Source organism: Streptomyces sp. NPDC004134 (assembly GCF_042874195.1).
Taxonomy (GTDB): domain Bacteria; phylum Actinomycetota; class Actinomycetes; order Streptomycetales; family Streptomycetaceae; genus Streptomyces.
On sequence record NZ_JBIAMS010000022.1, the window covers coordinates 1 to 115,343 of the forward strand.

General features: G+C 73.8%; 91 protein-coding genes, 2 tRNA genes and 1 pseudogene (1 of these 94 running past the window's edge). 58 read left to right on the plus strand and 36 right to left on the minus strand.

The features are described from left to right. Positions 1–447 precede the first annotated feature (447 nt). From ACFYVJ_RS24980 to ACFYVJ_RS24990, 3 genes are read right to left on the minus strand one after another with little or no spacing between them, the layout of a single operon-like run. Positions 448–897: a hypothetical protein gene (locus ACFYVJ_RS24980; RefSeq protein ID WP_388895454.1), complete on the minus strand. Its 450-nt coding sequence runs from the start codon at positions 895–897 to the stop codon at positions 448–450. Next, on the minus strand, positions 894–1,178 hold the full coding sequence (locus ACFYVJ_RS24985; protein ID WP_388895457.1) for a hypothetical protein: 285 nt from the start codon (positions 1,176–1,178) through the stop codon (positions 894–896). Before ACFYVJ_RS24985 ends, ACFYVJ_RS24980 begins: the two co-directional genes overlap by 4 nt. A gap of 14 nt (positions 1,179–1,192) precedes the next feature. Further along, positions 1,193–1,723 carry an ATP-binding protein gene (locus ACFYVJ_RS24990; protein WP_388895460.1) on the minus strand — a complete coding sequence of 177 codons (531 nt, stop codon included), beginning with the start codon at positions 1,721–1,723 and terminating at the stop codon, positions 1,193–1,195. A gap of 311 nt (positions 1,724–2,034) precedes the next feature. Between ACFYVJ_RS24990 and ACFYVJ_RS24995 the strand changes: the two genes are divergently transcribed. The 4 genes from ACFYVJ_RS24995 to ACFYVJ_RS25010 all read left to right on the plus strand — a co-directional run bounded on the left by ACFYVJ_RS24995 (position 2,035) and on the right by ACFYVJ_RS25010 (position 3,964). Next, positions 2,035–2,889 (plus strand): helix-turn-helix domain-containing protein, encoded by an 855-nt coding sequence (locus tag ACFYVJ_RS24995; RefSeq protein ID WP_388895462.1) that lies wholly within the window; start codon positions 2,035–2,037, stop codon positions 2,887–2,889. Continuing rightward, positions 2,886–3,128, plus strand: coding sequence for a DUF397 domain-containing protein (locus ACFYVJ_RS25000; protein ID WP_388895465.1), 243 nt, complete (start codon positions 2,886–2,888; stop codon positions 3,126–3,128). Before ACFYVJ_RS24995 ends, ACFYVJ_RS25000 begins: the two co-directional genes overlap by 4 nt. Before the next feature lie 30 nt (positions 3,129–3,158). Beyond that, complete coding sequence (locus ACFYVJ_RS25005; RefSeq protein ID WP_388895467.1) at positions 3,159–3,401, plus strand: DUF397 domain-containing protein; 243 nt, start codon at positions 3,159–3,161, stop codon at positions 3,399–3,401. A 101-nt stretch (positions 3,402–3,502) separates the two neighbouring features. Next, positions 3,503–3,964: an NUDIX domain-containing protein gene (locus ACFYVJ_RS25010; protein WP_388895757.1), complete on the plus strand. Its 462-nt coding sequence runs from the start codon at positions 3,503–3,505 to the stop codon at positions 3,962–3,964. A gap of 44 nt (positions 3,965–4,008) precedes the next feature. Here ACFYVJ_RS25010 and ACFYVJ_RS25015 read toward each other — a convergent pair whose 3' ends face one another. The 7 genes from ACFYVJ_RS25015 to ACFYVJ_RS25045 form a co-directional block, all read right to left on the minus strand. Then, the gene (locus tag ACFYVJ_RS25015) at positions 4,009–5,076 is read right to left on the minus strand and encodes an ABC transporter permease (RefSeq protein WP_388895470.1); all 1,068 of its coding nucleotides are present in this window, start codon (positions 5,074–5,076) and stop codon (positions 4,009–4,011) included. Further along, entirely contained in the window at positions 5,073–5,798 is a 726-nt protein-coding gene (locus tag ACFYVJ_RS25020) for an ABC transporter ATP-binding protein (protein WP_388895472.1), read from the minus strand. Before ACFYVJ_RS25020 ends, ACFYVJ_RS25015 begins: the two co-directional genes overlap by 4 nt. An 85-nt stretch (positions 5,799–5,883) precedes the next feature. Beyond that, positions 5,884–7,158: an extracellular solute-binding protein gene (locus ACFYVJ_RS25025; protein ID WP_388895475.1), complete on the minus strand. Its 1,275-nt coding sequence runs from the start codon at positions 7,156–7,158 to the stop codon at positions 5,884–5,886. A gap of 2 nt (positions 7,159–7,160) precedes the next feature. Next, positions 7,161–8,147, minus strand: coding sequence for a hypothetical protein (locus ACFYVJ_RS25030; protein WP_388895478.1), 987 nt, complete (start codon positions 8,145–8,147; stop codon positions 7,161–7,163). Next, complete coding sequence (locus ACFYVJ_RS25035; RefSeq protein ID WP_388895481.1) at positions 8,144–9,622, minus strand: hypothetical protein; 1,479 nt, start codon at positions 9,620–9,622, stop codon at positions 8,144–8,146. The genes ACFYVJ_RS25030 and ACFYVJ_RS25035 overlap by 4 nt, the downstream gene beginning before the upstream one ends. A 24-nt stretch (positions 9,623–9,646) precedes the next feature. Beyond that, positions 9,647–12,109 carry a tetratricopeptide repeat protein gene (locus ACFYVJ_RS25040; protein WP_388895485.1) on the minus strand — a complete coding sequence of 821 codons (2,463 nt, stop codon included), beginning with the start codon at positions 12,107–12,109 and terminating at the stop codon, positions 9,647–9,649. Further along, positions 12,106–13,458, minus strand: coding sequence for a serine protease (locus tag ACFYVJ_RS25045; protein WP_388895488.1), 1,353 nt, complete (start codon positions 13,456–13,458; stop codon positions 12,106–12,108). The genes ACFYVJ_RS25040 and ACFYVJ_RS25045 overlap by 4 nt, the downstream gene beginning before the upstream one ends. 89 nt (positions 13,459–13,547) lie before the next feature. Between ACFYVJ_RS25045 and ACFYVJ_RS25050 the strand changes: the two genes are divergently transcribed. Continuing rightward, positions 13,548–13,847 (plus strand): trypco2 family protein, encoded by a 300-nt coding sequence (locus ACFYVJ_RS25050; protein WP_388895491.1) that lies wholly within the window; start codon positions 13,548–13,550, stop codon positions 13,845–13,847. 158 nt (positions 13,848–14,005) lie between these two features. Here ACFYVJ_RS25050 and ACFYVJ_RS25055 read toward each other — a convergent pair whose 3' ends face one another. The 8 genes from ACFYVJ_RS25055 to ACFYVJ_RS25090 all read right to left on the minus strand — a co-directional run bounded on the left by ACFYVJ_RS25055 (position 14,006) and on the right by ACFYVJ_RS25090 (position 25,327). Further along, positions 14,006–14,995: an FHA domain-containing protein gene (locus ACFYVJ_RS25055; protein WP_388895759.1), complete on the minus strand. Its 990-nt coding sequence runs from the start codon at positions 14,993–14,995 to the stop codon at positions 14,006–14,008. Positions 14,996–15,074: 79 nt separating this feature from the next. Further along, positions 15,075–16,430 (minus strand): VWA domain-containing protein, encoded by a 1,356-nt coding sequence (locus tag ACFYVJ_RS25060; protein WP_101424484.1) that lies wholly within the window; start codon positions 16,428–16,430, stop codon positions 15,075–15,077. A gap of 121 nt (positions 16,431–16,551) precedes the next feature. Further along, the gene (locus ACFYVJ_RS25065; RefSeq protein WP_388895494.1) at positions 16,552–17,910 is read right to left on the minus strand and encodes a PP2C family serine/threonine-protein phosphatase; all 1,359 of its coding nucleotides are present in this window, start codon (positions 17,908–17,910) and stop codon (positions 16,552–16,554) included. 11 nt (positions 17,911–17,921) lie between these two features. Continuing rightward, entirely contained in the window at positions 17,922–20,510 is a 2,589-nt protein-coding gene (locus ACFYVJ_RS25070; protein WP_388895497.1) for a tetratricopeptide repeat protein, read from the minus strand. A gap of 28 nt (positions 20,511–20,538) precedes the next feature. Continuing rightward, entirely contained in the window at positions 20,539–21,876 is a 1,338-nt protein-coding gene (locus ACFYVJ_RS25075) for a hypothetical protein (protein WP_388895762.1), read from the minus strand. Between the two features lie 90 nt (positions 21,877–21,966). Then, entirely contained in the window at positions 21,967–22,992 is a 1,026-nt protein-coding gene (locus ACFYVJ_RS25080) for a glutamate ABC transporter substrate-binding protein (RefSeq protein WP_388895500.1), read from the minus strand. Next, entirely contained in the window at positions 22,989–24,494 is a 1,506-nt protein-coding gene (locus ACFYVJ_RS25085) for a hypothetical protein (protein ID WP_388895503.1), read from the minus strand. Before ACFYVJ_RS25085 ends, ACFYVJ_RS25080 begins: the two co-directional genes overlap by 4 nt. A 296-nt stretch (positions 24,495–24,790) precedes the next feature. After that, positions 24,791–25,327 (minus strand): HNH endonuclease, encoded by a 537-nt coding sequence (locus tag ACFYVJ_RS25090; RefSeq protein ID WP_027770178.1) that lies wholly within the window; start codon positions 25,325–25,327, stop codon positions 24,791–24,793. Between the two features lie 335 nt (positions 25,328–25,662). Here ACFYVJ_RS25090 and ACFYVJ_RS25095 point away from each other — a divergent pair, with 335 nt between their 5' ends. The 7 genes from ACFYVJ_RS25095 (at position 25,663) to ACFYVJ_RS25125 (ending at position 33,718) form a co-directional block, all read left to right on the plus strand. Next, positions 25,663–26,673 (plus strand): mechanosensitive ion channel family protein, encoded by a 1,011-nt coding sequence (locus ACFYVJ_RS25095; RefSeq protein ID WP_388895506.1) that lies wholly within the window; start codon positions 25,663–25,665, stop codon positions 26,671–26,673. 175 nt (positions 26,674–26,848) lie between these two features. Beyond that, positions 26,849–28,054: an ROK family protein gene (locus ACFYVJ_RS25100; protein ID WP_388895508.1), complete on the plus strand. Its 1,206-nt coding sequence runs from the start codon at positions 26,849–26,851 to the stop codon at positions 28,052–28,054. A 193-nt stretch (positions 28,055–28,247) separates the two neighbouring features. After that, positions 28,248–29,594, plus strand: coding sequence for an ABC transporter substrate-binding protein (locus tag ACFYVJ_RS25105; protein WP_388895511.1), 1,347 nt, complete (start codon positions 28,248–28,250; stop codon positions 29,592–29,594). Further along, positions 29,594–30,541, plus strand: a complete 948-nt coding sequence (locus ACFYVJ_RS25110; protein ID WP_388895514.1) for a carbohydrate ABC transporter permease — start codon at positions 29,594–29,596, stop codon at positions 30,539–30,541. Before ACFYVJ_RS25105 ends, ACFYVJ_RS25110 begins: the two co-directional genes overlap by 1 nt. Beyond that, complete coding sequence (locus ACFYVJ_RS25115) at positions 30,541–31,470, plus strand: carbohydrate ABC transporter permease (RefSeq protein ID WP_388895516.1); 930 nt, start codon at positions 30,541–30,543, stop codon at positions 31,468–31,470. Before ACFYVJ_RS25110 ends, ACFYVJ_RS25115 begins: the two co-directional genes overlap by 1 nt. Then, entirely contained in the window at positions 31,467–32,732 is a 1,266-nt protein-coding gene (locus ACFYVJ_RS25120; protein ID WP_388895519.1) for a 6-phospho-beta-glucosidase, read from the plus strand. The genes ACFYVJ_RS25115 and ACFYVJ_RS25120 overlap by 4 nt, the downstream gene beginning before the upstream one ends. Continuing rightward, positions 32,723–33,718: an N-acetylglucosamine kinase gene (locus ACFYVJ_RS25125; protein ID WP_388895522.1), complete on the plus strand. Its 996-nt coding sequence runs from the start codon at positions 32,723–32,725 to the stop codon at positions 33,716–33,718. Before ACFYVJ_RS25120 ends, ACFYVJ_RS25125 begins: the two co-directional genes overlap by 10 nt. Positions 33,719–33,740: 22 nt before the next feature. Here ACFYVJ_RS25125 and ACFYVJ_RS25130 read toward each other — a convergent pair whose 3' ends face one another. Together ACFYVJ_RS25130 and ACFYVJ_RS25135 are read right to left on the minus strand one after the other, a co-directional pair. After that, entirely contained in the window at positions 33,741–36,878 is a 3,138-nt protein-coding gene (locus tag ACFYVJ_RS25130; RefSeq protein ID WP_388895525.1) for a beta-N-acetylglucosaminidase domain-containing protein, read from the minus strand. Positions 36,879–37,161: 283 nt separating this feature from the next. Beyond that, complete coding sequence (locus ACFYVJ_RS25135; protein WP_388895528.1) at positions 37,162–37,887, minus strand: FadR/GntR family transcriptional regulator; 726 nt, start codon at positions 37,885–37,887, stop codon at positions 37,162–37,164. 147 nt (positions 37,888–38,034) lie between these two features. On the opposite strand from ACFYVJ_RS25135, the gene ACFYVJ_RS25140 reads away from it, so the two are divergent. From ACFYVJ_RS25140 to ACFYVJ_RS25190, 11 genes are all read left to right on the plus strand, one after another. Further along, a complete protein-coding gene (locus tag ACFYVJ_RS25140; protein ID WP_388895765.1) occupies positions 38,035–40,221 on the plus strand; it encodes a dipeptide ABC transporter ATP-binding protein in 2,187 nt (728 codons plus the stop codon). Then, positions 40,218–41,120: an ABC transporter permease gene (locus ACFYVJ_RS25145; RefSeq protein ID WP_388895530.1), complete on the plus strand. Its 903-nt coding sequence runs from the start codon at positions 40,218–40,220 to the stop codon at positions 41,118–41,120. The genes ACFYVJ_RS25140 and ACFYVJ_RS25145 overlap by 4 nt, the downstream gene beginning before the upstream one ends. Further along, entirely contained in the window at positions 41,121–42,068 is a 948-nt protein-coding gene (locus ACFYVJ_RS25150; protein ID WP_388895533.1) for an ABC transporter permease, read from the plus strand. A 72-nt stretch (positions 42,069–42,140) separates the two neighbouring features. Then, entirely contained in the window at positions 42,141–43,679 is a 1,539-nt protein-coding gene (locus ACFYVJ_RS25155; RefSeq protein WP_388895536.1) for an ABC transporter substrate-binding protein, read from the plus strand. Between the two features lie 242 nt (positions 43,680–43,921). Continuing rightward, positions 43,922–44,857: a dihydrodipicolinate synthase family protein gene (locus ACFYVJ_RS25160; RefSeq protein ID WP_388895539.1), complete on the plus strand. Its 936-nt coding sequence runs from the start codon at positions 43,922–43,924 to the stop codon at positions 44,855–44,857. Further along, on the plus strand, positions 44,854–46,434 hold the full coding sequence (locus tag ACFYVJ_RS25165) for a sulfatase (protein WP_388895542.1): 1,581 nt from the start codon (positions 44,854–44,856) through the stop codon (positions 46,432–46,434). The genes ACFYVJ_RS25160 and ACFYVJ_RS25165 overlap by 4 nt, the downstream gene beginning before the upstream one ends. Positions 46,435–46,444: 10 nt before the next feature. Continuing rightward, entirely contained in the window at positions 46,445–48,409 is a 1,965-nt protein-coding gene (locus ACFYVJ_RS25170) for an exo-alpha-sialidase (protein ID WP_388895545.1), read from the plus strand. A 215-nt stretch (positions 48,410–48,624) separates the two neighbouring features. Continuing rightward, on the plus strand, positions 48,625–48,846 hold the full coding sequence (locus ACFYVJ_RS25175; protein WP_388895548.1) for a hypothetical protein: 222 nt from the start codon (positions 48,625–48,627) through the stop codon (positions 48,844–48,846). A 135-nt stretch (positions 48,847–48,981) separates the two neighbouring features. Next, positions 48,982–51,165, plus strand: coding sequence for a 4-alpha-glucanotransferase (locus ACFYVJ_RS25180; RefSeq protein ID WP_388895551.1), 2,184 nt, complete (start codon positions 48,982–48,984; stop codon positions 51,163–51,165). Continuing rightward, the gene (locus ACFYVJ_RS25185; protein WP_388895553.1) at positions 51,158–52,813 is read left to right on the plus strand and encodes an alpha-L-fucosidase; all 1,656 of its coding nucleotides are present in this window, start codon (positions 51,158–51,160) and stop codon (positions 52,811–52,813) included. The genes ACFYVJ_RS25180 and ACFYVJ_RS25185 overlap by 8 nt, the downstream gene beginning before the upstream one ends. Before the next feature lie 55 nt (positions 52,814–52,868). After that, entirely contained in the window at positions 52,869–53,093 is a 225-nt protein-coding gene (locus ACFYVJ_RS25190; protein WP_018834246.1) for a hypothetical protein, read from the plus strand. Positions 53,094–53,252: 159 nt separating this feature from the next. Here the strand turns inward: ACFYVJ_RS25190 and ACFYVJ_RS25195 are convergent, their stop codons facing one another. Both ACFYVJ_RS25195 and ACFYVJ_RS25200 read right to left on the minus strand, forming a co-directional pair. Beyond that, the gene (locus tag ACFYVJ_RS25195) at positions 53,253–54,050 is read right to left on the minus strand and encodes a VOC family protein (protein ID WP_388895556.1); all 798 of its coding nucleotides are present in this window, start codon (positions 54,048–54,050) and stop codon (positions 53,253–53,255) included. A 92-nt stretch (positions 54,051–54,142) separates the two neighbouring features. Next, positions 54,143–54,670, minus strand: coding sequence for a DUF1203 domain-containing protein (locus ACFYVJ_RS25200; RefSeq protein WP_388895559.1), 528 nt, complete (start codon positions 54,668–54,670; stop codon positions 54,143–54,145). A gap of 125 nt (positions 54,671–54,795) precedes the next feature. Between ACFYVJ_RS25200 and ACFYVJ_RS25205 the strand changes: the two genes are divergently transcribed. The 4 genes from ACFYVJ_RS25205 (at position 54,796) to ACFYVJ_RS25220 (ending at position 57,913) form a co-directional block, all read left to right on the plus strand. Then, a complete protein-coding gene (locus tag ACFYVJ_RS25205) occupies positions 54,796–56,256 on the plus strand; it encodes an RNA polymerase subunit sigma-70 (protein ID WP_388895562.1) in 1,461 nt (486 codons plus the stop codon). A 241-nt stretch (positions 56,257–56,497) separates the two neighbouring features. Further along, entirely contained in the window at positions 56,498–57,280 is a 783-nt protein-coding gene (locus tag ACFYVJ_RS25210) for an SDR family NAD(P)-dependent oxidoreductase (protein WP_388895565.1), read from the plus strand. A 130-nt stretch (positions 57,281–57,410) separates the two neighbouring features. Continuing rightward, complete coding sequence (locus ACFYVJ_RS25215; RefSeq protein ID WP_388895568.1) at positions 57,411–57,671, plus strand: type II toxin-antitoxin system Phd/YefM family antitoxin; 261 nt, start codon at positions 57,411–57,413, stop codon at positions 57,669–57,671. Then, entirely contained in the window at positions 57,668–57,913 is a 246-nt protein-coding gene (locus ACFYVJ_RS25220; RefSeq protein ID WP_388895571.1) for a type II toxin-antitoxin system RelE/ParE family toxin, read from the plus strand. Before ACFYVJ_RS25215 ends, ACFYVJ_RS25220 begins: the two co-directional genes overlap by 4 nt. Before the next feature lie 156 nt (positions 57,914–58,069). On the opposite strand, the gene pepN (ACFYVJ_RS25225) is transcribed toward ACFYVJ_RS25220, so the two are convergent. The 3 genes from pepN (ACFYVJ_RS25225) to ACFYVJ_RS25235 form a co-directional block, all read right to left on the minus strand. After that, positions 58,070–60,643 (minus strand): aminopeptidase N, encoded by a 2,574-nt coding sequence (gene pepN, locus ACFYVJ_RS25225; RefSeq protein ID WP_388895574.1) that lies wholly within the window; start codon positions 60,641–60,643, stop codon positions 58,070–58,072. A 193-nt stretch (positions 60,644–60,836) separates the two neighbouring features. Further along, complete coding sequence (locus ACFYVJ_RS25230; RefSeq protein ID WP_388895577.1) at positions 60,837–61,874, minus strand: aspartate-semialdehyde dehydrogenase; 1,038 nt, start codon at positions 61,872–61,874, stop codon at positions 60,837–60,839. Positions 61,875–62,102: 228 nt separating this feature from the next. Beyond that, positions 62,103–65,429 (minus strand): S8 family serine peptidase, encoded by a 3,327-nt coding sequence (locus ACFYVJ_RS25235; protein ID WP_388895580.1) that lies wholly within the window; start codon positions 65,427–65,429, stop codon positions 62,103–62,105. A gap of 366 nt (positions 65,430–65,795) precedes the next feature. Between ACFYVJ_RS25235 and ACFYVJ_RS25240 the strand changes: the two genes are divergently transcribed. Next, positions 65,796–67,568 (plus strand): TIGR03767 family metallophosphoesterase, encoded by a 1,773-nt coding sequence (locus ACFYVJ_RS25240; protein WP_388895583.1) that lies wholly within the window; start codon positions 65,796–65,798, stop codon positions 67,566–67,568. Between the two features lie 56 nt (positions 67,569–67,624). Here the strand turns inward: ACFYVJ_RS25240 and ACFYVJ_RS25245 are convergent, their stop codons facing one another. The 4 genes from ACFYVJ_RS25245 to ACFYVJ_RS25260 form a co-directional block, all read right to left on the minus strand. Beyond that, complete coding sequence (locus ACFYVJ_RS25245) at positions 67,625–67,912, minus strand: DUF4287 domain-containing protein (protein ID WP_388895586.1); 288 nt, start codon at positions 67,910–67,912, stop codon at positions 67,625–67,627. Positions 67,913–68,045: 133 nt separating this feature from the next. Next, entirely contained in the window at positions 68,046–69,173 is a 1,128-nt protein-coding gene (locus ACFYVJ_RS25250; RefSeq protein WP_388895589.1) for a hypothetical protein, read from the minus strand. Between the two features lie 143 nt (positions 69,174–69,316). Next, positions 69,317–71,920 carry an aminopeptidase N gene (gene pepN, locus ACFYVJ_RS25255; RefSeq protein WP_388895593.1) on the minus strand — a complete coding sequence of 868 codons (2,604 nt, stop codon included), beginning with the start codon at positions 71,918–71,920 and terminating at the stop codon, positions 69,317–69,319. 37 nt (positions 71,921–71,957) lie between these two features. Next, positions 71,958–73,460 (minus strand): amino acid permease, encoded by a 1,503-nt coding sequence (locus tag ACFYVJ_RS25260; RefSeq protein WP_388895596.1) that lies wholly within the window; start codon positions 73,458–73,460, stop codon positions 71,958–71,960. A gap of 351 nt (positions 73,461–73,811) precedes the next feature. On the opposite strand from ACFYVJ_RS25260, the gene ACFYVJ_RS25265 reads away from it, so the two are divergent. The 4 genes from ACFYVJ_RS25265 (at position 73,812) to ACFYVJ_RS25280 (ending at position 77,099) form a co-directional block, all read left to right on the plus strand. Then, a complete protein-coding gene (locus tag ACFYVJ_RS25265) occupies positions 73,812–74,429 on the plus strand; it encodes a biotin transporter BioY (RefSeq protein WP_388895599.1) in 618 nt (205 codons plus the stop codon). Between the two features lie 25 nt (positions 74,430–74,454). Then, entirely contained in the window at positions 74,455–74,940 is a 486-nt protein-coding gene (locus ACFYVJ_RS25270; protein WP_388895601.1) for a ribose-5-phosphate isomerase, read from the plus strand. 61 nt (positions 74,941–75,001) lie between these two features. Beyond that, a complete protein-coding gene (locus ACFYVJ_RS25275; RefSeq protein ID WP_388895604.1) occupies positions 75,002–75,811 on the plus strand; it encodes an Fpg/Nei family DNA glycosylase in 810 nt (269 codons plus the stop codon). A gap of 145 nt (positions 75,812–75,956) precedes the next feature. Next, on the plus strand, positions 75,957–77,099 hold the full coding sequence (locus tag ACFYVJ_RS25280; protein ID WP_388895607.1) for a PP2C family protein-serine/threonine phosphatase: 1,143 nt from the start codon (positions 75,957–75,959) through the stop codon (positions 77,097–77,099). 159 nt (positions 77,100–77,258) lie between these two features. Here the strand turns inward: ACFYVJ_RS25280 and ACFYVJ_RS25285 are convergent, their stop codons facing one another. After that, a complete protein-coding gene (locus ACFYVJ_RS25285) occupies positions 77,259–78,452 on the minus strand; it encodes a cation:proton antiporter (RefSeq protein WP_388895610.1) in 1,194 nt (397 codons plus the stop codon). A gap of 301 nt (positions 78,453–78,753) precedes the next feature. Here ACFYVJ_RS25285 and ACFYVJ_RS25290 point away from each other — a divergent pair, with 301 nt between their 5' ends. The 3 genes and pseudogenes from ACFYVJ_RS25290 to ACFYVJ_RS25300 all read left to right on the plus strand — a co-directional run bounded on the left by ACFYVJ_RS25290 (position 78,754) and on the right by ACFYVJ_RS25300 (position 82,283). Beyond that, positions 78,754–79,563, plus strand: coding sequence for an ABC transporter ATP-binding protein (locus ACFYVJ_RS25290; RefSeq protein ID WP_388895613.1), 810 nt, complete (start codon positions 78,754–78,756; stop codon positions 79,561–79,563). 421 nt (positions 79,564–79,984) lie between these two features. Next, a pseudogene (locus ACFYVJ_RS25295) lies at positions 79,985–80,305 on the plus strand (hypothetical protein); the annotation flags it as partial. A gap of 199 nt (positions 80,306–80,504) precedes the next feature. Next, entirely contained in the window at positions 80,505–82,283 is a 1,779-nt protein-coding gene (locus ACFYVJ_RS25300; RefSeq protein WP_388895768.1) for an FtsX-like permease family protein, read from the plus strand. Positions 82,284–82,400: 117 nt separating this feature from the next. On the opposite strand, the gene ACFYVJ_RS25305 is transcribed toward ACFYVJ_RS25300, so the two are convergent. Next, a complete protein-coding gene (locus ACFYVJ_RS25305) occupies positions 82,401–83,540 on the minus strand; it encodes an acyltransferase family protein (protein WP_388895616.1) in 1,140 nt (379 codons plus the stop codon). A gap of 621 nt (positions 83,541–84,161) precedes the next feature. Here ACFYVJ_RS25305 and ACFYVJ_RS25310 point away from each other — a divergent pair. After that, entirely contained in the window at positions 84,162–84,356 is a 195-nt protein-coding gene (locus tag ACFYVJ_RS25310; RefSeq protein ID WP_018834270.1) for a hypothetical protein, read from the plus strand. Between the two features lie 108 nt (positions 84,357–84,464). Here ACFYVJ_RS25310 and ACFYVJ_RS25315 read toward each other — a convergent pair. Then, positions 84,465–84,535, minus strand: a tRNA-Gly gene (locus ACFYVJ_RS25315). Between the two features lie 225 nt (positions 84,536–84,760). On the opposite strand from ACFYVJ_RS25315, the gene ACFYVJ_RS25320 reads away from it, so the two are divergent. The 5 genes from ACFYVJ_RS25320 (at position 84,761) to clpX (ending at position 90,054) form a co-directional block, all read left to right on the plus strand. Beyond that, positions 84,761–84,834 (plus strand) — tRNA-Pro (locus ACFYVJ_RS25320). A 185-nt stretch (positions 84,835–85,019) separates the two neighbouring features. Next, positions 85,020–86,441 (plus strand): trigger factor, encoded by a 1,422-nt coding sequence (gene tig, locus ACFYVJ_RS25325; RefSeq protein ID WP_388895619.1) that lies wholly within the window; start codon positions 85,020–85,022, stop codon positions 86,439–86,441. Positions 86,442–87,162: 721 nt separating this feature from the next. Further along, on the plus strand, positions 87,163–87,765 hold the full coding sequence (locus ACFYVJ_RS25330) for an ATP-dependent Clp protease proteolytic subunit (protein ID WP_107086199.1): 603 nt from the start codon (positions 87,163–87,165) through the stop codon (positions 87,763–87,765). Positions 87,766–87,846: 81 nt separating this feature from the next. Further along, entirely contained in the window at positions 87,847–88,545 is a 699-nt protein-coding gene (locus ACFYVJ_RS25335; protein WP_388895622.1) for an ATP-dependent Clp protease proteolytic subunit, read from the plus strand. 216 nt (positions 88,546–88,761) lie between these two features. Next, positions 88,762–90,054, plus strand: a complete 1,293-nt coding sequence (gene clpX / locus ACFYVJ_RS25340; RefSeq protein ID WP_047015791.1) for an ATP-dependent Clp protease ATP-binding subunit ClpX — start codon at positions 88,762–88,764, stop codon at positions 90,052–90,054. A gap of 104 nt (positions 90,055–90,158) precedes the next feature. Here the strand turns inward: clpX and ACFYVJ_RS25345 are convergent, their stop codons facing one another. Continuing rightward, a complete protein-coding gene (locus tag ACFYVJ_RS25345) occupies positions 90,159–91,280 on the minus strand; it encodes a hypothetical protein (protein WP_388895626.1) in 1,122 nt (373 codons plus the stop codon). A 163-nt stretch (positions 91,281–91,443) separates the two neighbouring features. Between ACFYVJ_RS25345 and ACFYVJ_RS25350 the strand changes: the two genes are divergently transcribed. Continuing rightward, entirely contained in the window at positions 91,444–94,062 is a 2,619-nt protein-coding gene (locus ACFYVJ_RS25350) for a valine--tRNA ligase (protein WP_388895629.1), read from the plus strand. A gap of 64 nt (positions 94,063–94,126) precedes the next feature. Here ACFYVJ_RS25350 and ACFYVJ_RS25355 read toward each other — a convergent pair whose 3' ends face one another. Then, the gene (locus ACFYVJ_RS25355) at positions 94,127–95,107 is read right to left on the minus strand and encodes a hydroxyacid dehydrogenase (RefSeq protein ID WP_388895771.1); all 981 of its coding nucleotides are present in this window, start codon (positions 95,105–95,107) and stop codon (positions 94,127–94,129) included. 152 nt (positions 95,108–95,259) lie between these two features. Here ACFYVJ_RS25355 and ACFYVJ_RS25360 point away from each other — a divergent pair, with 152 nt between their 5' ends. From ACFYVJ_RS25360 to rodA, 8 genes are all read left to right on the plus strand, one after another. Beyond that, the gene (locus tag ACFYVJ_RS25360) at positions 95,260–96,843 is read left to right on the plus strand and encodes a bifunctional folylpolyglutamate synthase/dihydrofolate synthase (RefSeq protein WP_388895632.1); all 1,584 of its coding nucleotides are present in this window, start codon (positions 95,260–95,262) and stop codon (positions 96,841–96,843) included. A gap of 95 nt (positions 96,844–96,938) precedes the next feature. Then, positions 96,939–97,316 (plus strand): DUF4233 domain-containing protein, encoded by a 378-nt coding sequence (locus tag ACFYVJ_RS25365; protein ID WP_388895635.1) that lies wholly within the window; start codon positions 96,939–96,941, stop codon positions 97,314–97,316. Between the two features lie 100 nt (positions 97,317–97,416). Further along, the gene (gene ndk / locus ACFYVJ_RS25370; RefSeq protein WP_388895638.1) at positions 97,417–97,830 is read left to right on the plus strand and encodes a nucleoside-diphosphate kinase; all 414 of its coding nucleotides are present in this window, start codon (positions 97,417–97,419) and stop codon (positions 97,828–97,830) included. A gap of 250 nt (positions 97,831–98,080) precedes the next feature. Further along, positions 98,081–99,100, plus strand: coding sequence for a rod shape-determining protein (locus tag ACFYVJ_RS25375; RefSeq protein ID WP_047019910.1), 1,020 nt, complete (start codon positions 98,081–98,083; stop codon positions 99,098–99,100). 57 nt (positions 99,101–99,157) lie between these two features. After that, positions 99,158–100,189 carry a rod shape-determining protein MreC gene (gene mreC / locus ACFYVJ_RS25380; protein ID WP_388895642.1) on the plus strand — a complete coding sequence of 344 codons (1,032 nt, stop codon included), beginning with the start codon at positions 99,158–99,160 and terminating at the stop codon, positions 100,187–100,189. Between the two features lie 4 nt (positions 100,190–100,193). Beyond that, positions 100,194–100,913, plus strand: a complete 720-nt coding sequence (mreD, locus tag ACFYVJ_RS25385; protein WP_388895644.1) for a rod shape-determining protein MreD — start codon at positions 100,194–100,196, stop codon at positions 100,911–100,913. Beyond that, positions 100,910–102,982, plus strand: a complete 2,073-nt coding sequence (gene mrdA / locus ACFYVJ_RS25390) for a penicillin-binding protein 2 (RefSeq protein ID WP_388895647.1) — start codon at positions 100,910–100,912, stop codon at positions 102,980–102,982. The genes mreD and mrdA overlap by 4 nt, the downstream gene beginning before the upstream one ends. Continuing rightward, on the plus strand, positions 102,979–104,178 hold the full coding sequence (gene rodA, locus ACFYVJ_RS25395; RefSeq protein WP_388895650.1) for a rod shape-determining protein RodA: 1,200 nt from the start codon (positions 102,979–102,981) through the stop codon (positions 104,176–104,178). Before mrdA ends, rodA begins: the two co-directional genes overlap by 4 nt. A 58-nt stretch (positions 104,179–104,236) precedes the next feature. Here the strand turns inward: rodA and ACFYVJ_RS25400 are convergent, their stop codons facing one another. Further along, the gene (locus tag ACFYVJ_RS25400; protein WP_388895654.1) at positions 104,237–104,794 is read right to left on the minus strand and encodes a DoxX family protein; all 558 of its coding nucleotides are present in this window, start codon (positions 104,792–104,794) and stop codon (positions 104,237–104,239) included. 127 nt (positions 104,795–104,921) lie between these two features. On the opposite strand from ACFYVJ_RS25400, the gene ACFYVJ_RS25405 reads away from it, so the two are divergent. From ACFYVJ_RS25405 to ACFYVJ_RS25420, 4 genes are all read left to right on the plus strand, one after another. Continuing rightward, on the plus strand, positions 104,922–106,580 hold the full coding sequence (locus ACFYVJ_RS25405) for a CHAD domain-containing protein (RefSeq protein WP_388895658.1): 1,659 nt from the start codon (positions 104,922–104,924) through the stop codon (positions 106,578–106,580). Positions 106,581–106,670: 90 nt separating this feature from the next. Further along, positions 106,671–108,638, plus strand: coding sequence for a TIGR03960 family B12-binding radical SAM protein (locus ACFYVJ_RS25410; protein WP_388895661.1), 1,968 nt, complete (start codon positions 106,671–106,673; stop codon positions 108,636–108,638). 321 nt (positions 108,639–108,959) lie between these two features. Further along, positions 108,960–109,271, plus strand: coding sequence for a hypothetical protein (locus ACFYVJ_RS25415; RefSeq protein ID WP_388895664.1), 312 nt, complete (start codon positions 108,960–108,962; stop codon positions 109,269–109,271). 128 nt (positions 109,272–109,399) lie between these two features. Continuing rightward, positions 109,400–109,819 (plus strand): rodlin, encoded by a 420-nt coding sequence (locus ACFYVJ_RS25420; protein ID WP_388895666.1) that lies wholly within the window; start codon positions 109,400–109,402, stop codon positions 109,817–109,819. Positions 109,820–109,999: 180 nt separating this feature from the next. Here the strand turns inward: ACFYVJ_RS25420 and ACFYVJ_RS25425 are convergent, their stop codons facing one another. Further along, positions 110,000–110,470 carry a hypothetical protein gene (locus tag ACFYVJ_RS25425; RefSeq protein ID WP_388895669.1) on the minus strand — a complete coding sequence of 157 codons (471 nt, stop codon included), beginning with the start codon at positions 110,468–110,470 and terminating at the stop codon, positions 110,000–110,002. A 176-nt stretch (positions 110,471–110,646) separates the two neighbouring features. Here ACFYVJ_RS25425 and ACFYVJ_RS25430 point away from each other — a divergent pair, with 176 nt between their 5' ends. The 4 genes from ACFYVJ_RS25430 to ACFYVJ_RS25445 form a co-directional block, all read left to right on the plus strand. Next, positions 110,647–111,201, plus strand: a complete 555-nt coding sequence (locus tag ACFYVJ_RS25430; protein WP_388895672.1) for a GNAT family N-acetyltransferase — start codon at positions 110,647–110,649, stop codon at positions 111,199–111,201. Positions 111,202–111,239: 38 nt separating this feature from the next. Next, positions 111,240–112,181 carry a hypothetical protein gene (locus ACFYVJ_RS25435; RefSeq protein ID WP_388895675.1) on the plus strand — a complete coding sequence of 314 codons (942 nt, stop codon included), beginning with the start codon at positions 111,240–111,242 and terminating at the stop codon, positions 112,179–112,181. 181 nt (positions 112,182–112,362) lie between these two features. Next, a complete protein-coding gene (locus tag ACFYVJ_RS25440; protein WP_388895678.1) occupies positions 112,363–113,145 on the plus strand; it encodes a TIGR03936 family radical SAM-associated protein in 783 nt (260 codons plus the stop codon). 222 nt (positions 113,146–113,367) lie between these two features. Beyond that, a protein-coding gene (locus tag ACFYVJ_RS25445) for an Rne/Rng family ribonuclease (RefSeq protein WP_388895681.1) crosses the window boundary here: on the plus strand, positions 113,368–115,343 show its 5' portion. The gene runs 2,347 nt beyond the window's last position; the window shows 1,976 of its 4,323 coding nt (coding positions 1–1,976); it begins with the start codon at positions 113,368–113,370; the stop codon falls past the right edge of the window.

Below are 115,343 nucleotides of genomic sequence, written 5' to 3' on the forward strand. Positions count from 1 at the left end.
CCCCGTCCGCGGGGCTCCGCCTCCGTAGTCCCGTTCGAGGGTGCCCGCTCCCTCCGGGCCACCCGTAGCCGCCAAGCCTTTCGGGCCGGAGTCCGGTGTCAAGGGTGGGGCGAAGCCCCATCGCGAAGCGACGCTCCTCGCAGCGAAGCGGAGAGGAGCGCCTTGACACCGGACGCAGGCCCGCACCGTCAAAAGCGGGGTGGCCCGGGGGGAGCCCCAACGTCGCCCCTTTTCCCTTCGCCGCCACCCCCGTCCACCGGCCCACCTACGCACCACCGCCCACCCCGACGCCGCGCCCACGTACACCGGCCCACCTCACGCAGCACCGCAAGCCCGGCGCCGTACCCCCGCACCCGGGCCGCACCCACACCACGTAGCAGCTCAGCACCCCGCTGCACGGGCGACACCCGCAGCGGGCGGCGGGGGGTCGTCGGACCGCCTGCGGCATCAGTCGTGGCCGGCTGCCTCGGGCTTGTGGTGTGCCAGCGTTGCGTGGACGTGGCGGGCCAGGCGCCGTTGCAGCGCGGTGGCGACGGTTGCGGGCAGGTGGCCGTCCGAGCCGCCCACCGCTACGGTGACCGGTCCGTCGCCCGGTCCGGTTCGGTACGCGCTGACCACGGGGACGACCCCCTCGATCAGCTCGGGCAGGCCGTCCGCTTCCGGTGCCAGGGGGGTGCAGGTGTCGCAGCGGGTTCCGTTGGTGAGGTCGTCCGGCTTCAGTTGCGCGGTTTCGCCGAACTGGCGCAGGTCGAGCGTGATGTCCGCGACGGGGATGGGGCCGTGCCTGTAGGTGAAGCTCGTGACGTGGACCGCCGGGGGGCGGTTCGGACGCTCGGGGCGGACTCCTGACGGCACCCGCTGCTGCCCGGCCGTGGCTTCGAACCTGCCGTTGGTCATTCTGTACTCGTCTCGTCGTATGGAGCGGGCGGAACGGGACGCCGGCCCGCGGCCCGGCGCAGGACCCGGTGCAGGGCCTCGCGGAACTCGCGGTCCGCGCGTTCGGGAGGAAAGAGCACGTGGGCCTCCGGCCGGTGAGCGACCTTGTCGGCGATGCGTTCCTCCTCCGCCGGCGTCAGCTCGCGCGGCGGCGGTTGCCAGGCGTGGACCTGCCGGTACAGCGCGGGGCACTCGCGGCAGGCCGGGGTCTCCGCCAGGACCCACCGGACCCTCACGAGCACGTCACGGAAGCGGTTCACCGCCCACCGCCGCGCGTCCCCGTGGTCGCGGGGAGGGCCAGTTGTGCCCATACGCTGGTCCCGGTAAGCCTCCGGACCGCGCCCCACCGATCGGCCAGTTCTCCCACCAGGAACAGCCCGCGCCCGGAGACGGCGAGCGCGTCGCCCCGGGCCGTGGCCCGGGTGCGGTCGGTGTGGCGATCGATCCAGCCCGGCGAGGACGGACCCTGGTCGATCACCCTGACCGTCAGCCGCCGCAGCTCCCGGCCGGTGATCTGGACCGCCACGACGATCTGCGAACTATCCGTGTGCACCGCTGCGTTGGTCGTCAGCTCGCTGGCGATCAACACGGTGTCGTCGGCCGGCTCGGGCGGGACCTGCCAGGCGGCCAGCCACGACCGGACAATGCCCCGCGCACACTCGGGCGTTGTCGCTGAGCCCCCGGGCAATACGGCGGAGGCCCGCCGCCGGTCGCGCCGCACGGCTGCCCGAACCGCGAGGAGGTCGTGGGTGACGGCCGCGGCGCTCGCGGCCCGCTCCCGGATCATGAGCGCATCCACCCTTCGGGGACCGACGCCGGGAGCGGCGCCACGTCATGTCGTAAGTCCCTGGTTCGCGGCGCATCTTGCTCGCCGTGGGGCACCTCGACGGGGTTGAGTGACGTCATCACCACGCTCCTTGCTCTGGGGAGTGCAGGGTGGACTGCCCAACGATCAGGAATCGCCGTGCAGGCGTTTCTCGTTGGGCTCAAAGCATGCGCCTTTTGGCGGTCAGGTTGCAACACGAACAACCGACTCACAAAAGGATCGAGCGTATGTGTCCATAGCGAGTGGAATCGCCGACGTGTCACACTGCTGCCATGGCGCAGAAGAGAGCAACGCCGACCATCAAACGTCGGCGAGTTGGCGGTCAGTTGCGTCGGTGGATGGAGCCGATGAAGTCAGGCGACGCCGCGAGGCTCATGGGGTGGGACACCACGAGGCTGAGCCGCATCCTGCGTGGGACGTACCGGATCTCTGGGGACGATGTCCGGGCGTTCTGCGGCAAGTTGGGGGTGGACGACCCGGCCGGCGTGGACGAGGTCGCGCGGGCCGCCGAAGAACCCGTCGGTGAAGGCTGGTGGGCCGCCTACGCCCGTCGCATCGGCCGGAACTACCTCGACTTCATCGAGTTGGAAGCCGAGGCCCAGACGCTCCAGATCCAACACCCGGTGATCGTGCCCGGGTTGCTCCAGTCCCCGGGGTACATGCGGGAAATGATCACCCGCAGGCCCACGACGGTGTCGCCGGCCCATGCCGAAATGCTGGTGTCGATCCGTCTGGCGCGTCAGGCCGTGCTCAGCAAGGCAACGACGCTGCACGCTCTGGTGCCGGAGTCGGCGCTGCATGCCAAGTTCGAATCAGGGCCGGCAATCATGCGGGACCAGATCCGCAAACTTCTCGACGCTTCGCAGATGACGAACGTCGATCTTCAACTGATTCCGCTCACGGCCCATCCAACGTTCGGATCCTTGGGCGCCATCACCGTCCTGTCCTACCGGCACCCGTGGGTGAAGGTGGCGAGTGTGGACAACTCGCTTGGTGGCAGCCACATCGACGACGTGGAGCAGGTGAGCTTCCTGGGCAAGGAGTTTGCGGCCATCGCCGATATCGCACTCCCCGTAGACAAATCGCGGGAAGTTCTCAGTGACTACCTGGAAGGACTGCGCAAGTGACTACGAAGATCGGGCGTGCCCTCATGGCATCGGAGCTGGAGGACGCTGTCTGGAGGAAGTCCTCACGCAGCGGAGGAAGTGAAAGCCAGTGCGTCGAGTGCGCCGACGTGACCCAGACGCATGGCCGCATAGCGGTTCGCGACTCGAAGGACCCCGAAGGCCCAGCCTTGCTGTTCACTTCCGAGGCGTTCAGCGGTTTCATCGCGGCCGTCAAGAGGGAAGAGCTCGACGTGCTCTAGTCCGTCCCGTTCGCAACTCAAAGGGGAGCCATGATAACCGGCTACACCCGCATTGCTGAGCAGACTGGCCTCGCCTGGAGAAAGTCTTCCTATAGCGGAGACTCCAACGGGCAGTGTGTCGAGGTCGCTGCTCTGACAGCCGTACCATTCGCCGGCATGCGGGCCTTCCGGGACTCGAAGGACCCGGAGGCTCCCGCGCTGATCTTCCCCGAGTCCTCGGTCGCGGGCTTTCTCGCCGACGTTCGAGACGGCAAGTTCGATGTCCGAGAGTGATGGAGATCCCCACGTCTGTGGCCAAGAAGGTGAACGGCGGTCGCACGCCCGGCAACCACACCGACGATCACCCACGCGCTCTCCGGCCCGCCACCGACTCCATGACGCTGCTCGTCGCGGCTGTCATCGTCCATGACAAGGCAACCAACCGGGTCCTCCTTCTACAGCGCGGCCTACATGCCAAGTTCGCCCGCGGGAAGTGGGACCTGCCGGTCGGGAAATCCGAGCCCGGAGAGCCCATCACCGCAACCGCTGTGCGCGAGTTGTACGAGGAGACCGGCGTCACAGTAGACCCTGAGGAACTCCAGGTGGCCCACGTGATCCACGGTGCCTGGGGAGTGGAAGCTCCCAGCGGTTTCCTGACCATCGTCTTCACCGCTGACACATGGACCGGCGTGGCGGAGAACCGTGAGCCCCGCAAACATGCCCAGGTGAGCTGGATCGATATCGATTCCCTCCCGGAAGACTTCGCCGAGACCACCGCCAGCGCGCTGCACCGGTACCTGGAGAACGGCCCACAGGTCTCTCTCCACGGCTGGGCGCAAAAGGCGACGCTTCACTGAGGTTGACCGGAGGCGGCAGTCGGGCTGTGTGCCGGGGCCCGGAGCTACGCCGCGTCCCAGCGGAAGAACCGGTGCGCCAGCGCCGTGAACACCGCCGCCGTCAGCAGCAGCACGCCCATCGTCGGCAGCGCGTCCGACCAGCTCCCGCCGCGCGTCAGCACGTCCTGCATCGCCTGCACCAGGTGCTTCAGCGGCAGCGCCTCGGAGATCGTCCGCACCCACGGCGGCGCCTCGTCGAGCGGGAAGAACGAACCGGACAGGAAGGCCATCGGCAGCACGATGATCTGTGCCAGCCCGTTGGCGGCGTCCTCGGTCTTCGCCCACGCGCCGATCGCGAAGCCGATCGACATGAACGCCACGCTCCCGCAGGCCACCAGCGGGATCACCAGCCACCAGTCGCCGGTCAGCTTCAGCCCGTAGTACGGCACCGTGGCCACCAGCAGGAAGATCGCGGTCTGGCCGAACGCCAGCAGCATGTTCACGCCGAGGCGGGCGGAGATCACCGGGCCGGCGCGCACCGGCGCCAGCCACAGCCGCCGCAGGATGCGCTTCTTGCGCCAGCTCACCAGCCCGAGCGCGGCGCTGAACACCCCGCCCATCGCCACCGCCCAGCCCAGCAGCCCGGGGGTGAAGTACTGGATGGCCTGCAGCGACTCGTCCTCGACCTGCCCGCCGGTCAGCGTGTACGCGGGCGGCTGCCCGGTCGCCGCGATGCTCGCCTGGTCCACGACCGACCTGAGGACCCCGCCGACGCTGCCCGCCTGCACCGGGTCGGCGGCCGAGACCCGCATCTGCACCTTGCCGCCCGGCTCCTCCCACACGGCGGCGTCCGCGTCCCCGTCCCGTACCTTCGCCAGCGCCTCCGCCCGGTCCCCGGACTTCTCGATCTCCAGCACCTCGTCGAGGCCGGCCCGCGCCTTCGCCGGCATCTCGTCGAACACCTCGACCGCCCCGACCTGCACCACCGTGGCGCGGGAGACGCCCGCGTCCTTGAAGAGCACGCCGAAGAGGGCGAGGAACATGAGCGGGAAGACCAGGATGAAGAACACGGAGGCCCGGTCGCGCAGCAGCCCCAGGGCCATGGCCTTCGACAGGCTGACGAACGGCTTCACTCGCGGTACTCCCGCCCGGTCAACTGCAGGAAGACGTCCTCCAGCGAGTCCACTTCCAGCTCCGCGGCCAGCTCGGCGGGCTTCCCGACGCGCAGGATGCGGCCCGCGTCCATCACCGCGACGCGGTCGCAGAGCACCTCGGCCTCGTCCATGTAGTGCGTGGTCAGCACCACGGTGCGGCCCGCGGCGTTGATGCCGCGCAGCAGGTCCCACAGGTTGCGCCGGGCCTGCGGGTCGAGTCCCGTGGTCGGCTCGTCGAGGAAGACCAGCTCGGGGTCGTGCACCAGCGCGCAGGCGATCGACAGCCGCTGCGCCTGGCCGCCGGAGAGCTTGTCCTCGCGGGTGCCGGCCTTCTCGGTGAGGCCGACCTCGGCGAGCATCGCGTCGGCCCGCTCGTCGGGGATGCCGTAGAGGGAGGCGAAGGTGCGTATCTGCTCGCGGGCGGTGAGCTTCTCGAAGAACGCGGACGCCTGGAGCTGGACGCCGATGCGCCGCAGCAGCGCCTGGTTGCGCGGCCAGGACGGCTCGCCGAGCAGCACCGCCCGGCCCTCGTCGGGGCGGCGCAGGCCCTCGACCATCTCCAGGGTGGTGGTCTTGCCGGCGCCGTTCGGCCCCAGCAGCCCGAAGAACTCGCCCTCGCGGACCTCGAAGCTCACCCCGTCGACGGCGCGCACGCCGCCGTAGCGCTTGCGCAGGCCGGTGACGGAGATCGCGGCGGTCATGGAGCCGACCCTAACGGCGGAACGCTTCTTCCGGGAGGGGCGGGGTGCTGCCGTTTTCGCAGTTCGGGGGTGGTACGCGCGCGGGTCAGCCGCAGATGCCCGTCATCCAGGGCCGCCGCTCCTCGAACTCCTGCACCTTCTGGATGTTCCGCAGCCACGGCAGCGGGTCGAGCCCGTCCGCGGCCAGGTACTGCAGCGCCGCGTTCCAGAACGCGTCGCGCACCGCCGGCGGCATCACGTCGGAGGCGTCCAGGCAGCGCGGCAGGGCGGTGTCCTCCAGGTCGCGGACGATCCGCCGCGTCACCGCGTCGGCGGAACGCGGCGTGCCGCGCTCGGAGTTGGCGCTGTACACCGGCGACTCCGAGAAGTCGGCCCAGGCCCGCTGCCCCTTCAGCGAGGCGAGGAACCGGAACACCTCCAGCGCCTTGGCCCGGTCGTCGAAGAGCGCCGCGAAGTCCCCGCTCACCTCCCGCCCGCGCGCCGCCGTCGTGTCCGGCAGGAACGGCGTCGAGGGCAGGTAGTCCGCCCGGCCGGCGGCATCCCCGTACAGGTCGCGGGCGAACGAGCCCTGGTGCTCGGCCACGCACCGCTCGTCGGTCTCCACCCGCCCGCCGAACAGCAGCCCGTCCTTCCCGTCGGCGCCCCGGTAGTCGTTGAGCAGCGCCCAGCGCGCGGGCCCGGTGCCCTCCGACTTCATCAGCGTCCCCCACGCCGTCCAGGCCCGTACGACGGGCTCGGCCGTCCACTCCAGCTCGCCGCGCGCCCAGCGGGCGTACGTCCGCGGCCCGGCGGTCTGGAGCAGCAGGTCCTCGATCCAGTCGCTGCCCGGCCAGCCGGCCGCGCCGTCGTCGCCCATGCCCACGCACCACTCCCGGGCGCCGACGGTCTCCGGCCTGCCGTTGGCCGCCCGGTACCAGACGATGCTCTTCAGCGCCGCGCGCACCGGCACCCAGTACACGCGCTCGCCGGACTTCCCGGTGGCCCGCGGGATCCACGGGGCGTGGTACTGCTCCCGCGGGTACAGCCCCCGCCCGTCGAGCGGTTCGAGCCGGCCCTCGGCCGCGTACTCCGCCAGCTCGCCGGGGCCCGGCATGATCACGATGTCCGGCGGGGTGCCTGCCTGCGCCTGGGAGAGCAGCACCTCGCGCTGCGCGGCGGTGCCCTGGTAGACGTAGTCGAAGCCCTGGCTCCTCAGCAGGTCCTCGAACGTCTTGGCCTGCGTGCCCGTCCACGGCCCGAGCACGGTGACCGGGCGGTCCACCGCCTCGTCGACCGGCGGCTGGCCGCCGACGCAGCCCGCGAGCACGGCCGTCGCGACCCCCGCCACGAGGACCCGGCGCAGCCGGGACGTCCGGAGCACGGCTAGTCCCTCCCGTAGTCGTCGTACAGCCGCCACAGCAGCCCGCCCGCGGCGCACACGACCGCCACCCCGCAGCCCGCCGCCAGCCACGGCAGCGCACGGGTCGCCGCCGACGTGGACGCGATCTTCTCGCGCACGGTCGCGGCCTCGGCGTCGATGCGGTCCTGCGCGTCGGTGCGCTCGACGCGGACCAGCGCGCCGTGGACGGCGTCCAGCTTCTCCTGGGTGCCGTACGTCGCCGCGAGCGGCAGCGCGGCGAGGAGGCCGACGAGCACCAGCGCCACCGCCAGCCAGCCGCTGAACAGCCGTCCGCAGCACCGCCACAGCACCCGCCAGGCCAGCAGCAGCACCAGCGCGAGCAGCAGCAGCGCCGTCACGGCGACCATCCAGCCGGCCTTCTCCGCGGCGGTCACGTCCGTCTCGTCCTCGATGCTCGCGAGCTGAGCGCGCTGGAGCTCCTCCAGCCGCGGCTGGATGCCCGTGAGTTCGCGCCGCAGTACCGTTTCCGCCTCGCGCAGCTTCTGCTCGCGCATCAGCCGGTTCTCCGGGCCGCGGTAGAAGGCGGCCTCGTTGACGGCGTCCTGGTACGCCTTGTGCAGGACGTTCAGCACCTCGACGACCCGGCGGCCGTCGTCGCCCTCGATCTGCCGGTCGGACAGCCGCGACAGCGCCTGCGCGGCGGCGCCGCTCTGCTGCTGGTAGCGCTCGCCCGGCCCCACGGTGTCCATGAGCCCGTCCACGTACGAGCGGTGCACCTGGGTGTCCGCCTCGTCCAGCGCCTTGCGGAACGCCACCGCGTCCTGCACCGCCGGCACCGAGCGCGCCTGCAGCTCCGCCGGCACGCGGTGCACGGTGTCGTACGAGACGAGCAGCGCGGTGCTGCCGACCGCGCCCAGCACCAGTACCGCCGCCAGGTGGCGCAGCAGCCGGAACTTGACGGTCTCCGGGAGCAGCAGCGCGCGCAGCAGCCGCCGCAGCCGCGCCCTCATCCCGGGCTTCCGGCGGCCGCCAGCCGGGCGCCGCAGGCGACGCAGAACGCGGCCGCGGCGGTGGCGAGCCGGCCGCAGCCGGGGGCGGGGCAGGGGATGCCGGCGGGCGCGGGCGGGGCCGTGTCCAGGGGGCGGTCCTGGCCGCGCGACAGCCGGCTGCGCAGCACCGCGGGCCGGTCGACCGCGGCGTCCGCCCGTACCCGTACGACGCCGTTGGCCGCGTCCAGCACCTCGGCGACGCGGTTCAGGTCGTGGTCGAGGAAGTCCCGGTCCCTGAGCGCGTACGCGAGCTTCGCCGCCGCGCCCAGCATCTCCGCCGCCGTGCGCAGATCGCCGCGGGAGATGGCGGTGCAGCCCGCGTTGAACGCCTCGGCCAGGTCGTCGCGCAGCAGGTACGTCGCGCTGGCGCCGCGGGCCCGCACCCGGCCGGGAGCCGCGTCGTACGACCAGCGCACCCGCACCACCGCCGCCGCCCGCCCCGGCAGCGCCGCGACCCCGGGACCAAGCGCGACCTGGGCCAGCAGCAGGTCGGCCTCCAGCATGTCGGCCTCCCGCCCGGCCGCGGGATCGCCGTCCGGGCGGGCCTCGAAGGACAGGATGTAGCGGCGGGTGCCCGCGTCCCACAGCCGGGTGCTGAAGACATGCCGCCACGGGTCCGCGCCCACGGGGTGCGGGTCGGGCCGCAGCTCCCGGCTGACGGGGGCCGCCTCGCGGAAGGACCGCAGCGTCACGCCGGTACGCAGCCGCACCTCGACCGGCACCGCCGGCACCCGCGTCGCGCGCAGCCGCCGGGCGATGTCCGCGAGCCGGGCGGCCAGCGGCTCCGCGCCCTCCGCCAGTTCCGCCCGGCCGTGCAGCCGGGTCGCGATCCGGGCCGGCAGCGCCGGTTCCCAGTCGTCGCCGACGCCGATGACGTCGCACGTCAGGACCTCGGCGCAGGCGTCGATCGCGGCGTCGAGGCGGCCGTCGTCGTGGCCGCGGCCGTCGGTGATCACGAGCAGGTGGGCGATCCGGCGCGGCTGCCTGGCGACGTGCGCGCGGGCGGCGTCGAGCCACGCCGCGTAGCCCCCGGTGCCGCCGCCCGCGGTGGCCGCGCCGCCGGCGGGCAGCAGCCGCTCCGCCTCGAAGCGCGCGGTGTTCCGGCTGATGTCGTCCGCGTACGCCCAGACTTCGCCGGCGTCGTACGGGTAGCAGATCCGCGGCGTGCCGCCGCCGTGCAGCACCGCGAAGGCCACGCCGTCCGGCAGCGCCGTGATCGCCGCGGCCACCGCCCGGCGGGTCTCCGCCAGCCGCTGCGGCGCGAAGTCCAGGGCCACGATGACGCCGGTGTCCGCGGCCGCGGGGAGCGGCCCGCCCGCGGCCTCCGCGGTGATCTCCACGGTGCTGTCGACGGTGTGCGCGGCCGCGTCGGCGCGCAGCCGGTGCTGCGCTTCCGCCGCGTCCGCCAGCGTGACGCCGAACCGCAGCGTGTCCATCGGGATGCGCCTCCAGGTGGCGGGTCAGACGACGGTGGGCGGGCGGACCGCGTTGTGCAGCTCGATGAGCTTCGCGCGGTCGTCGTCCCGGCAGTGCCGGGACAGCTTCCGGTAGCAGGCGGCGAGCAGCAGCCGGATGGTCCGCTCGGGGGTGTCGCGGGCGGCGGCCGGGCGGGACGGCAGCGCGCGGGGCAGGGGGCGTTCGCCGGCGCGCGGCCGGTACGGCTCGCCGAAGAGCCGGCGGTACGGGAAGCCGTCGCCGCCGCCCGCCGCGTCCGGCCCCGTGACCAGGTCCAGCGCCCACTCCAGGAACTCCGCCTCCAGCAGCAGCCCGTGCTCCTGCGCCAGATGGAGCGGCGCCGCGCTGCCGGTGTCCGCGGCGTCGGCGAGCCGCGCGCGGGCCCTGCCGATCTCGGCGAGCGGCGGCAGCGCCGGGCCGCCGGCACCCAGCCGGGCGGCCGAGACCCGCAGGGTCGCGATCCACGCGGCGCCGTGGTCGGGGGAGTCCATCGGCATGTTGTCCAGCACGTCGACCGCCTCCTGCCGGCTGCCGCGGGCGAGCGCGAGCCGGGCCAGGCCGAACGCCCCGTTGCCCTGCATGCGGTTGCGGTACCAGACGGTGCGGTAGTGGTCGGTGGCGATCCGGCGCAGCTCCTCCGGCGTGCGCCCGCCGGCCGTCCCGGCCGGGGCGGCCGCCGCGGCGGCGGCCAGCCGCTCGGCGCAGTAGCCGAGCGCCAGCTTCGGCGCGTACTCGCCGGGCAGCCGCCGGTAGACCGCCTCGTAGTGGCCGAAGGCCCGGTTCAGCGCCGCCACTTCGGGTGACACCGCGTCGCCCGGGCCCTGTTCACCCTCCGGGAGGACCCGGGTCCCGCCGCCGTCCGCGGCGGCCTGCGCCCGTACCAGGTCGAGCAGCCCCTCGTACCAGTCGAGTTGCCAGGTCCGGTGCGGGCTGCCGGCCAGGATCTCGCGCGCCTCGGCCAGCTCCGCCGCCGCCTCCGCGAGCGCGGGCGCCGGCACGGCCTGCAGATGCATCCGTACGTTGTGGAAACAGATCTCGGCGGACGGGTCGTCCGCCGGCTGGTGCAGCTTCCTGCCCGGATGGGTCGACGACAGCCCGAACAGGCCGCGCTGGCCGTCCTCCGCGTGCGGTCTGGGCACGGGCAGCGCCGCCGCCACGTCGCCCGCCGCGGGCGGGCGGGTGTCCAGCGGCTCGGACACCTGCCGCGGGCCCCGCCGCGGCGCCGGCCGCTCCAGCCAGCGGCGCAGCGGCGGCAGTTGGCCGAGGCCGGCGTCGAGCAGCCGCCGCGTCGGTACGAACAGGGCGGACGGCTCCGGCCGGTCGGGCTTGGCGCGCAGTGCCCGGATCTCCCGCAGCACGCCGCGCAGTTGCTCGCTCATCTCGGCGGCGGAGGCGAACCGGTCGCCCGGCTCGGGCGCCGTGGCGCACCGCACGACGTACCGGAACGACGTGATGCCGGTGCCGGGGATGTCGCGGGTGGCGGCGAAGCGGGCCAGCTCCTGGAGCGTACGGCCGACGGTGTGCAGGTCGTGCGCGACGGTCGGCCCGGTGCGGTCGACCTCCGGCGCGGCGTAGCCCGCGGTGCGCACGGGCGCGGTGGCCTCGCTGATGCGGCGGACGCCGCCGAGGTCGATGACCTTGAGCCCGTCGCGGTGGTGGATGACGTTGGACGGCTTCATGTCGCAGTACGCCAGCGGCCCGATGGGGTCCTTGCGCCGGTGCAGGTGGTCGAGCGCGTCGAGGATCCGGCAGCCGTAGGTGATGACCTCCTCTATGTCGAGCCCGCGCCGGCCGCGCCGCACCTCCGTGACGATCTTCTCCAGGGTGTTGCTGCCGACGTACTCCATGACGATGTAGTTCATCGGCTGCTCGGTGCCGCCGCGCTCCTCGCGGAGATAGTCGAGGATCCGCACGATGTCCGGGTGGTCGAGCGCGATGAGGTAGCGGCGTTCGCTCTCCGCCAGCTCGGCCAACTGCTTGTCGTGCCGGTTCAGCAGCTCCTTCACCGCGACCTGGGTGTCTTCGAGGCGGGTGTTCTCGGCGAGGTGGACCCAGCCCTGGCCGCCGTGGGCCAGGCAGCCGAGCACCCGGTACTGGCCGAGCATGTCGCCCTCGCGCAGCCGCGGCACGAACGAGTAGCGGTGCCCGCAGGCCGGGCAGTGGCCCTCGTTGGGCACGGGCGGCTCCACCAGCGGCGGGGCGAGCAGGGCGCCGCACGCCTTGTTGCCGCAGCGCTTGCCGTACGCCAGCGGGGCGTTCTCCGGGATCACCGAGTCGTACGCATCCTCCGCGGGCAGTTCCGGCAGCACCAGCGGCTGCGCCGGGCCGCCGTCGGGCTCCGGCAGCCGCGGCGCGTCGCGGTGCCGGCCGCAGCCCGTGCAGTAGCCGGCGGGCAGCAGCTCGCCGGTGCAGCGGGCGCCGGAGAACAGCCGGTGCGGGCAGCCGGTCCGTACGCCGGGGTCCGTCATCGGGGCCCCTCCAGACGGGCGATGTCCGCGCGCAGCCGCTCGGTCAGCTCGCGGAGCACCGCCACCGGGTCGCGGGCGCAGTCGTGCGCGGTGAGTGCGGCGTTGCGGGCGTTGGCCACCCGCGGTCCCGGCCGACCGCGCTCCAGGGCGATCACCCGGCGGACCAGCCCGCGGGCGTACGCGCGCAGCGCCGGGCACTCCACCCGCCGCTCCGCCTCCTTCAGGAACTCGGTGCCGGGGCGGCGCAGTACCACCAGCAGCCGGACGCCCAGCGCCGCCAACTGCGTCAGCACGCCGAGGGCCGCGACCGGCTCCGCCGCGGTGTCGGCCCCGGCCACGGCGACCCTGACCGGCAGGTCGAGCTGCCGGCCCGAGTCGCGCAGGGCGGGCCGCGGGCCGCCGCCGCGCAGCCAGGCCGTGAAGGCGCTGCCGTACGGCTCCGGCAGCCGCAGCCGCTCGCCCAGCGCGTACGCGAGGTCGTCCGCCCTGCTCCCGGCGGCGTCCAGGGCGATCTCCACCCGGTCGAGACCGGCGGTGAAGGCGAGGTCCCGGGCGGAGCCCTCGGGCGCGGTGGCGATCAGCACCGGCGGCCCGGCGCCCGCGGCCCAGCCGGCCAGCCGCGCGGCCAGCCCGGCGTCCGCGCCGGTGCCGGGGCGGGCCGGTACGACCGCGGAGAGCGCGGGGTCGCGCGGCGCGGGCCCGCCGATGAGCCGGTCCACCTCCGGCAGCAGCTCCGCGATCCGGTCCAGCGGGATCATGTGCCCGTGCCGCTTCTCGAACTGCGGCACCTGCCCGTCGTCGTAGAACCGGCTGACGACCATGCCCAGGACCTCGGGCGGCGGCTCGGGGGAGACCTGGTCCAACTGGGCGTAGGCGACGCCCGCGCCGCTGAAGCCCGCTTCGAGGACCATCACCTGGTTCTCCGGCGTCAGTTGCCACCAGGCGCCGTACGGGCCCTCCACCCGGGCCCGTACCCATAACCCCTCGTCGCCCCTCGCGGGGAAGCCGCCGATGAGCACCTTCGCGCCGGTGTAGCGGGGGATGCGGCGCAGCGGGGCGGGGCGGGCCCCGGCGCGGGGCGGGTCGAGGGACAGCAGCGCGACGTCGCCGTCGGCCGGTTCCGTGCCGCAGGGCCTGACGGAGCCGGGCAGCGGGCGGGCCCGGCTGGGCGCGACGGCGCCGCGGTAGTCGGCGTAGTCGACGGTCAGCTCGCCGTCGGTGCCGTCGAGGGCGTGTGCCGAGGTCAGGGCCCGGTCGGGGGCGATGAGGATGCCCGCGCCCAGCACCCTGCCGCCGGCGCGCAGCCGCAGCCGCCAGCCGTTTCCCTCCGCGGCAGCCCGATCCCCCATGACGGCTGACGATAACGCTCCCGGCGGCTCCCCTCTACACTCTGGCACGGCTCAATGACAGATAGTCATGAGGTGAAGGGGGCTCACTGATGGCGCACGAGGCGCAGGGCGACGAGTTGGTGGGGCTGGCGGACGCGATCGCCGAGGTGCGGCGGGAGTTGGCGAAGGCGGAGCGCGAAGGGGAGCGGAGCGACTGGCGGTTCCGGCTGGACCGGGTGAGCCTGGAGTTCGCGGTGGAGTTGCACCGTACGGGAGAGGGGCGGCTGTCGCTGCGGCTCGGCGTGGTGGAGGCGGGCGCCGGGGGATCCGCGACCCGGGTGGGTACGCACCGGGTGCAACTCGATCTGGTGCCGCACGGCGCGGCCGGGGACCGGCCGATCAGCCGCTGAGGGCGCCTCGCCGTTGAGGCGGCCGTGGTGCGGGGTGGTGCGGTGGTGCGGGTTCCGGCGGTGGCGTACGGGATGGGGTCCGTACGACATCGCCTCTGCCGTCAGGCTCGGAAAGATTCGGCACCGGGCCTTCGGGGGCCTGCGGGAGGAACGGGCGGCTAGCCCCGCTCGATGCGGATCGTCGTCCACGCGCCGACGTGCACCCGGTCGCCCTCTTTGAGCGGTACGGGGACGAAGGGCTGGATCGGGTCGGCCGCGCCGTTGACGGTCGTGCCGTTGGTGCTGTTCTGGTCGACCACCGCCCAGCCGCCCTCCGGCTGCTCCACGAGCATCGCGTGCTTGTGCGAGACGCCGGGGTCCTCGGGCGGTCTGGCGAGGTCGATGTCGGGCACCTCACCCGTCGACTGCCGTTTGCGGCCGATCGCGATCTGCGGCCCGACCAGCGGCACCTTCTGCTCGGGCGAGTACGCCGGCAGGTTCAGCCCGTGCGCCTCGGGACCGCTGCGCGACATCATCGCCGCGAAGTACTCCCGGTCCGGCGCGACGACCGCCACCCAGCCCATGCCGACATGCTGCGGCGGCGGTCCCTGGCCCGGGAACTGCTGGCCGTGCTGCCCGTGCTGCCCGTGCTGGCCGTGCTGGCCGTGCTGCATGTGCTGCGGCGGCGGCTGCGCGGAACTGGGCGGCGTGATCACGAAGTCGCCGCCCATCCGCGGGTCCTGCTGCGGCGGCGCCTGCGGCGGCACGCCGAGCCCGGGGCCGGGCGGCGGTGGCGGGGGCGGCGGAGGCGGCGGCGCCTGCGCCGCGCCGGTGTCCGGGCCCAGCGGCTCGGGCCCGCGGTGGACCTGCGAGGGTCCCGAGGGCTGGTACGTCAGCCCCTGCGGGTGCTGCGGGTGGAAGCCCTGCGAGAAGCCCTGGGCCATCGTCGGCGGCACGTACGGCTGGGCGCTCTGGGTGACGAAGTTGTACCGGCACTCCTCACAGAACTGCGCCTGCCCCTCCCGGGGCGTGCCGCACGACGGGCAGGGCTCCGCGGCCTGGGTGGGCTCACCGGCGGGGGGACCGGGGTAGCCGTAGCCCCCCGGGCCCGGCGGCGGGACCTGGGCGGCCGGTGGCGGGACGGCGCCCGGCATGCGGATACCGCACACCTCGCACCAGTCCTCGGCTCCTGACGGGTGACCGTTCGGGCAGGTCGCCATCTCGGTGGATCCCCCTGTCTCACTCTCGTCACTTCTTGACGCGGACGGTCTTCGTCGACCGTGTCTCCAGTGTCATCTCGTCGGCCTCCGCGACCTTGGCCTTCAGACGCACAGTACCGCTCGCCGCGTCCACCACGTCCACCACCTTCGACAGTAGCTTTGCGGTGTCCGCGTTGCCGGAGGCGCTCGCGAGCTGGACCGCGCGCCCCAGCTTGGCCGTGGCGCCGTCCATGTCGCCGGCCTTGCGGTCCTCGAGTCCCGCCTGGATGACCTGGGCGAGTTCGGCCTGGCCCGTGTAGTGCGCGACCTGCGCGTTGATACGGGTCGAGGCCGCCATGTCGTCCGTCCACACCGCGCGGATCAGCCCCTGGGAGAGGGTCTGCGCGCTGCCGTCGGGGCGCGGCAGGATCAGCGAGACGCGGGCGGCGAGCATCTCTTGGCCCACGGAGGCGGGGGGCACCTCGACGCAGACGTGGTAGTCGCGGGACTCGTCGCCCCACGAGCCCGTGGGGTAGTCGCCGGCGCGCGGGCCGGCCTCCGTACGCCGCTCGGTCAGCTCCTCGACCGTGGGGGCGACCTGCTTGACGAACTTTATGACCGAGCCCTGCGGCGTCCACAGCCGCAGCGCCACGTCCGCGACCTCCTTGCCCATCGCGGTCTCCATCATCTGCGTGAAGTCCGCGGCCAGGCCGGCCGGGTCGGCCACGATGTCGGCGGTGCCGAGCAGCGCGGAGGCGATGCCGGTCACCTCCTTGACCTCCCAGTCCGTGCCGACGCCGCGGGCGTCGCAGGTGAACCGGCCGGCGCAGGCGTCGAGCGCGGCCCGCAGGTCCTCCGGCGACTCGTGCTCGTTGCGGCCGTCGGTGAGCAGGATGCCGTGCCGGATCGCCACCTCGGAGGAGCCCAGCAGCTTGTCCGCGAGCCGCAGCCAGGTGCCGATCGCCGTGCCGCCGCCGGCGCTCAGCTTGCGCAGCGCCTCCTTGGCCTCCGTACGGGTCGCGGCGTCGGCGACCGCGAGCCGGCCGCCGCCGGGGTAGACCTCGCGGGCCACGTGGGTGCCGGCGACGACGGCGAACGCGACGCCGTCGCGTACCGTCTCGATCGCGGCGGCGGTGGCGTCCCTGGCGTTGCGCATCTTGGTGGGGGGATAGTCCATCGAACCCGAGCAGTCGACCATGATCACCACGCCCGCGTCGGGACCCGCCGAACCGAACTGCATCCGCGCCGGATCGGCGGCGGGCAGCGGCATGCCGCCCGTCGTGCCGCCGCCCGTCGAGGCGACGGTGACGATCGCGTTGACCTCGCGGCCGCCCTCGGGCAGGTACTCGTTCTGGTAGACCTCGACCGAGAACTCCGGCGCGTTCGACTTCGAGAAGTTGGCCATCTCGTCCCCTCCCACTGCTGGTATTTAGATCTATGTAGACAATTCACCGGGCAAGAGAGGCTGACTACGTTACGCGCGCCGCCCCCCGTGGCGGATCAAACCCCCTCGCGTCCCCCCTCCATCACGAAGGGCCTGCCCCGCCCGCCGGGCCGGGGAACGGGAGCACCGCCACTGTTACGTTGTCGTGGCCGCCCCCGTCCAGCGCGTGGCCGACGAGCACCTGGGCCGCGTGCAGCGGCCGGGTCGCGGCGTCCGGCGGCACCGCGGCGGCCAGTTCCGCCGCGGCCTCGGCGTAGTTCCACAGTCCGTCGGTGCACACGATCACCACGCCCGGCCCGTCCGGCTTGAACGAGGCCGTGTGCGGGTCGAGTTCGTGCGCGTCCGCGCCCAGCCAGCCGGTGATCGCGTGCGCGCGCTCGTCCGCGTACGCGTCCGCCTCGGACATCAGCCCGGCGGCGACCATCTGGGCGGCCCACGAGTCGTCCTCGGTGAGCCGGGCGGACGGCGCGGCGCGGTCGTCCGGCACCCAGTACGCGCGGGAGTCCCCGACCCAGCCGACGGTCAGGATGCCGCCGGCGATCACCGCGCTGACGATCGTGCAGGCCGGTGCGTTCTGGTGGCTCAGCGGCGAGTGCTGCGCGGCCAGTTCGTTGACCGAGCCCGCGGCGGCCAGCAGCGCCTCGTGCATCGCCTGCTGCGGGTGCAGCCCGCGGCCCAGCGTGGCCCGCAGCGACGCCCCCGCGGCGACGCTGGCGGCGGCGGACGCCTCGTCCGGGCGGCCGGCGGAGGACACGCCGTCGCAGACGACGGCGACCGTCGCGGGCGCGCCGTTGGGCAGGAGGGTCTCCGCGATGGCGAAGAAGTCCTCGTTGCGGTGGTGGCGCAGGCCCCGGTCGCTGACCGCGGCGACGCCCTCCACCTCGTGCTCCATGTGGTCCCGCTCGCGCGGCTGCGCGTGGCCGCAGCGCTCGCAGTAGCCGTCGACGTCGATCGCGCCCGTACGGCACGCGATGCAGCGCCGCCCGGGCGGCACGGGCCCCGCGGCCGGCGCCTCGGCGGCGGCCGGGGCGTCGGGGGCGGCGGTGCCGAGCGCCGCGCGCGGGTCGGCGCCCTGCGGCGCCACCGGCTCGGCGATGCGGTAGTGATCCGGATCCTCCGCGGGCGCGTCGTGCAGGAACTCACCGGAGTCCCCGCCGCCCTGCGGCGCGGCCCCGGGGCCCGCGATGCGGTAACTGCCGGTGCGCTGCGCCTCGGAAGACCGGCTGTCCGGCGCGGCGGCCCGGCCGGCGGGCGGCGCGCCCGCGGCGGGCGCGGCGCCGTTGGGACCCGCCGCGGGTGCCGCGGCCGCCGGCGCGGCCGCCGCGGGCGCGGGCGCGGCGAGATCCGCGCCGCACGCCCCGCAGAACAGGTCACCCTCCTCCAGCGGCTCCTCGCACGAGGGGCACGAGTTCAGTTGGGATACGGGAGGTGTGTTCGCCATGGGCTTTCCTCTCATACCCAGGTCTTCGGCCGGTAGCGGTTGGCCCGTTCGACCATGTCGATCCGCTCATGGCCGTGCTGTGCGAGACGGGCCAGCACCCGGAAGGAGTTTTCCAGACCGGACCGCAGCCCGTCCTCGTCCAGCGTGCACCCCAGCAGCGCCGGCTGCGGCGGACCCGCGGGGGCGGCCGGGACCGCGCCGGTCCCGGTGCGGCCGGTCAGCACCCAGTCCAGCGCGCTGCCCAGCACCTCCGTGGAGAGCCGGGCTCTGCGGCCCGCGTCCAGGCCCACGTCCTGCAGCCGCTCCACCTGCGTACCGGCCGCCTGCAGATCGGTCAGCAGCGGCTCCTGCGGGGCGCGCTGGCGCAGCCGGGCCCTGATCGTCGCGATTCGCGCCGCGGTGTAGTGGATCGACGCCTCCGGTACGGACTCCAGCGCCCGTACCGCACCGGACCTGTCGGCGGCGGCGAGCCGCACCCGGGCGAGCCCGAACGCGGCGCTGACGTAGGCCGGGTCGGTCGTCCACACCAGCCGGTAGTACTCGGTGGCGTTGTCCAACTGGCCCAGCACCTCGGCGCAGATGCCCAGCGCCAGCTTCGGCGCGGGCTCGCCGGGGAAGGCGTCGTAGATCGCGTCGAAGGACAGCGCGGCGGTCTCGAAGTCGCGGGTGGCCAGGGCCTGGAGCCCGCGGTACCAGACGATCCGCCAGTCGTCGGGGTGCTGCTCGCCCAGCTCGGTCAGCGCGGAGCCGGTCGCCGCCAGGTCGCCCAGCTCCAGATGGGCGCGGACCCGGCGCAACTGCAGTTCGATGGAGTCCGTCGGCGCGTTGGACAGCGCCGCGGTCAGCTCCGCCGGCGCGGACGCCAGCAGGCCGGCGAGGAAGCCCGCGTTGGGGTCGCTGGGGCTCACCCGCGGCACCGGCAGCGCCAGCGCCGCCGCGGGGGAGTCCAGCGGCAGCGTGTCCGCGATCTGCGCGGGCAGCGCCACCTGCGTGCCCATCCCCTGCCCGCCGCCGGGCAACTGCGGCGGTACGCCCTGCGCGGGCGGCAGCGCCGCGACGCCGTTGCCCGCGGCCCGCGCCGCGCGCTCGCGCTTGTTGACGGGCCGGGCGCCGAGCTGCGAGGTCTCGCCGGTCGGCGGCGGGAACAGCTCGCTGTCCACCACCCGCAGCTCGGGGCCGAAGAGCGTGGACAGCGCCGGCTGCGGCTTGCCCGTCTGCAGCGCCACGACCTCCCGCAGCACGCCCGTCAGTTGCTCGGACATCTCCGCGGCCGAGGCGAACCGGCGGGCGGGGTCGGGGTCTGTGGCGCGGACGAGCAGGCGGTAGAAGGACTCGTACCGGTTGAAGACGTCGATCGAGTCGGGGTCGGGCAGGGTGTCGACGAAGACGTTGGTGTAGCCCTGGAAGTCGAAGGTCAGCACGGCCAGCGTGCGCGCCACCGTGTACAGGTCGGAGGCGATGGACGGGCCGGCGTCGGCCACCTCCGGCGCCTGGTAGCCCACCGTGCCGAAGATCGCGGACTCGTCGTCGTCCATGCGGCGCACCGCGCCCATGTCGATCAGCTTGAGCTGGTCGCCCTGCTGGATGGCGTTGTCGACCTTGAAGTCGCAGTACAGCAGGTTGCGGCTGTGCAGGTGGCCGAGCGCCTCCAGCGCCTCGATGCCGTACGCGCACGCCACCTCGACCGGCAGCGGGTCGCGCTTGCCGTCCGGCGTGCGCCGCTCGTTGGCGATCTCCTTCATCGACTTGCCGCCGACGTACTCCATGACGATGTAGCCGTCGAGGCTGCCGGTGCGCTGGTCGAGGTGCTCGACGAAGTTGTAGATGCGCACGATGCCCGCGTGCTCGATCTCCGCGAGGAAGCGGCGCTCGGAGACGGCCGCCGCGATGGCGTCCTCGTCACCGGTGTTCAGCAGGCCCTTCAGGACCACCCAGCGGTCGGCCACCGCGCGGTCGATGGCCAGGTAGATCCAACCCAGTCCGCCATGCGCGAGGCAGCCCGCGACCTGGTACTGCCCGTGGACGATGTCGCCCTCCTGGAGCTTGGGCACGAAGGAGTACGGCTGCCCGCACTTGGTGCAGAAGCCCTCCGTACGCCCCGGCCGCCCGCCCCGTGAACGGCCCACCGGCGCCCCGCACTCGCTGCGGCTGCAGTACCGCTTGCGCTCGGGCACCTCGGGGTTCGCCAGCACCGCCGTGCGCGGGTCGGGCCGCGGCACCTCCGGCACCGTCACCAGGCCCGCGCCCAGCTTGCCGCGGGAGGCCACCGCGGACGTGCGCGAGCTCTTCACCGAGACGGAACGGCCCGTCGACTGCCCGGTCAGCGCGCGCGACAGCCGCCCGGACACCGACCGGCGCGACGCCCGCGAACTGCTCCGCGAGGTGCTGCTCGACCGGCTGGACGCGCTGGAACCGCTCGACGACGAGCTGCCCCGGCTGCCGCGGCGGTGCCCCGTCACCCCGGTGGGCGCCGAGCCGACCACGCCGTCTGGCGAGACGACGGGGGCGAGCCCGCAGGTGTCGCAGTACAGCTCGCCGCCGCCGACGTCCTCGTACGTGCCTCCGCAGCCCGGCCGCTGACATGCCTGCGCGTTGCTCATGACTCCCCCAACTCCGTTCCGTCCAGCCTCACGCCGTGCCCCCGGGCCGGTCGTCCCTCTCGGCGCGCCGAGCGTGCGAGGGCGGTGCCCCCTGCCCCGCGAGCACCTCCGCCGTGGCCCGCTGGTAGCGCAGCACCGCCTGCTCCGCCGCGATCAGATCGCAGGGCGCCGACCACAGCAGCCGGCGCGCCGCGTCGTACCGCTCCATCAGGATGCGGTCCTCTGCGAAGCCGTGCCGGGCCACCTTCGCCTTGTACGCGTCCAGCCGGCCGCGCAGCTCCGCGCGCACGGCCAGCGGCGCGGTCACCGCCGTCAGCGACTCCCGCGCCCGTAGCAACTCCTCCTCGGCCCGCTGCTCCAGGCTCTCCAGCAGCGGCGAGAGCCGGTGCCACTGGGCGCGCCTGCGGAACTCGACCGCGTTGGCCAACTGCTCGTTCAGCGCGGTCGGCGGACCGCTGACCGCCGGCACCTCGGACGCCGCTATCTTCGCCAGCACCTCGCCGCGCGCCCGCCGCGCCTCGCCCAGCGTACGGTCCGCGCGCGACAGCACGTCGCGCACCCTGATCAGCCGCTCCTCCGCGTCCTGCCGGACGTGCAACACGGCGTCGATCTCCCGGCGCACGTCCTCGACGCCGCGCGCCGCCGCGTCGTAGCGCGCGGTGTCCGGCGTGCCGCCGCCGGGCGCCGCACCGGGGCTGCGCCCCGCGGGCCGGGACCAGAACGCCAGCGGGTCGCGCACCACCTCGTCGCGCAACGAGGCCAGTTCCGCGGTGATCCGCTCCAGGTCGTCGCCCGCCGGGTGCTCCCCGGAACGTACGCCGACGGAGTGCGCCAGCGACCGGGTGCGCTGCAGCTCGGCGGCGAGCATGTCGATGCGCGCGGGCAGCGCCGACCACACGGAGTCCGCCGCCGCGACGACGTCGATCACCTCCGCGTACCACCGGTTCATCCGCTCCACCAGCTCGTCCAGCTTCAGCGACTCCGACAGCCGCGCAGGACCCGTCAGCGACGCCGGATAGCCGCCGGCGAGGGTACGCGGCAGCGCCGCGGCACCCGGCGCGATGGTGACGCCGTGGTCCCGCAGCAGCGCCGTCAGCTCGGCCAGCTCCGTCGCGCCCGGCGAGCGGCGGCGGGCCCGGATCTCCCGGGCCGAGCCCAGCGCGCCGGTGTACGCGTCGAAGTGCGCCCACAGCAGCGAGATCGCCTGCTCGGCGGCGGCCCAGCGCTCCTTGGTCGTACCGGACAGCTCGGCGCCCTCCAGCAGCCGGCGTCCCGCGTGGTCCTGGAGCGCGAGCAGCGAGGTCTCGATCGCCTCGTGCTCGGCTCCCAGCCGCGCGAGCGCACGATCGACCTCCTCGCGGTCCATCGAACCCCGTGGCGGGAGCGGCATCTGTTTCCCTCCGTGCTGCCGTACTCTGCCCGTTGCCCTGCTGTTCCTGCTCCGGCGTGCGCCGGCTCAGTCCTTGTACTTGGGGGCCGGCGGTCCCTCGATCCCCGGCATGGCGTCGGCCAGCCACTTGTCGTAGGCGTCCTGCCAGCGCCCGTCCTTGCGGTAGTCCTCGAGCAGCTTGTTGACCCGGCGCACCAGATCGTGGTCGTTCTCGTTCATCGCCACGCCGTACGGCTCGGTGGAGTCCAGGGTGCCGAACAGCTTCATCGACGGGTCCTGCGCGGCCTGGCCCGCCGCCAGCGCGTTGTCGGTGACGACCGCGTCGGCCTCGCCGAGCTGTACCCGCACCAGGCAGTCGAGCTGGTTGGGCACCAGCATGACCTCCGCGCCGTGCGAGTCCTCCTCCAGGGCGGCCTGGCCCGTGGAGCCGTCGGCGGTGCAGACGCGCTTGCCGTCCAGGGTCTCGTCGAAGCCGGTGATGCCCGCGTCCTCGGGCGCCAGCACCTGCTGGTCGCCGGTGAAGTACTCGGTGGAGAAGGCCACGTCCTGGATGCGCTCGCAGTTGATGGTCATCGTGCGTACCACGATGTCGACGTCCTTGTCCTGGAGCGCCGGGACCCGCTGGCTGGTCGGGATCGAGCGGAAGACGATCGCCTTCTCGTCGCCGAGGATCTCCCCGGCGATGGCCCGCGCCAGGTCGATGTCGAAGCCTTCGAGCTGGCCGGTGAGCGGGTTGCGGTAACCCCACTGGAAGCTGTTCTGGTCGATGCCGGCGATCAGGTACTCGCGGTCCTGGATCCGCTTGACGCCATCGCCCGACGCGGTCGCGGACGGCCGCAGGCTCGCCTCGGGCGTCTCGCACTCCTCCTGGCTCGACTTCGCCGACTTCGCCTGCTGCGCCGCGACCGCGCCGCCGGCGGCGCGGTCGTCCGCCGTGCCGTCCTGGCGGCCGTCGCCGGTGAGACCGGGCAGCAGGGCGGCGGTCAGCGCGACGGCCGCCGCCGTCCCGGCCACGCCGCCCCAGCCGCGCAGGTTACGCCTCGTCCTCGGTGCCTTCGCCGTCCGCATCGCTGCCTCCCCCTTCGCCGTCATCGGTACTCCGAGAGCCTGCGCCCGATGCCGAACACCGCGCCGGCCGCGCCGAGCACGGCGAGCACCCCGGCGCCGATCCACAGCCCGGCGAGCGCCCCGCGGCCGTCCTCGGCCGCGGACTTGAACTCCCCGCGCTCGTGCTCCAGGGCCTCCCTGAGGCTGTCGTCGACCTGGTCGAAGAACTCGCTGGTCGACTTCTCCCCGTCGCCGCCGATGACCATGTCCTTGGCGTCCTCGTACTCGCCCGCGACGTTCTTCGTCTGCGCCTCGCCGTGCAGTTTGCGCCACTCGCGTACGTTGTCCATGGCCTCGGCGACCGGCTCGCGGCCCTGGTCGTCGTCGGCCAGCTCCAGCGCGCGGCCGAGCAGGCTCCGCTTTGGCGCCGCCTCGGCCTCGGGGTTCTTGCCGGCCAGCTCGGTCATGCCCTTGAGGTAGCTGTCCTCGTACTTGTCGAGGCCGTCCTCGGTGGTGACGGAGCCGCGGTTGACGTACGTCAGGTTCTCGTCGGCGCGGGCCCGCAGGGTGTTGATCCGCGCCTCGTTGAGCGCGTGCAGCGACTGGGCGCCGTGCCGGTCGGAGTCGCCGAGGCCGGAGCGGGCGAAGGTGTGCCCGACGGTCAGCCAGAGCAGCACGATCACGGTGGCCGCGGAGGCCGCCAGCAGGCCGTGGTTGAACACCCGGTTCGTACGGAGGTAGTGGCGGCGCTGCGCCCAGAACAGGACCCCGAGCGCGAGCAGCCCGCTGGCCAGCGCGGCCCACGGCCACGACTTGGCGTCGGAGTAGTCCTGCTCCAACTGGCCGGTCTCGGACAGGTAGAGCTGCTCGGCGGCGGGCAGCAGGGTCTCGCGCATCTGCTCGTCCGCGTACCGCAGGTACGCGCCGCCGAGCGGCAGGCCCTGGCGGTTGTTGGCGCGGGCGGTCTCGACCAGCGAGGTGTAGACCGGCAGCGCCTGGTTCAGCTTCTCGATCTGCTTCTGCGACTCCGCGGCGCCCTGGGAGTTGGCCGCGGCCTTCACCAGCAGCTTCGACGCCTGCTGGATGTCCGCGTCGTACCGCTCGCGCACCTTGGCCGGCTCCTGCCCGCCCTCCAGGAAGCCGGTGGCGGCCGTGGTGTTGGCGCCGGCCAGCGAGCGGTAGATGTCGGCGGCGTCGGCGCTCAGCGGCTGGCTGCGGTTGATGACGTCGTCGGCCGCCGCGGAACGGTCGGACACCTGCCAGGCGGTGAGCGCCCCGAACAGCACGACCAGCGCCGCCAGTACGGCCCCGATGATCCGCAGCCGGCCCGGCTCGGTGGTCGCGGCGGCGCGCAGCCGGTCGACGCCCTCGGCGAACGCGGAGCGCCGCCCCGGTGGCGCGGCGGGCGGCGGCGGCGCGGCGGAGCCGCCCGTGGGGGAGCCCTGCTGCGGTACGAGTGTGCCGTCAGGGCCGGCCTGCGCGGGAAACGCAGGCGCGGTCCGATGCTCCGGCGGCGCGGCGCTGCCGGCCGGCGGCGGGTACGTCACGTGACCTCCCCCTGGGTCGCTGGCTGTTCGCCCGGTTGCGTGGGCGGGTCCAGTCCACCCCGGGCACGTCGGCAAGTATGGCGGCCCGTTCAGGCCGTCACACCGCGATTCCCGGGATCTTGTTCGGATCGGTACCGTAGCGCGCAGCGCGAGCGGGCGTCTGGGTCCCCATCCTGCCCTTCTTCACGCCCAGCGCATCCGTTCGGTTCCTGTTCCGACCGGCTTGCCGCCCCGGGGGGAGTACCGGGGCGCCGGACCGCGGCGGGGGTCGCCGCGGGCATAACAAAGGCCCGGTTCTAGGCTGAGATGCCGTCGATCCGGGCCAGGGCCTCGTCCGCGCCATATGGCTGCAGGTAGGGCAGCCAGCGCGGGTCCCTATGCCCTGTCCCGATGATCCGCCAGGCCAGTCCGGACGGCGGCGCGGGCTGGTGGCGCAACCGCCAGCCCAGCTCGTGGATCGGCCGGTCGGCCTTCACATGGTTGCAGCGGCGGCAGGCCGCCACGACGTTGTCCCAGCGGTGCTGGCCGCCGCGGCTGCGCGGGATCACGTGGTCGACGCTGGTGGCCACGCCGCCGCAGTACGCGCAGCGCCCCCCGTCGCGGGCGAAGAGCGCCCGCCGGGTGAGCGGAACGGGCCCCCTCACGGGGACCCGTACGAACCTCTGCAGTCGCACGACGCTTGGCGCCGCTATCACCCGCGTGGCGCTGTGCAGGAAGGCACCGGATTCCTCCAGGCTGACCGCTTTGCCGTTCAGCACCAGCACGAGCGCGCGGCGCAGTGGCACGACGCCGAGCGGCTCGTAGGAAGCATTGAGGACGAGGACGTGCGGCACGGTGCCTCCTTGTACGCCGGCGGCGCGTGGCTCGCGCCGGGACGATCTGGTCAACAGTGTGTCCTGCACTCCCGCCTCCGCGCCACCACGATCAGGTAAACGGGCCAACCGCCCGGCAAGGTTCCACGGCCGTCCCCGTGATGTTGATCCCCCCTTCCGGCCCGCCCTACGCCTGGTCCCACCGGGCGGTAACCGGACCGCAACACGGGCGTCGCCGGGGGGCCGTACGGTCGTCCGCCGGACGGCCCCCGCGGTGGTAAAGCGACGCTAAAGGAGCAGGCCGGAGCGGCGGGTAGGGTGAGGGCGGCCCACCCCTGAACGGAAGGTTCCACGCCGTGTTCGCCACCGCCCGCCCGGCTGCCGAGAGCCCCTCCCCGACGCCGCTTGAGGACTCGCGCAAGAGCGCGGAGGAGACGGCCGGGTGGATCCAGGAGAACTGGGCCTCGTGGCTGGGCGTGGGCCTGCGGATCCTGCTCGTCGTCGTGATCGCGTACGTGCTGCGCCGCGTGGTCCAGCGTATGATCACCAAGCTGATAACGCGGATGACGCGCACCGCCGACGCCGTGGACGGCACCGCCCTCGGCGGGCTCCTCGTCAACCACGAGAGACGCAGACAGAGATCCGAGGCGCTCGGTTCCATCCTGCGCAGCAGCGCTTCCTTTGTGATCCTCGGCACAGCCGCCCTGACCGTGCTCTCCGCGCTCAAGATCGATCTGGCGCCGCTGCTGGCCAGCGCGGGCGTCGCGGGCGTCGCGCTCGGCTTCGGCGCCCGCAACCTGGTGATGGACTTCCTCTCCGGCGTCTTCATGCTCATCGAGGACCAGTACGGGGTCGGTGACACCATCGACGTCGGCGAGGTCACCGGCGAGGTGATCGAGGTCGGGCTGCGCGTGACCAAGCTGCGCGGCGACAACGGGGCGATCTGGTACATGCGCAACGGCGAGGTCAAGCGGATCGGCAACCTCAGCCAGGGCTGGGCGACGGCCGTCGTCGACGTGCCGGTGGCGGCGGACGAGGACCTGGACCGGGTGCGCGACGTGATCGCCGCCACCGGCGAGGAGTTCGGCCGCACCGAGCCGTGGAGCGAGCAGTTGTGGGGCGAGGTCGAGGTGCTCGGCCTGACCGCCGTCGCACAGGGCACGGCCGTCATCCAGGTGCAGGTCAGGACGATGCCGGGGAAGTCCATCGGGGTCGAGCGCGAGCTGCGCTGGCGGATAAGGGAGGCGCTGCTCGCTGCCGGGATCGTCATGTCGGACGTACCGCCGGGAGCCATGGTGCCGCCCCGGGCGGAGCGGGTGGCGGTGCCGCAGCAGGGGCCGTCGGGCGGCGGTGGCGGCGGGGAGTAGGCCGGAGCGGGCCCGGTCCCGGGCCGCCGCGGGCGGCCCGGCGCGCGTTTCGCCCGCACTCTTGACGCGCTTCGTCCGCGGCATTACTTTCGCCGCACTCCGATAGGAAAGTTTCCTAACCATTCGGAGCGGCGAGCGGTACGGCACCCGTCCGGACCGGGGAGAGGTGACGCCCATGGCCGGTGGCCCGGGGACACTGCGCGCGATGAACGACCGCGCCGCGCTGGAGCTGCTGCTGGAGCACGGCACGCTCTCGCGCACCCGGCTCGGCAAGCTCACCGGACTGTCCAAGCCGACCGCCTCGCAGTTGCTGGCCCGGCTGGAGGCCGCCGGGCTGGTCGTCGCCACCGGCACCAGCGAGGGCAGCCCGGGACCCAACGCCCAGCTCTACGCCCTCAACCCCGCCGTCGCCCACGTCGTCGGGCTCGACGTCACCGCCGCCCGGATCCGCGCGGCCGTCGCCGACGTCACCGGGCGCACGGTCGGCTCGTACGAACTGGCCACCGCCAAGCGCACCGGCGGCGGCGCCGCGGAGGGGACCGTGCGCCGCGTCGTCCGCGCCGTCGACGGCGCCGCCAAGGACGCCGGGCTCACCCGCGCAGAACTGCACCGCGCCGTCATCGGCACCCCCGGCGCCTTCGACCCCGGCACCGGCCGCCTGCGCTACGCCTCCCACCTGCCCGGCTGGCACTCCCCGACGCTGCTGGAGGAGCTGGCCGCCGCCCTGCCCATGCCGCTCGCGTACGACAACGACGTGAACCTCGCCGCCGTCGCCGAGCAGCGCCGCGGCGCCGCCCGCGGCCACGACGACTTCGTCCTGCTCTGGAACGAGGAGGGCCTCGGCGCCGCCGTCGTCATCGGCGGCCGGCTGCACCGCGGCGGCACCGGCGGCGCCGGCGAGGTCGGCTTCCTGCCGGTGCCGGGCGCCACCCTCGTCCGCCAGGTCACCCGCGCCAACAGCGGCGGCTTCCAGGAACTGGCCGGCGCCCAGGCGCTCGCCCCGCTCGCCCGCGAACTCGGCCTCACCCCCGGCCGCGGACACTACGCCGAGGTCGCCGCGGAACTCGTCGCCCGCGCCGCCGCCGAGCCCGGGGAGCCCGGCCACGCGGAACTGCTCGACCGCTACGCCCAGCGCCTGGCCGTCGGCCTCGCCTCCGTCGTCGCCGTCCTCGACCCGCAGCTCATCGTGCTCTCGGGCGCCGTGCTGGCCGCCGGCGGCGAGCGGCTGCGCGCGCTCGTCCAGTCCGAGCTGGCCGAACTGGCCGTGCCCCGGCCGCGCCTGGTGACCGGCGCGGTCGAGCGGCACCCCGTGCTCACCGGCGCGCTGGAGAGCGCGCTCGCCACCACCCGCGACGAGGTCTTCGACACCACCGCCCGCTGACGCCGGCCCGCCCGGCCCGATCCGGCACACCTGCACCCGGCTCGCTGCACTCGCCCTACCCGGCTCGCTGCTCCCGCCCCACCCGGCTCGCTGCTCCCGCCCCACCCGGCTCGCTGCTCCCGCCCCACCCGGCTCGCTGCTCCCGCCCCACCCGCCCGATTTTCCCCTGCATCCGCCAGGAGGTACGACGACCATGCCCACAACCCGCCCACGTGCCCGCGCCGTCGCCGCGGTCGCCGCCGCGGCCGCGCTCTCGCTCTTCGCCGCCGCCTGCACCGGCAGCAACGACTCAGGCGGAGCGGACGACGACCCCGACGCCGACGTCACGCTCACCTTCTGGCACGGCTGGAGCGCACCGTCCGAGGTCGAGGCGATCGAGGCCAACATCGACGCCTTCGAGAAGAAGTTCCCCAACATCACGGTCAAGTCCGTGAAGGGCGTCAACGACGACAAGCTCAACCAGGGCCTGCGCGCCGGCGGCTCCAACGGACCCGACGTGGTGTCCTCGTTCACCACCGACAACGTCGGCCGCTTCTGCTCCTCCAACGTCCTCGCCGACCTCGACCCGTTCCTGAAGGAGTCCGGCATCAGCCCGGAGGAGACCTTCCCGGCGCCGATGCTGGAGTACACCCAGTACGAGGGCAAGCGCTGCGCGCTGCCCCTCCTCGGCGACGCCTACGGCCTCTACTACAACAAGGACGCCTTCGCCGAAGCCGGCATCGACGCACCCCCGAAGACCCTCTCCGAACTGGAAGAGGTCGCCAAGAAGCTCACCAAGCCCGACGGCGACGGCTACGAGCAGCTCGGCTTCATGCCCAACTACCAGGGCTACGAGACCACCGTCGAGCACTACGGCGGGCAGTTCGGCCTCACCTACTTCGACGGCGAGGGCAACTCCAACGCCGCCGGCGACCCCAACATGGCCGAGCTGTTCGAGTGGCAGAAGGGGATGGTCGACGCCCTCGGCGGCTTCGAGAAGCTGCGCAAGTACCGCAACACCTTCGGCGACGAGTGGGGCCCCAAGCACCCCTTCCACACCGGCCAGGTCGCCATGCAGATGGACGGCGAGTGGCGCGGCAAGATGGCCGCCGACGCCGGCGTCGGCTTCGAGATAGGCGCGGCCCCCTTCCCCGTCCCCGACGACCAGGCGGACTCGTACGGCAAGGGCTACCTCTCCGGCACCATCACCGGCATCGCCACCACCAGCGACAAGAAGAACGCCGCCTGGGAACTGGTGAAGTACCTGACCACCGACACCGACGCCGTCGTGGACTTCGCCAACGCCATCCACAACGTGCCCTCCACGCTGGCCGCGCTGAAGTCCCCGAAGCTCAACGACGACCCCGTGTACCGCACGTTCGTCGACATCGCCCAGCACCCGGAGTCCAGCCACGCCCCGCCCTCGAAGAACGGCGGCGCCTTCCTGCTCACGCTCCAGGACTACGGGCTGAAGTACGAGAACGGCAAGGAGGACGATCTGACGTCCCTGCTGGAGCAGGCCGACGAGCAGATCGACAAGGACAACGCGCAGGCCGGCTGATGTCCGCCGCCGTCTACACCCTGGGTGCGCGGCGCCGCCGCGCGGCGCTGCGCACCCTCGGGTTCCTCTCGCCCTGGCTCGTCGGCTTCGGCGTCTTCTTCGCCTACCCCCTCGGCGCGACCGTCTACTTCTCCTTCATGAAGTACGACGGGTTCACCGCCCCCGTCTGGGTGGGGCTGAAGAACTGGCGCTACGTCCTGTTCGACTACCCCTTCTTCTGGCCCGCCCTGGCCAACACCCTGTGGCTCGTGCTCGTGATGGTCACCCTGCGGACCCTCTTCGGGCTCGGCATCGGCCTGCTCATCACCAGGATCAAAACCGGCGCGGGCGTCTTCCGCACCGTGTTCTACCTGCCGTTCCTGGCGCCGCCGGTCGCCGCCACCATGTCGTTCGTCTTCCTGATGAACCCCGGCACCGGACCGGTCAACACCATCCTCGGCCGGCTCGGCCTGGGCGAGCCCGGCTGGTTCAACGACGCGCAGTGGTCCAAACCCGGCCTGACGATCCTCGCCCTGTGGACCGTCGGGGACCTCATGGTGATCTTCATGGCGTCGCTGCTGGACGTGCCCAAGGAGCAGTACGAGGCCGCCGAGCTGGACGGCGCCGGCGCCTGGTCCCGCTTCCGGTACGTCACGCTGCCGAACATCCGGCCTGTCGTGCTCTTCGCCGTCGTCACCGGCGTGATCGCCACGATGCAGTACTACACCGAGCCCATCGTGGCCGCGAAGGTCGCCAGCGGCGTCATCGGCGGCTCGGGAGAGCACTTCGAGCCCGGCTACCCGGAGAAGTCCACCCTCACCGTCCCGCAGAGCGTCTACCACCTGGGCTTCCAGCGGTTCGACACCGGCGCCGCCTGCGTCGTCGCCCTCGTGCTCTTCGTCCTCGCGATGGCCTTCACGTACGTGCTCATGCGCCGCGGCAGCGGCTTCCTGAAGGAGGACGACTGATGGCCGCGGTACATCCGGTCGAGCGGAAGCGGCCGGCGGCGGCGCGCCCCGCGGCCCGGGGCCGGCGCCCGCGGCGCCGCCCCGCGACGAACGCGCAGGCGCGCCGCAGGGAACTGCTGAACTGGGTCGCGGTGCACGCCCTGGCGATCGCCGCCTCGCTCTTCTTCGTGCTCCCCTTCGTCTTCGTCTTCCTCACCGCCGTGATGAGCGACGACCAGGCGCTGACCCGGGCGCTGTGGCCGCGTACCTGGGAATGGGGCAACTTCGGCACCGTGTGGGAGACCCCGGGCTTCCTCACCTGGTGGCGCAACACGCTGCTCTACGCGGGGCTGGGCACCGTGCTCGCGGTCGGCTCCAGCCTCCCCGTGGCGTACGCGCTGGCCAAGTTCCGCTTCCGCGGCCGGAACCTGGCGATGATGATGGTCATCGCGGCCATGATGCTGCCGCCGCAGGTCGTCATCGTGCCCATGTACCTGTTCTGGTCCCGGCAGATGGACATGACCGGCACCCTGTGGCCGCTGATCATCCCCTTCGCGTTCGCCAACCCCTTCAGCGTCTTCCTGCTGCGCCAGTTCCTGCTGACCATCCCGCGGGAGTACACCGAGGCCGCGCGCATCGACGGCTGCGGCGAACTGCGCACCCTGCTGCGCATCGTGGTGCCGATGGCCAAGCCCGCCATCGCCGCCGTCGCCCTGTTCCACTTCTTCTACTGCTGGAACGACTACTTCGGGCCGCAGATCTACGCCTCGGAGAACCCGGCCTGGTGGACGCTGAGCTACGGGCTGGAGTCCTTCAAGGGCGCCCACCAGACCGACTGGAACCTCACCATGGCGGCCACGGTCCTGGTCATGGCCCCGGTGATCGTGGTCTTCTTCTTCGCCCAGAAAGCCTTCATCGAGGGCGTCACCCTGACAGGAGTCAAAGGTTGAAACTCGCAGTGGTAGGCGGCGGCTCGACCTATACGCCCGAGCTGGTCGACGGGTTCGCGCGGCTGCGCGAGACCCTGCCCGTCGACGAGCTGGTCCTCATCGACCCCGCCGCCGAGCGGCTGGACCTGATCGGCGCCCTGGCGCGGCGGATGTTCGCCCGGCAGGGCCACGACGGGCGGGTCGTCACCACCGCCCGTCTCGAGGAGGGCGTCCAGGGCGCGGACGCGGTGCTCGTCCAACTGCGCGTCGGCGGCCAGGCGGCGCGGCAGCAGGACGAGACCTGGCCGCTGGACTGCGGCTGCGTCGGGCAGGAGACGACCGGCGCGGGCGGCCTCGCCAAGGCGCTGCGCACCGTGCCCGTGGTGCTCGACATCGCCGAACGGGTCCGCAAGGCCGCCCCCGACGCCTGGATCATCGACTTCACCAACCCCGTCGGCATCGTCACCCGCGCGCTGCTGCAGGCCGGGCACCGCGCGGTCGGCCTGTGCAACGTCGCCATCCACCTCCAGCGGACGTTCGCGCGGCTCTTGGACGCCCCGCCCGCGGACGTCCACCTGGAGCACGTCGGCCTCAACCACCTCACCTGGGAGCTGGGCGTACGCCTCGGCGGCCCCGGCGGCGTCGACGTGACGCCCAAGCTGATCGGCGAGCACGGCGCCCGGATCGCCGGCGAGCTGCGGCTGCCGCCGGAGCTGCTGACCCGGCTCGGCGTCGTGCCCTCGTACTACCTGCGCTACTACTACGCCCACGACCGGGTCGTCCGCGAACAGCGCGAGGGCCCCTCGCGGGGCGCGCAGGTCGCCGGGATGGAGGCCGAGCTGCTGCGGATGTACGCCGACCCGGCGCTCGACACCAAGCCGGAGCTGCTGTCGCAGCGCGGCGGCGCGTACTACTCCGAGGCCGCCGTCGCGCTCGCCGCGTCGCTGCTGGGCGGTGCGGCGGGCGCGGTGCAGGTCGTCAACACCGTCAACCGCGGCACGCTGCCGTTCCTCCCCGACGACGCGGTCGTCGAGGTGCAGGCCGAGGTCACCGCCGAGGGCGCCAGGCCGCTGCCGGTCCCGGAGCTGGACCCGCTGTTCGCCGGCCTCGTCGCGCACACCACCGCGTACGAGCGCCTCGCGCTGGAGGCGGCGCTGGAGGGCGGGCGCGAGCGCGTCTTCCGCGCGCTGCTCGCACACCCGCTGGTCGGGCAGTACGACCGCGCCGAGAAGCTGACGGACGCGCTGATCGCGCACAACCGGGAGTATCTGCCGTGGGCCTGAGCCCGGTCGCCGTGCTGGCGATCGACGCCGGGAACAGCAAGACGGACGCGGCGCTGGTCGCGGCGGACGGCACGGTGCTGGGCCAGGGGCGCAGCGGCGGCTTCCGGCCGCCGGTGACGGGGGTGGCGGCGGCGGTCGACGTGCTGGCGGAGGCGGTGGCCGGCGCGGTACGGCAGGCGGGGGGCGACGGCTCCGGCGGTGCCGTCGCCCCGCACGTGTCCGCGTGCCTGGCCAACGTCGACCTGCCCGTGGAGGAACGCACCATCCGCGCGGAGCTGGAGGCGCGCGGCTGGGGGCGTACGGTCGCCGTCCACAACGACACCTTCGCCCTGCTGCGGGCCGGCCTGCCGCCCGGCGCGCAGCCGCGCGGCGTCGCCGTCGTGTGCGGCGCGGGCATCAACTGCGCCGGGCTGCTGCCCGACGGCCGCACCCACCGGTTCTTCGCCCTCGGCAAGCTGTCCGGCGACTGGGGCGGCGGTGCGGGGCTCGCGGCGGAGGCGGTCTGGTACGCGGCGCGGGCGGAGGACGGCCGCGGCGAGCCGACCGCCCTGGCGACGGCGGTGCCGGAGCACTTCGGCCTCGGCACGATGCACGAGCTGATCGAGGGCGTCCACCTCGGCACCGTCCCGGTCGCCCGCACCCAGCGTCTCGCGCCGCTGCTCTTCGCGGTGGCGGCGGGGGGCGACCCGGTGGCGCGGTCCATCGTGGACCGGCAGGCGGACGAGGTGGTGGCGCTGGCGGCGGTGGCGCTGGAGCGGCTCGGCCTGCTGGACGAGGAGGTTCCGGTGGTGCTCGGCGGCAGCGTCCTGGCTGCGGGCCACGCGCAGTTGGACGACCGGATACGCGCCCTGCTCACGGCCCGCGCCCCGAAGGCGGTCCCCCGCGTGGTCACGGCCCCGCCGGTCCTGGGCGCGGCCCTCCTGGGCCTGGACCGCGCCGGAGCCCCGGAGGAGGCCAGGTCCCGTACCCGGCGGCACTACGGCTGAGCCGGGCCGGCCCGGCGCGCGGTCAGTCGCGGACGGCCCGTACCTCCAGGGCGTAGAGCGAGTAGCCGAACTCCGTCGCGCGCTCCACGCCCTGGACGCGGACGTAGCGCACCTCGCGCTCGTCCATCCGCACCGACTCGCGGCCGCCCCCGCCGTCGTTCACCGCCGCCGCCGTGCGCCAGCGGCGGCCGTCGGCGGAGACCTGCACGCGGTAGCGCTTCGCGTACGCGCTCTCCCACGTCAGCGCCACCTCGCCGACCCGCACCGGCTTCGCGAGCCGCACCTGCACCCAGGCGCCGTCCGCGGCCGGCGACGACCACCGCGTCTCCGGGTCGCCGTCCGCCACCGCCGCCGCCGGGAAGTCCGGCGTCTCGTCCGCCGACGACGACGCGTGGCCGGCACGCGCCAGGTCGGGGCCGCCGACCGCGGGGTAGGCGTGCACGGTGACGGTACGGACCTGGGCGGCGCCGCCGTCCTCCAGCTTCACCGGGACCTCGTACGTGCCCGGCGGCACGTCCTCCGTCGCCCGGATCTCGACCGGGGCCCTGGCCGTCGTGCCGCGGGCTATCCGCACCTCGCCGGGGGCCTTCGCCTTCAGCCCCCGGGGCGCCTTCGCCGTCACCTTGCCGCCCGCGTCGCCGGGGCGCCGCGCGGACAGCTCCGCGTCCACGACCACCGGCTCGCCGCCGATCGTCACGTCCGCCTCGTCGCGGGAGAGCGACAGCCGGGCGCCCGGCTCCGCGGCGGACCACGGCACCACCTCGTGCACCACGGGCGCGGTGGTGTCGGCGGCCCACACGAGCCGTACGGCGTCGGCCTCGGCGCGCCCGGCGGGCAGCTCCGTCCAGCCGCCGCCGTCGAGTTCGCCGACCGGTCGCCACGCGGTCCCGCCGCCGTCGCGTACCCGGATCTGCACCTCGGCGCGGGTGCCCGTGCCGGGCTGGGTCAGCACCGTCACCGCCCGCAGCGGCCGCCGGTCGAACTCCACCACCAGCGCCTCGTGCGTGCCGGGCGACGGCGGCCGGGCGGCCTCGTACGCCGTGGCCGGCCTGCCGTCGGCCGCCGCCGTCACCGACGAGCCCTCCAGCGGCTCCGCGCCGCCCGAGACGGCCGCCCCGGCGCCGGCGGAGCGCTGCGCGCCGCCGCCCGCGCCCAGCCAGGAGTCGGAGTCCGTCAGCGCCCGGCTGAGGAAGGCGTCGAGCACGCCCGCGCCCACCACCCCGCCGCCGCGGCCCGCCTCGCCGGCCAGGCGCTGCAGCTCGAGACGGGCCTGCCACGCCTCCTCGTTGCGGCCCGCGGCCTGCGCGGTGACCATGTCCACCGCCCGTTCGCCGGCCGCCCCGTACCGCGCCAACTGCGCCAGCCACGGCCGCACCTCGTCGCCGAACGTGCCGTCCGCCAGCGGCGCCAGCTCCTCCGGCGCGCGGCGCATCACCGTGAACGCCTCGCGCAGCCGCGCCGCCGCCTTCTCCGCGTCCCGCCTGCCGCCCGCCGCGCTCTCCCGCTCGCGCCAGAAGTCCGCGATCAGCGGCCGCAGATACGCCGACTCCCTGGCGCCCAGCTCCGACGACGCCGAGTTCCCGGCCAGCGCGGCGAGCGCGGCGCCCGCCTTGTCCGGTTCCGGGGCGTCCGCGGCGAGGTCGCGCACGGCGGCCTGCCAGGAGGCGTCCGGGTCGTACGCGCGCGGGTTCCAGGCGTAGTCGGCGACCGTGAACAGCGGCACCCGGGAGGCGGCGGGCTGCTCCATCGCGCCGGCCAGCACGCCCGCGGAGCCGGCGGCGACCGCCGGGTCGCGGCCGTCGTAGGGGCCGAGGAAGATGCGGTCGCGGGCGTAGTCGTTGACGGGGTAGTTGTCCTGCGTGATCAGCGGGTGGCCGCCGAACGCGGCCTGCGCGTCGCGCAGTTGGCCGCCGCTGATTTCCCTGGGCACCGCGCCGACGCCCGACCAGGCGACCTCGACCCGCTCGTCCAGCTCGCCGGCGAGCGCGGAGCGGTAGTCGGTGGTGCCGTCCTGGTAGTACTCGGTCGGCAGCAGCGACAGCGGCGCCGCGTCCGGGTGCCGCCGGGACAGGTGCGCGGCCAGCGCGTTGGCGGTCTCGGCCTGCGCGCGGGCGGCGGCCTCCGGGCCCGAGCCGTACTCGTCCGCGTCCTCGCCGCAGGCCCACTCGCTGTAGCTGACGTCCTGGAACTGGAGCTGGAAGGCCCGTACGCCCAGCGCCCACATCGCGTCCGCCTTGGCCAGCAGGTCCTTGCGGTCGCGGGCCGAGGAGAAGCAGAAGTCCTGGCCCGGCGCCACCGCCCAGGCGAGCGTCACGTGGTTGGCGCGGGCCCGCTCGGCCAGCTCGCGGAACCGGGCGCGCTGGTCGGCGGGGTACGCCTCGCGCCAGCCGGCCTGGCGGTACTGGTCGTCGCCGGGGGAGTAGAGGTAGCGGTTGAGCTTGGTCCGGCCCATGAAGTCGAGCTGCGCCAGGCGCTGTTCGTGGCTCCAGGGTCGGCCGTAGTGGTTCTCGGCGATGCCGCGCACGGCGGTGCCCGGCCAGTCGCGTACGGACACGGCGGGCAGCGTGTTCTCGGTACGGGCCGCGCGGGCCAGTTCGCGCAGCGTCTGCACGCCGTGAAAGAGGCCCGCCGCGTCGGTCCCGGCCAGCGCGACGACGTCGCGGCCCTCGTACTGCCCGGCGGCCAGCCGGTAGCCGCCGGCCGGCAGGTCGGCCTGCTCGCCCGCGCCCAGGGCGCGCAGCGCGGCGTCGGCGGGGGAGCGGCGCGGCGGGGGGCCCGCGACGCCCGCGGGGCCGGCCGGCGCCTGGTCGGCGTAGACCACGAGCCCGGCCGCGGGCAGCGCGGCGCCGGGGCGCACCTGCGTGAACTCCCGTACGCCGACCGCCCGCAGCACCTCGTGCAGCTCCGCGAGCCCCCGCGGGTCCGCGCCCTCGGGGGTGACGAGCACCGCCTGCCCGCCCGCGTGCACCTCGCCGGCGCGGGCGTTCAACTGCTGCGGGCGCGGCCACACCGCGTCGCGCAGCGCCTCCTCCGCGGCCGGCGTCTCGGCCGACTCCGTACCGCCGGCGCCCGGCTGCTGCGGCTGGGCGGCGGCCTCCGGCGCGCGGCCGCCGAGCAGCCCGCCGATCACGGCGGCGGACAGCGCCGTCGCCGTGGCCACTCGCCGCCTGGCAGCTCCGCCCAACTCCGTCCGCCCTCCGTCCGTTACCGGTCCCGCACCCCGGCTGCCGGCCGTCTTCCGACCGTACGCCGACGCTGTCGACTGCTCATCGCCCCCGCGTTTCACGGCGGTTAAGGATGCGCGTACGTGTGCCGTACACCAGTCCCGCACGGCCCGTGCCCGCGCGGGGCGCAGGCGGAGAGCCCACCACCGCGATACGGCCGCTGTCAACGCGCCGGTCGGCCCCAATCGCGCAAGGAGCGAGCCAGGGTACCCGCGCCCGTCAGGACGCGGACCCCGCGACCCGCTCCTCGATGCCGACGTAGTGCTGCCGCACGGCCTCCCTGGCCTGCTCGGGATCGCCGCTGAGGACCGCGTCGAGAATACGGGCGTGCAACTCGTGGATCACCTCCGGGTCGCGGTGCGGGGCGGTGGGCGCGGCCCGGTGGTAGGCCACCCAGAACAGGTCGAAGAGCTGCAGCAGCATCGAGTTGCCGAGGTCGGCGAAGAGCAGCCGGTGGAACTCCCGGTCCAGCTCGGCGATCTCCTCGTGCCGGTCCGCCGCCGCCCGCATCCCGGCCAGCACGTCGCGCAGCGCGTCCACGCTCCGCGGCGTGAGCGACGCCATCGCGTCGGCGATCATCCCGGACTCCAGCGCCTTGCGCAGCGCGACCAGCTCGCCGAGCGCGCGGGGGCCCTGCATCAGCCCGTACGGGAGGTTGTCGAGCAGCGGGGTGAAGGAGAAGTCCCGGACGAACACGCCGCTGCCGCGGCGGGTTTCGAGCACGCCCGTGGACTCCAGGGCCTTCACCGCCTCCCGGACGGAGTTGCGGCTGACGCCGAAGAGCCGGGCCAGCTCGGCCTCCGGCTTGAGCGGGTCACCGGGCCGCAGCCCGCGCTTGATGATGTAGTGCCTGATCTCGTCCTGCACCGTCTTGTGCAGCGGGGGTGCGGTCCCCACCCGCTTGAACGCTGGTTGCACCGACGACTCCCGACTTCTCTCGTCCACTCGCGAATCCCCGTCCTACCACGGCTCTTGACAGCGGCGCACCGTGAACCTACGGTCCCGAACTTGTAGGATATCTTGCAGACTCGAACGTTCCCATAGGGGGAGCCGGTGGCACCAGACACGGGGTCGGCCCTGAGCATCAGGGACCTGACCGTTGAGTTCGACACCCCGGCCGGCGTGGTGCGCGCGGCGGACGGCGTGAGCTACGACGTCGCCGCCGGTGAGACCCTCGGTGTCGTCGGCGAGACCGGCTCGGGCAAGAGCGTCACGGCCCTGGCCGCGCTGGGGCTGCTGTCCGCGGGGAACGTGCGGCGGGTGACCGGGCAGGCGCTGCTCGCCGGTACGGACCTGCTCGCGCTGCCGCCTGACGAACTGCGCGCGGTGCTCGGCCGCGACGTGGCGATGATCTTCCAGGACCCCGGCACGGCCCTCAACCCGGTGCAGCGCGTCGGCGACCAGATCGCGGAGGCGCTGCGGGTGCACGACCGGACGCTGACCGCGCCCGCCGCGCGGGCCAGGACCGTGGAACTGCTCGACGAGGTCGGCGTGCCGAACCCCGCCGGGCGGTACGACGCGTACCCGCACCAGTTCTCCGGCGGGATGTGCCAGCGGGCGGTCATCGCGATGGCGATCGCCAACCGGCCGCGGGTCCTGATCGCGGACGAGCCGACGACGGCGCTCGACGTCAGCGTCCAGGCGCAGATCCTCGACGTGCTGCGGCGGGCGGCGCGGGAGACCGGGGCGGCGACCGTGCTGATCACCCACGACCTCGGGGTGGTGGCGGAGACCGCGGACCGGCTGTGCGTGATGTACGGCGGGCGCGTGGTCGAATCGGGCACGGTGTACGACGTCTTCGCCCGGCCGCGGCACCCGTACACCGCGGCCCTGCTGGCGTCGCTGCCGCGCCTCGACGCCCGCGCCGACCGCCTCACGCCCATCCCCGGCCGGCCCCCGGACCTGATCGAGGTGACCCCGGGCTGTGCGTTCGCCCCCCGCTGCCCGGTGGGCCGCGACCGCGCGCGGTGCGCGGAGGAGCGCCCGGAGCCGGTGGCGACCGGCGACGGCGACGGCCTGAGCGCCTGCCACTACCCGGACGAGGCCGGTTCGCCCCCGGGGGCGGCGGAGGCCGGCGACCCGCCGGCTGCCGGCCCCGAGACCGGTCCGGACCTGCCGCCTTCGGGCTCCTCACCGCACGCGGACGCCCCGTCGGCCGCGGACGGCGCCGGGGGCGGCCCGTCCGGGCCGTATGGCGCGCCGGCCAAGTCCGGTACTCCGAAGGACAGCGGGGTCGCGCTCGACGTGCGGGACGCGCGCAAGCTCTTCCCCATCCGCACCGGGGTCTTCGCCCGCACCTCCGGGTACGTGCACGCCGTCGACGGGGTGTCGTTGCGGATATCCGCCGGGCGGACGCTCGGGCTCGTGGGGGAGTCCGGGTGCGGCAAGTCGACGCTGGCGCGGATGCTGCTGCGGCTCGTCCAGCCCAGCGGCGGGGAACTGACCGTCGCCGGGCACGACCTCGTCCGCGCGAACCGCGGCGAACTGCGGCGCATCCGGCAGCGGGTGCAGATGGTCTACCAGGACCCCTTCGCCTCCCTGAACCCCCGGCTCAGCGTCGGCGACAACGTCGCCGAACCCCTGCGCCTCGCCGGCGGCTTCAGCCGCCCCCAGCGGCGCGCCCGCGTGCTCGACCTCTTCGACCGCGTCGGCCTGCGCCCCGAGCACGCCGACCGCTACCCCGCCGAGTTCTCCGGCGGGCAGCGCCAGCGCGTCGCCATCGCCCGCGCCCTCGCGCTGCGCCCGCGGCTGCTGCTCCTCGACGAGCCGGTCTCCGCGCTCGACGTCTCCGTCCAGGCGCAGGTCCTCAACCTCCTGGCCGATCTGCAGCGCGAGTCAGGGATGGCGTACCTCTTCGTCAGCCACGACCTGTCCGTCGTCCGGCAGGTCGCCGACGAGGTCGCCGTCATGTACCTCGGCCGGATCGTCGAGACCGGCCCCGTCGGGCGCATCTACGGCCGCCCCCGCCACCCGTACACCCGCGCGCTGCTCGACTCCGTGCCCGCCCCCGATCCCGCCGGCCGCGAGACCCGCCGCCGGGCCCCGCTCGGCGGCGACGTCCCCAGCCCGGCCGACCCGCCGTCGGGCTGCCGCTTCCGCATCCGCTGCCCGCTGGCGGAGGAGCGCTGCGCCGCCGAGGAGCCGGCGCTGCGCGCGGTCGACGGCGGCCTGACCGCCTGCCACTTCGCCGAGACCCTCCGCGGTGCCGCCGTCCCTGACCCGCCGGGCCCCGGCGGCGCTCCCGCCGCCGCCCCCCTCCGGCGGGAGGTGCGCTCATGACCGGCACCGCCCTGTCCAAGACCGCCGCGGGGCCGCCCGCGCGGGCGCCCCGCTTCGCCGCCGCCCGCCGCTTCGCCCGCTCCCGTTCCGCGCTCGCCGGCGCCGCCGGACTGCTGCTGCTCGTGCTCCTCGCCCTGTTCGCCCCCTGGATCGCCCCCTTCGATCCCAACGAGCAGAGTGCCGACAACCTCCTCGGCCCCTCCGCCACCCACCTCCTGGGCACCGACGAACTCGGCCGCGACATCGCGTCCCGCGTCATCCACGGCACCCGTGCCTCGCTGCTCGTCGGGTTCGGCGCCGCCGCCCTCGGCGCGCTCGCCGGCGTGCCGCTCGGCCTCGTCGCCGGCTACACCGGCCGCTGGGCCGACGCCGTCGCCATGCGGCTGACCGACCTGCTGCTCGCCGTGCCCGGCATCCTGCTCGCGCTCGTCATCATCGCCGTCCTCGGCCCCGGCCGGCTGAACCTCATCCTCGCCATCGGCCTCGGCGCCGTACCGGAGTTCGCCCGGCTCACCCGGGCCGCCACCCTCTCCATCCGGGAGCGCGACTTCGTCGTCGCCTCCCGCGGCATGGGCGCGCCGGCCGCCGACACCATGGTCCGCACCGTGCTGCCGAACGTCCTCGGCCCGATCCTCGTCCAGCTCGTCGTCACCGCCTCGCTCGCGGTCGTCGTCGAATCCGGCCTCAGCCTCCTCGGCCTCGGCAACCCGCCGCCCGCGCCCTCGTGGGGCGGGATGCTCCAGGCGGCCCGCTCGTACCTGCATCAGAGCCCCTGGTACGGCGTCTTCCCCGGGCTCTGCCTCGCGTTCACCGTCTTCTGCCTCGACCGGGTGGGGCGCGGGCTGCAACGGGCCTTCGGCACGGCCGTGACCGGCGGGGCCCGGGAGGGAACGATCTAGATGTACGCGTACCTCATCCGGCGGCTGCTGCAGTTCGCCCTCGTGCTGTTCCTCGGCTCCCTCGCCGTGTGGGCGTTCGTCTTCGCGCTGCCCGGCGACCCGGCGACGGTCCTCACCGGCCCCGACGCCGCGCCGGCCGAACTGGCCGCCACCCGCGAGCGGCTGGGGCTGGACGACTCGGTGGTCCAGCAGTACGTCACCTGGCTCGGCAACGCGGTCACCGGCGACCTCGGCGACTCGTACTTCTCCGCGGAAACCGTCCGCTCGACCCTCCTGGACACCGTCCCCGCCACCGGCCAGCTCGCCGCCTTCGCCATGGCGCTCACCCTGCTCATCGGCATCCCCGCCGGCACCGTCGTCGCGCTGCGGCCCCGCTCGTGGGCCGGCCGCGCCGCCGACGCCTACCTCACCGCCGGGCTCGCGATCCCCGCCTTCTGGCTCGGCCTGCTGCTCATCATCGTCTTCGCCGTGCAACTCGGCGCGCTCCCTGCGGCCAGCGACTACGTGCCGCTGTTCAGCGATCCGGTGGGTGCGGTACGCGCCACGATCCTGCCCGCGCTCGCCGTCGCCGTGCACGCCTCCAGCGTGCTCGCCCGCTTCCTGGCCGCCTCGCTGCGCGAGGTGATGGGCCGGGACTACATCCGCACCGCGCGCGCCAAGGGCGTGCCGGAGCGGTACGTCGTACGCCGGCACGCGCTGCGCAACGCCGCGCTGCCCACCGTCACCGTCGTCGGCATCCAGCTCGGCGGCTTCCTCGGCGGCACCGTCGTCATCGAGGCCGTCTTCAACTACCCGGGACTCGGCCGGCTCCTCTACACCTCGATCGGCGAGCGCGACTACGCGGTCGTGCAGGGCGGCGTGCTCTTCGTCGTGGCCGCCTTCCTCTGCCTCAACCTGCTCGTCGACGTCCTCTACGCCTACCTCGACCCGCGGATCCGGCTCGCCTGACCGCCGCACCGACTCCTCCGCACCCCGCTCCGCCCGACACCCGTGCACCCGCTACGTCAAAGGAGTCCTGTCATGGCACGACCCGCCCCGCGGCTCAGCCGGCGATCCCTGCTCAAGGCCGCCGGACTGACCGGTGCCGGCTCGCTCGCCGGGATACCGCTGCTGACCGCCTGCGGCGAGGGCAGCCGGTCCGGCGGCGCGTCCGGCCGGCTGACCCTCGGCACCACGCAGATCATGCAGTTCGACCCGTACCAGACGAACACCGCCCTGCACATCCACACCTTCTACGCCTACCTCCTCGACTACACCGACGACTACACGCCCACGCCCGCCGCCGCCTCGGAGTGGGAGTTCGCCGACGACCACACCTCGGTGACCGTGACCCTGCGCACCGCCGACTTCCAGTCGGGCAAGGCGGTCACCGCCGCCGACGTCGTCGCCGGGGTCGAGCGCGCCAAGGACCCGGAGGCGGGGTTCACGCTGGCCGCGACGACCGCGTTCATCGACCGGGCCACCGCCGAGGACGACCGCACCGTGCGGCTGGACTTCGCCGAGGCCGTGCCCGAGGAGCTGGTCCTGGACTGGATGTTCGCCTTCCCGCTGGTCCCGGCGGGGCAGAACGAGGTCGCGGTGCTGGAGAAGAAGCCGGCCGGCTCCGGCCCGTTCCTGCTCGCGGACTTCCGCCGGGACCGGCTGCTCCGGCTGAAGAAGAACCCCGCCTTCTGGAACCGCGGCGAACCGCGACTGGACGAGGTCGAGTTCCGCTTCTTCCGCGACGAGGAGGCCCTCGTCAGCGCGCTGGAGTCGGGCGACCTGGACGGCGCCGTGTACCTGTCGCTGCGCAACGCCGACCGGCTGCGCGACCGGTTCACGCTGGTCCAGGGCGCCGGCCGGATGGACCTGTTCTTCATGAACGGCGCCCGGCCGCCGTTCGAGGACAAGAAGGTGCGCCAGGCACTCGCCCGCGCCATCGACCGCGACCGGATCATCGACCAGGTCCGCTTCGGCCTCGGCAAGCCCGTCTACACCGCGTTCATGCCGGAGTCCCCTGCGTTCGACTCCGGCTACCTGGACTCCCACGGCTTCGACCTCGACGCGGCGAAGAAGCTGCTGGACGCCGCGGGCGGGCCGCGCAAGGCGACCGCCGCGTTCAGCCCTGAGCCGGGTGCCAAGGACATCGTGCAGGCGATCCAGGCGGACTTCGAGAAGATCGGCTTCGAGCTGACGCTCCAGCCGATGGAGGAGACGGCGTTCCTCGACGCGCTGTTCGCCGGCGAGCTGGAGTGCTGCGTCGCCGCCCAGCCGAACAACCTGCAGAGCCCGTCGCTGATCTCCCGCGGGCGGCAGATGCTGCCCACCGAGGACAACGTGATGATGGGCGCCCGCGTCCCCGCCCGCTACGCCGCCGCCGTCGAGGCGAGCCGCACCGCGCTCACGCCCGACGCGCAGGCATCGGCGAACGCGGAGCTGAACGCGGTGCTCGTCGACGAGGCGTGGGCCGTCGGCATCGCCACCCGGCCCTCGCTGGCCGCGCTGGACCGGAACGTCAGCGGCTACGCCGTCGACAAGCGCGACTTCCTCGACCTCACCCGCACCCGCCGCACCACCTAGCCGGACAGCGGGGCGCCGCACCGCGCGCGGTGCGCCCGTACGCCCGTGAGCCGGTGCGCCCGGGGGCGGCCGGCGGGTCCTGTGCACCGCCCGCCGCCGTCCTGCGGGGCGGCCTTCGCCCACCGCGCCCCGTCCGCTCGCGTGCACCGCCGCGCCCGCCCCGCGGCCGGGATGCCCCACCGGCCCGCGCGGCCGTGCCCGTACCCGCACCTCCGACCCCGATCCTCCGAGAAAGGTCTCGTATGAAAGCGCTCGACTACGCCGCCGGCAGCCCGGTGATGAGCCTGCTCACCGCGGTGTTCACCCCCTTCCGCCCGGACGGCGGCCTCGACCTGGAGACCGTCGCCGAACAGGCGGACGCGGTGGCGGCCTGGGGCTGCCCGGCGGTGTACGTCGGCGGCACCGCCGGCGAGGGGGCGTCCCTCACCGGCGCCGAGCGGAGAGCGCTGCTGGAGCGGTGGTGCGAGGTGGCGGAGGGGCGGATGGACGTCATCGCGCACGTCGGCCACACCAGCCTCGCCGAGGCGCAGGCCCTCGCCGCCCACGCCGAGGCGAGCGGCGCCCGCGCGGTCTCCGCGGTCCCGCCGTACTTCCACCGGCCCCGGGACGCCGCCGCGCTCACGGACTTCCTCGCCCCGCTGGCCGCCGCGGCCCCCCGACTGCCGTTCATCTACTACCACATACCGTCCGTCACCGGGGTGCAGGTGCCGGCCAGCGAGTTCCTCACGGAGGCCGCCCGGCGCATCCCCACCTTCGCCGGCATCAAGTACGCGGACAACGACCTCGCCGACTTCCAGCGGTGCCTGGAACGGGCCGAGGGCAGGTACGAGATGTACTTCGGCAGCGCCCGGCTGCTGCTCGCCGCCGCCGGGGTCGGGGCGCGCGCCGCGATCGGCTCCGCGTACAACTTCGCCGCCCCCGTCTACCTGCGGCTCATCCGCCATCTCGAACGCGGCGAGACCGACCGGGCGCGCGCCTGCCAGCTCCTCGCCCAGGCCGCCATCGACGCCGCCTCCCGGCACGCCGGCGAGCTGCCCGGCTTCAAGGCGGCGACCCGGCTCGCGGGCGTGGACTGCGGCCCGTGCCGGGAGCCGCTCGGCACCCTCGACGACGCCCAGCTCGACGCCCTGCGCGCCGACTTCGGCCGCATCGGCTTCCCGGACGGACCGCCCGCGTGACCGCGCCGCCCCCGGGACCGCACCCCGGGTCGCCCGGCCGGGCAGGACCCCGCCCCAACGTGCTGGTCATCCAGGCGGACCAGTACCGCTGGGACTGCCTCGGCGCCGCCGGCCACCCCGACGTGCGTACCCCCGCCCTCGACCGGCTCGCCGCCGACGGGGTCCGGCACACCGAGGCGTACTGTCCGTACCCGGTCTGCACCCCCTCCCGCTACGCCATGCTCAGCGGCCTCTACGCCCACCAGCACGGCGCCTGGACGAACCACAGCACCCTCGATCCCGCCCTCGACACCTTTCCCCGCGCGCTGCGCCGCGCCGGCTACCGCACCGCCGCCGTCGGCAAGATGCACTTCACCCCGACCTACCTGGACGTCGGCTACGACCGGCTGCACCTCGCCGAACAGCACGGCCCCGGCCGCTACGACGACGACTACCACCGCGAACTGCGCGCCGCCGGCCTCGCCGACGTCGTCGACCTGCTCGACCAGGAACTCACCCTCCGCCCGCAGGCGCCGCCGGGCTACCGGGAGACGTACGGCACCGGGCGCTCCGACCTTCCCGAGGAATGGCACTCCACCACCTGGATCGGCGAGCGCGCCCTGCGGGAACTCGACGCGTGGGACGACGGCGGCGGGCAGCTTCTGCACGTCTCGTTCGTCAAACCCCACCACCCCTTCGACCCGCCCGCCCCCTGGGACGCGCTCCACGAGCCCGCCGCGCTCACGCTCCCGCCGGGCTGGACCCCCGCGGTCCCCGACGCCGATCTGCCGCACGCCCGCGCGTACTTCGACTACGGCCCGCTGACCGAGCCCGTGCTGCGCACCGTCCTCGCGCACTACTACGGCTCCATCGCCCAGCTCGACCACCACGTCGGCCGGCTGCTGGACGGGCTGCGCCGGCGCGGGCTCTACGACGACACCCTCGTGCTGTTCACCTCCGACCACGGCGAGTACCTGGGCTTCCACCACCTGCTGCTCAAGGACGGCCCGATGTACGACCCGCTGGTGCGGGTGCCGCTGCTGGTCAAGCACCCGGCCGGGGCCCGCGGCGGCGGCCGCCGCGGGGAGGTGAGCGACACCCCGGCCTCGCTGGTCGACGTCGCCCCCACCGTGCTCGCCGCCTGCGGCACCGCCGCGTCCGGCGCCCTGCCGGGGCGCGACCTCGCCGGGCCGGCCGCGGCGGACCGGTATGTCTTCGCCGAGGACCGCCGGCGCGGCCGGGTGCTCATGGCCCGCTCCCGTACGCACAAGCTGCTGCTGGCGGCCGATCCGGCGGAGGACGCGCTGTACGACCTGACGTCCGACCCCCACGAGCTGACCGACCGGCTCGGCGACCCCGCCTGCGCGGAAGCCGCCGCGGAGCTGCGCGAAGCACTGTGGCGCTGGGCGGTGTTCGACACCCCGGTGCCGCCGCGCCTCGACGAGAACGCCCCCCGGGTACGCGGCCCGGTGCCCACCGCGGCGCCCGGCGGCGACCCGCGCGCCGCCCCCCGCGCGCACGACGCGGCGGCCGTCCGGCGCGCCCTCGACGCCGGCGGCCCGGCCGCCTGGACCTCCTCCGGTGACACCCACCCCTGAAGGGAGCACCATGTCCGCACCCGTCAGCCCCATCCCCCGCCGAACTGCCCGCCGATCCGCCCGCCGCAGAGGCACGTCGAAGGTCGTCGGCCTCGCCGCCTGCGGGCTGCTGCTGGCCGGCGCCGTACCGGCCGCAGCCCTGCCCGCGGCGGCGGCGCCGGACACCGCGGCCGCGCCGGGGCCCGGTCCGCGCATCGCGTACGCCGGCGTCTTCGAGCGCGGCGAGGACGGCTACCACTCCTTCCGCATCCCCGCCGTCGTCGAGGCCGCCGACGGCACGCTCCTCGCGTTCGCCGAGGGCCGGGTGGACAGCCCCGGCGACGACGGCAACATCGACCTCGTGCTCAAGCGGTCCCAGGACGGCGGCCGTACGTGGGGCGAGCTGGTCGTCGTCGCCGACGACGGCGGCAACAAGTTCGGCAACCCCGTGCCGGTCGTGGACCGCGCCACCGGCCGCGTCCTGCTCAACACCACCCGCACCGGCGGCGGCGTCTCCGGCCAGGACGTCATCTGCGGCCGGGCGACGGCCGAGGAGACCCGGCGCTCGTTCGTCCAGCACAGCGACGACAACGGCGCCACCTGGTCGGCACCGCGGGAGATCACCGCCGACGTCAAGCCGCCCGGGTGGCGGCACTTCGTCGGCGGCCCCGGCCACGGCACCCAGCTCACCCGCGGCGCGCACGCCGGCCGGCTCGTCATCCCCGGCAACCACTCCCGCGCCCCCGAGTCCGGCGGCGGCTGCCCCGACAACCGCCTCTTCGGCGGCCACTCCCTCTACAGCGACGACGGGGGCGCCACCTGGCACCTCGGCGGCGTCGACGAGGTCACCGACGGCAGTGTCATCCCCAACGAGACCTCCGCCACCGAACTGCCCGACGGCACCGTCTACTTCAACACCCGCGACCAGCACGGCAGCAGCCCCGGCTCCCGTGCCGCCACCGTCAGCAGCGACGGCGGCGCCACCTTCGACGCCCCGTACCGCGAGGTGCCCGATCTCCTCGCGCCCGTCGTCCAGGGCGCCGTGCTCACGCTCCCGGCCGCCTCCGACCCGGCCCGGCGGCTCGTGTTCTCCGCCCCCCGGCACGCCACCGCGCGCGAGAACCTCACCCTGCGGACCAGCCGCGACGACGGCGCCACCTGGCGGGAGGGACCGCAGGTGCACGACGGCCCGGCCGGCTACTCCGACCTCGTACCCGCCGCCGGCGGTGTCGGCGTGCTCTACGAGAACGGCGACCGCACGCCCACCGGCGACGGCCTCCAGCCGTACCACCGGCGGATCACCTACGCGTACGTGCCCGCCCCGCTGCTGAACACCCCGCCGCCGCGGCCCTCGACGACGCCCGACGCCTCCGGCCACCGCCGCGACGCCGTCGTCGGCGGCACCCCGGAGCGCGTCGGCGGACCCTTCGGCCGCGGGCTCGGGCTCGCCGGCGACTACGTCGAGACGCCGGCCGCCGACGAGTTGGCATTCGGCACCGGGCCGTTCACCGCCGCCGCCTGGTTCCGCAGCACGGAGCGCGGGCAGCAGCAGGCCGTGCTCTGGGCGCACTCCGAGGAGGCGGCGAACGCCAAGTGGTGGATCCGGCTGGAGCCGGACCAGAACCGTATCCGGGGCCACCTGAACACCGGCTCCGGGAACACCTTCGTCTCCGCCCCGGGCGACTTCGCCGACGGCCGGTGGCACCACGTCGCGCTCACCCGCGACGAGACGGGCGTCACGCTCTACGTGGACGGTGCCCCCGCCGCCGCCTCGGGACCGGTCGCGGGCTCGGTCTCCGCCGGTGCCCTCACCGGCATCCGGGCCGGCGCCCGTACCGGCGGGATCAACAACCCGCTCGTCGGCGCCGTGGACGAGGTGTGGCTGCTGGACCGCGCCCTCGACGCCGGGCAGGTCGCCCGGCTCGCCGCGGACAACCGCGCCCCGCGCGGGGACACCGTGCTGCACCTGCCGCTGGAGAAGGTCCGGCGCGGCTAGCCGCGGCACCCGTCTTTCGTCCTCCCGGCCCCGGCGGAAAAAGCGGGCCGGGAGGGCGTACGTGCCCCAGCTCTTGCGTTTTCCACAGCCCGTTACAGTGAATTCGCCCGTTCCGGGTACTGTGACGTATGGCACGAACGCGTGTCGCCACGACTGCCGGGCCCTTGATCGGGTAGCGGCGGACGTGACCAGCCGTCGACCGAGGAGGACTTGCGGTGGCCGCTCCCGCTCCTTTCGAAGTCCGTCACGACCACCACCTCAAACCGGTCGAGGGCGCCGACCCCGACTACGGTCTGGCCGGCGCCTGCTCCTGCGCCGAGCTGCCGCTGACCAGCGAACCCCCGCTCGCCGCGGGCACTCCGCTGACCAGCGAGCCGCCGCTCGCCGCCGACGACAACCTCATCAGCGAGCCGCTGCCGCCCGTTCACTTCACGTGACGGCCTGCTGACGGCGCGCGGCTGCCGCAGTACGATCAGCCTGCCGGCTCACCCCGGCGGGGACCCTCCGGGGCCCGCGACCGGGTATGTGGGTGACGCCGGAGCCGATGACGTCGCATACCACCTGGGGGTGGCATGTCTCTGGCGCGGTTAGCTGCGCTGCACGGAGTCGCGGTCTCGTACGAGCGCACGCCAGGCCGCTCCGTCCCGGTCCACGACGACACGCTCGTCGCCGTCCTCGCCGCGCTCGGCGTGGACGCCGCCGGGCCCGCCGCCGTCGCCGCCTCGATCGCGGCGTACGAAACGGCCGAACGGGACCGCCTCCTGCCCGCGACCCTCGTGCGGCCCGCCGGCACGGTCCTCGATCCCGGCCCGCTGCCGGACGGCACGGCGACCGCCCTGGCCGGCGAGGACGGCGCGGAACTCGACCCGCGCGCCCCGCTCCCGCCCGGCGTGCACACCCTCACCGCCACCGCCCCCGACGGGCGCACCGGCAGGGCCACCGTCATCGCCGCCCCCGCGCGCGTGCCGCAGCCGGCCAGGCGCGGCGCCGGACTCGCGCTCCCGCTGCCCGCACTGCTGTCGACGCGCTCGTGGGGCATGGGCGACCTCGGCGACCTGGCGGAGCTGGCCGCCTGGTCGGCGCGTACCCACGGCCTGGACTTCGTGCAGTTGGGCCCCTTGCACGCCGCGGTCCCCGGCGCCGCGGGCCGGCCCGCGGAACCGTCCCCGTACCGGCCCTCCTCCCGGCGCTTCACCGACCCCGTGCACCTGCGGATCGAGGACATACCCGAGTACCGCTACCTCGCCCCCGACGACCGCGCGCAGGCCGCGGAACTGGCCGGCCGCGCCGCCGCGTTGCGCGACAGGGTGCGCGCCAAGGGCGGGCTCGTCGACCGCGACGAGGTGTGGCGGCTCAAGCGCGCCGCGCTGGAACTGCTGCTGCGCGTCGAGCTGACGCCCGGCCGCCGCGTCGCGTACCACCACTTCCTCGCCGAACAGGGCCAGCCCCTCGACGACTACGCCGCCTGGTGCGCCCTGGCCGAGATCCACGGCCCCGACTGGCGCTCCTGGCCCGGCGGTCTCGCCGACCCGCGCTCCACCGCCACCACCCGCGCCCGGCACGACCTGCTCGACCGGATCGACTTCCACTGCCGGCTCGCCTGGCTCACCGACAACCAGCTCTGGCGGGCCCAGCGGATCGCCCGGGACGCGGGCATGGCCGTCGGCGTCATCCACGACCTGGTGGCCGGCGTGCACCCCTCGGGCGCCGACGCCTGGGCGGAGCAGTCCGTCCTCGCCGCCGGCTGCACCGCGGGCACCGCGCCGCGCGACGGCGACGCCGGCGGCACCGACCGGGGCGTGCCGGTGTGGCGGCCGGACCGGCTGGCGGCCGCGGGCTACGGCCCGTACCGCTCGGTGCTGCGCGCCGCGCTGCGGCGGGCGGGGGCGCTGCGCGTCGGGCACGTGAGCGGGCTGTTCCGGCAGTGGTGGGTGCCGGCGGGCCGGCCGCCGGCGGAGGGCACGTACGTCTCGTACGACGCCGAGGCGATGCTCGGCGTCCTGGCGCTGGAGGCGCACCGGGCGGGTACGCCGGTGATCGGCGACGACCAGGAAGTGCCGGCGGATCCCGCGGTACGGGACGCGCTCGCGGCGCGCGGCGTGCTCGGCACGTCGGCGCTGTGGAACCAGCGCGAACCGGCGCCGGAGACCCCCGGCGGCATACCGTGCCCGCGGCCGCCGGAGCGCTGGCGGGCCGACGCGCTCGCCGCCGTCACCGGGCACGGCCTGCCGCCCACCGCCGCCCGGCTCAGCGGCGCGTACCTGGCGCTCCGCCACGAACTCGGCCTCGTCGAAGGACCGCTGCCCGCCGCCCGCGCCGCCGACGCCGTGGAGGTCGGCACCTGGCTCGACCTGCTCGACCGGCTGCGGCTGCTGCCCGGCGGCCGGGCCGACGAGGCGTCCGTCATCACCGGCCTGTACCGCTTCCTCGCCCGCACCCCCGCCCGGCTCGTCGCCGTCTGGCTGCCCGACGCGGCCGGCGACCGGCGCCCGCAGCACGTGCCGGGCGCGGGCCAGGACTACCCCGGCTGGCGGCTGCCGGTCGCCGATCCGGACGGCCGCACGGTGCTCCTGGAGGAGCTGGCCGACGCGCCGCGGACCCACCGGCTGCTGGCGGAGGTGGTGCGCGAACTCGGCGGCCGGGCCGGCGCGCAGCCCGGCGGTGACGTGTCCGGCGGCCTCTCCGGCGAGCTGCGCGGTGCCGGGTCCGGAGGTGCCCGGTCCGGGCGTACGGACCAGGAGGCGCCCCGTGCGTAGAGCCGCCCGTTCCGTCGGCACCGGAGCCGCGGCCGTCGCCCTCACGGCGACCGCCCTCCTCCCGGCGGCCCGCGAGCCCGCGGCCGCCGCCGACGCGTGCATCCGGCCGATCGAGCCCGCCTCCCTGATGGCCGTCGAGGAGTGCGACACCCCCGAGCGCATCCTCGCCAAGGCCGCCCACATCGTGCCCACGCGCGGCCAGCTCGCCTGGCAGCGGCGCGAGGTGACCGCGTTCACCCACTTCGGCATGAACACCCTCACCGACCGCGAGTGGGGCTCGGGCGCGGAGGACCCGGAGCTCTTCGACCCGGGGCGCGTCGACGTCGCCCAGTGGATGCGCACGTACAAGGCGATGGGCGCCGAGATGGCCATGCTCACCGCCAAGCACCACGACGGCTTCAACCTCTACCCGACGCGCTACTCCGACCACTCCGTGGCCGCCAGCCCGCACAGCCGCGACCTCCTCGGCACGTACGTCAGGGAAGCCCGCAGGGCCGGGCTCGGCGTCGGCGTCTACCTCTCGCCGTCCGACGGCGCGGAGCTGCCGCACGTCTGGCACGCCGGCTGGCTCGCGGACCTGCGCGAGAAGCAGGAGGCCGGGGAGCCGCTGACGAGCGTCGAGCGCACCGCGCTCGCGGACGGCGGCCCGCCCTCCGGCCACGGCCGCTACGGCAACGGCAGCCCTGTGCGCACGCACACCATCCCCACCCTCGCCGAGGGCGACGACCGCGCCGGCGACGTGGCGGCCGGGCGGCTGCCCACGTTCACGGTGCGCGCGAACGACTACGACGCGTACTACCTGAACCAGGTCTACGAGCTGTTCACCGAGTACGGCCCCATCGACGAGCTGTGGCTCGACGGCGCCAACCCGTGGCGGACCGCGGGCATCACGCAGGAGTACGACTTCCGGCAGTGGTACGAGCTGATCCACGCGCTCTCCCCGGACACGGTCGTCTTCCAGGGCCCGCGGGGCATCCGCTGGGTCGGCAACGAGCGCGGCGTCGCCCGCGAGACCGAGTGGAGCGTCACCCCGCACGCCGTCGACCCCCGGACCACGCACGGCGCGCTGCCCAACGACTCCACCGACGCCGACATCGGCTCGCGCGCCCGGCTGCTGGCGGACGGCGTCCGGTACCTGCAGTGGTATCCGGCGGAGGCCGACGTCTCCAACCGCCCCGGCTGGTTCCACCACCCCGGCGAGCGGCCGAAGACGGCGGACGAGCTGTTCGCGCTGTACGAGCAGAGCGTCGGCCGCAACGCCCCGCTGCTGCTCAACGTGCCGCCCGCGCGCGACGGCCGGATCGCCCCCGAGGACGTACGCGAACTGCGCGCCTTCGGCGACCGGGTGCGCGCGGTGTACGGCGAGAACGTGCTGGACCGGCGCGGGCCGCAGACCTTCGACCGGGTGCGGCTCGCCGAGGACATCCGGCACGGCCAGCGCGTCGAGCGCTTCGCGGTGGAGGCGCGGGACCCGGCGACGGGCCAGTGGCGCCGGATCGCCGCGGGCACGACGATCGGCGCGTACCGCATCCTGCCGCTGGCCGCGCCGGTGACGGCGGACGAGCTGCGGGTACGGGTGGAGGAGGCGCGGGGCGAGCCGCGGCTGCTGCCGGTGACGGCGCATCTGAGCACGGCGGGGAGCCCGTAGCGCGTTAGGCGACCCCGGGCGCGCGGGTGGCGGCGGTGTTCGCTACGGTTTGAGCGTGGACAGGAAGAAGACCCTGCGCGCCGGTGCACTCGCCGCCGGGACGGCGCTGATCATGCTGATGTCGTCCCCCGCCGCCTCCGCGCTGAACCGCGACGACGGCGACGACCCGGGCCCCGGACTGAGCGTGGCGGAGACCCTGGGTCTCTTCGTGCTCACCCCGCTGGTGGCCTTCGCGGTGATCGCCGGACTGGTGGTCGCGGCGGAGAAGAAGAAGAGCTGACGCGGGCGGGTCGCCCCGTCGCGCGCAGGCGCCTGCTCCGCACCGCGGAGCGGGCGCTTTCGGCGCGCTCACGGCGCTCTTGGCACTCATGGCGCTGACGGAATCCGGTGGGCCGGGGCCCGGCGCCTCGGCGCCCGGCCCCGGCCGCTGCCGCCCGCCTCAGGCGAAGTCCGGCATGTCACCGACCGTGCGGTTGACGTCGATCACGGTGAACGACGCGCCCTGCGGGTCCTCCAGAGTCGCCATCCGCCCGAACGGCGAGTCCTGCGGCCCGAACTGCACGCTGCCGCCGCGCCGCCGCGTGGTCTCCACGGCACGGTCGCAGTCGTCCACCGCGAAGCAGACGCCCACGTGCGGGGGAGTCCCCTCGGGGAAGACGTTGCCGCTCATCTGCGCCCGGCCGATGAGCGGGTCGCCGTCGCCGACGCTCCACACGGCGTAGTCCATGGTGTCGTCCTGCATCTTGCGCACCCGGTAGCCGAAGACCTCGGGGAAGAAGGCGTCGGCGTGCTCCGGGTTGCGGGTGTCGACCTCGGCCCAGCAGAAGGTGCCGGGCTCGCCGATCGCGGCGAAGCCCTCGTGGCTGCCGGGTTCCCAGAGGCCGAACCGGATGCCGTCCGGGTCCTCGGCGATCGCCATCGTGCCGTACGGGCCGACCTCCATCGGGCCCATGAGGACCCGGCCGCCCTGCTCGCCGACGTGCCCGGCGGTGGCTTCCGCGTCGGGCGTGGCGAAGTAGAGCGTCCAGCCCGCCGGGGCCTCCTCCGCCCCCGGCATGGGCGGCGCGAGTCCTGCGGCGACGCCGCTCTCCGCCATGGCCTGGGTGTAGTGCCCGGAGGCTTCGCCCCCGTCCTCGAAGGTCCAGCCGAAGACGTCGGCGTAGAAGCTCTTCGCGGCCTCGAGGTCGGGGAAGGTCGCGTCCGCCCAGGTGGGTGCGCCTTCGGGTCGTACGGTCATGATCTGTCGCCTCCTCTGAGGCTGGGGGGTATTGCGCGGATTTGTGCACTTCTCACGCTAGCCCCGCGGCGCGCGGCTCGCGCGCGGACGGCTCAGGGACGGCGTACCTCGTACAGGAAGCAGCCGTACTCCACCGCCCGCACGTGCACGAACGCGACCTCGGGCGCCGCGAACGCCTCCGCCAGCGCCCGGCCGGTCGCCGCCTCGGCCCCGGCCGGGTCCTCCGGCAGCCGCAGCGCGGCGCCGCCGGCGATCCTCCCGCCCGCGTCGTAGCGCCGGAAGGCCCGCAGCGCGGCGGTCTCGGCGAACGGAAACCCGCCGCCGGGCCGGGGCCCGGCGCACTCCCCGGCGTGCACGAAGACCGGGCCCTGCTCGTCGTACGCCCCGGGATCCACCCCGGCCGCGGCGGCCCACCGCCGCAGCGGGGCGTACGAGACGAGCGCGATCCGCTCCCCGGCCCGGCTCCGCCGCAGACAGCAACGCAGCGGCGCACCGCCTTCACCGTCGGTCACCGCCCGGGCGGGACGCCCGGCGTCGTCGGCTTCGCGGAGCCGCGCGAGGACGGCCGGGGGGATGGGGGCGGCGCGGTAGGCGGCGGGGGCTTGCGGTGTCGTCGTCATGCCGTCCAGGCTGCGCGCCGCGGGCCGCGGACGCTGGCGGGAATCCGACGTCAGGTTCGCTGTCGGCGGGTGCTGGCAGAATTGCGTCACGCACCGACCGCACGACGCTGACCAGGGGAGGAACCGTGTCCGCAGCGGACGCCACGTGCCCGGCCTGCGCCGGCCCCGTGCCCGCGCGCGCCGGCCGCCGGGGCCGTACGTCCGTCTACTGCTCCGCCGCCTGCCGCCAGCGCGCCTACCGCGAGCGCCGTGCCCCCGAGGCGACCGGCTCCGTGCGGGAGCTGATATCCGACGTCGCCGAGCGCGCCGGGCGGCTCACGCCGCGGCCGCCGGAGGCGTTCTACGCGGACGTGACGGAGCTGTCGTCGTCGGTGGGTCGGCTGCGGCGCATCGCGCGTACGGCCAGGGACGCCGCGGGGGGCCCGGAGGACGGCGCGCCGGAAAGCGTCACGCGGGAGCCGGAAAACGTCTCGACGGAAAACGTCACGCAGAAAAACGTCACGCCGGAGGGCGTTACGCCCGGGGACGGCTTGCCGGAGGAAGCGCCGGAAAGCGTCACGCCGGGGCCCGTGACGAGTGGGGAGCCGGACTCCGCCGCCCCCGACGACGCGGACTTCGCCGCCCTGATGGAGACGTACCGCCGCGAACTGCAGGTCCACTGCTACCGGATGACCGGCTCGTACGACGAGTCGGAGGACCTCGTACAGGAGACGTTCCTCAAGGCGTGGCGCCGCCGCGAGACCTACGAGGGCCGGGCCGCCGTGCGCGCCTGGCTCTACCGCATCGCCACCAACACCTGCCTGGACCACCTCCGCCGCCACTCCCGCACCCCCGCCCGCTACGAGCGGCTGCCCGGGATGGCCCACGGCGACGCCGAGCCGCCGGCCCGCATCACCTGGCTCCAGCCCTACCCCGACGAACTGCTGGCCGACGTGCCCGCGGCCGACGCGGGCCCGGAGGCCCAGGCCGTCGCACGCGAGACCGTCGACCTGGTCTTCCTCGCCGCGCTTCAGCACCTGCCGCCCCGCCAGCGGGCGGCGCTCGTGCTCCGCGACGTCGTCGGCCTGCCCGCCGCGGAGACCGCCCGCCTGCTGGACCTGAGCACCGCCGCCGTCAACAGCGCCCTGCAGCGCGCCCGGCCCGCGCTGCGCGCGCACCTGCCCGCAGGCGAGCGCGCGGAGTGGGCGCCGCTCACGCCGCCGACGCCCGAGGAACTGGCGGCCGTCGACCGGTACCGGGAGGCGGCCGAGCGGCTCGACATGGCGGCGATGGCGGCGCTGCTGACCGAGGACGCGACGCTGACGATGCCGCCCAACCCGTTCTGGTTCGTCGGGCGGCGGACGATCGTGGACTTCGTCTCCCAGTCGCTCGACCCGGCCCTGCCCGGCTTCTTCGGCGACTGGCGGCACCTGCCGACCCGCGCCAACGGCCGCCCGGCGGTCGCCGGTTACGTGCGCCGGCCGGGGACGACGGTGTACCGGGCGCAGACGCTGGAGGTGCTGCGGGTGGATGGGGGGCGGATCGCCGAGATCACCACGTTCGAGCCGCATCTGCTGCCGGCGTTCGGGCTGCCGATGACGCTTTGAGCAGCGGCGTCTCCCCGCCGATCCGCCCGGATGCTCGTCACCCTCGCAGGACCCGGACCCGGGAGCCGCTCCCCTCGCCCGCACCCCCTCACCCCGTTGGCGCCGGGAGCCCTGCCCTGCGGGGGCATTCGGGCGAACACCGGGGGCCGCGCCGCGGACACCGGGCCGGGAGCGATGACTGCCGCGGCCCGCGTGCGTCTCAATGGCCGACATCACCCGATGACGACAGCCAGGAGAGACCATGCTGCTGCAGGACAAGAACGCGATCGTCTACGGCGCCGGCGGCGCGATCGGCGCCGCGGTCGCCCGCACCTTCGCCCGCGAGGGCGCCCGCGTCCACCTCACCGGCCGGAACGCCGCGAACGTCGAACTGGTGGCGAGGGACATCAACGAGTCCGGCGGCACCGCCCACGCGGCCGTCGTGGACGCGCTGGACGAGCGGGCGGTGGAGGAGCACGCGGCCCGGGTGGCGGAGGAGGCGGGCTCCCTCGACGTGACCATCAACCTGATCACCCGCAACGACGTCCAGGGCACCCCGCTGGTCGACCTGTCCGTCGCGGACTACGTCTCCTGCGTCACCCGCGGCCTCACGACCAACTTCATCACCGCCCGCGCCGCGGGCAAGCGGATGGCGGCGCAGGGCTCCGGCGTCATCCTGGCGCTCAACAGCGGCTCGTCCCACACCAGTCCGATGATGGGCGGCACGTGCCCCGCGGACGCGGCGATCGACACCCTCATCCGCTCCCTCGCCCAGGAACTGGGCCCCAGCGGCGTCCGCACCGCGGGCCTGTGGGCGGCCGGTGTCCCGGAGACCCTCACGCCGCAGAAGCTCGGCGCGGTCAACCCGGCGATGGCCACCCCGGAAGCCCTCCGCGGCGTCCTCGACACCCTCGACAGCCTCCGCATGCTCCCGGCCTCCCCCCGCCTCCAGGAGATCGCCGACCTGGCCGCCTTCCTCGCCTCCGACCACGCGGCCGCGGTCACCGGCACCTGGGTCAACGCCACGGCGATGTTCCCGAGCTGACACCGGGTCGGGGGCGGGGCGGACGGTTGCCGACGGGCCGCAGTCGGGCCGGCCCCGTCCCTGGGCTCAGACGCCGGACGATGCCGTGGAACACTGGGCCGGATGTGCACACTTCCGTAAGGTGGTGTGCATGACGGAGACGACGTATTCGATCGTGGAAGCCCGTGCCCGGCTGGGTGCCATTGCCCGCGAGGTCAGCGCCACCCGTGAGCCGGTCGCCATCACCGACCACGGGCAGACCGTCGCCATACTGGTGAGCCCTGCCGACGCCCTGGAGCTGGAGGAGTTGCGTGCGCTGGCCGCCTACCGAACTCGCCAGGGTCGCGGCGAGGACGCCGGAGTCTCGCACGACGATGCGTATCGGCGCGTGTTCGGCGGCACCGAGGCGTGAGGTACGAGGTCATCTGGGAGCCGGAGGCTCTCGCGAAGGCAGAGCGGTTCGCCAAGGACGACCCCGCCGGCGTACGGCAGGTGTTCACCGCCGTCGACCGCCTCGCCGACGATCCGCGTCCCCGCGGGGCGTTCGGCAGCGCCGGCCTGCTGCGCATCCATGTCAGCAGCTATCGGGTGATGTACGAGATCAACGACCGGCAGGTCCGAGTCAGCGTCGTCCATCTCGGACGCGTGCGCTGAGCGGCGGCTTCGCCCCGAAGGGGTGGCCTCTGCGGAGGCCACCCCTTCGGGGGTGCGATCGCGATCCGCGTGCATCCGGGCGGGCAGGTCCGCCCGCGCCGATGAGCGAGAACCGGTGTCCGTCGCCGCCTGGCTCGGGCCCCGCTCCCGCCCGGGTCAGGAGGTGGCGGCTGCCGCGTCGGCCTGTTGGGCCCTGAGGGCGCGTTCCACGCCGGCGCGGGATTCCGTCACCATGCGGCGCAGGGCCGGGGACGGCTGGGTCTCCGTGAGCCAGGCGTCGGTGGCGTCCAGGGTGGCCTGGGAGACCTGGAGGGCCGGGTAGAGGCCGACGACGATCTGCTGGGCGATCTCGTGGCTGCGGGAGTCGAAGACGTCCTTGACCGCGTCGAAGTACTTCGTCGTGAACGGGGCCAGCAGGTCGCGCTGGTCGGTCTGGACGAAGCCGGCGATCACCGCCTCCTGCACCGCGTTGGCCAGGTTGCCCTCCTCCACGACCTCCGTCCACGCCCGCGACTTGGCCGCCGCGGTCGGCTGGGCCGCCCGCGCGGCAGCCGCGTGGCGTTCGCCGGCCGCTGTCTTGTCGCGCTCCAGCTCCGCCGCGATGGCGTCCTCGCCGGCCCGGCCGGTGGCGGCCAGGCGGTGCAGCAGGGCCCAGCGCAGCTCGGTGTCGACGTCGAGCCCCTCGATCGTGCGGGAGCCGTCGAGGAGGCCCGCGAGCAGGTCGAGCTGGCCGTCGGTGCGGGCGGTGGCCGCGAGGGCGCGGGCCCAGGCGAGCTGGTGGTCGCCGCCCGGCTCGGCGGCGTGGAGCCGGGTCTCGGCCTCGGCGGACCAGCGGTCCAGGCCGGTCCCGCGCCAGTCCGGGGCCGCGTAGAGGTCGAGGGCCAGCTTCACCTGGCGGTGCAGGGACTGCACCACGCCGATGTCGCTCTCCTTGCGGATGCCGGAGAGGACGAGGTCCAGGTAGTCGCGGGTGGCCAGCTCGCCGTCGCGGGTCATGTCCCAGGCCGACGCCCAGCACAGCGCGCGCGGCAGCGTGGTCTCGAAGTCGCCGAGGTGCCGGGTGACCGCGTCCAGGGAGACGGGGTCGAGCCGGACCTTGGCGTAGGTGAGGTCGTCGTCGTTGAGCAGGACGACCGCGGGGCGGGGGCGGCCCGCCAGTTGCGGCACGTCGGTCAGCTCTCCGTCGACGTCCAGCTCCAGCCGCTCGGTACGGACCAGCCGGCCGTCCTTCAGCTCGTACAGCCCGACGGCGATGCGGTGCGGGCGCAGCACCGGCTCGCCCTTGGCGCCCGCCGGCAGTGCCGGGGCCTCCTGGCGGATGGCGAACGACCTGACCACGCCGTCGGCGCCGGTCTCCAGCTCGGGCCGCAGCACGTTGATCCCGGCGGTCTCCAGCCACGCCTTGGACCAGGCCGCCAGGTCGCGCCCGCTGGTCTCCTCCAGGGCGCCGAGCAGGTCGCTCAGCCGGGTGTTGCCGAAGGCGTGGCGCTTGAAGTACGCCTGCACGCCGCGGAAGAACTCGTCCTCGCCGACGTACGCCACGAGCTGCTTGAGCACCGAGGCGCCCTTGGCGTACGTGATGCCGTCGAAGTTGACCAGCACGTCGTCGAGATCGGTGATCTCGGCCATGATCGGGTGGGTGGACGGCAGTTGGTCCTGGCGGTACGCCCACGTCTTCATCTGGTTCGCGAACGACGTCCACGCCTGCGGCCAGCGCGAGCCGGGCGCCTGGGCGAGGCAGGCGGTGGCGGAGTAGGTGGCGAACGACTCGTTCAGCCAGAGGTCGTTCCACCACTCCATGGTCACCAGGTCGCCGAACCACATGTGGGCCAGCTCGTGCAGGATCGTGTCGGCCCGCGCCTCGTACGCCGCGTCGGTGACCTTGGAGCGGAACACGTACTGGTCGCGGAACGTGACCGCGCCCGCGTTCTCCATCGCGCCGGCGTTGAACTCCGGGACGAAGAGCTGGTCGTACTTCTCGAACGGGTACGGGTAGTCGAACCGCTTCTGGAACCAGTCGAAGCCCTGCCGGGTGACCTCGAAGACGGCCTCCGCGTCCAGGAACTCCGCGAGCGAGGGCCGGCAGTACACGCCCAGCGGCACCGTCCGCCCGTCGCCCTCCCAGGTGCCGTGCACCGACGTGTAGGGACCGGCGATCAGCGCGGTGATGTACGTCGACATCCGCGGCGTGGGCGTGAAGCGCCACACCCCGGCCGCCGGCTCCGGCGACGGCGAGTTGGAGATGACCTGCCAGCCCTCCGGAGCGGTCACCGTGAAGGCGAACGTCGCCTTCAGGTCCGGCTGCTCGAAGTTGGCGAACACCCGGCGTGCGTCCGGGACCTCGAACTGCGTGTACAGATACGTCTCGCCGTCCACCGGGTCGACGAAGCGGTGCAGACCTTCACCCGTATTGGTGTACGCGCAGTCCGCGACGACCCGCAGCTCGTTCTCCCCGGCGCGCAGCCCCGGCAGGGCGATCCGGGAGTCGGAGAAGACCTCGGCGGCGTCGAGCGCGGTGCCGTTCAGCACCACCTCGTGCACCTCGGGCGCGATGAGGTCCGCGAAGGTCTCCGCGCCCTCCTCGGCGGCCGAGAACCGCACCGTCGTCACCGACCGGAAGGTGCCGCCCTCCCTGGCGCCGGAGATGTCGAGATCGATCTCGTACGCATCCACCTTCAGCAGGCGCGCGCGCTCCTGCGCCTCTTCCCGGGTCAGATTCGTGCCAGGCACCTGGGCTACTCCTTACCCCTACGTTTGACCGCAATCCTCGCATGCCGTCCCCCCGCGCGAAGCGGCCTGTGGATGACGGCGGCACCCCCGCCCGTACGGCCTTGCCTGCCTGTGGAAAACCCGGCCGGACGAAGCCGCCCCGGGCTCGGACGGAGCCGCCGCCCCGGCCCCGGGCGGGAGGCCCGCCCCGGACTCAGGACCGCGTTTCCGCCGCCACCAGCTCCGCGATCTGCACCGCGTTCAGCGCCGCGCCCTTGCGCAGGTTGTCGCCGGAGAGGAACAGCGCCAGCCCGTTCTCCGCGGTCTCGTCCCGGCGGATGCGCCCCACGTACGACACGTCCCGCCCGGCCGCGCCCAGCGGCGTCGGCACGTCCGCGAGCGCGACGCCCTCCGCGCCGGCCAGCAGCTCGGCGGCCCGCGCGGGGCTCAGCGGCTCCGCGAAGCGGGCGTTGACCTGGAGCGAGTGCCCGGTGAAGACGGGGACGCGGACGCAGGTGCCGGAGACCTTCAGCCCGGGGATCTCCAGGATCTTGCGCGACTCGTGCCGCAGCTTCTGCTCCTCGTCCGTCTCGTCGAGCCCGTCGTCGACGAGGGAGCCGGCCATCGGCAGCACGTTGTACGCGATCGGGGCCACGTACTTCGCCGGCTCGGGGAACGCGACCGCCGCGCCGTCCAGCGTCAGCTTCGGCGCGTCCTCGCCGGCCGCGCGTACCTGCTCGTACAGCTCGTCCACGCCGGCCAGGCCGGAGCCGGAGACCGCCTGGTAGGTGGCGACGACCATGGAGACCAGGCCCGCCTCGCGGTGCAGCGGCTTGAGCACCGGCATCGCGGCCATCGTGGTGCAGTTCGGGTTGGCGATGATGCCCTTGGGGCGGTCGGCCACCGCGTGCGGGTTGACCTCGGAGACCACCAGGGGGACCGCGGGGTCGCGGCGCCACGCGGAGGAGTTGTCGATCACGACGGGGCCCTGCGCGGCGACCTTCTCGGCGATGGCCTTGGAGGTGGCGCCGCCGGCGGAGAACAGCACGATGTCGAGCCCGGAGTAGTCGGCGGTGCCGGCGTCCTCCACCGTGACCGCACCGCCCGGAGCGTCCCGCCACGGCAGCGTGCGCCCCGCGGACCGGGCCGACGCGAACAGGCGAAGCTGGTCCACCGGGAAGGCCCGCTCGGCGAGGATGTCGCGCATCACTCCGCCGACCTGGCCGGTGGCTCCGACGATTCCGATCTTCATGGCTCTCCGTTCACGGGTGCGGGTCCGCCCACCATGATGCCGGGCGCCGGGCGGCTGGCTCCAGTCGTTTCCCCTGCCCAGCCGCCCGCCACAGGTGCGCTCGCGGGTCCGGACTGAGACACACGCCACAGGGGCGGGACACCGGCAGGCCCGGCGTCCCGCCCCCGCGGGTGGTTGTTCAGGGCGTACGCGCGGCGCACACGGCGCTCACGGCGTACGCCGGGCGTGCTACGGCACCACCGTCCCGATCCGCACGCTGCCCGCGCCCGCCACCGTGCCGCGGGCGTTCTGCAACTGCACCTCGCCGAAGAACTCGCGCCCCTCGGGCCCGGGCGCCGCCACCGTGACCTCGGCACCGACCTCGGCGCTCGCGCCGCTGTCCAGCTCCACCGGCTCGTCGGCGACGCTCACCTCGCCCAGCGCCGGGGAGAAGTACACGTCGCGGTAGTCGTACTCCGTCGTGCCCGCCGGCACGTCGTAGGCGTAGACCTCCACCGTGTACGTCCCGGGCTCCGGGTCGGTGAGGGTGACGCCCTCCTCCGAGTCGGCGTCCGCGGACTGCGCGACCGGCTCGCCGTCGCGGTAGACCGTCAGGTCCAGGTCCGCGTTGGTGTCCGAGGTGGCGCCGATCACCGCGTCGAACCGGGTGACGCCCTCGCCGACCTCGATCGTCGTGGTGTTCGTGTCGCCGTTCGCGATCTCCGGCCGGGTCGAGAGGCCGGAGCCGAGCGGCCCGCCGGCGAGCTTGCCGGCCACCGGGGCGAACCCGTTGGTCACCGTCCACTCCACCGGGCTCGGGGTGCCGACCTTCGCCTCGTCGATCGTCTGCACCTCGGGGTCGAAGGCCGCGCCGAGCACGGCCGCCTCGACCGTGAAGGGGTTGTCCAGCTCCGGCGAGGTACGCCGCGACTCGACCTCGATCTCCCACACGCCCGGCATCGGGTTGTCGTAGGAGCGCAGGTCGGGGCGGCAGGTGTTGGCCGGGTTGTCGTAGTTGTTGTAGCAGAACGGCGTCGACGTCTCGTCGGCCGGAATGCCCCAGGGGTCGATCGCGATCCAGCGGGTCTGGCTCTTGCCCCTGAGCCCGCTCATCGCCACCTCCAGGGTCTTCGCGCCCTCGGGGACCTTCACGAAGTACGAGCGGGTGGAGTTGCGCTGCACCTCGTTCGACACCTGGTACCCGTACGCGGGCGCCGCCAGCTCCTGCGAGGTGACCACGGTGGTCAGCACCCGGTGGTCGATGCCCTCGGTGCGCTTGCCGTCGACGAGCAGGGCGGCGCTGTGCAGCCCCGCGGAGCGCGGCTTGGCCTGCACCTTGACGGTCACGGGCTGGCCGCGGCGCAGCGTGACGTCGTCGTCGCCGAGCAGCTTGAACGTGCCGTCGTTGCCCTGCCACTCCAGCTCGTGCGGCGTGCCGCCGGCCGGGCCCGAGGTCCGGGTGAGGGTGATCTCGTACGTCTCGGACCCGCCGCGCGCCGGGCCGCTCTCGCGGTCGTAGACGCCGGTGCCCACGCCGGGGGTGGTGAGGAAGCCGGCGAGCACGGTGTCGACGGGCGCCTCGACCTGGTACTCGTACGCCGTCGCGCCGTCCTCCAGGGAGTCCCAGGCGTCGACGATGTCGACCCGGCCGGCGCCCTCGGCGTACGTCTGCACGCCGGGGATGTGGTCGGCGGTGGAGGTCAGCGCGGTGCGCAGGGCGTTCGGCGTGACGTCGATGCCCTCCCGCCCGGCGGCCGACAGCAGCAGCGCGGCGGCGCCGGCGGTCTGCGGCGAGGACATCGAGGTGCCCTGGAGCATGCCGTAGCCGGGCGGCAGTTCGTACCCGGCCTCGGCGACGGGCGAGCCGGCCTGCCAGGTCGGGATGGTGTTGACCGACGCGCCGGGGGCGGTGATCGTCGGGGTGGCGCCGCCGTCTTCGCGCGGGCCGCGGGAGGAGAACGGCATCATCGCGTACTTCGTCTCGACCTGGCTGCCGTAGTTGGCCGCCCAGGTCTCGCGGGAGACGGCCGCGCCGACGCTGATGACCTTGTCGGCCAGGCCCGGGTCGCCGATGGTGTTGGCGCCGGGGCCGTCGTTGCCCGCGGAGATGACGAGCTGCACGCCGTAGGTGTCGATGAGCCGGTTGTAGAGCGCGGCGCGGGCGTTGCTGCCGTCGTTGAGTGGCGGCAGGCCGCCGATCGACATGTTGACGACGTCGACGCCGCGGTTGGCGACCAGGTCGATCATGCCCTCGGTGAGCGCGACCGCGGTGCAGCCGCCGCTCCAGGTGCAGGCCCGGGAGGAGACGAGCTTGGCGCCGGGCGCGGCGCCGTTCATCTTGCCGCCGAAGAGGCCGTTGGCCGCGGTGATGCCGGCGACGTGGGTGCCGTGCGCGCCCTCGACGACGCCGATGTTGACGAAGTCTTCCTTCTTGCCGATCCAGTCCCCGCCGTACGGGTCCATCGGGACGTCCTTGCGGATCTCCACGACGAAGGGGATCGCCTCGGCGATCGCCGTGCCCGGGTCGTCGGCGCCGAAGTAGCGGAACTCGTGGTCCTCGCCGTACGGGGCCATCGGCTTGTCGTTCGTGAAGTCGCCGTCGTCGCCGAGGTCGACGCGCACGGTCCCGGCCGCCGCGTCGTACAGCAGCGCCCAGGAGTCGGTGGTGTCGCCGTCGCGGTTCAGGTCGCCCTGCATCTCGCCGCCGAGCGTGGCGTTCTCGCTGAAGAGGCTGACGGAGTAGTCGCCGCGCGGGGCGGTGTACTCGCGGTCGTTGAACGTGAAGGAGGGGCCCGAGACGTCGTTGACCATCGGGCGCCAGGTGCGGTCGCCGTCGACGATCGGGTCGGTGGCCGTCACCCAGTCGGTGATCTTGCGCTCGCCGGTGGTGGTCTTGCGCAGTGCGGGGTGGGCGAGGTCGACGCCGGAGTCGAGGATGCCGATGGTGACGCCGCGGCCGTCGGCCTTCGGGTGCTTCTTGACGAAGTCGACGGCGCCGGTCTCGTGGGCCGGCTGGTACGGGTTCTTGGCCGGGGTCGAGCGGTCGGGGGCCGGGTAGGCGCCCTGCGCGCCGCTGCCGGTGCCGCCCTTGTCGCCCTTGGCCCGGTCGGCGACGGGCCGCGGGTCGGGCAGCTCGATCTCCTCGTTCAGATCGATGCCCTGGACCGCGGAGAGCTTCGCGGCCCTGGCGATGGCGGCGTCGGCGCGGCCGGTGGGCACGGTGGCGCGGACGTAGCCGAGTTTGTCGTGCGTACGGCCGACGGAGGCGCCGCGTACGGCGCGGAAGGTGTCGGCGACCTCGGCGGCCTGCCCGGGCTCGACGGCGACCAGCAGCGTGACGTTCTTGTCGCCCCCCGCCTTCGCCTCGGCGAGCAGCTCGGCGTCCTTCGCGCCGAGTTTGTCCGCCGCGGCCTTGGGCCGGTCGGGCTCGGGTGCGCCCTCCGCGGCCTGGGTGGCCGCCGAGCCGGTCGCGGTGAGCGCGGCGGCCAGCCCGGCCGCGAGGGCTATTCGGGCGGCGGCGCGTGGCCGTCCGCCCCCCGGTATGCGTCCGGGTGTGCGTCTGGGAGAGATCGTCATCTCTTGTTCAACCCCCACCTGTGTGGAAACCGGCATCCGGTGCCGACTGTCCGCATATCTATCAGCAAGGAACGCGTGCGCGGGGGGAGTTGAGAGTGGCGGATTGCGGCGTTGGCGCATAGCCGCCAGGAGGGCGCGCGCGGCGCTTTCCCGCCGCGATGAACCCACGGTGACCGTGGCCACTCGAACGGGCGAGGATCGCGTGTCCATTGCGCGGTGTTTTCAGCCGGTGAAGGTATTTGTGGGCTTCCCGGCCGCCGTCGTTCCGGTTGCGTTAAGTAGCAGGTCACCCGGCGTGCCAAGGCTCCGAGTGTACGGGTGACCCACCCGCGCCCAAGCCTCCCGCTCATCCCCCCAGGAGCGCTGATGCACCGCGAAAGCACGTCCACCAGGCCCCCGGGCCCCCGCCGGCGCGCCGTCCTCCTGGGCGCCGCCGGGGCCGCGGGTGCGGCCGCCGGGCTCGGGCTGGCCCTCGGCCCCGGCCAGCCGCAGGCGACCGCCCGGTCCGCCGGGCCGCCGGCGCTGGCCTCGCGGGGCGGCGCCCAGGCGCTGGCGCCCGGCGCGCCCCCCGCGCCGTCGTCGGCGGGCACCACGATCCGCACGACGGCGGCGGCGGTCGGGTCCGGCGGCTACCGGCAGCTCACCGAGGGCGCGGGCTGGCCCCGGGTCGTACGCGCCGAACTCGGCGCCGCGGGCGCGCGGCGCGCGGACAAGCGGACTGCGCTCGCCGCCTTCGTCCAGCTCACCGACCTGCACATCGTGGACGTGCAGACGCCGCTGCGCTCGGAGTACTTCCGCGAGCGCGAGGGCGACGGCTGGCGCCCGCAGGAGGCGCTGAGCGTGCCGGGCGCGATCGCGCTCATCGAGCGCGTCAACTCGCTGACCTCCGGGCCCGCCACCGGGCTCGCGCTCGGCTGCGCGGTCACCACGGGCGACAACACGGACAACAACAACGGCCTGGAGCTGGAGTGGTACCTCACCGCGATGAGCGGCGGCCGGATCGTGCCCAACAGCGGTGACCCCAGGTCGTACGAGGGCGTCCAGAACAGCGGCGTCGACCGCTACTGGCACCCGGAGAGCCGGCTGCGCGACGCCGACAAGGCGCTCGGCTTCCCGCGCGTCGACGGCTTCCTGGAAGCGGCGATCCGGGAGGTCGCAAGCCCCGGGCTGCACCTGCCGTGGTATTCCACCGTCGGCAACCACGACCTGCTGCCCGGCGGCTGCTACGCGGCCCGCCAGCCGTACTTCGCCGAGTACGCGGCCGGCGACCGGAAGCTGATGACGCTGCCGGAGTCGATCGCCGGGCCGCTCTTCGACGCCCTGCGCGCGGGCACCGACCCGCGGGGCGAGGCGTTCGCCGAGATGCTGCGCACGCAGCGGCACCTGATGCGCACGGTCACGGCGGACGAGCGGCGGGTGCCGTTCACGTCGCAGGAGTACGTGGCCGCGCACCTCCAGGAGCGCTTCACGGGGGCCGGGCCCGTGGGCCACGGCTACACGGAGGCCCACGGCGCCTCCGGCGAGCTGTACTACGACTTCGCCCTCGGCGACACCGGACCGGGCGTCGTCGGCATCAGCCTGGACACCACCGACCAGGGCGGCGACTACCGCGGCTCGCTGGGCACGGCGCAGTTGCGCTGGCTGGAGCAGAAGCTGGCGGAGCACGCGAACTCGTACGTCGTCGTCTTCAGCCACCACACCAGCAAGTCGATGAACAACACGACGCCCGACCCCTTCCGGCCGGACGACAAGCGGCACACGGGGGCGGAGCTGCTGGAGGTGCTGCTGGCCCACCGCAACGTGGTCGCGTGGGTGAACGGGCACAGCCACCGCAACGAGATCACCCCGCACGGCGACGCCAAGGGCGGGCTGTGGGAGGTCACCACCGCCTCGCACGTGGACTTCCCGCAACTGGCCCGGGTGGTGGAGCTGGCGGACAACGGCGACGGGACGCTGTCGCTGTTCACGACGCTGATCGAGTCGGCGGCCCCGTACCGCGCGGACGGGGGCGAACTCGGCCAGGCGGGCCTGGCGTCCCTCTACCGCGAGCTGGCCCTGAACGCCCCCCACTCCCCGCGCCGCCGCGCCCTGTCGGGCCTGGAGACGGACCGCAACACCGAACTGCTCCGCACCCGCTGACCCCCGCACCCCCCGGCCGCCGGCGCCTGGCACGCCGTGCGGCCGGGGGCGAAGGGTCAGGGGCGGGTGGCTTTGCCGTCGAGCCAGAGGGTGTCCGACTCGTCGCGGTGCGAGCCCGTGGAGCCGACGTGCTTGGCGTCGATCTGCGGGCCCTTCTTGATCACGTGTACCAGCGCCATCCCGTGGCCGCGTCCGAGGTCGTAGTCCTCCTTCAGCCACGCCAGTATCGGGCCCGCCTTGGTCGCCGGATCGTCGAACCCGCGCTCCCGCGCCAGCTCGATGAACTGACGCGGTGTGAGGCCCGTCTTGTCCTCGATATTGTCCAAATACGCCTGAAAAGACATTGGGGCTACTCCCGTTTCATATGTTGTCCGTATCGTCGACGGTATCAACAACGACGCCCCGATATCCCTTCCCACCAGCGACGACGCCGGTGCGACGGCGGTACGGCGCGCGTCCGGCGCCCGTGCGGCGCGGTCAGCGCGGCAGGACCACCACGTGGGTGGCGTGGTCACGTTCCGCCGAGGCGATCATCGCGGCCCGTACCACCTCCGCCTGCTGCTCCGGCGCCTCGCGCAGCCCCCGCGGGGTGACGTGGACGACCGTGATGCCCAGCCGTTCCAGGGTCTCCCGCTTCCGCGCGTACTGGGACCACAGGGCGTCCTCGTCGTGGGAGGTGCGGCGCGGGGCGCGGGCGTCGATCTCGACGGCGACCGCGTGGTCCGGCCAGTAGGCGTCGACGCCGCCGAGGTGGGGGCCGCCGGGCAGGCGGAGGTCGACGTTCCAGAGGGGGTCGGGCAGGGCGTGGGCGTCGACCATGGCGTACAGGCGGCCCTCGGCCAGCGCGCGGCCCTCCGCGATCAGGGTGTCGACCGCGTCGACCACGTGCGCGCGGTTCAGCAGCCGGGCCCGGCTCAGCTCGCGTACCACCGCCGCCGCCTCGCAGTGCCCGCCGCGGACCGCCTCCGTCAGCAGCAGGTGTACGTCGGCGGCGTCGGAGAGGACCGCGACCGTGTCGGCGAGGGCGCGCGGGACCGGGGCCACGGGCAGGCCCGTGATGCGGTCGGGGCGGGGGAGGGTGTGGGCGCGGACGAGGCGGACGGGGCCGGTGGAGCGCAGCCGGCGGGTGCGGGGGAGGAGGACGTCGATCCGGTCGAGTACCGGCAGCGGCGGGGCGGCGGCGAAGCCGTGCAGCGCGAGCGCCGCGAGCCCGGTGATCATCGCGTCGCCGTACGGCGCCGGGTCGGCGTCCCGTGCCGGGGCGGAGGGCGCCGGCGCGGAGGCGGCCGGGGCGGAGGCGGCCGGTGCGGAGGCGGCCGGGCCGCGGGTCTGGCCGGGTACGGTGGCGCGGCCCGGCGCCCGGCCGGCGTAGAGCAGGGCCGCGTGCAGCCGCTCGGCCGGCGTCGGTGGCCCGGCGTGGAGCAGGTAGACGCCGGGCAGGAGTTGCTGCCACGGGCCGCCGGGGCGGCAGCGCTGGGCGGCCTCGGCGGCGGCGACGCCGTGCTCGCGCAGTTGCCCGGCGGTCATGACCTGGTCGCGGGCACCGGCGGCGGCGCGGAGCGGGCGCGGGCTGAGCGGTGCGGGGGAGGGCGAGTTCGCATTCATGGCCGCTGGATTCCCGGTGGCCCACCCTCCTCTAACCGCTGTTACAGGGCCGTCGAAGAATACGGACAAGCCGGGGCTAAAGGGCACATGTTCGACTGTCGAGCAGAGGTGCCGTCAGCCCGTACGTTCCGCGCCACGACGGCTCACTCCTGCGCGTCGCGCTCCTGCGCGCGCAGCGCGCGCGCCAGGTCGTCGCGCGCCTCCCACACCAGCCGCCGCAGCGCCGGCGGCGCCGATCCTTCGGTCTCCCGCAGCCAGGTGTCGGTCGCGTCCAGCGTCCCGCGGTGTGCCTGGAGCGCCGGGTAGAGGCCCCGTACGACCGCCATGGCGCTCTCGATCGTCCGCTCCCGCCAGATCCGCTCGATCGACGCGAAGTACCGCGGCGCGTACGGCGCGAGGAGGTCCCGCTGTCCCGGCCGGGTGAAGCCGGAGATGGTCGCCTCGACGATCGCGTTGGACAGCTCGTCGGAGTCCACGACGGCCTCCCACGCCGCCTCCTTGACCCGCGCGTCGGGCCGGGCGGCCAGGCAGCGCACCTGGTGGCGCTTGCCGGACGCGGTGTCGTCGCGGGCCAGTTCGGCGTCGACGGCCGCCGCGTCGGCGGCGCCGTGGGAGACGAGCGGCAGCAGCACCTCCCAGCGCAGCTCCTGGTCGACGTCCAGCCCGTCGATCTTCGCCTGGCCGTCGAGGAGGCCGCCGAGCAGTTGCAGGTCCTGCTCCGTACCGGCGACGGAGGCGAAGAAGCGGGCCCACGCCAACTGGTGGTCGCTGCCGGGCGGCGCGAGCCGCAGCTCGCCCAGCGCGCCCTCGGCGAGCGCCTCCTGGGCCGCGGCGCGGTGCTCCGGCGCGGCGTAGTGGTCGACGGTGTAGTGGGCCTGCTGGTGCAGGCCCTGGAGCACGCCGATGTCGGTCTCGCGGCCGGCGAAGCGCAGCACCAGGTCGAGGTAGTCGCGGGCGGGCATGAGGCCGTCGCGGGTGAGGTCCCAGGCGGCGGCCCACAGCAGGGCGCGGGCGAGGGGGTCGGAGACGTCGCTCAGGCGCTCGCGCACGGTGTCGAGCGAGTCCTCGTCGAAGCGGGCCTTGCAGAAGGTCAGGTCGTCGTCGTTGACGAGGATCAGCTCCGGGCGCGGCTGCCCGGCCAGCTCCGCGAGGACCGCGTGCCCGTCGGTGACGTCGACCTCGGCGCGCGCGTAGCGCACCAGCTCGCCGGAGGCGTCCGGCTGCCCGTAGAGGCCGACGGCCACCCGGTGCGGGCGCGGCGCCGGGGCGGCGGCGCCCGGGCCGGTCCCGGGGCCCTCGCGCAGGATCGCCAGCTCGGTGATCCGCTCGTTCGCGTCGTACGTCACCTGCGGGGTGAGGGTGTCGACGCCGGCGGTCTGCAGCCACGGCCCGGCCCACGCCGACATGTCCCGGCCCGACGTCTCCTCCAGCGCGGCCAGCAGGTCGGCCAGGCGGGTGTTGCGGTAGGCGTGCCGCTTGAAGTAGCGGCGGGCGCCCTCCATGAAGGCGTCCCGGCCGACGTACGCGACGAGCTGCTTGAGCACCGCGGCGCCCTTGGCGTACGTGATGCCGTCGAAGTTGAGCTTGGCCGCTTCCAGGTCGTGGATGTCGGCCGTGATCGGGTGCGTCGTCGGCAGTTGGTCGGCCCGGTACGCCCACGCCTTGCGGCGGTTGGCGAAGGTGATCCAGCTCCCGGTGAACCGGGTGGCCTCGGCCAGGGCGAGCGCGCCCATGTAGTCGGCGAACGACTCCTTGAGCCAGAGGTCGTCCCACCACTCCATGGTCACCAGGTCGCCGAACCACATGTGCGCCATCTCGTGCAGCACGACGTTCGCCCGGCGCTCGTACGCCGCGTCGGTGACCTTGCCGCGGAAGACGAACTCCTCGCGGAAGGTGACGAGACCGGGGTTCTCCATCGCGCCGATGTTGTACTCGGGCACGAACGCCTGGTCGTACTTGCCCCAGGGGTAGGGGTAGTCGAAGTGGTCGTGGAAGAAGTCCAGGCCCTGCTTGGTGACGGTGAAGACGTCGTCGGCGTCGAAGTGGCGGGCGAGGGACCTGCGGCAGAGCGCGCCGAGCGGCACGACGAGCTCCCGGCCGTCGTCGAACGTGCGCGTGTAGCGGTCCTCCAGGTGGGCGTACGGGCCGGCCAGGACGGCCGTGATGTACGTGGAGATCGGCTTGGTCGGCTCGAACCGCCAGGTCGCCGACTCGTCCTGGTGCCGCTCCGCGGCGCCGGCCAGGGCCGCGCCGGAGAGCACCGTCCAGTGCCCCGGCGCCGTCACGGTGAAGGTGAACGGGGCCTTGAGGTCGGGTTGTTCGAAGGTGGCGAAGACCCGGCGGGCGTCGGCCGGCTCGTACTGCGTGTAGAGGTAGACCTCGCCGTCCTCCGGGTCGACGAAGCGGTGCATGCCCTCGCCGGTGCGGCTGAACGCGCAGCGCGCGTCGACCACGACCTCGTTCTCCGCCGCCAGGTCCTCCAGCGTGATCCGCGCGCCGTCGAAGACCGCCCCCGGGTCGAGGTCCCGGCCGTTGAGGGTCACCGCGGTCACGTCCGGCGCGATGAGGTCGAGGAAGGTCGCCGCGCCCGGCTGGGCGCAGCGGAACCGCACGGTGGTCACCGACCGGAAGGGCCCGGGCGAGGGGGCCACCGCCGTGCGCAGGTCGAGCTCGACCTCGTACGCCTCGACCTCCAGCAGCCGCGCGCGCTCCCGGGCCTCCTCGCGGGTCAGGTTCTCACCGGGCACGGGGTGACTCCTTCGTCTCGCAGGTCCGATGGCGAAATCATGTCATGCGGGTACCCCGCCGGCGGTGCTGACGTACCAGGCCCACGAGGGAGAGCGCCGCGGTCAGACCGGCCGTGGTCAGCAGTTGGGTGCGCGAGTCCGGCTCGCGCAGCATCAGCACCAGGATCCCGCCCATGGCGGCGAGCGCCGCCCAGGTCAGGTACGGGTACGCCCACATCCGTACCGTCAGCAGCTCCGGCGCCTCGCGCTCCAGCCGGCGGCGGGTGCGCAACTGGGCGGCAGCCGTGAACGCCCAGACCACGAGGATCGCGGCGCCGACCATGTTCAGCAGCCACTGGAAGAGCGTGTCGGGCCAGCGGTAGCTGAGCAGCACGGCGGCGAAGCCGAAGGAGCAGGTGGCGACGACCGCGCGGCGCGGCACCCGGTGGGTCAGCCTGCCGAGGAAGCGCGGGCCCTGACCGCGGGCGACGAGGGAGTACGCCATGCGCGAGGCGCCGTAGATGTTGGCGTTCATCGCGGAGAGCAGCGCCACCAGCACCACGACGTTCATCACCTGGCCCGCGGCCGGGATGCCGAGGTGGTCGAGCGCGGCGGCGTACGGTCCCGACTTGACCGCCGGGTCGTCCCACGGGATCAGCGCGACGACGACCACCATCGAGCCGACGTAGAAGATCGCGATCCGGTACATCGCGGTACGCACCGCGCGGGCGACGCCGCGCCGCGGGTTCTCCGACTCGGCGGCCGCGATGGTCACGTTCTCCAGCCCGCCGTACGCGAAGACGGAGGCGAGCAGGCCGACGAGCAGCCCGTCGGAGCCGTGGGGCAGGAAGCCGTCGCCGCCGCCGGTGAGGTTCGCGGTGCCGGGCGAGTCGGTGCCGGGGAGCAGGCCGAGCACGGCGAGCAGGCCCAGGACGAGGAAGGCGGTGATCGCCACGACCTTCAGCCCGGCGAACCAGAACTCGGCCTCGCCGAAGTTGCCGACCGCCGCCAGGTTCGTGGCGCAGAAGACGGCCATGAACAGCAGGACCCACATCCAGGACTCGGTGCCCGGCAGCCAGCCCGTGACGATCTGCGAGGCGCCGATGGCCTCGGCGGCGATGGCGACGCCCAGCAGGGTCCAGTACATCCAGCCGGAGGTGAGCCCGGCCCACGGGCCCAGCGCCCGTTCGGCGTGCACGGAGAAGGAGCCGGAGGCGGGGTGGGCGGCGGACATCTCGCCGAGCATCCGCATCACGAGCATGACGAGCAGCCCGGAGACGGCGTAGGCGAGGACGATGCCGGGGCCGGCGGCGGCGATGCCGGCGCCGGAGCCGACGAAGAGGCCCGCGCCGATGACGCCGCCGAGGGCGATCATGGTCAGGTGGCGCTGTTTGAGGCCGGTGCCGAGGTCGGACGGTACGGGGCCGGCGGCCGGAGCCGTGCCACCGGCGGGGGCGTCCTCGCCGGCTGCCGTCGGCGCGGGGATGCCGGGAGCGGCGTCTGCGGGGGCCGCGCCGCTCACGGGGCCGGCGGTGCCGTCGGCGTGGGGGGATGTGCTCATGCTGGTGTCCTGGGGGGTAGCGCGTGGGGACGATTCAGTCTGCGGCATCGCGCCGGGCGTGCGCCGCGGCCGGGGAGCCGGCATTGGAGGGGTTCCACAGCGCGAGTGGGGCGTACGGCCGGGCAGTTGGCCCGGCGCGAAACCCGCTCATCGTGTGGCGTATCTCACGTGACCTGCTCGGATGCCGGGATCACGGTCCCCGGGCCGGTAGCCGCGGGGCTGCGGGGGAGTGACAGGTATGTGCGGCGGGGATTGGCACCTTTCCACGGTGATCGGCCCGAGGCCGTCGGCTAGCGTACGCAGCGTCCCCGTACCCCGTGACGGACCCGCGAACCGAGACCGGAGAACCCGATGAGCACTGCCGCCGTCTCCTCCCCGCACCACGCGCGCCCCGGCGCCGTACTCGCCGACGTGCTGCCCGCCTCGACCGCGGCCCGCGCCCGGCTGCGCGACATCGCGCTCGTGGCCGGCGGCGCGGCGCTCACCGGCGCCGCCGCGCAGTTGTCGGTGCCCGTGCCGGGCTCGCCGGTGCCGGTCACCGGGCAGACCTTCGCCGCGCTGCTCGTCGGCGCCTCGCTGGGCACCGGGCGCGCGTTCCTCTCGCTCATGCTCTACGCGGTCGCGGGCATGGCGGGGATGCCGTGGTTCGCGGAGGGCTCCTCGGGGTGGGGCATGCCCTCGTTCGGCTACGTCCTCGGGATGCTCCTCGGCGCCGCAGCCGTCGGCGCGCTGGCCCGCCGCGGCGGCGACCGCGACGTGTGGCGCACGGCCGGCACGATGGCCGTCGGCAGCGTCGTCATCTACGCCGTGGGCGTGCCGTACCTGGCGCTCTCGCTGAACGTCTCCCTCGGCGAGGCGGTCTCCCTGGGCCTCACCCCGTACCTCCTCGGCGACGCCCTGAAGGCCGCCCTCGCGATGGGCGCGCTGCCCGCCGCCTGGCACATCGCCGGACGTGCGCGGCGGGGCTGACCCCGGGGCCCGTAGACTCCGGGCCATGCGCGTGTACCTCGGCAGCGACCATGCCGGCTACGAACTCAAGGAACACCTCCTCGTCTGGCTCCGCGAGCACGGGCACGAGCCCGTCGACTGCGGCCCGCTGATCTACGACGCCGCCGACGACTACCCGCCGTTCTGCCTGCGCGCCGCCGAGCGCACCGCCGCCGACCCCGGCAGCCTCGGGGTGGTCATCGGCGGCTCGGGCAACGGCGAGCAGATCGCCGCCAACAAGGTCGCGGGCGTGCGCTCGGCGCTGGCGTGGAGCGAGGAGACGGCGCGGCTGGCGCGCGAGCACAACGACGCCAACGTCGTCGCCGTCGGCGCCCGGATGCACACCCGCGACGAGGCCACGAGCTTCGTCGAGGTGTTCCTCGCCACCCCGTACACCGGCGAGGAGCGCCATCAGCGGCGCATCGACATGCTCAGCGCGTACGAGCAGAGCGGCAAGCTCCCCGACGTGCCGGCGCACCACCCGCAGCCGTAGCGGCCGCGACGGCCACCACGGGCGGGACGGGCGGGGCAGGACAGGACCGAGAAGGGGGCGTATGCCCGAGGGCCACACCATCCACCGGCTGTCCGTCGAGTACGGCGTGCGCTTCGGCGGCCGGGCGGTCCGCGCGGCGAGCCCGCAGGGCAAGTTCGCCGACGGCGCGGCGCTGATCGACGGCTGCCGGCTCACCGGGACCGACGCCCACGGCAAGCACCTCTTCCTCGGCTTCGGACCCGTCGGGCACCTCCACGTCCACCTCGGGATCTACGGCAAGGTCGGCTTCGGCGACGGCCCCGCGCCCCCGCCCGTGGGCGCCGTCCGGCTGCGGCTGGCCACCGGCGCCGGCTACGCCGACCTGCGCGGACCCTCGGCGTGCGAGCTGGTCACCGAGGAGGAGAAGGACGCCGTGCACGCCCGGCTCGGCGACGACCCGCTGCGCGCGGGCGACGACGGCGAGGCGGCGTGGGCGCGGATCTCGCGCAGCCGCGCGCCGGTCGCCACGCTCCTCATGGACCAGCGGGTGATCTCCGGGGTCGGCAACATCTACCGCACCGAGGTCCTCTTCCGGCACGGCATCGACCCGTACCGCGCGGGCCGCGACCTCGGCCGCGCCGCCTGGGAGGCGGTCTGGGCGGACCTCGCGGTGCTGATGCGCGAAGGCGTGCGAACCGGGCGCATCGACACCGTACGGCCGGAGCATCTGCCCGAGGCGATGGGCCGTCCGCCGCGGGTCGACGAGCACGGCGGCGAGGTCTACGTCTACCGCCGCGCGGCCCGCCCCTGCCACCTCTGCGGCACCGACGTACGCACCGCCACGCTCGCCGCGCGCAACCTTTTCTGGTGCCCCTCTTGCCAGCCCACGTGACCCTCGTCCCAACTGCGTTCGCGCAGGCCCTCCTTCGTTCAAAACTCCGTGAATTCGCATACGATTCCGGCAGTGCCGCCCGAAGAGTGCGGTCGGCACGCCGTGAATCGACGCCCGGCGCGGCGGGTGGATAGGGTCCCGGGGCATGGCCGGAGGTGCGGGTTCCACCTCGCAAGCGGCCCGGTGGCACAAGGCGCTGCACCGGGCCCGGGTCGGCGTGCGCAGGGCCGGGGTCGACTACTTCCGCGGTGAGGGCTCCGACTGGCTGGCCCTCGTCGTCCTGCTGCTGACCATCCCGGCGCTCGCCGCCGGCACGATCCTCTCGGCCGCCTGGATCTCGCCGGCCGCGCTGGTGCTGCCGATCTTCATCGGCGGCCTGGTGCTGCGGCCCGCCAGCCTCCTCGCGCTGTACGCCGCCTCCGCCACCGCGCTCATCGTCGAGGCGATGCTCCTCGGCCCGTACGCGGAGGGCCCCGCCCGGGTCACTCCCGGCACCGTGCTCGTGATCGCCTCGGTGGGTCTCACGGGGCTGACCGTCGCGCAGTTCCGCAGCCGCGTCGGCGTGCCGTGGCGGCGCGGCGGCACGATGCTCTTCGACCTGCGCGAGCGGATCCGGGTGCAGAGCAAGCTGCCCCGGCTGCCGCGCGGCTGGCACGCGGAGATGTCGCTGCGCCCGGCCGGCGGCCAGTCCTTCTCCGGCGACTTCGTGGTCGCCTCCCGCACCCACGGCGGCCACATCCTGGAGGCCGTGCTCACCGACGTCTCCGGCAAGGGCATGGCGGCCGGCTCGCGGGCGCTGCTGCTCTCCGGCGCCTTCGGCGGGCTGCTCGGCTCGCTGCCGCCGCACGACTTCCTGCCCGCCGCCAACGGCTATCTGCTGCGCCAGGAGTGGCAGGAGGGCTTCGCCACCTCCGTGCACCTGGTGCTGGACCTGGAGTCGGGGGACTACGAGCTGTTCTCCGCGGGGCACGTGCCCGGGGTGCAGCTCAGCGCCGGCACGGGCCGCTGGGAGGAGAAGGGCGCGGAGGGCCCGCTGCTCGGCGTGGTGGAGGAGGCGCAGTTCGACCCGCTGAAGGGCACGCTGCGCCGCGGGGACGTGCTGATGCTCTTCTCGGACGGGCTGGTCGAGGCGCCGGACCGGGATCTGACCGAGGGCATGGACCGGCTGATAGGCGAGGCGGACCACTACGCGTCGAGCACGTTCCGGGGTGCGGCCTGGCATCTGATCGAAAAGGTGGCCAAGGACGTCAAGGACGACCGGGCGCTACTGCTGATCTGCCGCGAGTGAGGCGTACGGGCCGGGCGCGGGCCTGCGGGGCCGCGGACCCGAGGGGGTCCGCCGGCCCGTTCCGCGGGACCGCCGGGCGGCCGGCCCGCGGCGGCCGGACGTGCCGGGACCGGGGCGCTCGCGCGTCGCCGTCGCGCGCGTACGCCCCGGTCCCCGCGGTCACTTGGCCCCGGCCGGCTCCGGCTCGGGTTCCAGTACCGCCCCGCCCCCGGGCGGTTTGCCCCCGGGCAGGAAGCGGGCCAGCCAGTGCGACCGCCCCGCCGCCAGCGGTGCGAGCACGGCGAGCACCAGCACGTACCCGGCGATGAACGGCGACAGCCGCCGGTCGAGCCCGGCCGTGGCCGCCATCGTGGCCAGGATCAGCGCGAACTCGCCGCGGGCCAGCAGCGTCAGCGCGATGTTCGAGGCGGGCAGCGCCCCGAACCCGTACAGCTTCGCGGCGGCGAGCCCCGCGGTTACGTTCATCACGATCGTCAGCAGCACCGCGAGGGCCACCGGGGCCGCGACCGAGGGCAGGTCGCCCGGGTCGATCGAGAGCCCGAAGCCGAAGAAGAAGATGGCGCCGAAGGCGTCCCGCAACGGGTGCACGAGCGTACGGATCCGCTCCGCGGACGTCGTACTGCCGAGCATCAGGCCGACCATGAACGCGCCGATGGCGTCCGCCACCCCGAACCACTCCGAGATCCCCGCGACCAGCACCGCCGCGCCGAGGAAGGAGATGACGAGCAACTCGTTGTCGCGGGTGTCGAAGAGCCGGCCGATGACCTTGGTGCCGAAGCGCGCGATCGTGGCCAGGACGAGCAGGAAGGCCATCGCCTTGCCGGCCTGCAGGACGGCCTCGCCGGGGCCCTCCGCGCCGGACAGGACGGGCTGCAGCACGGCCAGGTAGATGGCGAGGAAGATGTCCTCGATCACGATGATGCCGAGGATGGGCTTGGTCTCGCCGTTCCCGATCCGGCCGAGGTCGACGAGGATCTTCGTGACGATCGCGGACGAGGAGATGCCGAGCACACCGGCGAGCACCAGCGCCTCGGACGTGCCCCAGCCGAGCGCGAAGCCGAAGCCGAGTCCCGCGCCCACGTTGAGCAGCAGATAGATGCCGCCCGCGACGGCCATGCGGCGACCGCCCGACTTGAGGTCGTCCATGTGGAATTCGAGACCGAGGTAGAACAGCAGCAGGACGAGGCCCAGAGCGGTGAGCATCTCCAAGTCGTGCGGGTCCTTGACCAGCACGATGCCGGGGGTGTTCGGGCCGAGCAGGATGCCGGCGAGGATGAAGAGCGGGATGGTGGGCAGCCCGATGCGGCTGCCGATTCGGGCGAGGATGGCGGCCGCCATGAAGGCGCCGCCCATGGCAATCAGGGTGTCTGCGTGTCCGATGGGTTCCTCCCGGGGTCGTGGGGACGGCCGTTCCGGGACCTGAGCCCTTTACTTACTTTACCTCATTGTTGCCCTGGCAATTAATCCGCCGGGCGCGCTTTCCCCGCTCGTCCGCGGCCGGACCACCGCCGCCACCTCGGGTTAACCCCACCCCGGGTCCGCCAGCAGCCGCCATGGCCCGGCGCGCCCCCGCTCCGTAGCGTCGAACCCACGATGACCAGGGCGCCCGCCCTGGCGGCGCCACGGACAACGGCACGGACGAAGGGCGGACGACATGCGGCTGCGGACCAGGGGAGAGCGGCAGGACCACGGGGCGCCCGCCGCCCCCGGCCACGCCGTCGAACTGCGCGGCGTGCAACGGCGCTACGGCCGCGGCGCCGGCGCCGTGCACGCGCTGCGCGGCATCGACCTCGCCCTCCCCCGGGGCACGTACACCGCCGTCATGGGCCCCTCGGGATCCGGCAAGTCCACGCTCCTGCAGTGCGCCGCGGGCCTCGACCGGCCCACCGCGGGCTCGGTGCTCCTCGGCGGTACGGAGCTGACGCGGCTCGGCGAGAACAAGCTCACCGAACTGCGCCGCAGCCGCCTCGGGTTCGTCTTCCAGGCGTTCAACCTGCTGCCGTCGCTCACCGTCTCGCAGAACGTCCTGCTGCCCATGCGGCTCGCCGGGCTGCGCGCCGACCACGCGCGGGCGGCGGAGGTGCTGGCGCAGGTCGGCCTCACGGCGCACGGCAGGCGGCGCCCCGCCGAGCTGTCCGGCGGCCAGCAGCAGCGGGTGGCGATCGCCCGCGCGCTGGTCACCAGGCCGGACGTGATCTTCGCGGACGAGCCGACGGGGGCGCTGGACACCCGCACGGCGGCGGAGATCCTGGCGCTGCTGCGGCACGCGGTCGACAGGCTGGGTGCAACGGTGGTCATGGTCACGCACGACCCGGTGGCCGCTTCGTACGCGGACGTGGCGCTGTTCCTCGCCGACGGTGCGCTGGCCGGCAGCCTTCAGCGGCCGACGGCGGAGCAGGTCGCGGCCCGGATGACGACGCTGGACCCGCGGGGCGCGTCCCGCGCGGCGGAGCCGGCGGCGTGAGCGGCGGACCGCCCGGGGCGGGGGTGCGGGCGCGTACGAACGGGCTGGCGCGGGCCGCGCTCCGGTTCCGGCCGGCGGGCTTCGCCGGGACGTTCGTCGCGCTGATGATGGCGGCGCTGATCGTGTCGGCCTGCGGGATCCTGCTGGAGACGGGCGTACGGGCCTCGGTGCCGCCGGAGCGGTACGCGCACGCGCCGGTGGTGGTGGCCGCGGACCAGCGGGCGCACATGACCGTGGGCAGCGGCGACGGCGCGTACGACGCCTCGGAGCAGGTGCCGGACCGGGCCCGGGTGCTGGCGGAGCTGGCGGAGCGGGTCGCGTCCGCGGAGGGCGTCGCGGCGGCTGTCCCCGACGTCACGTTCCCGACCCGGCTGGCGGCCGGGGAGGACGCGCCGGACGGCTCCGCGCTCACCGCGCAGGGCTGGGGCTCCCACGCCTTCACCGGCACCGCGCTCACGGCGGGCTCGGCACCGGGGGCCGGCGAGGTGGTCCTGGACCGCGCGACGGCCCGCGCGGCGGGCGCGGACGTGGGGGACACCGTCGCGCTCGTACTCCCGTCGGGACGGCAGGAGTTCCGCGTCTCCGGCATCGCGGCCCCGCCGGCGCAGTCCTCCTCGGCCCAGACTTCGCCGGCGCAGTCCTCCTCGGCCCAGACTTCGCCGGCGCAGTCCTCCTCGGCCCAGACTTCGCCGGCGCAGTCCTCCTCGGCCCAGACTTCGTCGGCGCAGCCCTCCTCCGCGCAGACTTCGTCGGCGCAGCCCTCCTCCGCGCAGACTTCGTCGGCGCGGACTTCTGCCGCCGCGTACCTCGCCGACGACGCCGCCGCCCGGGCAGCCGGGCATCCGGGGCGCTTCGACGCCGTCGCCGTGCTGGCCGCCGAGGGGGTCGGCGCCGGGCAGCTCGCCGACGCCGTGCGCGGCGCCGTGGGGGACCGGGCCGAGGTGCACACCGGGGACGGGCGCGGGGGCGTCGAGGACACCGGGGTCGCCGGGGCCGAGGAGCTGCTGACCGGGCTCGGCGGCTCGTTCGGCGGCATCGCCGCCACCGTCGCCGTCTTCACCGCCGCGGGCACGGTCGCGCTCTCCGTGGCGCAGCGCAAGCGCGAGTTCGCCCTGCTCCGGGCCATCGGCGCCACCCCGCGGCAGATCCGCCGCTCCGTGGCCGCCGAGGCGCTGCTCGTCGCACCGGTCGCCGGGCTCGCCGGGCTGCTGCCCGGCATCGGGCTCGCCTCCTGGTGGTTCGGCCAGCTCAAGGACCGCGGCGCCGTGCCGGCCGCCGTCGACCTGCACGTCTCCTTCATCCCGCTCTCCGTAGCCGTGGGCACGGCGCTGCTCAGCGCGCTGGTCGCGGGCTGGGCGGCCGCGCGCAGGCCCGCGAGGACCAAGCCCGGCCAGGCGCTCACGGAGGCGTCCGTGGAGCGGCTGCGCCCCGGGATCGTCCGTACCGTCCTCGGGCTCGGCGCCGTCACCGGCGGCATCCTGCTCAGCGGCGTCGCCGCCCGCTCCGCCGGGGACGACGCGGCCGAGGCGGCGCTCGGCGTCGTGATGCTCTTCATGCTCGCCGTCGCCCTTCTGGGCCCGCTGATCGCGCGGCTGGCCGCCGGGCTGTTCGGCCTGCCGCTGCGCGCCGGCGACGCCAGCGCGGAGCTGGCCGCCGCCAACTCCCGTACGAACGCCCGCAGGCTGGCCTCCGCGATCACGCCGATCGTGCTGGCGACGGCCTTCGCCTCGGTGCTGGTCTTCATGCACACCAGCGAGGACCACGCCACCGCGGCCCAGCAGCGCGCCGGCGTCACCGCCGACCACGTCGTCACCCACCCCGGGGGGCTGCCCGCCGACGCCGCCGAGCGCGCGGCGCGGCAGCCCGGGGTGGACGCGGCGGTGGGCGTGCTGCGCACGGAGGTGCTGGTGCCGGTCGGCGGCGGGGGCGACCGGTGGCTGCAGGGCGCGACGGCGCAGGGCGTCTCCGGCGACGGGCTCACCCGCGTCCAGGACCTCGACGTCCTCGACGGTGCCCTGGACCGGCTGCCGGAACCCGGCACGGTGGCGCTCGACGAGAACCTGGCCCGCTCCGCGGGCGCCGGGGTCGGTGAGCGCGTCGAACTGCGGCTGCCGGACGGCACGTCGGAGAAGGCCGAGGTGGTGGCCACGTACGGGCGCGGCCTCGGGCTCGCCCAGGTGACGCTCGACCGCGCGGCGCTGGCCGGGCACGTCTCCGCCGGGTACGACACGGACCTGCTGGTCAGCGGCGGCCGTGCCACCGGCCTCGGCGCCCTGGGCGGGGCCGGCACCGCGGTGGCCGACGCGGCCGGCTACGCGCAGCAGCAGGACCTCGACCGCAGCCTCAACCGCTGGGCGAACTTCACCATGGCCGGGGTGCTCGGCGGCTTCGCCGCCATCGCCGCGCTCAACACCCTCGTCATGACCGTGCTGGACCGGCGCCGCGAGCTGGGGATGCTGCGGCTGATCGGCTCCACCCGGCGCCAGGTGCTGGGCATGATCCGCTGGGAGGGACTGCTCGTCGGGGTCGCGGGCCTGGTGCTGGGCGGGGCGATCGCCGCGGCGACGCTGGTGCCGATGGTCCGCGGGATCACCGGCGGGGATCCGTACCTGCCGCCGCTGACGGTCGCCGCGTTCACGGCGGGGGCCGTGGGGCTGGGGCTGCTGGGCACCGTGCTGCCGGCCCGCGCGGCGCTGCGGCGGGCGGAGCCCGCGGGCTGAGGGGCCGCCGCCGTACGGGCGGGGGCGCGGCCCGTACGAGCCGGTGGCCGGGAACGAGAGCGGCCCGGGGCGCCCTTCCGTGAGGAGGGGCGGCCCGGGCCGCGTGCCGTACGGGACTCAGCGGGCGGCGCCCGCCCGCTCCGGCTCGGGGGCGTGCTCCGCCGCCGCCGGCTCCGAGCGCGGCGAGCCGCGGCGCCCCGCACCGTCGTCGGACTTGAACAGCCAGTTCATCTTCGGCTCCATGGCCCACCGGAACATCTGCCGCACCGGCGGGGTGCACAGCACCGTGACGATCACGGCCGCGATCGCCGTCACGGCGATGGCGCCCAGCGGCGTGTGCGCGAAGTCGTTGTCGTACCAGCCCCAGAAGCGCGAGCCCTTGGCGAGGAACCCGTGCAGCAGGTAGCCGTACAGCGTGCCGGCGCCCAGCACGGTGAACCACATCGTGCGCCGCGGCACCCAGGCCAGGAAGCACGCCGTGAGCACCAGCGCGCAGCCGAACATCGCGAACGTCATCACCGGGCCCGCCCAGATCGGCGCGCCCATCTCCTGTGCGGAGTCGCGGTGGTAGAACCACCCGGCGTTCATCCGCGGCACCGCCCAGTACGCGACGACCGCGGCCATCAGGCCCACGGGCACGGACAGCAGCCGGACCTCGCGCCTGCGCACCAGGTCGAAGTGCTCCGGTTTGAGCACCAGGCCGAGGACGAAGAACGGCATGAACTGCAGCACGCGCTGCAGGTCGAGGTCGTTGCCGACGGTGTCGCTCATGGACGCGGCGATGGCGATGAGCAGGGCCAGCGGCACCGGCCAGCGCACCGCCTTCCACAGCGGTGTCGTCATCCGCCAGACGAACAGCGCGATGAGGAACCACGTCAGATACCACGGATCGAGGATGCTGATGCGGTAGCCGGGGACGTCGCCCGCCCAGCGGTTGAAGAACGTGTAGGCGGTCTCGAAGATCACGTACGGCACGAGGACGCCGGTGACCAGCCGCTGCACGCGCCCCGGGCGGCCGAGGTCGAACGAGCGTGACATATAGCCGGAGATGAGGATGAACGCCGGCATGTGGAACGAGTAGACGAGCATGTAGAGCGCGGACGCGGCGCGGCTGTCGTCGCGCAGCGGCTCCCACGCGTGGCCGAGTGCGACCAGCACGATGGCCAGGTACTTTGCGTTGTCGAAGAAAGGGTCGCGGGTCTTCGGCTTGCCGGAGTCGCCGGCCGGACGAGCCGCGGTCTGCGGCAGGTGGGTCACGAAGCCTCCAGGTACGAGTCCGGCGGCGGAACCCGGAACCGCACCGGCGGGTTGGGGTCGAGGGGGGATCGGAACATCGTCGGCACCTTAGCGTCCGAGTGTCGGGCCCGTAAATTCGAAGTCAGCGTCGGGAATTTCATAGACATGGAGACAGACGGTGCGGTCAGCGAGCATCACCGTATGCCAGTTTTGTCCTGAATGAACCGGACATAGAGGTACGAAACTTCGGTGTGTCCGGTGATCAGTTTTCGGCCGGATCCGGATGCCCGCGGGTGGTCAGAATGGGGAATTCCGAGCGGGGGAACGCCCGTCCGCGTACCGCTTATTACGTATATCCGTGCGCCTGGAACACGGAATTCGGAATCACTGCTCCGGTTTCCGTGGGACCCCCGCCGGGGATGGACCGCATGGGCGCGCCACCGGCGCGGAGGTCGTGCGGCGTCCCGCGTACGGCGCTCCGCGTGCGCCGTGGGCGCAGATCGGTGTAAGGGGCGCGAGATATCAGCCAGTTGGGCATCCCACGCACCCCCGTGCACCTCTTGGTGGCACGATGGATCCACCGGGGTGTGCGGGCGGCGGGTGCCCTGGGTGGGTGAACGAGAACCTAGGGGTGATCAGGGCGTGGCTATCTCACTGTCATTGGTGCTGCTGATGGGGATCATCCTGGTCGTGCTGATCCGTGGCGGCTCGATCAAGGTGGGCCCGGCGATCGTTGCGGTGCTCTTCGGCTTCTTCCTGGCGTCCACCAGCGCCGCACCGGACATCCAGGACGCCCTCGACGAAATAAGCCAGAGCATCAGCGACATCGGCACCTGACGGTGCCACCGGGGCGACCCGGCCGCCGCGCACACGACAACGGCCGGGGCCCCGGCCCGCGCACGTCCCGGAGGACGCGGCGCGGTCAGGGCCCCGGCCGTCTCGCGGAGCGGGTGACGGGAATCGAACCCGCGTAGCCAGCTTGGAAGGCTGGAGCTCTACCATTGAGCTACACCCGCAGGCGCCACCCGCGGCGGGTGGCACGCCCAGCATCGTAGCCGCTGCGCCCCCGGTCCCGCACGCCGCTATGCCTCCGGGCGGCGGGCCGCCGCACACGCGCGTGTGCCGCCACCTGTCGCGTACGGGTCAGGAACCCGGCCGGGCGCGGGCCGCGTACGGCGTCACCAGGGACGTAATCCGCCGCGCCGCGGCTGCGGGGCCATGTACCCTACTGCTCGCACATGCGGGGTGTGGCGCAGCTTGGTAGCGCGTCCGCTTTGGGAGCGGAAGGTCGTCGGTTCGAATCCGGCCACCCCGACCGCGCGGGGACCTTCGTGACGAAGGTCCCTTTATGGGGAGCGGACCCGGCACCGGTACTATGCAAGCTGCGTTCCTGCGTGCCTGGACCGGGCCGCTCCACGCTTCTGCCGGAAGCCGGACGCAGCCACAAGAAGTCCAGAAGAAGTACAGCACTTCCCAGACGCCATCCCAAGGAGACCGACCGTGAAGAGCGCCGTGGAGACCCTGAACCCGACCCGGGTTCGGCTCACTGTCGAGGTGCCCTTCGAGGAGCTCAAGCCCAGCCTCGACGCGGCGTACAAGAAGATCAACCAGCAGGTCACCGTGCCGGGCTTCCGCAAGGGCAAGATCCCGGCCCGCATCATCGACCAGCGGTTCGGTCGCGGCGCCGTCCTTGAGGAGGCCGTCAACGACGCGCTGCCGAAGCTCTACGAGGACGCCGTCAACGAGGGCGACCTCAAGCCGCTGGGCCGGCCCGAGGTCGACATCACGGAGCTGAAGGACAACGAGACGCTGACCTTCACCGCCGAGGTCGACATCCGCCCCGAGTTCGAGATCCCGGACTACTCCGGCATCAGCGTCGAGGTCGACGCCATCGAGGTGCCCGACGAGGACGTCGACAAGTCGGTCGAGCAGCTCCGCGAGCGCTTCGCCTCCACCACGCCGGTGGAGCGGGCCGCGGCGGAGGGCGACGTCGTCACCATCGACCTGGAGGCGAGCGTCGACGGCGAGGTGCTGGACGACGGCGTCGCGAGCGGCGTCACGTACACGATCGGCTCCGGCGAGCTGCTCGACGGCATCGACGAGGCCGTCACGGGCCTGGAGGCCGGCGGCTCCGCGACCTTCGCCTCGGAGCTGAAGGGCGGCTCCGCGGCGGGCCAGGAGGCGCAGGTCAAGGTCGACGTCACGCAGGTCGCCGAGCGCGAGCTGCCGGAGCTGGACGACGAATTCGCCCAGATGGCCAGCGAGTTCGACACGCTGGAGGAGATGCGGGCGGACAGCCGCAAGCGGCTGGAGCAGATGAAGCGCTACGACCAGGCTCAGCAGGCCCAGGAGAAGGTGCTGGACGAGCTGCTCGGCCTGGTGGAGATCCCGGTGCCGGAGAAGCTGCTGGAGGAGGAGATCTCCACCCGCCGGCACAACCTGGAGAACCACCAGTTGGCGCAGATGGGCATGGACCTGGAGGGCTACCTGAAGCTCCAGGAGAAGACCGCCGAGGAGTTCGAGACCGAGCTCAAGGAGCAGGCGGAGCGCGGCATCCGCACGCAGTTCGTCCTCGACGAGCTGGTGGGCAAGGAGCAGGTGAACGTCGGCCAGGAAGAGCTGACCGAGCACCTGATGCGCCGCGCCCAGTCCTCGGGCATGAGCCCGGACCAGTTCGCCCAGGCGGTCGTCGAGGGCGGCCAGGTCCCGGTCCTGGTCGGCGAGGTCGCCCGCGGCAAGGCCCTGGCGGTCGTGGTGGAAGCCGCGACGATCAAGGACACGAACGGCGACCCGGTGGACCTCTCGGACGAGGACGAGACCGCGGAGACGGTAGAGGCCACGTCGGACGACACCCCGGCGGACGCCGCGGACGTGTCGGACGCCGAGGCGACGGAGGAGAAGCCGGAGAAGGCAGAAGCCTGACCCGCCCTCCAGGAATGCGGGCCCCGCGCGACCACGCCGGGGCCCGCCCCGTGCACCGGCACCAGGCACCCGGGCAGAACCGTCCGGTCCTGGTCTGCCGCCCCCGGCCCGCAGGGCGCACGGCCCGGCCTCCTGTCCGGCCGGGAGGGATGCCCCTGACGACCGTGCACCCACCGGCCGGCGGCCGGGACCGTCCGGTACCGGAATGCCGCCCGTGCTCGGCAGAGCCGCACCTGCACCTCGTCGCCTACGCGCGCTTCGCGGGGCGGGGTGCCGCGGGGAGCGGGTCGTACGCTCCCGCACCTGGCAGCCGGGCAGAGCCCCGACCTCGTCTGCCGGCCCGCGGCGCGGCCCGCAGGGCGCCCGCGCCGTGGCGGCGCAGGGCCCCGGCCGCTCGCCGATCCCGGCCGGGCGTGTCGGCCCACCCGCCACGGCCGGCGGCCGGACCCCGTGCCTTCCCGCAGCGCCGCCCGCAGGGCATCCGGCGTACGGCGCCCCGGGGCGGCGGATACGGGCCGTCCCGGTGCCGGCCGGCCCGCCGTGCCGCCCGCGGGGCACCCCGCAGGGGGCCTGCGCTCACAGCGAACAGTTCCGGAACCGGGATGGCCGCCGCCTACCTGCGCGTTAGGGTCCATAAGCAAGTCAGGCAACTCAGGAACGTACAGTCAGACGGCCTCAGGCGGCCGTCACAGAATGAGCAGGTGGACACGTGACGAACCCGATGCTTTCCGGCCCGGGCGAGCCGTCCTTCGGCGGCCTTGGCGACCAGGTCTACAACCGGCTGCTCAACGAGCGCATCATCTTCCTCGGCCAGCCGGTCGACGACGACATCGCCAACAAGATCACGGCGCAGCTCCTCCTCCTCGCCGCCGACCCGGACAAGGACATCAACCTCTACATCAACAGCCCGGGCGGCTCCGTGACCGCCGGCATGGCGATCTACGACACGATGCAGTTCATCAAGAACGACATCGTCACCATCGCCCTCGGCCTCGCCGCCTCCATGGGCCAGTTCCTGCTCAGCGCCGGCACCCCCGGCAAGCGCTTCGCGCTGCCGAACGCCGAGATCCTGATCCACCAGCCGTCCGCCGGCCTGGCCGGCTCCGCGACGGACATCAAGATCCACGCCGAGCAGCTCATCCGCACCAAGAAGAAGATGGCGGAGCTCACCTCGCTGCACACCGGCCAGACCGTCGAGCAGGTCACCCACGACTCCGACCGCGACCGCTGGTTCTCCGCGGAGGAGGCCAAGGAGTACGGCCTGATCGACGAAGTCATGCCGTCGGCCTCGGGCATCCCGGGCGGCGGCGGCACCGGCGCCTGAGGTCCCGGCACCCGGCCAGCGACCCCGCACCAGCCCGCGCAGCCCTTCACAGCCGCACTGCCACCAGGACGGAACACCACGATGCAGAACTTCCCCGGACGCGGTCTCTACGACCGCATGGCCGACGAGGCCGCAGGCACCGACGCCCGTCGTTCGCTGGGCGCCGAGTCCCGCTACGTCATCCCCCGCTTCGTCGAGCGCACCTCGCAGGGCATCCGTGAGTACGACCCGTACGCGAAGCTCTTCGAGGAGCGCGTCATCTTCCTCGGCGTGCAGATCGACGACGCCTCGGCGAACGACGTGATGGCCCAGCTCCTGTGCCTGGAGTCGATGGACCCCGACCGGGACATCTCGGTCTACATCAACAGCCCCGGCGGCTCCTTCACGGCGCTCACCGCCATTTACGACACGATGCAGTTCGTCAAGCCGGACATCCAGACCGTCTGCATGGGCCAGGCCGCCTCGGCCGCCGCCGTGCTGCTGGCCGCCGGCACCGAGGGCAAGCGCATGGCCCTGCCGAACGCGCGCATCCTCATCCACCAGCCGTACACCGAGACCGGCCGCGGCCAGGTCTCCGACCTGGAGATCGCCGCGAAGGAGATCTTCCGGATGCGTAACCAGCTCGAAGAGATGCTGGCCAAGCACTCGACGACGCCGATCGAGAAGGTCCGTGACGACATCGAGCGGGACAAGATCCTCACCGCCGAGGAGTCCCTCGAGTACGGGCTGATCGACCAGATCGTCTCCACCCGCAAGCTGTCCGCCGGCATCGGCGGCTGACGGCTCGCGGCCGGCTCCCGGCTCCGTATCCGCGGCGCCGGACCTGACGTCCGGGCCCTTGTCCTCTGGACAGGGCCGCCCGTGGAGCGGTCCCCTGGGAAGCGAACCAGTGAGTTGGGCTCAAGGGGACCGCTCGGGGCTCCGGGCAAGGTACCGTCGATACGCAACCAGGTTCCGCCCCCCAAGAGCGGATCCCAGGCGAAGGGGAAGCACCTCGTGGCACGCATCGGTGACGGCGGCGATCTGCTCAAATGCTCGTTCTGCGGAAAGAGCCAGAAGCAGGTCAAGAAGCTCATCGCAGGACCCGGTGTCTACATCTGCGACGAGTGCATCGACCTCTGTAACGAGATCATCGAAGAGGAGCTGGCGGAGAGCTCCGAGGTGCGCTGGGAGGAACTGCCCAAGCCCCGCGAGATCTACGAGTTCCTGGAGGGCTACGTCGTCGGCCAGGAGGCCGCCAAGAAGGCCCTCTCCGTAGCGGTCTACAACCACTACAAGCGGGTCCAGGCCGGTGAGAACGGCGCCGCGGCGCAGAACCGCGAGGACGGCATCGAGCTGTCGAAGTCGAACATCCTGCTGCTCGGCCCCACCGGTTCCGGCAAGACGCTGCTCGCGCAGACCCTGGCCCGGATGCTCAACGTCCCCTTCGCCATCGCCGACGCCACCGCCCTCACCGAGGCGGGGTACGTGGGCGAGGACGTCGAGAACATCCTGCTGAAGCTGATCCAGGCCGCCGACTACGACGTCAAGAAGGCCGAGACCGGCATCATCTACATCGACGAGATCGACAAGGTCGCACGCAAGAGTGAGAACCCGTCGATCACCCGTGACGTCTCCGGCGAGGGCGTGCAGCAGGCGCTGCTGAAGATCCTGGAGGGCACCACGGCCTCCGTGCCCCCGCAGGGCGGCAGGAAGCACCCGCACCAGGAGTTCATCCAGATCGACACGACGAACGTGCTGTTCATCGTCGGCGGCGCCTTCGCCGGGCTGGAGAAGCTCATCGAGTCCCGGGCGGGCGCCAAGGGCATCGGCTTCGGCGCCACCATCCGCTCCAAGCGCGAGCTGGCGAACGAGGACCCGTTCCAGGAGGTCATGCCCGAGGACCTGGTGAAGTACGGCATGATCCCCGAGTTCATCGGGCGGCTGCCGGTCATCACCAGCGTGCACAACCTGGACCGGGCCGCCCTGCTGAAGATCCTCGTCGAACCGCGGAACGCGCTCGTCAAGCAGTACCAGCGCCTCTTCGAACTCGACGGCGTCGAGCTGGACTTCGACCGTCCGGCGCTGGAGGCCATCGCCGACCAGGCCATCCTCCGCGGCACCGGCGCCCGCGGACTGCGCGCCATCATGGAGGAGGTGCTGCAGTCCGTGATGTACGAGGTGCCGTCGCGCAAGGACGTCGCCCGCGTGGTCATCACGGAGGAGGCGGTCCACTCCAACGTCAACCCGACGCTGGTGCCGCGCTCCCGCGCCGCCGAGCCGGAGCAGCGCCACCAGGAGAGCGCCTGAGCCGTACGCCGTCTCCGGCCGGTACGTCCCGTACGAGCCGGACGCAGCACCCGACACGAAAAGGGGCCGCCCACCGGGCGGCCCCTTCGCGTGTGCCCCGCGGCTCAGCCGAGCGGCACGCGGACGTCGTTGCGGACCTCCGCGGTGGTGGTCGCGGCCTCGTCGATGCTCGTCTCGCCGCCGGTGATGATCAGCGTCGGGTCGGTCATGGCGATGTAGCCGATGGTGCTGCTGTCGGCCCAGGCGCAGGTCGGGAAGTTGAAGCTGTCGACCGGTGCGCCGGCGTCGTCGCTGGAGAACTTCACGTACTGGCACTTCATCGAAGCGCCCTCCTCCAGCCCGTCGGGGTTGACCTCCTCCGGGCTGCCGACCAGCTCCGCCGTGTCGCCCCCGCCCGCGGACGGGTCGGCGGCGGCCTCCTTGGCCATGTACGCGAAGAACGCGTCCAGGACCAAGTCCGGGTCGGAGACCTCGCCGTAGACGCCCTGGAACTGGAGGATCTTGGCCGTGGCGCTGTCCCCCGCCGTGTAGCCGGCGCCGACGTCCTTCGGGTCGGAGATCCCCATGCCCTCGAGCTGGTCGACGTCGCTGGAGTTGAGCCCGCCGCCGGGGGCGGAGTCGTCCTTCTGGTACTCGGTGGCGACCGTGTCGGGCGTCGTCAGCTTGTACTTCTTGCCGTCGTCGGCCGGCGGGTCGTCCCCGCTGTCGCCGCCGTCCCCGTCGTCCTGCTTGTCCCCGTCGGTCTGCGAGTTCTTCGACTCGTCCTTCTTGCCGTCATCGTCGTCGTCGCCACCGATGAGGAAGAACGCGGCCACCGCTATCAGCGCGACCGCGACCACCGCGCCGACGACGACGAAGAGGGTCTTGTTCTTGCCGCCGGGGGGCGGGGGCGGCGGGGCCTGGCCGTACCCGGGCTGCTGCTGCCCGTACGGGCCCGCCTGCTGCTGCTGTCCGTACTGCTGCTGCTGGCCGTAACCCCCGGGCTGCCCGTACCCGCCGGGCTGTTGCTGTTGCTGCTGCCCGTAGCCCTGGTCACCGCCCTGCTGCGGGTAGCCGTAGCCGGGCTGGCCCGGCTGGCCGCCCTGGGCCGGCTGGGTCGGCTGGGCGTAGGGCGACTGTGCGGGCTGCTGCGGGGGCTGGCCGTAGGGACCGGGCTGCCCGTACGGGCCCGGCTGCTGCCCTCCACCCCCGTACGGTCCGGGTGGCGGCGGCTGGTTGTGACTCATTACGGTCCCCTCCGTGAGTTAATGCTGCTCCGCCCATACTGTCGGATCGCGCCGTGTTGCGCTGCCTCGGGTCTGGATCGGCGGAGGCGCGGTTGTCCACAAGGACGCAGCCCGTCCACAAGTGGTTCGCAGCGGGGCGTGACGCGGCTTTACACTGACCGTCGTGACCGACGCAAAGAACCCGCAGAGCAGCGCAGCAGAACTCCCCACGCAGTACACGCCCGGCGAGGTCGAGACCTCGCTGTACGAGGGCTGGGTAGAGCGCGGTTACTTCGCGGCGGACGCCAAGAGCGACAAGCCTCCGTTCGCGATCGTCATCCCCCCGCCGAACGTCACGGGAAGCCTGCATCTCGGCCACGCCTTCGAGCACACGCTGATCGACGCGCTCACCCGCCGGAAGCGCATGCAGGGGTACGAGACGCTGTGGCAGCCCGGCATGGACCACGCCGGCATCGCCACGCAGAACGTGGTGGAGCGCGAGCTGGCCAAGGAGGGTCTGTCGCGGCACGATCTGGGCCGCGAGGCGTTCGTCGAGCGGGTGTGGAAGTGGAAGGCGGAGTCCGGCGGGCAGATCGCCGGCCAGATGCGCCGCCTCGGCGACGGCGTGGACTGGAGCCGCGACCGCTTCACCATGGACGAGGGCCTGTCCCGCGCCGTCCAGACCATCTTCAAGCGGCTGTTCGACGACGAGTTGATCTACCGCGCCGAGCGCATCATCAACTGGTGCCCGCGCTGCCTCACCGCGATCTCCGACATCGAGGTGGAGTACCAGGACGACGACGGCGAGCTGGTCTCCATCCGCTACGGGGAGGGCGAGCAGTCCATCGTCGTGGCCACCACCCGCGCCGAGACGATGCTCGGCGACACCGCCGTCGCCGTCCACCCGGACGACGAGCGTTACCGCCACCTCGTCGGCACGGAGATCGTGCTGCCGCTCACCGGCCGCCGCATCCCCGTCCTCGCCGACGAGCACGTGGACCCCGAGTTCGGCACCGGCGCCGTGAAGGTGACCCCGGCGCACGACCCGAACGACTTCGAGATCGGCCGCCGGCACGACCTGCCGATGCTCACGATCATGGACGAGCACGCGGTCATCACCGCCCACGGCCCGTTCCAGGGCCTGGACCGGCTGGAGGCCCGGTCGGCGATCGTCGCCGCGCTGCGCGCCGACGGCCGGATCGTGGCCGAGAAGCGGCCGTACACGCACTCGGTGGGCCACTGCTCCCGCTGCAAGACCACGATCGAGCCGCGGCTGTCCATGCAGTGGTGGGTCAAGGTCGGCCCGCTGGCGAAGGCCGCGGGCGACGCGGTGCGCGACGGCCGGGTCGACATCCACCCGAAGGAGATGGAGTCCCGCTACTTCGGCTGGGTCGACCACCTCAACGACTGGTGCATCTCCCGCCAGCTCTGGTGGGGCCACCGCATCCCCGTCTGGCACGGGCCGGACGGCGAGCTGGTGTGCGTCGGCCCGGACGAGGAGCCGCCGAGCGGCGAGGGCTGGACCCAGGACAGCGACGTGCTGGACACCTGGTTCTCGTCCGGCCTGTGGCCCTTCTCCACGCTGGGCTGGCCGGAGGAGACGGAGAGCCTGGCGAGGTTCTATCCGAACGCCGTCATGGTCACGGGGTACGACATCCTCTTCTTCTGGGTCGCCCGGATGATGATGTTCGGGCTGTACGCGATGGACGGCGAGATCCCGTTCCGCACGATCGCGCTGCACGGCATGGTGCGCGACGAGTTCGGCAAGAAGATGTCCAAGACCTTCGGCAACGTCGTCAATCCGCTGGAGTGGATGGACAAGTACGGGGCCGACGCCGTCCGGTTCACCCTCGCCCGCGGTGCCAACCCCGGCACGGACGTGCCGATCGGCGAGGACTGGGTGCAGGGCTCGCGCAACTTCGCGAACAAGGTGTGGAATGCCACGCGCTTCGCGCTGATGAACGGCGCCACGGTCGAGGGCCCGCTGCCCGCCGGGGACGAGCTGTCCACCACGGACCGCTGGATCCTCTCCCGGCTCGGCGCCGTCGTCGCCGAGGTCGACGCGCTCTACGACGACTACCAGTTCGCGAAGCTCTCCGACGTGCTGTTCCACTTCGCCTGGGACGAGGTCTTCGACTGGTACGTGGAGCTGTCCAAGACCACGTTCGCGGCCGGCGGCCCCGCCGCCGACGCCTCGCGCCGCGTCCTCGGCGAGGTCCTGGACGTCACGCTGCGGCTGCTGCACCCGGTGATCCCCTTCGTCACCGAGACGCTGTGGACGACACTGACGGGCCGCGAGTCCCTCGTGATCGCCGACTGGCCCGCGGACCACGGCTTCCGGGACGCGGCGGCCGAGGCGGAGATCGTGAGGCTCCAGGAGGTCGTCACCGAGGTCCGCCGCTTCCGCGCCGACCAGGGCCTGCAGCCGGGCCAGCGGGTGCCCGCCCGGGTGGAGCTGTCCGGCGCAGGACTCGACGCCCACGAGGCAGCCATGCGGCAACTGCTGCGCCTCCAGCCGGAGGGCGACTCCTTCGCCGCCACCGCGTCGCTGCCGGTGGCGGGGGCGGCGGTCGCGCTGGACCTGTCCGGGACGATCGACGTGGCGGCCGAGCGCAAGCGGCTGGCGAAGGACCTGGCCGCGGCCGAGAAGGAGAAGACGCAGGCGGAGGCCAAGCTCGGGAACGAGGGCTTCCTCGCCAAGGCGCCGGAGCCGGTCGTCGCCAAGATCCGTACCAGGCTCGCGAAGGCCGAGGAGGACATCGTCCGCATCGGCGCCCAGTTGGAGGGCCTGCCGCAGGCGTAGCGCGTACGCGCACGGGCCCGGGGCGCCCGCCCCGGGCCCGCTGCCGTACGGCAGCGCGCCGCGGCTACGCGCTGTGGCCCAGGGTCTCCGGCCGCACCGGGTGCGCGAAGGGCAACCCCGCGGCGTAGCGGGCCAGTTCGTCGGCCGCCGCCCGGCCCAGCCGCGGCAGCTCGCCCGCCAGCGACCCCGCGACGTGCGGCGTCAGCAGCACGTTCGGCAGCTCGTACAGCGGCGAGCCGGCCGGCAGGAACTCCGGCTCGGTCACGTCCACCACGGCGTGCAGCCGCCCCGCGACCAGCTCCTCCGTCAGCGCCTCCTGGTCCACCAGCGAGCCGCGCGCGGTGTTGACGAGCGTGGCACCGTCCCGCATCGACGCCAGCCGGGCGCGGCTGATCAGATGCCGGGTGCCCGGCAGCGCCGGCGCGTGGACGGAGACGACGTCCGCGGTGGCGCACAGCTCGTCGAGCCCGACGGGGGTGGCGCCGAGGGCGCGCAGCTCGCCGTCGTCCGCGTACGGGTCGTGGACGAGCGCCGACAGGTCGTACGGGCGCAGCAGCTCCAGCACCCGCCGCCCGATCATGGAGGCGCCGACGATGCCGACGGTGCGCCGGTAGTTGCCGGCGCCCGGGTGGTCCGCGTACCAGTCGTACGGGCCGCGCCGCCGCCGGTACTCCTCCCGTACCTCCAGCACCCGCTTGTTGGCGAAGAGCACCGCCGCGACGGTGTACTCCGCCACCGGCAGCGCGTTCGCCCAGGCCGCCGAGGAGACCGCGATCCCGCGCCGCCACACCGCCTCGGTGACGTGGTGCTTGACGGACCCCGCGGCGTGCACGACGGCGCGCAGCTCCGGCGCGGCGGCGAGCGCCGCCTCGTCCAGCGGCGGGCAGCCCCAGCAGGTGACCAGCACCTCCGCGCCGGCCAGCGCCGCGGCCGCCCGGGGCTCGGTGAAGTCCGCGGCGGCCAGGCCGGGTTCGAGGTCGGCGAGCCCGGCGAGCCGGTCCCGCGTCGCCGTGTCGAAGAGCCGCGGCAGGACGTCGGGGCTCATCGCGAACACGGTGCGCGGGCGGCGCCCCGCACCGTTCGGGGGGTCGTTGGGGGACACGCGGTGGCCTCCTGTGTCGAACGTGCGATCCGGAGCTGCTGTCTCGTTCACCCGCCGGTCGGGGGACTGTCGTAGCCGGACCCTAGACTGGCACCGTGAGCGCCCGCGAAGAACCCGCTGGTCCCGACCCGGACGAGACCCCCCGCAGCCCGGACACCCCGGACACCCCGGAAGACGACGCCTTCGAGGAGATCGTCGGTACGGAGACCGACCGCGATCCCGACCTCGCCGTCATCGAGGCCGGCAGCCGTACGCTGCGCGCGCAGGGCGGCCCGCCCGGCGGCGACGGCGTGCCCGCGGTGCCCGCCGACCCCGAGGTGGCGCGCGCGCTGCGCGAGGCCGAGGCGGAGCTGCTGGCGCGCTGGCCGGAGACGCGCATCGACCCGTCGCTGGAGCGCATCAAGGCGCTGCTCGACATCCTCGGCGAGCCGCAGCGGGCCTACCCCTCGATCCATCTGACGGGCACGAACGGCAAGTCCTCCACGGCCCGCATGATCGAGGCCCTGCTGGTGGCGTGCGACCTGCGCACGGGCCGCTTCACCAGCCCGCACCTGCAGTCGATCACCGAGCGGATCGGCCTGGACGGGGCGCCGATCGACGCGGAGCGGTTCGTGGAGACGTACCGCGAGCTGAAGCCGTACGCGGAGCTGGTCGACGCCCGGCAGGAGCACCCGCTGTCGTTCTTCGAGATGCTCACCGCGATGGCCTTCGCCGCGTTCGCCGAGGCCCCGGTCGACGTGGCGGTCGTCGAGGTCGGCCTCGGCGGCACCTGGGACAGCACCAACGTCATCGACGCCTCCGTCGCCGTCATCACCCCCATCGCCGTCGACCACAGCCGGCTGCTGGGGGACACCCCGGGCGCCATCGCGGCGGACAAGGCGGGGATCGTCAAGAAGACCGCGACGTCCCCCGGCGGCGGCACGGGCACCGTCGTGATCATGGCCCAGCAGCCCGTCGACGCCGCGCAGGTCATCCTCAAGCGGGCCGTCGAGATGGACGCGACGGTGGCCCGCGAGGGCATGGAGTTCGGCGTGCTGAGCCGGGAGGTCGCGGTCGGCGGGCAGTTGCTGACGCTGCGCGGCCTCGGCGGCGAGTACCCGGAGGTGTTCCTGCCGCTGCACGGCGAGCACATGGCGCACAACGCCGCGGTCGCGCTCGCCGCCGTCGAGGCGTTCTTCGGCGTCGGCTCCGAGCACGCCCGCAGCCTCGACGCCGACAGCGTCAGGCGCGCGTTCGCCACCGTCACCTCGCCGGGCCGCCTGGAGGTCGTACGGACCTCGCCCACCGTCATCCTCGACGCCGCGCACAACCCGGCCGGCGCGCTGGCCACCGCCGCGGGCGTGCAGGAGGCGTTCAACTTCAGCCGGCTGGTCGGCGTCGTCGGCACCAGCAAGGAGAAGGACGTGCGCGGCGTCCTGGAGGCGTTCGAGCCGATCTTCTCCGAGGTCGTCGTCACCCGGAACTCGACCACCCGCGCCATGGACCCGGACGAGCTGGCGGCCATCGCCGTCGAGGTCTTCGGCAGCGAGCGGGTCCAGGTCGAGCCGCGCCTGGACGACGCCCTGGAGGCGGCCATCACGCTGGCGGAGGAGGAGGACGAGTACGCCGGCGCGGGCGTGCTGGTCACCGGCTCCGTCATCACCGCCGGAGAGGCCCGGCTGCTGCTGGGCGCGAAGTAGCGGGGCACTATTCTGGCCGTGGACGGATGCGCCGGTACCGGCGGGCCGGTCCACGGTTCGGTCACCACCGCTGGAACGAAGTAGAGGGGCGAGCGATGCGCACGCTCTGTGCGAGCACGCTGATCGGCGAGATCCTGGTCGTCGGCCTGACGGGTCTCGTCGCGATGCAGCAGTCCGACCTGTCGAACGGCACGATCTGGGGGGTCAGCGGCGCCGCCATGGTGCTGTGCGTGCTGCTCTGCGGCATGCTCGGGCGCCCCGGCGCCGTGCAGGTCGGCTGGGGGCTGCAGATCGCGCTGATCGCCTCCGGCTTCGTGGTGCCGTCGATGTTCTTCCTGGGCGCGGTCTTCGCCGCCCTGTGGTGGGCGTCGGTGCACTACGGCCGGATCGTCGACGAGGCCAAGGCGGCCCGCGCCGCCGCGGAGCAGACCGGCGGCGCCCCGGCCGAGCAGACCGGCGGCGCGCCCGCGTAGCCGCCCGGCCGCCGGAGGCCGGGACGCGTGCGGGCGCCCGCGGGGGGCCGGGTAAGGTCGGATTCCCCCGAATCCAGCAACGCACTGCCAGGAGCCGTACATGAGCCAGCGCACGCTCGTCCTCCTCAAGCCCGACGCGGTACGCCGCGGGCTGGTCGGCGAGATCATCGGCCGGATCGAGCGGAAGGCCGACTGGTCGATCGCCGCGCTCGAGCTGCGCACCCTCGACCGCTCGATCCTGGAGCAGCACTACGCGGAGCACGTGGGCCGCCCGTTCTACGAGCCCCTGGTGGAGTTCATGGCCTCGGGGCCCGTCGTCGCGCTCGTGGTCGAGGGCGACCGGGTCATCGAGGGAATCCGTACCCTGTCCGGGCCCACCGACCCGATCGCCGCCGCGCCCGGCAGCATCCGCGGCGACTTCGGCACTATCGTCCGTGAGAACCTCGTGCACGCCTCGGACTCCGAGGAATCCGCCGCGCGTGAGCTGAAGCTGTTCTTCCCCGACCTCGCCTGACGTCCCCGCAGGTCGGCCGCCGACACGCGCCCCGGAGAGGCGACCGGATCATTCGGTCGCCTCTTGGCATGTGCAAGCGAAAAGTGGGAAAGGGCAACCGACACGGTGCCGTATTGACTGCGACACCCTCGCTCCCTCCGCGACCTCGCGAGACTACGATGGCCCCCACGGGCCGTAGCGCGCGTCGCCCTGCTGCCGACCCCCGTCCGCCATCACCTTGGAAGGCCAGACGTATCCCATGGCGAATAGCATGTCTTTCATCGGCCGTGACATGGCCGTCGACCTTGGGACCGCCAACACGCTGGTGTACGTCAGAGGCCGGGGCATCGTCCTGAACGAGCCGTCGGTCGTGGCCATCAACACCAACACGGGCGGCATCCTCGCGGTCGGCGCCGAGGCGAAGAAGATGATCGGCCGCACCCCGGGCAACATCGTGGCGGTGCGCCCGCTGAAGGACGGCGTCATCGCCGACTTCGAGATCACCGAGCGGATGCTGCGCTACTTCATCCTGAAGATCCACAAGCGCCGCTACCTCGCCCGCCCGCGCGTCGTCGTCTGCGTCCCCTCCGGCATCACGGGAGTCGAGCGCCGCGCCGTCATCGAGGCTTCGACCCAGGCGGGCGCGCGCCAGGTGCACATCATCGAGGAGCCCATGGCGGCGGCCATCGGCTCCGGCCTCCCGGTCCACGAGGCGACGGGGAACATGGTCGTGGACATCGGCGGCGGCACCACCGAGGTCGCGGTGATCTCCCTCGGCGGCATCGTCACGGCGCAGTCCATCCGGGTCGCCGGGGACGAACTGGACAACGCGATCATCCAGCACATCAAGAAGGAGTACAGCCTCCTGCTCGGCGAGCGCACCGCCGAGAACATCAAGATCACCATCGGCTCCGCGTACGACACCGACCGCGACGAGCACACCGAGATCCGCGGCCGCGACCTGGTCAGCGGGCTGCCGAAGACGGTCGTGATCTCCTCCGCCGAGGTGCGCAAGGCCATGGAGGAGCCGCTCAACGCGATCGTCGACGCGGTCAAGACGACGCTCGACAAGTGCCCGCCGGAGCTGTCCGGCGACATCATGGACCGCGGCATCGTGCTCACCGGGGGCGGCGCGCTGCTGGCCGGCCTCGACGAGCGGCTGCGGCACGAGACGGGGATGCCGATCCACCTCGCCGAGGAGCCGCTCGACTCCGTCGCGCTCGGCTCCGGCAAGTGCGTCGAGGAGTTCGAGGCGCTGCAGCAGGTGCTGGACGCGCAGCCCCGTCGCTAGCCACCCCCAAGTCCGTACCCCACCGCCGGGACACCCAGGAAGGCGCTTCGGAAGCACGTGAGGGACACACGAGAGAGCCGGGTCCTGCTCCTGCTGCTCATCACCATCTCGTTCGCGCTGATCACGGTCGACATCCGGGGCGGGGACGACTCTCCCCTGGACGCCACGAAGCGGGGGGCCGCGGCCGCGTTGGGGCCCGTCGAGAACGGCGTCGCCACGGTGGTCGACCCGGTGGGCAACGCGATCGAGGCGGTCCGCGAGTCGGGGGACAGGCACGACAAGATCGCCGAGCTGCAGCGGCAGAACGCCGCACTGAAGCAGCAACTGGGCAGCGACGACCGCAACCGCGCCCGCGCCGCCGAGCTGGACAAGATCCTCAACACCGCGGGCGCCGGCCGCTACGGCATCAAGGGCGCCCAGGTCATCGCCATAGGAGCGGCCCAGGGCCTGTCCTGGACCGTGACCATCGACGCCGGCTCCCGCGACGGCCTGGAGCAGGACATGACCGTGCTCAACGGCGACGGCCTCGTCGGCCGCGTCACCACCGTCGGCCCGTCCACCGCCACCGTGCTGCTCGCCAACGACCCGGACTTCACCGTCGGCACCCGGCTGGAGAAGACCAGCGAGCTGGGCTTCGCCACCGGCCAGGGCGACCGGCCGATGAAGGTCGAACTGCTCAACGGCAAGCTGAAGGTGGAGAAGGGCGACCGGCTGGTGACCTTCGGCTCCAACGAGTCGCGGCCGTTCGTGCCCGGGGTGCCGATAGGAGTCGTCTCGTCGGTCGAGCCGGTCGGCGACGTCACCCGCACCGTGTACGTCGAGCCGTACGCCTCCTTCACCCGGCTCGACATCGTCGGCGTCGTGGTCCAGCCGCCCCGTGACGACCCGCGCGACACGGTCCTGCCGCCCGCGCCGAAGGCCACCCCGACGCCCACCGTCACCGTCACCGTCCCCCCGGGCGGGGAGGGCGAGGCGGACGGCGGCGCGGCCGAGGGCGAGGCGGACGCCGGGGCCGGTGCCGGACCCGGCGAGGACCCGGCGGCGGATCCCGCCGCCGGGGGCCCCGCAGCCGGAGAGGACGTGAACTGACCGCATGAGGCACGTGAACCGCGTCCTGCTCTGCGCCTCGCTGCTGGTGACCGCCCTCGTCTTCCAGGTCACCGTGCTCGCCAGGCTCCATCTGCCGGGCGCCGTACCCGATCTGACGCTCCTCGTCGTCCTCGCCCTCGCGATGGTCTACGGGCACGTCGGCGGCGCCCTCGTCGGCTTCACCGCGGGACTGCTCGCCGACATCGCACCGCCCGCCGACCACGCCGTGGGCCGCTACGCCCTCGTGCTCGCCGTCATCGGCTACCTCGCCGGGCTCGTCAAGCCCGAGTCCGGCCAGGTGCGCACCGCCGCGGGCCCGATGATGGTCGTCGGCTGCGCCGCCGTCGGCTCCACGCTGCTCTACGCGGGCGTCGGCGCCCTCGTCGGCGAGGGCTCGGTGCGCGGCGTCGGCCTGGGCAGCCTGGTCTTCACCGCCGCGATCTACGACCTGCTGCTCGCCCCGTTCACCGTGCCGCTGGTGATGGCGCTGGCCCGCAAGGCCGACCGGGACACGACCGCGGAGGCCGCGGAGACCGCCGCCGGCGGCTCGGCCGCCGGCGACTCCTCGTACCGCTGGCTGGCCGGCGGCACGGCCAGCCGCACCGCCGTCAAGCGCGCCCGCTCCTACGGCCGCGGCGGCATCGGCCGGCAGCGGGGCAACCTGTTCGGCCCCAAGTCCAAGTCCGCCAAGGCCACCCGCATCAAAGGGGTGAAGCGGCTGTGACCAACATCCCGGAGACCGGCAAGTCCACCCGGGTCACCGTCCGGCTCGTCGGCATCCAGGTCCTCGTCCTCTCGCTGCTGCTCACGCTCGGCGGCCGGCTGTGGTACCTGCAGATCCGCAACGGCGACGAGTACGAGGCGGAGGCCGCGGGCAACCACGTGCAGCAGGTCATCGAGCCCGCCGTACGCGGCTCCATCCTCGACTCCCGCGGCGAACCCCTCGCCGACAACGAGACCCGCCTCGTGGTCTCCGCCAGCCGCACCGACCTGATGAAGATGGACGACGACGGCGAGGCGATACTGACCAAGCTCGCCGGCGTGCTCGGCATGGACCCCAAGACCGTCATGGAGCGGGTCAGGCTCTGCGACGCCAAGACCCCCAAGCCCTGCTGGAACGGCTCCCCGTACCAGCCCATCCCCATCACCGACGAGGCCACGGCCCGCCAGGCGCTGCAGATCCGCGAGCGCGCCGAGGAGTTCCCCGGCATCACCGCGGAGCCCAGCGCCGTCCGCCGCTACGGCTCGCCGAACGACGCGAACACCGCCCAGGTGCTCGGCTACCTCTCCCCGGTCACCGACGAGGAGATCGCCGACGCCGAGGACAGCGACAACCCGCTGCTGCGCACCGACCAGATCGGCCGCTCGGGCCTGGAGCGCTCCTACGACTCCGAACTGCGCGGCCAGGCCGGGGTGACGAGCTACCGCGTCGACAAGCTCGGCCGGGTGATAGGAGAGGCCGACAAGCAGCCGGGCGTGCCCGGCTCCAACCTGGTCACCAGCATCGACTCACGGGTGCAGGCGCTGGCCGAGGTGGAGCTGGAGAAGGCGATGGAGAAGGCCCGCACCGAGTTCGACGACAACACCGGCACGAACTACAAGGCGGACTCCGGCGCGATGGTGGTGATGGAGGCCGACACCGGCCGCATCGTCGCCATGGCGTCCAACCCGTCGTACGACCCGAACGACTGGGTCGGCGGCATCGACTCCGGCACGTACAAGAGGCTCACCGGCAAGAAGGCCAACTACCCGCTGCTCAACCGGGCGATCCAGGGCCAGTCCGCCCCCGGCTCGATCTTCAAGCCGATCCCGACGGCGGCCGCGGTCAACGCCGGGTACGACTTCGACGGCAGCTACGAGTGCAGCAGCGACTACAGCATCGGTGGCCAGGTCTTCAAGAACTTCGAGTCGCAGAGCTACGGCGCCATCGGCCTCGGCCGCGCACTGGAGGTCTCCTGCGACACGGTCTACTACCGGCTGGCGCACCAGGAGTGGCAGAACGACGGTGGGATCAGGCCGAAGAAGAAGCCGGAAGACTGGTTCTACAAGACCGCCCACCAGTTCGGCCTCGGCGCGGAGACCGGCGTCGACCTCCCCAACGAGGTCACCGGCCGGGTGCCCGACCGGCAGTGGAAGAAGGACTACTGGCGGGCCAACAAGGACGCCTGGTGCAAGCAGGGCAAGAAGGACGGCGACTACGCCGAGCGCATCGCGTACGAGAACTGCCGGGAGGGCATGCAGATGCGTGCCGGTGACTCCGTCAACTACTCCATCGGCCAGGGCGACACGCTCGTCACCCCGATACAGATGGCGACGATGTACGCGGCCCTTGCCAACGGCGGCACGCTCTACACGCCGAGCGTCGGCAAGGCCGTCGTGAGCGCCGACGGCAAGAAGGTCGACGTGATCGAGCCGGAGTCGCACGGCAAGCTGCCGATGGACAAGGAGACGCGCGCGGCCATGGACGACGCCCTCGCGGGCGTCGCCACCCGCGGCACCGCCGCCTGGCGCTTCGGCGGCTGGCCGCAGAACGAGATCCCGATGCACGCCAAGACCGGCACCGCCGAGGTCTACGGCAAGCAGACGACGTCGTGGTTCGCGACGTACACCGAGGACTACGCGATCGTCATGACCATGTCCCAGGGCGGCACCGGCTCCGGCGCCTCGGCGCCCGCGGTCCGCGCCGTCTACGACGCGCTCTACGGCGTCGGCGACAAGAAGAAGGCGCTGCTGCCCGAGCCGGAGAAGAAGCTGCCGAAGATCTCGCCGGACGGCAGGATCGAGGCGCGATGACGGCCGCAGAGGGGTACTCGGTCCGGCGCTTCACCCCCGAACTGGGCACGTGGGGCAGGCTGACCGCGCGCGACTCGCTGGTGCGCCGGGTCGACTGGATGCTGATGTTCTCCGGGCTGGCGCTGTCCGTCGTGGGCACGGCGCTGGTCTGGTCGGCGACCCGCAACCGCGACGACCTCACCGGCGGCGATCCGTACTTCTTCGTGATAAGGCACGCGATCTTCACCACCGTCGGCATCGCGCTGATGGCCGCCACCGTCTGGTTGGGCCACCGCACGCTGCGCGGGGTGGTGCCGGTGCTGTACGGGCTGTCGCTGGTGCTCGTCGCGATGGTGCTCAGCCCACTGGGCAGCACCATCAACGGCTCCCGCGCCTGGCTCGACCTCGGCGGCGGGTTCACGGTCCAGCCGGCCGAGTTCACCAAGATCACGATCATCCTGGGGATGGCGATGATCCTCGCCGCCCGGGTCGACGCGGGCGACCGCGAGCACCCCGACCACCGCACCGTCGTCCAGGCCCTCGGCCTGGCCGCGGTGCCCATCGGGATCGTCGTGCTGATGCCGGACCTCGGCTCGGCGATGGTGCTGACGTCGATCGTGCTGGGCGTGCTGCTGGCCTCGGGCGCGTCGAACCGCTGGGTGCTGGGGCTGGTGCTGGCGGGCGTCGGCGGCGCGGCGCTGATCGTCTCGCTGGGGATGCTCGACGAGTACCAGGTCGCCCGCTTCGCCGCCTTCGCCAACCCGGCGCTCGACCCGGCGGGCGTCGGCTACAACACCAACCAGGCCCGTATCGCCATCGGCTCGGGCGGCGCGACCGGCAAGGGCCTGGGCGAAGGCAGCCAGACGACCGGCCAGTTCGTGCCCGAGCAGCAGACCGACTTCATCTTCACGGTCGCGGGCGAGGAGCTGGGCTTCGTGGGCGCGGGACTCATCCTGGTGCTGCTCGGCGTGATGCTGTGGCGCGCGTGCCGGATCGCGCGGGACGCCAGCGACCTGTACGGCACGATCGTGGCGGCCGGCGTGGTGGCATGGTTCGCGTTCCAGGCGTTCGAGAACATCGGGATGACGCTCGGCATCATGCCGGTGGCGGGTCTGCCGCTGCCGTTCGTCAGCTACGGCGGCTCGTCCATGTTCGCGGTGTGGATCGCCGTGGGACTGCTGCAGTCCATCAAGGCGCAGCGGCCCCTGTCCGCCTGAGAGCGTTTCATCCGAGGTGAGGCCCCCGGCGGCGGGGCGCGGCCGGGGCCCGCCCGCGCTACAGCCGCCGCAGGAACAGCACGCCCACCCCGGCCGCCGCCCCCAGCAGCACCGCGGCCAACCCCGGGGCGAGCCGCCCGCCGCGCCCCAGCGCACCGTCCACGGAGACCAGCCCCGCCCCGGTCAGCGCCAGCGCCACGCCCGCGGCGCCGAGCAGGAACTCGTACTCGATGCCCCGCGGATCCGTCGCCGCGATCGGGCCGCTCCAGTCGTAGCCCCACTTGAGGGCGATGGCGTTGATCATCACGCCGATCACCGCGGCGGCCGCCAACGGGGTGAGGAAGCCGACCACCAGCGCGAACCCGCCGACGATCTCGCTCAGCCCCAGCACCCACGTCATCGTCCGCCCGGAGGGGTAGCCGGCCCCGGCCAGCGTCGCCGCCGTGGCGTCGAACCCCGGCCCGTCGAACCAGCCGAGGAGCTTCTGCGCCCCGTGCCCCGCCAGGATCACGCCGACCACCGCCCGCAGCACCAGCAGCCCGGCGTCCACGCCGGTCACGCCCTCGTCGATGTCCTCGGCGTAGCTGATGGCGGGGATGGTGCGCGTCTGGGCCATGGGCGAGCTCCTTGTCGTTCCAGGCGCGACGCTAGGACACCCCCGGGACCCCCGCCACCCGGCACATTCCGCGATCCGGCGCCGCGCACCTCATGACCAATCGCCCATCCGCGGCTAAATTCGATTCATGGTGGAGACGGTGCGCGAGATCGAGCGGAAGTACGAGGCCACGGCGGGCACCCGCGAACTGCCCCCGCTGCCGGACCTGACGGGCGTCGACGGCGTGGCGTCGGTGATCGACCAGGGCACCGCCCTGCTCGACGCCGTCTACTACGACACCGCCGCCCGCCGGCTGGCGGCCGACGGCATCACCCTGCGCCGCCGCACGGGCGGCGACGACGCGGGCTGGCATCTGAAGCTGCCGGTGGCGGCGGGCGTACGGGACGAGATCCGCGCCCCGCTCGGCGAGGGCGTCCCGCGCCGCCTCGCGGCCCTCGTCCGCTCCCGTACGCGCGACGCCGAGCTGACGCCCGTCGTCCGCATCCGCTCGGAGCGGGAAGTCCGCCAACTGCTGGACGCGGACGGCGAACCGGTGGTGGAGGTCTCCGTCGACCGGGTGACCGCGGAGCGCCCGGAGACGGGGGCGACGGCGCAGTGGGCCGAGGTGGAGGCCGAGCTGAGCGCCGGGGGAGACCCGGAGGTGCTGGACGCGGTGGACGCGGCGCTGACCGCCGCGGGGCTGCGGCGCTCCGCGGCGGCGTCGAAGCTGGCGCGGGCGCTGGCGGAGACGGACGGGAAGAAGCCGAAGGACGGCAAGAAGAGCGGCAAGAAGCCGAAGGGCGGAGAAGACGGCAAGCGGGGCAAGGACGGCAAGGGCGGCAAGGGCGGCAGGAAGAAGACCGCGGACGGGAAGAAGGCAGGCAAGAAGGGCGCGGGCAAGAAGGCGGACAGGAAGAAGGCGGCCGGCAAGAAGCACCCCGAGCCCGCCGCCCGCCCCGCGGGCGACCTGGTCCTCGACTACGTACGCACCCAGATCACCGCCGTCGTCGAGCTCGACCCCGCCGTCCGCCGCGACCAGCCCGACGCCGTCCACCAGATGCGCGTCGCCAGCCGCCGGCTGCGCAGCACCTTCCGCAGCTACCGTGCCGTGCTCGACCGCACCGTCACCGACCCGGTCTCCGCGGAACTGCGCTGGCTGGCGGGCGAACTCGGCGTCGACCGCGACCGCGAGGTGCTCACCGAGCGCATCCACGCCGGCCTCGCGGAACTGGAACGCCCGCTGGTCCTCGGCCCCGTCCGCGGCCGGCTGCGCACCTGGTCCGCCGCCCGCCGCACCGGCTCCCGGCGCCGTATCGTCGCCGTGCTCGACGGCCGCCGCTACCTCGCCCTGCTGGACGCCCTCGACGGCATCCTCACCGACCCGCCGCTGCGCACCGCCGCCGGCCGCCCCGCGGAGCCCGTGCTGCGCAAGGCCGTCGACCGCCAGTACCGGCGCTTCGCCGGCTCCCTCCAGGAGACCTTCGACCTCGCGCCCGGCCCCGACCGCGACACCGCCATCCACGAGACCCGCAAGGCCGCCAAGCGCACCCGCTACGCCGCCGAGGTCGCCCGCCCCGCCCTGGGCCGGGAGGCCAAGACCGTCACGTCGCTGATGCGGGAGGTCCAGGAGCTGCTGGGCGACTACCAGGACGGGGTGCTGGCGCGGTCCGCGCTGCGCGAGATCGCGGTGCAGGCGCAGGCCGCGGGGGAGCCCTCGTTCACGTACGGCGTCCTCTACGCGCGCGAGGAGGCGCGCGCGGCGGAGCTGCGCGACCGGCTGCCGCGGCTGTCGCGGAAACATCTCTGAGCAGCGCGAAGAGGGGCACGCGCGGGGCGCGCGCTACGCTGAATGGCCACCCGCGTACGTACCACAGGACCGCCGAGGACAGCTTTCCCGATGACTGCCGTGCCCGCACCCACCGTCGAGTCGGTCTTCCCCCGCCTGGAAGCCCTCCTCCCGCATGTCCAGAAGCCGATCCAGTACGTCGGCGGTGAGCTCAACTCCACCGTCAAGGACTGGGAGGCGGTCGACGTCCACTGGGCGCTGATGTACCCGGACGCGTACGAGGTCGGCCTGCCCAACCAGGGCGTCATGATCCTGTACGAGGTGCTGAACGAGCGCGCGGACACGCTCGCGGAGCGCACGTACAGCGTGTGGCCGGACCTGGAGGAGCTGATGCGCACGCACGACGTGCCGCAGTTCACCGTGGACAGCCACCGCCCCGTGCGCGCCTTCGACCTGCTCGGCGTCTCCTTCTCCACCGAGCTGGGCTACACCAACCTGCTGACCGCCCTCGACCTCGCCGGCATCCCGCTGGCCGCCGCCGACCGCGGCGACGACGACCCGATCGTCGTCGCCGGCGGGCACGCCGCGTTCAACCCGGAGCCGGTCGCCGCCTTCGTGGACTGCGCGGTGATCGGCGACGGCGAGCAGGCCGTGCTGACGATGACCGACATCGTCAAGGCGTGGAAGGCCGAGGGCCGCCCGGGCGGGCGCGAGGAGCTGCTGCTGCGGCTGGCGAAGACGGGCGGGGTGTACGTCCCGTCCTTCTACGACGTGGAGTACCTGCCCGACGGGCGCATCGCCCGGGTCGTACCGAACCGCTCCGGCGTGCCCTGGCGGGTCTCCAAGCACACCGTCATGGACCTCGACGAGTGGCCGTACCCGAAGCAGCCGCTGGTGCCGATGGCCGAGACCGTGCACGAGCGGATGAGCGTGGAGATCTTCCGCGGCTGCACCCGCGGCTGCCGCTTCTGCCAGGCCGGCATGATCACCCGGCCGGTGCGGGAGCGCAGCATCACCGGCATCGGCGAGATGGTCGACAGGGGCCTGAAGGCCACCGGCTTCGAGGAGGTCGGCCTGCTGTCGCTGTCGTCGGCCGACCACAGCGAGATCGGCGACGTCGCCAAGGGCCTCGCCGACCGCTACGAGGAGGACAAGGTCGGCCTGTCGCTGCCCTCCACCCGGGTCGACGCCTTCAACATCGACCTGGCCAACGAGCTGACGCGCAACGGCCGCCGCTCCGGCCTGACCTTCGCCCCCGAGGGCGCCACGGAGCGCATCCGCAAGGTCATCAACAAGATGGTCTCGGAGGAGGACCTGATCCGCACCGTCGCCACCGCGTACGGCAACGGCTGGCGGCAGGTCAAGCTCTACTTCATGTGCGGGCTGCCGACCGAGACCGACGAGGACGTCGTGCAGATCGCGGACATGGCGGCCAAGGTCATCGCCAAGGGCCGCGAGGTCGCGCGGTCCAACGACATCCGCTGCACCGTCTCCATCGGCGGCTTCGTGCCCAAGCCGCACACGCCCTTCCAGTGGGCCCCGCAGCTCTCCGCCGAGGACACCGACGCCCGGCTGGAGCAGTTGCGCGACCGTATCCGCGCCGACAAGCGGCACGGCCGCGCCATCGGCTTCCGCTACCACGACGGCAAGCCCGGCATCGTCGAGGGCCTGCTCTCCCGCGGCGACCGCCGCGTCGGCGACGTCATCCGCGCGGTCTACGAGGACGGCGGCCGCTTCGACGGCTGGCGGGAGCACTTCTCGTACGAGCGCTGGATGCGCTGCGCGGAGAAGGCCCTCCCGGCGCACGGCGTGGACCTCGACTGGTACACGACCCGCGAGCGCTCCTACGAGGAGGTCCTGCCCTGGGACCACCTGGACTCCGGCCTGGACAAGGACTGGCTCTGGGAGGACTGGCAGGACGCGCTCGACGAGACCGAGGTCGAGGACTGCCGCTGGACGCCCTGCTTCGACTGCGGCGTGTGCCCGCAGCTCGACACGGAGATCCAGATCGGCCCGACGGGCAAGAAGCTGCTGCCGCTGAGCGTGGTCAACGCCCGGACGGGCGGCGACGCGGGTTGACGCGGGCCGGCCTTCGGGCCGGCTGACGAGACCCGCACGCGCGGGCGATAAAAACGGGTGAGCCCCGGGCCTGAACGCCGGTCCGGGGCTTTTCCCTGCCTGCCCACACCGGCATTTCGTGCATTTCGCCGCCGCAATTCCAGGCTACGCCGACAATCGCATCATTGCTCCGCACGGGGGACTTGTACGCGATTATTCCGCGTGCCGTGTCGTCGGCGCGCCGCCCTCGTTTCGAATAACGAAGGTGGGGTTTCGGGAGAACGACCGTCGCTCCGACGGTAGGGAATTCGCCCGAAGACTCCGTGGCGGAAAGGATGCCAAGTGAAGTACGTCAAGTCTGCCGTGGTCCTGTGCGGTGCCGCCCTGGCACTCGGCACTGCCGGCCCGGCGGGCGCAATCGACCCCGGGCACGGCAGCCCGGACCTGAGTCTGGACGCCGCGGCCCAGCAGGCCGTGGAGGGTCTGGTCAACCAGCCCGCGACCGAACTGGCGCAGCACAGCCTGCCGGTCGACGGACCGGCGGTCCGGGAGCTCACCCGGCCGGTCGACGTGGCGGCGCACGACGTCATCCAGGGCGCCCTGCCACAGAACGCCCTGGCGCCCGCCGGCGCGGAGTCGCGAGGCGGCTCCTGAGCGGTCGGTTTCGCTCCGGACAAAATCCGATCGTCCGAACGGGCGATTCTGGATAACTCACTCAAGGGTGCGGAGTTGTACAGCGTGCCCGGATCGTTGTTCCCTCAGGTGGAAAAGGAAAGAAAATCATGAAGAAGTACCTGAAGACCGCGGCGGTTGCCGTCACCATTCTCGGCGCCTCGGCGCTGGCCGCCCCGCAGGCGCTGGCCGTCGACGACAGCGGCGACGGCCCGTACGCCAACGGCAACGGCTCGACGCAGGCCTACGGCAACACCGAGACCGGCGGCTACATGAGCCCGAACATGAGCCTGGTGAACGGCTCGCTCAACAAGCCCTGCATCGCGCTGCCGCAGACCGCGAAGAACGCGAAGCAGCTCGTCAACGTCATCAACCTCGCCAACGTCGGCGTGGACGAGGTCCTGAGCCAGGAGCAGAACCAGACCTGCGCCGAGAACTCCAGCGCGGACCAGGGCGACGCTCCGCTGTCCCACCTGCTGGACGACTTCCCGATCCTCTCGGGCAACGGCGCGGGCAACGACGCCGGCTGAGTCCCGCACCACACGGGGAATCCCGGTACCCGGCCCGGGGCGAGTCGCACTCGCCCCGGGCCGGGGCCTTGTGCGGTGCGGGTGCGGCGCGCGTACGCCGGGCGCCGTCCACGGCGCACGCAGACGGCCCGCGGAGCGATCTCCGCGGGCCGTCTGCGCCGGGCTTCCGGGCGGCCGTGCTCAGCCGGCGAGGCCCGAGACCACCGGGCCGGCCGTGGGCAGTTCGCCCAGCGACGCGCCCTCGGCCAGCGGCCCGGTGACCGCCGCCGTGCTCAGCGGCGGACCGTCCTCGCCGACGGCGGTGCCCACCGAGTTGTCCAGCGGGTCGGAGCCGGTCTTGGCCAGCGGGTCGAGCTGGATGGCCGTCAGCGGGCCGAGCGCCGTCTGCCTGCTCGTGTCCAGGCCCTGGGTGACGCCGGCCAGCGCCGCGGGCACCTGGTCGGTCTCGATCTTGTTGTCCTCGCCGACCTTCAGTTTGCCGAGGGTGTCCAGCGCCGTGCCCGTCGGGGCGTCTGCGGGCGCTGCGGGTGCCGCGGCCGCGCCTGCGGCTCCGGCCGCCGCGAGGGCGGAGCCGGCCGCCGCCGCGATCAGGCCGGCGCGCAGCAGGGCGCGATGCGTACGGGAGGGGAATCGGGAGGCGTGCTGGCCCATGGTCACCACCAGTGAGGAAACGACACTTTCAGTGTCATGCTTCCACAAACCCCTTGATGACCGGAAATTCTCCCTTGCGCCTCACCGTGCGCATCCGCCTCAACTGATTTGTGAATACGCTGTGACCTCCGGTTATCCGGTTGCCGCGGCCCTCCGAACCCCGTAAGCATGGGCCGATGCCGCAACTGACCACCCCCCACATTCGATTCCGGGCCTCCTTCGCCGGGGCGATGAAGGAGTTCGAGGCCGAGGGCAGGGGCGCGGTCGGCGACGACACGTCCATCGGCCAGGACCTGCGCCGCTGGCGCCGGCGCTGGCACGACCCCGCGGTCTTCGCCTCGTACGTCGCGGGGCTGCGCGCCGAGGCCGACGAGACGATCCCGATGATCCGCCCCGGCTGGGTGCACTGCACCACGCTCTGGTACGTGGACGGGGACGCCTACCTCGGCCGGATCGCCATCCGGCACTCGCTCACCGGCTGGCTGCGGGAGCAGGGCGGGCACATCGGCTACGACGTCCGCCCCACCGCCCGCCGCCGCGGCCACGCCACCGCTATGCTGCGCGACGCGCTGCCCGTGGCCCGCGGCCTGGGGCTCGCGGAGGTGCTGGTGACCTGCGACCACGACAACGTCGCGTCGCGGAAGGTCATCGAGGCCAACGGGGGCGTGTTCGAGGACCGGCGGGGACTCAAGCTGCGGTACTGGGTCGCCACGGGAGAGGCGAAGGAGTAGCGGCGCGCGGGGGCGCGACCGCGCGGGGGACGAGGGGGATGAGGGCTGTGGCCCAGGAGCGGGAACGGTACGCGCCGAAGGCGCCGGGCGGTGACGCGGCCGGCGGGGGCTGTCTCGCCGCACCGGTCCGCTGGGTGGTGCTGATCCTCGTGGTGCCGGTCCGGGCGGTGTGGGACGTGCTCGTGGCCGCCCTGAAGGGGCTCGGCACGGCGCTGGGGTGGTTGGCGGAGCGCCTGGTGGCCCGGCCCGCGGTCTGGCTGTACCGCAGGGTGCTGACGCCGCTGGGCCGCGGCGTCGCGTGGGTCTGGCGGTGGGTGGTCGTCGCACCCGTGGCGTGGGTGTGGCGGTGGCTGGTCGTGGCGCCGGCCGCCTGGCTGTACGCGAACCTCATGACCCCCGCGGGACACGGCCTGCGGTGGCTGCTGCACCACCTCGTCGTCGTCCCCGCGATCGCACTCCACCGCTACGTCCTGCGCCCCGCCGGCCGCTGGATCGCCGCTGCGGCCGACGCCACGGCGGCGGGGCTGGTCTGGGCGTGGAACCGGCTGGTGGTGGCGCCGCTGTCGCTGCTCTGGTCGTACGTCCTGAAGCCCCTCGGCGGGGGCCTCCTCTGGGTGCTCCGCATGCTCCTCACCGCCGTCGGCTGGGTGCTGCGCATGCTCCTTGCCCCCTTCCTCCTCCTCTGGCGCTACGTGATCGCCCCCGTCTGGCCGGTCGCCGGGCGCATCACCCGCTGGTTCTGGAACGCCACCGCCCGCCCCGTGGGCCGGGCCGTCCGCAGCGCCTGGCGCACCGTCCGGGACGCCTTCGCGGCGGCGCGTGCCACGGCCCGCCGCACCCGCGCGGAACTGCGCGCCACGCTCTTCGGCGGCCCGCGGAATCCCGCCCCTGAGGCGGCGCGGCGCCCGCCGGGACCGGCGCCGGCGAACGCCGCCGCGCCCACTGTGGACCTGGTCAAGCACGGGCCCGGGCACCGCTGACCGCCCGTTCCGCGGCGGCGCCGGCGGCCAACGCGGCGTCCGTACGACGGAGATGAAAGGGCGCCTGAGCGGAGCCGCCGGAAAAGCGGGCACGTACCCTGGGGGCAGGACAAGCTCACGGACGAAGGACTGAACGACTCTGGGCAAGCGACAGCCCGAAGGCCCGCCGCCCGCACCCGCGGTGCAGCGCATCCGACTCCGCTACACCAAGCGCGGCCGCCTCCGGTTCAACAGCCACCGCGACTTCCAGCGCGCCTTCGAGCGGGCGCTGCGCCGGGCCGAGGTGCCCATGGCGTACTCCGCGGGATTCACCCCCCACCCCAAGGTCTCGTACGCGAACGCGGCCCCCACGGGGACGGCGAGCGAGGCCGAGTACCTGGAGATCGCGCTCACCGAGGCCCGGGACCCGGAGCTGCTGCGCGCGCTGCTCGACGAGTCCCTGCCCGCCGGGCTCGACGTCGTCGACGCCGTCGAGGCCCGCGCTCCGGGACTCGCCGACCGGCTGGGGGCTTCGGTGTGGGAGCTGCGGCTCGACGGCGTGCCGCCCGCCACGGCGCAGGAGGCGGTCCGCGCCTTCCTCGCCGCGGAGACGGTCGAGGTGGAACGGCAGACGAAGAAGGGGATGAGGACCTTCGACACGCGCGGCGCGGTGGCCGCGCTCGACGTGCTCCCGGCCGGGGGCGATAGGCCGCAGGCGGGTCCTTGTGCGATACTGCGGCTGGTAGTGCGGCACCTGACACCTGCCGTACGACCCGACGACGTCCTGTCCGGCCTGCGAGTCGCGGCTGACCTGGCGCCGCCGGTCCCGGCAGCGGTGACCAGGCTGGCGCAGGGGCCGCTCGACGCGGAGACCGGCACGGTGACCGATCCGCTCGCACCGGACCGCGACGATGCCACAACCCTCGCCGCCACACCGCAGGTCGCGAGCGGAACCCAGCTCACGGCAGGGGACGGCACCGGGTAGGACGGTGTCGAAGCGCCGCCGGTGGACGAGGGAGCCACCCCGGGCCCGGCAGGCGCATGGACCAGCAGACTTTCGCCGGTCCGCCCGAGGAGGGCGGGTCCGGCGAGCGAGACAAGAGCCCTCGCGCGGCGCATACGTCCCGGGCGGTGGCCCTGTGCACGGCACGGGCGCCGCCGCCGTACGGGGAGTGGCGCCCGGGGGCGTGACGGGAGAACCGCCCGCATGCTCGAACCGATTGAGCCTTCGGAAGCGCAGTCGCCTTCCGCGGGCATCACCGGCGATGCAGGAGCCGCCGTCGGCGGCCCGCTCGACACCCCCAGCGACCGCCTGCCCTTCCGCCGCCGGCGTGCGGCGGCGCCGGCGGGGGAGGTGCCGCAGAGAGCGACGGAGCCGACCACCGGGGAGCCGGGGCCGGCGCTGACGTACGAGACCGCCGGAGAGCCGGGGGGCGCATCCGCGCCCGCGTCCGCGCTCGCCGGGCCGGTACTGGACGCAGGACAGGCCGCCGGGTCGCCCGCGGCCGTGGACAGCGAGATCACCGCCGGGACGGTGGCGGCGGGGCCGGGTTCCGGTGCCGTGGCCGCCCCGCCGGCGAGGCGTTCTCGACGCAGGGTCGTACGCGACGCCGGCACGCCGGAGGCTGCCGCACCGGACACCGTCGCGGTGCCGGTGGGCGAGCAGCCCGGACCCGCGGCGACCGGGCACACCGTGCCCGCGTCCGGCCGGGAGCCGGCCGCCGAGGCCGCGCCGCCGCGCAGGCGGCGGGTCGTACGGGACGCGGCAACGCCGCAGGCGGCGACCGCCGCCGAGTCCGTACCGCAGCCCGCCGCGGCCGGTGACGCCGCCACCACAGACCACCATGACAGCACCAACGAGGGAGCCCACACCGTGGCCGACAACGAAACAGAGGCCGACGGCGCCGATTCTTCCGCCGATTCGGGCCCGCGCCGCCAGCGCCGCCGGGTGACCCGCACGGCGGGCACCCCGGCAGCCGGTACGGAGGCCGCGGCGCAGCCGGCGGCACCGGAGCCGGCCGGCGGGGCCGCGCCGCAGCAGACGACGGAGGAGGCGGCGGCCGGGACCGGCCCCGCCGCCGCGGAGGCCCGGCCGGAGCCGGACGCCGACGCCGCCCCGAAGGGCCGCAAGCGCCGCCGGGTCGTACGCAGCGCCGGCACCCCGGAGGCCGCGGAGCCTGCCGCCGACGCCGCCCAGTCCGCGCCCGCCGGGACCCCGGTGGCCGACGAGGAGCCGGCGCCGCGCACCCGTCGCGTACGCCGCCGCAAGACCGATGCCGAGGCCGCCGACGCCGCGGAGACCGCGGCCGACGCCGCGCCCGGCGACCAGACCACCGCCGCACCCGCCGCCGAGGACGCCGCCGAGCCCGCCGCGGGCACCAGGCGCCGCAGGTCCCGCCGGGTCACGGCGCCCGCGGGCGAGCCGACCCACGTCGAGCCCGCCGCGGAGGCCCCCGCGCCCGCCGCCGACTCCGCTCCGGCCGCCGCCGAGGCCGAGCCGGCTGCCGAGGCCGAGCCCGCCGCCCCCCGCCGCCGCAGCCGCCGCGTCACCGCCCCGGCGGGCGAGCCGGCCGCCGACGCCGCGAGCACCGCCGCCGAGCCGGCCGCCGAGGAGACCCCCGCCGGCTCCGGCACCTCCCGTCGCCGTACCCGCCGCGCGACCGCCCCGGCGGGCGAGCCCGCCGCCGAGGCCGGTGCCGCCGCCGAGCCGGCCGCCGACGAGACGCCCGCCGACTCCGGTACCACCCGCCGCCGTACCCGCCGGGCCGCCGAGGAGGCCGCCGACGCCGAGTCCGCCGCCCCCCGCCGCCGTACCCGCAAGGCTGCCGCCGCGGGCGAGCCCGCGGCGGGCGACCAGCCCGCGCCCGCCGAGGCCGACTCCGCGCCCCGCCGGCGCACCCGCCGCGCTGCTGCCGCCGCCGAGCCGGCCGCGGACGACACCGCCGGGCAGTTCTCCGACGGCGGCGAGCAGGCGCCCGGCTTCGGGGCCGCGCCGCTCGCGCTCTTCCAGGCGCCCGTCTTCACCGAGCCCGCCTTCCAGACCCCGCAGCGCGCCGCCGCCGAGGCGGCGGTGGGGCCCGAGGAGCCCGAGGACGTCGAGGAGCCCGAGGACATCGAGGAGACCGGGCCCGCGGCGGAAGCCGGGACCGAGGCGCACGGCGAGACCGAGGACGGCGCCGCCGA

Coding starts and splice junctions, on each gene's coding strand:
- ACFYVJ_RS24980 (WP_388895454.1), bottom strand. CDS start 897: ATGACCAACGGCAGGTTCGAAGCCACGGCCGGGCAGCAGCGGGTGCCG.
- ACFYVJ_RS24990 (WP_388895460.1), bottom strand. CDS start 1,723: ATGATCCGGGAGCGGGCCGCGAGCGCCGCGGCCGTCACCCACGACCTC.
- ACFYVJ_RS24995 (WP_388895462.1), top strand. CDS start 2,035: ATGGCGCAGAAGAGAGCAACGCCGACCATCAAACGTCGGCGAGTTGGC.
- ACFYVJ_RS25005 (WP_388895467.1), top strand. CDS start 3,159: ATGATAACCGGCTACACCCGCATTGCTGAGCAGACTGGCCTCGCCTGG.
- ACFYVJ_RS25010 (WP_388895757.1), top strand. CDS start 3,503: ATGACGCTGCTCGTCGCGGCTGTCATCGTCCATGACAAGGCAACCAAC.
- ACFYVJ_RS25020 (WP_388895472.1), bottom strand. CDS start 5,798: ATGACCGCCGCGATCTCCGTCACCGGCCTGCGCAAGCGCTACGGCGGC.
- ACFYVJ_RS25030 (WP_388895478.1), bottom strand. CDS start 8,147: ATGAGGGCGCGGCTGCGGCGGCTGCTGCGCGCGCTGCTGCTCCCGGAG.
- ACFYVJ_RS25035 (WP_388895481.1), bottom strand. CDS start 9,622: ATGGACACGCTGCGGTTCGGCGTCACGCTGGCGGACGCGGCGGAAGCG.
- ACFYVJ_RS25040 (WP_388895485.1), bottom strand. CDS start 12,109: ATGACGGACCCCGGCGTACGGACCGGCTGCCCGCACCGGCTGTTCTCC.
- ACFYVJ_RS25045 (WP_388895488.1), bottom strand. CDS start 13,458: ATGGGGGATCGGGCTGCCGCGGAGGGAAACGGCTGGCGGCTGCGGCTG.
- ACFYVJ_RS25050 (WP_388895491.1), top strand. CDS start 13,548: ATGGCGCACGAGGCGCAGGGCGACGAGTTGGTGGGGCTGGCGGACGCG.
- ACFYVJ_RS25060 (WP_101424484.1), bottom strand. CDS start 16,430: ATGGCCAACTTCTCGAAGTCGAACGCGCCGGAGTTCTCGGTCGAGGTC.
- ACFYVJ_RS25065 (WP_388895494.1), bottom strand. CDS start 17,910: ATGGCGAACACACCTCCCGTATCCCAACTGAACTCGTGCCCCTCGTGC.
- ACFYVJ_RS25070 (WP_388895497.1), bottom strand. CDS start 20,510: ATGAGCAACGCGCAGGCATGTCAGCGGCCGGGCTGCGGAGGCACGTAC.
- ACFYVJ_RS25075 (WP_388895762.1), bottom strand. CDS start 21,876: ATGGACCGCGAGGAGGTCGATCGTGCGCTCGCGCGGCTGGGAGCCGAG.
- ACFYVJ_RS25080 (WP_388895500.1), bottom strand. CDS start 22,992: ATGACGGCGAAGGGGGAGGCAGCGATGCGGACGGCGAAGGCACCGAGG.
- ACFYVJ_RS25100 (WP_388895508.1), top strand. CDS start 26,849: ATGGCCGGTGGCCCGGGGACACTGCGCGCGATGAACGACCGCGCCGCG.
- ACFYVJ_RS25105 (WP_388895511.1), top strand. CDS start 28,248: ATGCCCACAACCCGCCCACGTGCCCGCGCCGTCGCCGCGGTCGCCGCC.
- ACFYVJ_RS25110 (WP_388895514.1), top strand. CDS start 29,594: ATGTCCGCCGCCGTCTACACCCTGGGTGCGCGGCGCCGCCGCGCGGCG.
- ACFYVJ_RS25115 (WP_388895516.1), top strand. CDS start 30,541: ATGGCCGCGGTACATCCGGTCGAGCGGAAGCGGCCGGCGGCGGCGCGC.
- ACFYVJ_RS25145 (WP_388895530.1), top strand. CDS start 40,218: ATGACCGGCACCGCCCTGTCCAAGACCGCCGCGGGGCCGCCCGCGCGG.
- ACFYVJ_RS25150 (WP_388895533.1), top strand. CDS start 41,121: ATGTACGCGTACCTCATCCGGCGGCTGCTGCAGTTCGCCCTCGTGCTG.
- ACFYVJ_RS25155 (WP_388895536.1), top strand. CDS start 42,141: ATGGCACGACCCGCCCCGCGGCTCAGCCGGCGATCCCTGCTCAAGGCC.
- ACFYVJ_RS25160 (WP_388895539.1), top strand. CDS start 43,922: ATGAAAGCGCTCGACTACGCCGCCGGCAGCCCGGTGATGAGCCTGCTC.
- ACFYVJ_RS25170 (WP_388895545.1), top strand. CDS start 46,445: ATGTCCGCACCCGTCAGCCCCATCCCCCGCCGAACTGCCCGCCGATCC.
- ACFYVJ_RS25180 (WP_388895551.1), top strand. CDS start 48,982: ATGTCTCTGGCGCGGTTAGCTGCGCTGCACGGAGTCGCGGTCTCGTAC.
- ACFYVJ_RS25195 (WP_388895556.1), bottom strand. CDS start 54,050: ATGACCGTACGACCCGAAGGCGCACCCACCTGGGCGGACGCGACCTTC.
- ACFYVJ_RS25200 (WP_388895559.1), bottom strand. CDS start 54,670: ATGACGACGACACCGCAAGCCCCCGCCGCCTACCGCGCCGCCCCCATC.
- ACFYVJ_RS25210 (WP_388895565.1), top strand. CDS start 56,498: ATGCTGCTGCAGGACAAGAACGCGATCGTCTACGGCGCCGGCGGCGCG.
- ACFYVJ_RS25215 (WP_388895568.1), top strand. CDS start 57,411: ATGACGGAGACGACGTATTCGATCGTGGAAGCCCGTGCCCGGCTGGGT.
- ACFYVJ_RS25230 (WP_388895577.1), bottom strand. CDS start 61,874: ATGAAGATCGGAATCGTCGGAGCCACCGGCCAGGTCGGCGGAGTGATG.
- ACFYVJ_RS25235 (WP_388895580.1), bottom strand. CDS start 65,429: ATGACGATCTCTCCCAGACGCACACCCGGACGCATACCGGGGGGCGGA.
- ACFYVJ_RS25240 (WP_388895583.1), top strand. CDS start 65,796: ATGCACCGCGAAAGCACGTCCACCAGGCCCCCGGGCCCCCGCCGGCGC.
- ACFYVJ_RS25245 (WP_388895586.1), bottom strand. CDS start 67,912: ATGTCTTTTCAGGCGTATTTGGACAATATCGAGGACAAGACGGGCCTC.
- ACFYVJ_RS25250 (WP_388895589.1), bottom strand. CDS start 69,173: ATGAATGCGAACTCGCCCTCCCCCGCACCGCTCAGCCCGCGCCCGCTC.
- ACFYVJ_RS25260 (WP_388895596.1), bottom strand. CDS start 73,460: ATGAGCACATCCCCCCACGCCGACGGCACCGCCGGCCCCGTGAGCGGC.
- ACFYVJ_RS25265 (WP_388895599.1), top strand. CDS start 73,812: ATGAGCACTGCCGCCGTCTCCTCCCCGCACCACGCGCGCCCCGGCGCC.
- ACFYVJ_RS25270 (WP_388895601.1), top strand. CDS start 74,455: ATGCGCGTGTACCTCGGCAGCGACCATGCCGGCTACGAACTCAAGGAA.
- ACFYVJ_RS25275 (WP_388895604.1), top strand. CDS start 75,002: ATGCCCGAGGGCCACACCATCCACCGGCTGTCCGTCGAGTACGGCGTG.
- ACFYVJ_RS25280 (WP_388895607.1), top strand. CDS start 75,957: ATGGCCGGAGGTGCGGGTTCCACCTCGCAAGCGGCCCGGTGGCACAAG.
- ACFYVJ_RS25285 (WP_388895610.1), bottom strand. CDS start 78,452: ATGGGCGGCGCCTTCATGGCGGCCGCCATCCTCGCCCGAATCGGCAGC.
- ACFYVJ_RS25290 (WP_388895613.1), top strand. CDS start 78,754: ATGCGGCTGCGGACCAGGGGAGAGCGGCAGGACCACGGGGCGCCCGCC.
- ACFYVJ_RS25330 (WP_107086199.1), top strand. CDS start 87,163: ATGCTTTCCGGCCCGGGCGAGCCGTCCTTCGGCGGCCTTGGCGACCAG.
- ACFYVJ_RS25335 (WP_388895622.1), top strand. CDS start 87,847: ATGCAGAACTTCCCCGGACGCGGTCTCTACGACCGCATGGCCGACGAG.
- ACFYVJ_RS25345 (WP_388895626.1), bottom strand. CDS start 91,280: ATGAGTCACAACCAGCCGCCGCCACCCGGACCGTACGGGGGTGGAGGG.
- ACFYVJ_RS25355 (WP_388895771.1), bottom strand. CDS start 95,107: ATGAGCCCCGACGTCCTGCCGCGGCTCTTCGACACGGCGACGCGGGAC.
- ACFYVJ_RS25365 (WP_388895635.1), top strand. CDS start 96,939: ATGCGCACGCTCTGTGCGAGCACGCTGATCGGCGAGATCCTGGTCGTC.
- ndk (WP_388895638.1), top strand. CDS start 97,417: ATGAGCCAGCGCACGCTCGTCCTCCTCAAGCCCGACGCGGTACGCCGC.
- ACFYVJ_RS25375 (WP_047019910.1), top strand. CDS start 98,081: ATGTCTTTCATCGGCCGTGACATGGCCGTCGACCTTGGGACCGCCAAC.
- mreD (WP_388895644.1), top strand. CDS start 100,194: ATGAGGCACGTGAACCGCGTCCTGCTCTGCGCCTCGCTGCTGGTGACC.
- rodA (WP_388895650.1), top strand. CDS start 102,979: ATGACGGCCGCAGAGGGGTACTCGGTCCGGCGCTTCACCCCCGAACTG.
- ACFYVJ_RS25400 (WP_388895654.1), bottom strand. CDS start 104,794: ATGGCCCAGACGCGCACCATCCCCGCCATCAGCTACGCCGAGGACATC.
- ACFYVJ_RS25405 (WP_388895658.1), top strand. CDS start 104,922: ATGGTGGAGACGGTGCGCGAGATCGAGCGGAAGTACGAGGCCACGGCG.
- ACFYVJ_RS25410 (WP_388895661.1), top strand. CDS start 106,671: ATGACTGCCGTGCCCGCACCCACCGTCGAGTCGGTCTTCCCCCGCCTG.
- ACFYVJ_RS25420 (WP_388895666.1), top strand. CDS start 109,400: ATGAAGAAGTACCTGAAGACCGCGGCGGTTGCCGTCACCATTCTCGGC.
- ACFYVJ_RS25425 (WP_388895669.1), bottom strand. CDS start 110,470: ATGGGCCAGCACGCCTCCCGATTCCCCTCCCGTACGCATCGCGCCCTG.
- ACFYVJ_RS25430 (WP_388895672.1), top strand. CDS start 110,647: ATGCCGCAACTGACCACCCCCCACATTCGATTCCGGGCCTCCTTCGCC.
- ACFYVJ_RS25435 (WP_388895675.1), top strand. CDS start 111,240: ATGAGGGCTGTGGCCCAGGAGCGGGAACGGTACGCGCCGAAGGCGCCG.